We start from the raw sequence: 115,343 nt of genomic DNA, 5'->3' as shown, positions 1-115,343 counted from the left end.
ACACCTGCCGCGCCGAGTCTATTTTATGGATGAAAACCTTTTCGGGCAGAGCATAAATAGTGGCATAATTGGGGTAATACTCACCGCTGAAAGCCCTACTAATGCTTTTCAAGTCGGCGAGGTAGGCTTGTCGGGCATCTGGCTGCGCCCACGCAAAAAACGGAAACAACAATAGCCAAAACAGCAATAGCTGATGCCTGCAAGAAACTCGCTTTTTCATAACAGATAGAAGGTTTATTAAAGCTATAAAAAAATATCCAGATTGCAAGGCAAAGCAGCAAAACAAAAAACCATAATTTCTTACTATTCGGGAATTTCAATGGAGGTTAGAGAATTTTGGTTAATTATTCAGAACTTATTTTTAAAAATTTTGTTTGCCTAATCAAGCGGCGGTAAACGAGCAAACACCTGAACAGTGTTGGGCGCTACGGAGGTCGCTTTTTTTATTCTTCTCGTTTTGTTTTGCAGGCTCTTTTAATTTTCCAGCTATTTTTAATCAGTTTTTTAAAACCTATTGCGGGGTTTCTACGTTTATATAACAGGTTTCACGACCTGCAATGCTGCCTTTTTTCTACCTCACACCACTCCCTTTTGTTGGCTATGCCGCACACAACACGCGTGCATACACAGCATTTAACAATATCCATACACTTATTTAAAACTTTTACCATGAAAAGGAACAGTCTATTATTGGCAGCAATAACGCTTTTTACACTGCTTGTTTTTCAGGCTTGCGAGCCTGACGAAATTGTTACCATTCCCACTATTTCGGCACTTAACTGCTCTACGGCCACCATTAGTGCCATGCCTATGAGTGGCAAGGCGTTCAACGGCAGGGCCACTATTGCGTATGCAGGCGGCAACGGAGTAGCCTATGTATCAGACGACACCATCGCCTCTAATGGCGTACTGGGCCTAAAAGCCAACCTTGTGGCGGGGTTTCTTTCGCATGGCAACGGAACCATCGCTTACAGCATCAGCGGAACCCCCACTTCGGCCGGAACGGCCACTTTCCCGATTAGCGTCGGCGGGCAATCGTGTGTGCTAGAAGTAACCGTTATGGCCGACACCACCACGCCGCGCCCAGCAACGGGGTCGGTGGGTATGGTACTGGCCGCACTCGATACCTTCAAACGGAGTTTGTCGGCCACACAACTAGCAGCCCTGCAACTGCCACTTAGCCAAGCCAACGCCACCAACTGGTCGGTGCTGACGGGCGCTACACGTAACGGGCTTGAGTTCAACGCCCTCACAGAGGCCCAACTGATAGCCGCCAAAGCCGTAATAGCTGCCGCCACAGGCACCACCCCCGACGAAGGATATAGCGAGTTTATACAGATAACCCTAGCCGACGACGTACTGGCAGGCAATGGAGGCGGCACGGCGTATTCGTCGAAAAAATACAGCATTGCCATACTCGGCACACCCAGCCAGACAGGCACTTGGATGCTCCAGTTCGGGGGGCATAATTACGTGCAGCACATTACATACAGCAATGGCGCGGTAGTAGGCACTACGCCGTCGTTTCAGGCGGTTGAACCGAAATCGTGGCTGTCGGGGACTATCTCTTACGCGCCGCTCGATGGCGAGCGCGATGCCCTGAAAGCCATGCTGGCAGGGCTTACGCCTGCACAGCTTGCGCTGGCACACGCCACAAGCACCATGAGCGATTTATTATTGGGGCCGAAGAAAGATGGGGCCTTCCCGACTACAAAGGCGGGGCTTCCGGTGAGTAGCCTCAACGCCGTTCAGAAAGAACTCGTGCTGGTAGCCATGAAGCCGTGGTTGCTGGATGCCGACGACGTAACATCGAAAACGATGTTGAGCCTCTACGAGACGGAACTCGACCAGACATATATTTATTATGCAGGCGATGCCGCCCTGAGCAAAGCCGGCGACTACGTACGTATCGACGGCCCCAGTGTCTGGATAGAGTTTATCTGTACGCCCGCCACCCTGACTCCTGCCGACATCCAGTATCGCTCCGTATACCGCGACCGCAAGCGCGACTACGGCAATATTCAATAACCCTCGTTTTTACTTACTTCGATATAGCACCCTTACGTGGCGGTGATAGTTTCAAGGCTATTACCGCTATTTTTTTGGCGTTTGGTAAAAGCCTTGCAGATATTCTGGTGTGTATTTGTAACCTTTGCGCAGCTAGCCAGTAAGCAATATGAGCTTTACTAATGTATGATTTTACTATGCAGTTAATTGACACACGAAAACCTACTATAATCTGCACAACTTTTTGTAACACACCGGCACACCGTACAAAACCTATTTATGCAAGTAGCTATACCCCTGAAACAGAAAGTAGAACAAGCCCTTCGGGAAAGCCTGATTACTCCGGCCGAAATTATCGACAACGAAGCCCTTAACAGCATTACTGTTTTTATCGATACCGTACCTACGCCCGACAACTTCAACAGGTTTATGAGGTGTATGCAGCAGCAACACCTGCAATGCACGGCCAGCACATTCCCCGACTTGCAGTTTACTTTTGTTTCGGTTTTTGAATAACTAATAAATCGTGATGTCGACACATCGGGTATCTGAATGAAACGACGACCTGTATTTCAGGCTGAGCGTATTGAGGTAGCCCGTAAATTGTTTCAGTTGCTGTGGGTCTGTTTCAGGTGCAACAGAAATGGTCAGGTCGTGGGTTTGCGCGTGATAAGTAATGTTGTTGTGTTTAATTTTAAATGTTGCTAAAGCTCCCACAATTTCTTTTCTTAGGTTCGTTAAATTTCTCATCAGTTGGCTATAAAAATTTAATCTCCAATCAGAAAATGGCAGTACACAACCAAACCGCTCGGAGCCAATACACCCAATAACCGCCCAAAGCATTTACTAACAGGCATGATGTAGCGCAAATGTTAGCACGGAAACTCAGCATAAGGGCCGAACATTTTCTGGTTGTATCCAGACAGTTTCTGGTAACTGTTGTTAACAATCAATAATAAAAAATTATACGGGCCTGTGTTTGAGGTAGATAGTTATTTTCTGAGCAGAAGTTATATTCGTACTTCAAAGATAATTGTCAGCACAATTATTACCAAAAAATTATTGTGCCGGTATGCTTTATTTTCAAAAAGAGTAGTTGCTGCCCAAGCAGCCAGTGTTTAATATTTAACAAACGCTTAGGAATTGTTCACTAGCCCTAAAGTAACTTATCCAGAAAGTCTGTTAATCGAAACTGAACTTCCCTGTTTTTTTTAACCTTTGAAATATAGTAGTTTAGAAGAGAATATGAGTTTTATGTAGTTAATAAAAGTCCTGAAGGCCATAATCATTAAAGCCACTGTTACCAAATACTCGGCTGCCAAGTGGTAAATTAAATGGTAACAAATTGGCACGGAGACCTCGACCCCGTGCCATTGCTTTTCAACCTATAAATCACTACGAACAAAGATACTTGCCTTAATAGCGGGGCCACAGCCTCAGGAATGCACAAAACCTGCCGACTGTAAAGCCAGATAATTAAGAAAAGATTTAAAATTATTTTTAAAGCTGCTGTATTTATTTTCAAGTCTGTCCATTTCCTCTCTGAAATAGTCGTATCGGTGCAGGGCAGTGGGCTGGCTGTTTTCACGTTCTGCCCGTTGGTTTTCAAACGCACTCAGTTCATTTTGCAGATGCTTCGCCACCGCCGAAAAGTACTGGAAATGATTAAAGAAATTTCCGGCCTGTTCTTCGTACCTTGTCTGTAACAGGTGTTCGGTCTGCAAATTAGCCAGCAACTGTAACATGAAGTCGTTTTCCTGCGCAATAGAGGCTAATTCATTTCGCCAAAGTTGTTGTACAATACGCATAAGGTGTAAAATATAAGTAGGCAGCTATGCCTTGTGGTTTCAGGTATTTATTTTGCCTAACGCACAACTCACATAAGACCGCGCCGTTTGCAGCAGATTCGAGGTGCCAGCTTTGGGGTAGCCCAGTTCGGCCAGTCGGCGGGTAATGTTATCGGTATCGGTAAAATCTTCGTGTTCTACTTCCACCCACCCTTCTTCGGGGTTGGGGCGTACCTCAAGCACCCCTACAATGTTCATCAGGCTTTGCTTAATTGTATGCGCGCAGCCGCTGCATTTGAGGTTATCTACAAATAATTTATCAACTACTATGTTCATGCTTTTGTGTGTTTACTATTTAATGAATAGCCATAATGGGCAGGTCGGCTCTGAACATCAGTTGCTCGGTATTAGGCTGCCCCATAAACCAGCGTTCGAGCAAATTATGGTGTTTCGGAAACACAAGCATCAGGTCGGCTTTGTATTCGTGGGCATTTCTGACGAAATCCTCCACAAAATCTTTTCCTTTCATCACATTCATTACGTGCGGATACTCTTTCAGTAACTCTCTCAACTGCCATACTTTGAGTTTGGCTTCTTCCGATTCGGGTTTAGGATGCACCGAGAAAATCGTGATAACGGCCTTGAAGGCTTTCAGGGTGTTAAGTGTTTGCTGAATGGCGTGTGTGTTTGTTTCCTGTGCCAAATCAAGTGCCAGATACACGTGTGTATAAGGTTTGAATGTAGCTTTTGGCGGTATAAACAGTAACGGCACTGGCGATTTCTGAATCATTTCGGTAGCGATGTTCCCGAGCAACTCCGAGCTTTGGGGCAACTGCCCTACGGTACTCATCACGAGCATATCGGGTTTTATCTGCAAGGCGGTTTGCTTGATAACATCGGCCACAAAACCTTCATATACCAGTGTTTCTATCAGAATCTCGCCCTCGACGAGTTTTACGAGCCGGCGGGCAAGGGCTTTCATTTTGGTTTCCTCGTGTTTCAGCAGCGCGTTGTCGTTAAAAGCAAGCGCGCCCATGTCGGGCGTGTAAACAAACGAGGGCTGGGTGGCATGAAGTAATACCAGTTTGGCACCTATCTGGCGGGCCAACTGGGCAGCATATCGGCATACCTTCGACGAAGGTCTTGAAAAGTCGGTTGTACAAAGAATCGTCTTCATAAGAAGTATTGATTATGGTTTTGATACAACAAAGTTGCTATCTATGGCTGTCATAAAAATTGACTACCAATAGAAACCCGTATGATTTTGCGCAGGTTTCTGATTCCTGATACCCTGCGCGCCATGTGTCGGGAATCACTTTCGGGTATGAGGCTTATCATAATTTTTGCGCCGCCTACGCTGTTGTTTTGCGCTGTGTCTGGCAGAAGGAGCCATTGTGCGGGCTTTAGTGCTTGCCGCAGGTTTCTGTAACAGGCATTTGTTTATTCATTCTAAAGCAGCAAAAAAATGCACGATATTATCAAAGACTTATTCGATTTAACAGGCAAAACCGCTATCGTAACGGGCGGAGCTATGGGTATAGGCAAAGGCATTGCCATGCAACTGGCTTATGCCGGAGCTAATATCCTGATTGTAGATATAGTACCCGAAACCGAAGCGCAGGACACCCTGCAAGCCATTGCCGCCACGGGCGCAAAAGTAGCCTACCTGCAAACAGACTTAGCCAATACGGCTAATGTGGCGGGGGTTATCGCAAAAGCGGTAAGTGTTTTTGGCGATGTGCATATACTGGTAAACAACGCCGGAATTTTTAAATATATGCCTCTGACCCAACTCAGCGAAGAAATGTGGGACAAAACCTTATCGTTGAACCTGAAAGCGGTGGCGTTTTTATCGAAAAACTTTATTAATACCTTAATTGAACGCAAGCACGGTGGCAAAATAATTAATATTTCGTCGGTAGATAGCCTGAAACCCACCGGAAATTTGTCGCAATACGATGCGTCGAAGGGGGGTGTCAGAATGCTCACAAGGGCTTTTGCCAAAGAAGCAGGCAAATACGGCATTACGGTAAACGATATTGCTCCGGGTGGCATTAATACGCCGGGCGTTGCCCGAATAGCGGGCGATTCGGTTACGAAAGAACAACAGGAAGCCATGATGGCGCAAACAGCCCAGTTTATTCAGCAACTTCCGCTACAACGAATCGGCCAGCCCGACGACATCGGCCATGCCGCGCTCTTTCTGGCCAGTAAAGCCTCTGATTACATTACCGGCAGCACATTGGTTGTCGATGGCGGTTTGTTACTCGTATAAGCTCTTATGCTGCCCGCTACCCGAAACACCTGTGGCAAATGCCAGTTTCGGGTTTGTTTTTCAGTGCGCTCGTCACGCGGGTGGGTTTACCTGATACACCTGCCCATAAATCTCATCAATTACGGGGCCGAGCGTTAATGCCTGCGTTGCCATCAGATACATAGGTTGGGGCCTTTTGGTGGCATCGTATGCAGGCTGTATGTAGGTGGTATCAACCACCTGAAAGCCGTTTCGTTCATAAAACAAAATACGCTTATGGGCTATTTCGCTCAGGGTTGCGGGTTCGCATTCGAGTATCATGACCGGATATTGCTTTTTAAGTTCTGCCAGCACCGTGCTGCCCAGCCCGCCACTCCTGAAGGCTTCGTATATTTCAAAGTGTTCAATAAACAAGCCTGCACGCAAGGGCCAGCCAATACAGTAGCCCAGCATTCCACGACCCGACTCAATACTTAGCACCAGTGTTTGCCCGTTTTGCAACATAGCCTTAAACTGGGTGTCGTTTCTGCGCTCGTCGGCCGGAAAAGTTTTACAATAATGCTGATAGATGTGTTCGATGCCCTCCGGCTGCGCTGCTGTTAGTTGTCTGAAATACATAAATCCCGCTTTGATGGTTAAAGATACGTACTAATCCTGAAAATGCCGCACAATTGTACCCAAGCCTCCCCTATTGAATAAACGATAAACAGATATTTTCAGATTTATGTATTTTTTATTAACTTTCCAGCAAGTTTGTAAGCAAATACGTTAGGCATCTTTTACTGTGACCTGCCAACTGCCTCGTCTTGAACTGTGGCTTAATCTTTTGTACTTACTTCTCATACTTTTGCTAATGGGCCTACCCCTTTGCAGGTAATTGTATGTCGATAGCTAATAAACTGTAACTGTTGATACCCAGCGACCCCGACGGCCCGCCATTACCACCAGTTGTATTTATACCCCAAAGTTAAAGCATAATAAATATTTAACACTTACCTTTCACAACAATGGAAACACCCTACGTAGTAAATTCAGTTCTTAAACGTATTGAGCCTACTTACACCCAATGCACCTACTGCAATAATGGCATCGTAAGCAGCATTGACGACTGCTATTTTATACCGCTCTATAACGAGCAGGACAGAACCAATGTTATTGTTTACAAATCGGTAAAATTTCAGCAGATAACAGTAGGTGTTACCCGTTGCGCAGCCTGCAAAAAAACTCATGCCGATGCAAATATTTCGGGCGCACTCAAAGCCGCATTATTTTTTATTCCGGCCATTATACTATGCTGGTTTTTATTCAATGCCGTTGGGTTCATTATCAGCTTTATTGTGGTATTTCTGGCAGCTTTTTATCTGTTTGGTTTTTTCTCTGACAGGCAAAGCTATAAGTTAGGGGTTTTTCCTGAAGTCGACGGAGCCAAAGAAAGCCCGTTAGTAAAAGCCTTTCTGGCAGAGGGTTGGACAATCGAGAAGCCATCGGCATAAGATATTCGGGTCGGGAGGTCGTCGGTCTACGGGTAAAACCGTAGCATTACACACCGACGACTTTCTGGTTTGTTTTTTTGCCAGAAAACCCCTATCTTAGCCCCTACAAAGCCTATTTTTGAACGGCTTTTAATCGCACCATATAGGAATTGAAACTTCCTGACAGATTCAAGGAATGGGCTATCGAAAGTGCTTTTAATCGCACCATATAGGAATTGAAACTTTTAATATCGTATTTAATGCAAACTTCCAAAAAGCCTTTTAATCGCACCATATAGGAATTGAAACGCGGTGAACGCGGCGGCGTTTTCTATCTTGAAGGGACTTTTAATCGCACCATATAGGAATTGAAACACCTTGCAACTTCGCAGAATAGGCCGGATTATTTGGCTTTTAATCGCACCATATAGGAATTGAAACATCCGAAACCCTGTTTCATACACAACAGAGTTACTACTTTTAATCGCACCATATAGGAATTGAAACCGTGCAAATGGTGGAGGGCAGGGTAGTACTATACAAGCTTTTAATCGCACCATATAGGAATTGAAACTCTACGCCCGGATGGCGTGTAACGGTAATATACCCTCTTTTAATCGCACCATATAGGAATTGAAACCTGGTGTTACGAAGCCGTTAGGGGTTTGCACGCCCCTTTTAATCGCACCATATAGGAATTGAAACTCTTCTTAAAAATTTTATGTTTCAGCTTCGTTGCTCTTTTAATCGCACCATATAGGAATTGAAACACATTAAGAATCAACGGCTTATCTTGCTTTCCGTTCTTTTAATCGCACCATATAGGAATTGAAACCTTTAAAACCAGCCGACTTAAGAACGCAAAAGTCATCTTTTAATCGCACCATATAGGAATTGAAACATCATAATCAATCCCATTTATGCCAAAAATTTCTTTCTTTTAATCGCACCATATAGGAATTGAAACCCAAATTTCTTGCCTACTGAAACTACTGAGGTTGAACTTTTAATCGCACCATATAGGAATTGAAACCCTGTATTAAGGATAGTGTTATTTTGTGCTGACCAACTTTTAATCGCACCATATAGGAATTGAAACACATTTCTAACTCTACCAACATAACACTCACATGGTGCTTTTAATCGCACCATATAGGAATTGAAACCTAAGAATCGTCTTTACGACGACCTTTGTGTAATTACTTTTAATCGCACCATATAGGAATTGAAACAAACCTTAAGTGCTTTCCCTACACCTATATGCGATACTTTTAATCGCACCATATAGGAATTGAAACAGCATCAGGGAATATATTATTGTATGACCTGAAAAACTTTTAATCGCACCATATAGGAATTGAAACTTGTTCACCTTGACCAACATTAAATGATGCACCACCTTTTAATCGCACCATATAGGAATTGAAACGTTTTATCATGGGTTCATCATCCATCCGGTCAAGATCTTTTAATCGCACCATATAGGAATTGAAACAAGGTTTTTTTATTCATATTCTCAATTATTGAATCTCTTTTAATCGCACCATATAGGAATTGAAACAAAATTATTTCTAATGGATTATTAGAAAATTCTGTTCTTTTAATCGCACCATATAGGAATTGAAACTATAGCCCAACCTATACATTAAGTTTTCAGAATTTTCTTTTAATCGCACCATATAGGAATTGAAACAAAAGAAACGGCCCGCCGAATGTTCGATGAACTACTTTTAATCGCACCATATAGGAATTGAAACGTGGAATCAGGAGAATTGGCCAATATAGGCGATACACTTTTAATCGCACCATATAGGAATTGAAACGCAATCAAGGAAGTATACACGCAAAAAAGTTAGTCTCTTTTAATCGCACCATATAGGAATTGAAACCAAATTGTAACAACAACTACAACAACCGGAATAGTACTTTTAATCGCACCATATAGGAATTGAAACTGCTTGTTGAAACGGTTGCCCCTCGTTAGCACTCTTCTTTTAATCGCACCATATAGGAATTGAAACTTATAAATTTTTATATGACAATTAACTGAAATATCCTTTTAATCGCACCATATAGGAATTGAAACCTTTTGATTCTTGACGAAGTAGACAAGCTGAAAGATCTTTTAATCGCACCATATAGGAATTGAAACCTCAAACAATTGTGTTTTATCCGGCCAAACTGGCGACTTTTAATCGCACCATATAGGAATTGAAACCCTTCTACATCGTTGAAGCTCCAGTTTCCTTCAAATCTTTTAATCGCACCATATAGGAATTGAAACAAATTTCGGCTGCTTACATTTTTACCAATATCGTACACTTTTAATCGCACCATATAGGAATTGAAACTTTCTAAATCAAATTCTTCTCCTAAAATAGAAATCACTTTTAATCGCACCATATAGGAATTGAAACTTCATAATCAACATCTACAAGTTTATTTTTCAAGTCTTTTAATCGCACCATATAGGAATTGAAACTAAAAACGATATAGAAAGAGCTATTAAGATTTTAAACTTTTAATCGCACCATATAGGAATTGAAACGCTTCTTGTACCTTTTTGAGGGCGTTTTTTCCGGCTTTTAATCGCACCATATAGGAATTGAAACAATATACCTCGGTTATTTTAATTACTTTTCCTTTGCCTTTTAATCGCACCATATAGGAATTGAAACAACTTCACAACGATGATAGTTAAACGTAAACGTGTACTTTTAATCGCACCATATAGGAATTGAAACTCGTTCTGTGCAGCTGCATACGGAACCTGTGTTCCCTTTTAATCGCACCATATAGGAATTGAAACTAATTGTGAGCTTACGGTAAATAACTTTCTTTCATACTTTTAATCGCACCATATAGGAATTGAAACGTAATAGGGTCATACGCACAAATATCTCGGATAGTCCTTTTAATTGCACCATATAGGAATTGAAACTCTTCTCCAGCAGCACCTTCACCGCTGCCAGATAAGCTTTTAATCGCACCATATAGGAATTGAAACTATATTTTTGGAATAGCCCTACCCCAACCTCAAAAACTTTTAATCGCACCATATAGGAATTGAAACGTGTTTTCAACTACTAAACCAGTGGTCGGGTGTGGTCTTTTAATCGCACCATATAGGAATTGAAACTTTATTTCTCAGTCAATGGGTCACGGAAAAATATCTCTTTTAATCGCACCATATAGGAATTGAAACGATACTCTGCTGCCTGCTCAGCTTTCATTACTTCGTCCTTTTAATCGCACCATATAGGAATTGAAACATTACTTTCGTAATATCAAACCCTTTTAATTCGTCTCTTTTAATCGCACCATATAGGAATTGAAACTTTTATTTTCTTGATAGGTTTAATTTATTCTTTATACTTTTAATCGCACCATATAGGAATTGGAATCTTCTGAATCTCGCCATCGTCACATACAGCAATTGGCAAATGTGCTTATTTGTAGGCAGAGCGATACCGTTTTGTGTGTGCTAGTATAGCTCTACGCGGACATCTGTATACGTCTGAGAATTTCCCTAAATCTCCCTGAACGCCAGCCGCTCAATAAATTTTTCGCAACTGCAAATGGCCTATTGCGGTTAAATAACTTTAGTTAATCTAATTTTATACTACTCAATTAGTAAAATGTAATATGCCTCCGGTGGTAAGGGCCCCTATACCCGCAACTACTCGATAAGCATACAATACCATCTCAAAAAACACATATCAATAAACCTCATTTTTTATGAAAAAAAGTATACTTTTTTCGCTTCTGATTGCCTCTTATACGGCATTTAGCCAAACCTCTGTTACTATTTCTGCCGACACACAACCGCCCACTGTTTCCAAAACGGATGTAAACAAGGCAGGCTTTGAACATACCAACGGCGTACTACGCATGAATACCTATATCAAGTCGGAGTCGAGTGTCCTAACGGGCTGGTTACAAACCGCTACCAACCATTCTATGGCGCTTAGTACCAATGCCGGAGCCGCACAGGTTTTGCTGAATACCAACGGAAACACCATCATTAACCCCCGTGACGGCAAAACGGGCAATGTGGGTATAGGGCTACTAAGCACCGACGCACCTGCTCAGAAGCTCTCGGTAGCAGGTAACATCCTGTCGTCGGGCTTAGCGGGTACGGGTAACCGCCCTGTTTATGCCAACGCGTCGGGTACACTCTACGCCGAAACCCGAACTTTTACAATGGTGGTTCCGCCCCAGGGTTTCCAACGCAGAAACAACACAGGTGGTGGCTCGCTTACGACATCGAGCGCATATTCGGGTTGTGAAATAGTAGGTACTAATATTAATGAAGACCTAGTAGCACCGATAATTCTGCCAGCGGGTGTAGTTATTACTAAAGTAGAAGCCTTTTTTATAGATAGTGACGCAACTAATAACTTGAGATTCGTCTTTCTCTCTTCGCCACTTGATGTGGGTTATAGCACTACCTTTGCCTCATTGTTTCAGAATACCAATAACGATATTAATGTAAATTCGCTTGCAAGTGGTACTTTGTCGCATACGGTAGATGCTGGCGAAGCTATTTTTGTACTTGTACTACCCGTAAACTCAACTGGCGAGTATGGCTATGGACGCTGGAATTACACAGGCGGCAGCACTAACCTCATGAGTGTAAAGGGCATACGCGTTACGTACCAATTACCCTGAGGCATAAAGGTATGTGTCCCGTTCTGTTTATGTTAAGCAGAACGGGACTTTTTTTAGCCCCTGTCTATGGTAGAAAAACAACCGTGTTTTTTATAGATATACAAAGCCCTGACGGCCGCCCGGCGGTCGATATAATAATAATTATTGCCGTTGCTGTCTTCGACAAAAAAACGCTGCGAGCTACCCCCCTGAAAGAGCCTTCCGGTGGTGTTGTCGGAAAAAGTAATTATCCAATAGAAAAAACGCCCATCTTTAGGACCAAAACCCGTTTTAGTTTCTGTTTCCCGATAGGTCGGTATGCTATTGCTCGATAACTCATAAGTTTCTGAACAAGGGCCAGTCACCGCCGCAACAGGCGTGTGAACTGCCGGAGAATAAAGCACCGGAGCCGCCAGACAAAAAAGTAAAAGAAGTGTTTTCATAGAAGTATATATGTTGAGTTTAAGACATAAACCAAGTTCTTACTGAATGTATATTCCATGCCCCTGCAAGCTATTACTCTAACGCAATATCTTCCAGTTTTAGCCATCCTCTTGTAATAATTCCCTTTGAGTTCACAAATTCAGTATATATAAAGTTAGTACTTTTATGCATAATCACGCCTGTATCGCCCATTATCAGAAATCGTTTCTGAATTGTGCGTTTGTCGGGGCTTTTATAAAAATAGGCTTTAGCACTGACCACCCTGAAGCGTAAGGTAGTGGTAATAGTAGTACCCCCCGAATTATACGAAGAGGTTTTGCCCGTTATGCTTTCGTAGGCAGAACTACTGGCAGGCTTTGGGGTTTTAGAAGGCGCACAAACACCACAGGTTCCGCCGCTGTTACAATACTTGCAATATTCGCAGGTCGAGCAGGCGGTGCAGTAGGCACTGCCAACACACTTGCCATGGCAAACCGTAATAGCCGATACACTCGTGTGCTTGTCAGTCAAAAAACCCATAAGCCTGACCAATGCCAAAAAGCAAAAAATACTGAATACTTTCATGAGGTATATAAAATTTTGCCACCCAATAAACCATAAATCCGGCTTATTGCCAAGTTAAATTTATTTTAAGGTACAATTAGCCTGTGTGCTTACTCGTAACTCGCCCAAGCCGTTGGCAAGGGCAGGCTTATACCGCCGCCGCTCTGCCCCCACCCAAGTGCTTTTGCAAGCCAGTTTTAAGCCTTTTCAGCAGGCTTTATGCGGTGTTTTTAATAATTTTAATCGAACTTTAATCTGCCCTACACACTTTGCTGTATTTTGGTATTATTCAGTTTCTGGCTTGTCTTTTTCAAAGAAAGTATGCTGCCTCATACGCATATTCACCCCCGAAGTTACGTTTTTTTTGCCTTGTATAAACCCCTTTTAACCTGATTTCAGAGAGGTAAAAGTGCTTCTGCGGAACGCTCGTTTAAACGTTATTTGTTTAAACGAATATTCCGCTACCTTTGCAGCGCAATTGAAAAAAGCATGAGCATAAATTATAAAAACAAGTATCACGAACTGATTGCCAATCTGCATATAACAGACGGGTATATTTTTAATCATTTCGACCAGAAGTTGGCTCCCTTTAAGCTGTCGGTACAACAATACGTAGTGTTGCGCCAGTTGCAGGAGGCCTACCCCGAAAGCCTGAATGCCGGCGAACTGAAAAGGAAAATGCACGAAACCAATTCGGACATGACCCGCCTGACCGACCGCCTTATCAGGAAAAACCTGATTGTGCGCGAAACCGACCCTTTGAATCGTAGGCGGGTGAAATTGCGCCTCACCGAAGAATCGAACGAGTTTGTCAAGAAAGTAGCCGTCGAATTTCAGAATTTCGAATCAATCGTGAGCCACCTGACCGACGAAGAAGTAAAAACACTTAACACACTTTTGACCAAAATCAGAACCAAATAAAATGAAAAAGTACATCACCGCCATTGGGCTAAGCTGCCTTACGCTAGGAACCACCCTTGCGCAGTCGGCGGCTACACCAATGCCATTGAGTCAGGCCATTGAGATGGCCCTGAAAAATAACAAATCACTAAAACTGGCCGACCTCCGCGTGCAAGGAGCCGAGGCCCGCGCACAGGAAGTAAAAGACCGCAACTTACCACAAGCAAGTGCCTCGTTGTCGTACTCGCGTTTTAGCCTGATTACCCCTTTTGCCTTTGGCGAAGGCGAAGACGGCAAGCCGCTGTTTGGGCTTCCGGCCGGAGGGTTCAGCGCAACAATGGGTGCTGTAAGTATCAAGAAAGAACTATTTGCAGGTTTTGCCGAGAAATCTTCACAACTATCGGCCGACTTACTGTTACGTGCCAGCCGCCTCGATGCGCAACGTAACCGCCAAGAACTAACTTACACCGTTACGGATGCCTATTATAACATTGTGAAGCTGATGCGCTCTGCCGAGATTATCAACCAGAACATCAAGCAGTTTGATGAGCGCGAACGTGATGCCCGCAACCTCGAAAAAGAAGGGGTGATTCTGCCAAACGAAGTTTTAAAAATACAGTTACAAAAAAACAACCTGCAACTAAGCCGCTTGCAGGTAGAAAAAGCCCGCCAGACAGCCCTCTTTAATTTCGGATTACTTGTTGGCCTCGACGAAAACGCCACTATAAGCATCGACACCACCCTTACCAACGCCCCAGCCGTGGTGGAATCGCTCAATAGTTTTCTGGGGCAGGCTTTACAACAACGCCCCGAATTGCAGGCCAACGCTTTGCGCCAGCAATCGGCCGACGCCCAGTTGCGCCTTGTCAAGAGTGCCAAATATCCGCACGTGGGTTTATCGGCCGGCTATAATTACATAAATCCGGCAGCCAGCCTTATTCCAGAGCCGAATGCGTTTATCAACGCATGGAATATCGGCTTGGGGGTTTCGTACAACATAGGGTCGTTATATAACCTTAAGGGGCGTATCAACAGCGCGAAAGTTGCCATTAACGAAAGCATTACACAAGGCCAGCAACAGGCCGACCAGATTCGTACCGAGGTGGTGTCGGCGTATCATAATTATGAACTGGCACTCGAACAACAAAAAGTAATACAAATAGCATTAACTCAAGCCGAAGAAAATTACAGGCTGACGGAATCACGGTTCCGTAACGGGCTGGTAGGGTCAACCGAGTTGCTCGACGCCAACAGTTTTTTATTACAAGCAAAATTAAACCTGATTAATTCAAAAGTAGATGGCCAGCTTGCTTACCAACGTCTTTTGAAAGCCACAGGTGGTGGTGTGAAATAACACACCGCACCGCGGGCGGGTAGTAAAATCCGGTCTCTGTTATGCAGAGTACGGATAAAAAACCGACCGTATCCCCAGAAAAACAAACGCAAAAACCACCTTCCCCAACAATGGCAGCTTAGGCCACCATTTGCGGGGAAGAACTGGGGAGAAACACAAAACCAACATTTAAAAACACATTATTTATCATAAACAATCATGAATACCAAAGTAATAATCCGTGTTGTGGGCGTTATCGTGCTGATTGCTGCCCTTTTCTATGGCTACAAGGAAATCCAGTACCTGCAACGCTATGAAACCACCGACGACGCACAAATTGATGGCGACGTAGACCCCGTTACGCCTAAAATTGGTGGGTACATTAAAGAAATTCGTTTTAAAGACAACCAGCCTGTAAAAGCGGGCGACACCCTTTTTATTATTGATGATGCCGACTACCGCATCAGGGTAACACAAGCCGAAGCAGCCCTGCAAACAGCCGAAGCAGGCAGCGGCGTAAGCCAGCTTAATATTGGTGTAGCGGCGGCCACCATTCAGACCTCGCAAGCCAATGTACAAACGGCGCGTAATCAGGTAAGCACCGCTCAGGCCAACGTAGCGGCCGCACAGGTAAGGGCGCAGAAAGCCAACCGTGATTTTGACCGTTACAGCCGCCTACTGGCCGAAAAAACCATTCCGCAACAACAGTTCGACAACGTACAGGCCGAGCGAGACGCCGCACAGGCAGCCTTGCAAGCGGCGCAGTCGCAACTCGAAACAGCGCAGTTGCAGGTAAATGCCGCCAATACACAAACAGGTGTTACGAGTTCGCAACGCAAGGCAATTGCCAGCCAGGCGGCGGTGTCGCAGGCTACTATCAAGCAGCGTCAGGCCGAACTCGAACTCGCCCGACTGCAATTATCTTATACGGTAGTAGTAGCGCCGGCAGCAGGTGTGGTATCGAAACGCTCGGTACAGGTAGGGCAGTTAATTCAGCCCGGTCAGGCACTGTGTTCAATCGTAACAACCAATAATTTGTGGGTAACGGCCAACTTCAAGGAAACACAGTTAACCAAAATGGAAATAGGCCAACCGGTAGATATTGAAGTAGATGCTTTCGGAGATGAAAAACTGACAGGCAAGGTTGAGTCGTTTGCCGGAGCCACAGGCGCGAAGTTCTCGTTGATTCCGCCAGACAACGCCACCGGAAACTATGTAAAAGTGGTACAACGTGTACCCGTACGAATCGAAGTAGATAAAAACAGTCCGGTTTTTGCCAAATTACGCCCGGGTTTGAGTGTAGGCGTAGCCGTTGACGTACAAAAGAAATAAGCTCATGTTGAAGTTAGGATTTGATAAATGGATAATAGTACTGACTGTTACCACAGCCGCCTTGCTGCAAACCATTGACTCGTCGATTGTAAACGTAACGTTGAATCAGATGATGGGGAATCTGGGGGCATCGCTGGGCGACATCAGTTGGGTTGTAACGGGCTATGCCGCCGCCAGTGCCATCATGATTACGATGTCGGGCTGGTTAAGTGCCAAGCTCGGTCGCCGTAATTACTTTGCGGCCTCAATCATTGTGTTTACGATAGCCTCCATATTTTGCGGGCTTTCGACCAATGTCTGGGAACTGGTGTTTTTTCGGGTAGTGCAGGGTATTGGCGGCGGCGGTTTACTTACCACCGCACAGGCCATTCTGATTCAGACCTTCCCGAAAGAAGACCTCGGCCTTGCCAATGCCATTTTCGGGATGGGCGTTATCATCGGGCCTTCTATCGGGCCTACGCTGGGCGGGTATATAACCGACCACCTTTCGTGGAGTTGGGTGTTTTACATCAATATTCCGTTCGGGATACTGGCTACTTTCCTGACATTCAGTTACATCAAAGAACCCACCGACCCCGTGCCTGTGGGCAAGATGGACTGGCTGGCACTGGTATTACTGGTGATGGGTGTAGGAGGCTTACAGATTATTCTGGAAAAAGGCCACGAAAAAGACTGGTTCGAGTCGGGCTTTATTATCGTCATGACCCTTATTGCGGTGGTGGGGCTGATTGGGTTTATCTGGCGACAAATCATTGCGCATATCCCGATTCTGGACATCCGTTTGCTGGCCAACCGCCGTTTTGCGGTAGCCAACCTGTTTAACTTTATTCTGGGGTTTGGTTTGTTTGCATCGGTGTTTATTATTCCGGTTTTCTGCCAGACCATTCTGGGCTTTACAGCCAGCCAAACGGGGTTGTTGCTCATGCCCGGGTCTATCGTAACAGGGTTTATGATGCTTATTGTGGGCGTAGTGATGCGTAAAAACCTGATGTCGCCCATCTGGTACTCGGCCATTGGCTTTGCGCTCTTTGTGGCATTCTGTTACTATCTGTCGGGGCTGAGCCTTTCCACAGGGCCTGACGATTTCTTCTGGCCGCTCATGATACGCGGTATAGGTATGGGGCTGATTTTTATTCCGCTCATGACCATTACCGTGGCCGACCTCGAACCCGCCAAAATGGCGCAGGGGTCAGCCCTTTCGAGCATGGTTCGGCAGTTGGGCGGTACGTTCGGCACGGCCATCATGACTACGTATATATCGACCCGTACCGTATTTCATACTAATCGCCTGAGCGACAACATTACGGCCTATAACCCAATTTCGGTTGAGCGCATGAAGCAGTTTGTGGGGTTGTTTATGTCGAAAGGAGACGCAATGGTAACAGCCACCGAAAAAGCCTATAAGCTCATGCAGGGAACCGTTGTAAAACAGGCATTGGTATTAACCTACGCCGACACGTTTCTGGTGATAGGCGCGTTTTTTCTGGTGTGTTTGCCTTTGTTGTTATTGTTTATAGGGAAGAAAATCGAAGCGCCAGCCCATACAGAAATGGCCATGGAATAGTAAGTAGTTTAATTGAATAATAATAGGTTTGGTAAAAAAGGCACAGCATTTTGTTGTGTCTTTTTTTATGCAAAAGCCATACTCAATTCCTGTATGGTGTGCATTGCCCCACAACCAACCCATGCGCAACCTAACCCGCTAGGGCAGCTATGATTGCAGAGGCCAGCCCCCGCGCCTTATATGTCAAGGCTGCTACCACCCCGCTTTTGCCGCTCATTCCCTCTACACATCTGGTATGTTTGCGCTTCAACCCTACCCGTGTTTTTTGACCTTCGATAAGGTGTTATGGTAACCAAAAAAAAATCTTTGAAATTTTTTCAGAATTGATGTAACCTTTCCAGACACAACTGAATTAATAACAAATTTTGCTAAAAACCATCTGTTAACGGCCAAAAGCCTGACAGGTGCCAGACATAACCTCTTAGTTTTTAACCCTGTAAATTGCTATTAATTATGGAGAATGAGAATGTAAACCTTAGTGTCCGAACAATTGTAGCTCCCTCGGAAGTTATCTTTTTTGAAGCTAATATCAACTATACGCTGATACACTACCTGACACATAGCGAAATAGTAGCTATCTCGCTGAAACAGGTCGAACAACGGGTAAAAGAGTTCCGTTTTTGTCGTATCCATAAATCGTACCTTGTTAACCTCGACTACATAGCCAGCGTAAACAGCAGGTACGAACTCGAAATGGCTAACAAACGTTCGCTCGCTATTGCCCGCCGCAAAGCCGCCACCATACGCCGGATGATGAAAAGCAAACGCGCAGCCTGAGAGTAAAGTTCTACATTATAGCCAAACCCCGCCACCTGTTTGCTGGTGTTATGCCAGTAAACAGGTATTAGCATAGCGGAGCTACTGATTTATTTAATTACGCCCTCTCTGGGTTCTTGCTGTTTATACATATTTTGGGTGGCAATTTCATCGGGCATAAGGTTGCTCATGGCTACCTGCATTTTGTTTTTTAGTCCTGACACCACCATGTCGTCGCCGTTCATCAGGGCATTATAGCCATCCATGGCTACGTCGGCGGGGTCGGCCAGTTTGTTTACATCCTGTACTATTTTCGACTGGAGCATATCGGCCTTACGGAAAAAATCGGTAGCCGTAGCACCCGGCAGCAACGACGTAACCGTTACACCGCTTTCTTTCACCTCGGCCCGAATGGCTTCCGTAAACGAATGCACAAAGGCTTTGGTGCCATGGTATACCGACTGAAACGGCCCCGGCACTTTGCTGGCTATTGAAGCCAGATTCAGGATTCGGCCATTTTTACGGCCTACCATCTCAATCAGAAACAGTTTCGTAAGCGTAACCAAGCTAATGATATTCAGTTCGATGATGTCAATTTCACGAGCGAGGTCAGTATTAATAAATTCTCCGTACTGGCCTTGTCCGGCATCATTTACCAGAATATCGACCCTTATACCCTGCTGTTTCACGAAGTCGTATACCTCAAAGGCGGCTTTTCGCCTGAAAAGGTCTTTGGCTAACGTAAGTACCTCAACCTGATACGCCGACTTTATCTCGTGTGCGGCACGGTCGAGGTCCTGTTGTCCGCGGGCAACAATCAGCAGGTTATAGCCATCTTTAGCCAGTAGTCTGGCCAGTTCGTATCCGATACCACTTGTACCACCCGTAATAAGTACGTAGGGCTGTTGCTTTTTTTTGCTCATTGTTTTATGCGATTGATGTACGCTTCTGGGGCGAAAAAAACAGCCCAGCGGCCCATTGCCCCAATGTTGTGGCAGAAAATCAGCAATGCCCGCACGGCGGGGAAAAAAAGCGGCGTAACCACTAACCTATATGGCCGAAACAAACATAAACCCAATAACGAGCCGATAAAAAAATGTTTCGGAAAAACGTTTCATAAACCTCTTTTTATAAAAAACTGTAACAATAACCCAATAAAGCCTTATGATAAACCTTGATAAAGCCCTCGACATACTGGAGGTAAACAACCCCAGCGAGGTGAAACCCGAAGACCTCAAAGCCATTGCCAAAAAAGCTAAAAGACGCTGGCACCCCGACACCATTGCCGGAATGCAGCCATCGGCCGAGAAAGTGCAGGAATATGAAGAAAACTTCAAGCTCATCGATGAAGCCATTGCCGTGCTTCAGTCGTTCATGAATGGCAGTTACCACAACCCGCAGTCGGCCTACAAGGGGCAACCCAAACAAGCCCAGAAGAGCAGCGAGGAAATTCTGTGGGAACAAGTGCCTGAAATGCAGGCAACGCTGCGGTCGGTTTTTGAGGAGGTCAAAAAACGGAAATTCATGTATACCGAAGAAACCGTGGTGCTGTCGGAAGGCGACACCATCAAAGACCTCATGAACGAAGACCTGAAACAAGAAGTACCCTACTATGCCGTAGTAAGCTATTTCTTTTCGGGCTATATAGGCTTTATACTACTACTTGCGGGGCTTTTTATTGGTTTTGTAGGAGGCCCAACGGTGCAAAATATCGTAACGTTTGCCCTGTTTGTTTATGCCCTGTTCCAGACCCTCGTGTGCCTTGCCCTGATTCTGCCCATGTCGCGCTTCTGGCTTCCGCCGGCCGTCTCCGACCTCATGGTGAAGGTAACCAATTTTAACATTAACTTCTTCAATAATTTTGTGTACAGAGTGGGGTCGGTATGGCATTTTATCTTTGGTTTCCCAAAACTACTGGCGCGTATTTTCTATGTAGTAGTGTTTGTATTGTATCAGCCTTTCATACTCATTTTTGGGCATAGAGTCGTGCGGCGCGTAGAGAAAAAGCAAGCCTACTACGCCAATTTTGCCGACTGGTACATTCAGGAACTGATACACCTGAACCGTGCTGAATTTACCAACGACCAACTGTTTCATCTGGGCGAAATGTATACCTACCTGAGCCGTGTAAAAGAACAATCCTAAACAACACCGCCCTAAGGCTGGCACATATTTTTAAGCTAGTTATGTACCACATTAAACTAGTTAAAACTATGCAAACGATTGAAAATACACCCAGACGAGAAGACGACCAATTGCCTTTTGGCGAACCAAATACCAAAAAGGAGTCGTCACAGAATAACCCTGCCCAACAACAGCAGGCCAGTAATACGCCCAACCAACAGCAGGGCAGCCAGCAAACAGGCAGCCAGCAGGCACAACAAAATAACAATACTGGCGGGCAGCAGGGAGAATCGGAGTATCGGGGGCAAGGCGGCCAAGAGTATGACGTAGATGCCGACGATGCCGTTAACCATCAGGCCGATTATTCGGGCAATAGTGAACGCGACAGAGCAGATGCCTCGCCCGACCGAGACATGGAGTCTCAGCATGATTCAGACCAGAATATTAATCCGGGCGACAAAGCTCCTAATAAAGATTTCAACAGATAAACCCTGACGGCTTTTCTGTACAAGAAAGACCTCGTGCCAGCAGGTAAGCGTTTTTTCTCTCGGCAGTAGAAAAAGATTTTTACAGAACGCTTGCCTGTTGGTTAATGAGGTTTTTTGTTTTTGGGCGGTAGCAAAGCATTCCCTGGCCTTGTTTTATAGCCCAAACCACCTGTAAACCAGTAGTTTCAGCCATTTAGTAAATAATTTTTTATTTTAATCTCTACATCGCTTTTCGTACTTTATATTTGTTGGAACTGACCAATATTACAAGACTTGTTCCCTTTTCTAAAGATGAAAAAACTGATACCTTTACTTCTTCTGTCGTTTGTTTTTATTAATACCCTTGCCCAGAATGTCAGCATTGTGCCGGGGGGCATTACGCCTCTTGTTCCGCGGCTTTCGTACAAAGCCATTCTGGATATTTCCAGCCCCAAAGTGGGCGACCTCGCCGTTGATACCACCTATAACTGTATGCGTTTTTATAACGGCAACAAATGGGTGTATTTCCTGACTTCGGAAGATACCCAATTACCCGATAAAATTCAGCAAATGGGTGGCCCAACCGACGACCTCGCCTATTCGGTAGCCGTTGATGCCAGCGGCAATGCCTACATTACGGGTTATTTTACGGGTACGGCCATTTTTGGTAATATACAGGTAGTTTCTTACGGCGGGGGCGATGCCTTCGTGGCTAAATGTAACGCCGCCGGCGAGGTGCTATGGGTGCGGCGCATAGGGGGGCCGTCTTACTTTGATGTCGGGATGTCCGTCACGGTCGATAACCTCGGGTATGCGTATGTAACCGGAGCCTTCAAAGGCACGGCCACCTTTGAGGGGTACGGCAACATTAGCTCCAACACCAACTCTTACGATGTATTTATTATTAAGTACGACCCCAGCGGCAATGTGTCGTGGGTGTCGAACGCAGGCGGCACACTGACCGACGCCGCCAACGACATTGTGCTTGACAACAACGGAAACGGCTACATTACGGGGTATTTTAACGGCAGTGCCTATCTGGGCAGTTCGCTTACATCGGCTGGCGGAAGCGATTTCTTCATTGCCAAATTCTCGACCTCGTCGGGTACTTTATCGGCGGCTATCGGTGGCGGAGGCACCGCCGACGACTCCGGCAAATCTATTATTTTCGACGGAACTTCTGTCTACATCTGCGGTACTTTTCAGGGTACTGCCAGTATTGGCACCTCAAATTCGACCTCAAACGGCGGGAAAGATATTTTTCTGGCTAAGTACAGCACCGCTTTAGGCTTTACCCGAAAACTGGTATTAGGCGGAACTGCCGACGATGAAGCCGGAGACCTGACCTACATAAACAAGGTTTTTAATATGGGTGGGTCGCTCGCCGACGGCGGCGTGATATTCAGCGGCTGGTTTGCCAGTAGCAGCATGAGTTTAGGCAGCATGGCGCTTACGTCGTCGGGGGCGCGCAATATGTGCCTCATTAAACTTACGCCCCTGTTCGATGTGGCATGGGCAAACTCCATTACAAGCGGAGCCGACAACGAAGGCCACGGCGTGGTTGGCGATACCGAGGGTAATATTTACGTAACGGGTTATTACAAAGCCAACTCTATTATAGGCCCACAGGTGCTGGCCTCGAACGGCAACTCAGAAAAAAAGATTTACTACGCCAAATATAATTATGAAGGCAACCTGCTGTCGGCAAAAGCCCCAACCAGTAATTCGGCTTATTCGGAAGGCTTCGGTACTTTCTTGGATACCAAAGGCGTGCTGCATATTGTTGGTTATTTTGCAGGTTCTTTAACCATTGGTACGCACAGCCTTACCTCGGCAGGTACCACAGACGTTATTCACTGGAGTATTCTTGAAAAACGTTTATAATCTTAACTTATGCACTTGTTTATGAGGGGATATGCGCAACATATCCCCCTTTTTATTGCCCTGTTATTCGTTTTTATGGTTTAAATAAGCATCTTTGTACACAAATGCGCTGGCTGGCTTCTGATAAAACCCTTCCCTAAGCATTCATACATTAACTTAATCAATATCCGCCGGATGTCTGTTTATGCTGCTGACTATTATTAATCTGTGTACAGATATCGGGCTAAATTCAACTATCATGAAAAAACAATCAATTTTACTGCTGGTGATATTCACCGTGCTGTCTGGCTACGCATTTGCGCAAACTATTGAAGCCCCTGTTAAATGGAAACTTGGCGACACCTGGAAATATAAACTTGACCAGCGCGATTTGGGTGGCATTACCGGTGGTGATGTATACACAACAAAAGGCTTTCAGCTAAAAGTACTGGCCGTAAACCCCGAAGGAAAACCGGGCTACACCGTTGAATGGAAATACACCAGCTATACTACTTTCTATACCGACACCCTTGAAGAAGAATGTGCCGTTACGTTCAAGAAGTTTCTTTTACAAACGCCTATCCAGCTAAAATTAAATGCCAAAGGCAAATACGTAAGCTGGCTTAACAAGGCCGATATTAAAAAGAAATTCACAACGTTTTATGCACAGGAAGCCAAAAAGAACGGCAGCCAGATGTGTATAGAAAGCGCCAATTCAATGATGGCTCTGGGTGGCACTTTTGCCGATTACTTTGAAGCCCATGTGCCTGAAATACAGGTTTTCTTCAAGGCATTTGGTCTGCTACCTGCCGAGGCCGACTACAAAAAAGATACAACCGAAGTTTTTCAGGATTACATACTCGATGCCACCAAAACCATTACCTTGCCTAAAAGCATTGAAATGAAGGCTTCGGCTATTGCGGGCGATGCCGTGCAGGTAAGCCTGATATCGAGGGTATCGGAGCCTGATTACAAAAAGTATTTCAATCAAAGCACCAAAGCGGGTTGGGATAAAATGAACATGACACCCGATGTCAGAAAAAGTTTTGATGAGCAACTGGAAGCATTTCAGCCCAAAAGCAGCGAGTCGTTCAAGGTAGTTTTCGACAAAAAGAACGGGGCTGTCAGGAAATTTGACTATGTAACCGAAATGTGGGGAATGCTCAAAGGCGGCGAGAGCAATTTCTATGTTTTTGAACAGCAATAAGCCTGTACTAAGCCATGCCGTTGTTTTTGTCAGGAAACAACAGCATGGCTTAATTTAAAGAAGAACAAAATTACTTTATCCAATAGCCAATATACGTATAATAAGTTTTTTACGTTTTAATGGAAGCTAAGCACTTTCTGTGATGAAAAAATTACCCGTGGCTATACTGTGCCTACTGGCTTTTAATGGAGCCATAGCACAAACCAAAAAATTTACAGTATCTCTTTTGCCTGCTATTAATAAAGAAATCAACGGAATAGCCGTAGGGCTAGCCGTAAACTCCTCTCATGATGTTAAGTTTTCCCGTATCAACGGCCTGTGTATCGAGCTTCCCGGCATCGGTATTATCTTGCCTCTGGTTCCAAGCGACCCTATCTTTGAGGAAAAAGATGAGTTTTATCTGGACCCCATAAAGCTCGATTCGGCCATTAAAGCCTTCGACAAATCGGTATATAAAATACATGGTGTGGTGGTATCGCCCGGAGGCATAGCCGGGCATGATGTAAGCGTCAGTGGTGTTAACCTTAGCGGAGCCAATACATTTACCGCCAAACTAAACGGTTTTTCAATAGCTATTCTCTTAAATTTAAACGGGGTTGTGAATGGGGTATCTATCGGAGTCCTGAACGAAACCATGCAAACACGTGGCATACAGTTAGGAGTGTTCAGCGTTTCAAAAAAAATTAGAGGTTTGCAGATGGGCTTGTTTACCAAAACATTAAAACTGAAAGGAATACAGATAGGCCTCTGGAACATAAACGAAAAAAGGAAGTTTCCTTTCTTTAACTGGAATTTTAATTAGAACTTTGATTCAGAATTAAGCATCTGCTCCGATGTTTTTTGTTTCCGGCTTAGAATTAATGCACATGAAAATCGTTATTCGTATAATAAAAATCATTCTTATTCTTTTATTAACCATAACCCTGTTTTTCTGGATGAGCCTGTATGGTAGTGGCTATACGCCTCCGCGAAACAAGGAAATCACCTATGGCATTTATACGGTGGTGCTAGGCGCATTGCTGGCTTTACTGATTTTTCTGCGCCGAAGGCTGGAGAAATAACGCCACCCAAGCACAAAAACCTAGCTAACAATATACCTTTGTTGCTATTATGCTAAGGATGACTGATGACTAACGAACAACAAAACATTGAATACCGAAGTACCTAACAGAACATCATGGCCGGAGCCGGATAACCACAACCGCCCCTCTGGCAGGCTGGCTACCTACACAAAAGAGTACAGCCTGAAACATCTCGGAATAATATTTGTCGGACTCTTACTGGCAAGCCTGCTGGTTTTTGCCGTAGTACGATACAGTTTATCAGAACGAACCAAAAAGAGTTTTCAGGTAAACAGTTCGGCTGCCAACCAAAAACGATTAAAACGCAAAGAACACCTTGTTGAAGAAGCCGCCATGCTGACCGATGCCCGACTTTTAACTCAGCTGCTTGTGATAAAATCGCTCGACAAACCTACCAGTTTTCAGGATTTAGGCTGTATGGCACAGTTTTACAATAAGCCCGTACAGGGCAAAAACAGCATATTTACACCGTATTTCAAGGTTTATATCCGATACTCGTTTGAAGACAGCCTCGGCAATACTATTTTAACAAGAAAAAACTTTTATTTCGACGAACATCTGCAATTCATAGAATTTATTCAGTTGAGCAAATACGGCAAATCCTGATGGTTGCATACATACACAAGCGTATAGGCGTTTATCAGGAGCAAAAAAATCAGGCTAAGTAACCGCAACCGGACAGGAACATGGCAGAGGAATTATCGGAGGGCAGATAAAATCGTACCATTACACATCCGACGACCCCTCTGGGCTGTTTTTTACCTCACCCCTACATGAACGCCTTTTAATTGCACCATATTAGGAATTAAATACGAAATAAACCCCATGGCAGTTAACGCAAATTGCTCTTTTAATTGCACCATATTAGGAATTAAATCACCTTTTAACTCTTTATTATATACGTACCAGCCTGTAACGGATTGCCCACCCCAGAAAACCAGAAACAAACCTGCTAAGGCCAACGAAAGTCCGTTTTTCTTTAAGAATGATACCTTTTTCATGATTCCTAACTGCTTTGCCAGACTCTGGCTTTTATAAAAAATCAACTAAAATATCAGACCACGCAAAAGTGAGGAAAAAATTGCGCTGGCTTTCTAAGGTGTGGCAACAGGCAACCACTTTGAGTAGTTTTGTCTATACAATTCCACAACTAAACATGGGTATATACCTATGGCACAACTTTTTTTGCCTAAGCAACGAAACTTTTCTTTTTTTATCTTTAACTATTAATACCATGAAAGATTCAAACAACAGCTTTTGGGGAGCAATTGCCGGGCAGGAAAGCGAAAAACTGCAAGAACTCTTTGTGGATGGCCTGAAAGACATTTACTGGGCCGAAAAACATCTGGTAAAAGCATTGCCAAAAATGGCTAAAGCAGCTACCTCTGACGACCTCCGCAGTGCCTTTGAGCAGCACCTGACCGAAACCGAAGGCCATGTAAGCAAGCTCGAAAAGGTCTTTGACCTCATCGACCACAAGGCACAAGCCAAGCATTGTCCGGCTATGGAGGGCCTCATAAAAGAGGGCGAAGAAGTAATCGAATCAACCGACAAAGGCACCTTCGTACGGGACTGCGGTTTAATTATGGCCGCACAAAAAGTTGAGCATTACGAGATTGGCTCTTATGGTAGCCTCAGAAGTGTAGCCCGTATACTTGGGTATCATGAAGTGGCCGAAGTACTGCAAACTATTCTTGATGAAGAAGGAGCAGCCGATAAGAAACTGACAGATTTGGCGGAGTCACACATTAACGAAGAAGCAGCACAGGAATAAGCTGTGTGCGAATGAGTGAGCAGCCATCCCGCCTATGTAAATCATGGGAACAGATATTCCCCCTGATTAAGAAATCCATACAATACAGATGCACCCCCATAAGCCTTGCCCACGCAAGGCTTATTTTTTTTGATTATCAATCAGCTTAAGAGGTAGGTATAACACAATAACATTACCTTATCAATACCTACATAATATATTCATTTTCAGACACTTACAATACTTCATTGATAAATTTTTCAGATTTATCAAATATTATTAAATATGTTTGTAACTATTTGATAAACATAGAACACCCTTAAAAAACACCTTTGCTAATGACAGAATACGACACCACATTCAGAAATCTAATAGAAAACCCATTACTAAAAGAAATAAATACTCTACCAGAACCCAATATTTTAACCATTGGAAAAGGAGTAAAAGAACTAACCATCAGTAATTTATATGCTTACTTTCTTAACCCGCATGAGTCTCATGGGTTGAAGAGTTTATTTCTTGATTCCCTTAGAGAACTCTTAGATTTGAAAACAGATTTTGACCTTAATACAATCAGTATCAAGAGAGAAGTACACCACAAAAAAAAATATATTGACATCATCGTTAGAGATGCTTCAAACTTAATATTAATTGAGAATAAGCTCTTTGCGGATATATACAATAATTTGGAAATATATGAATCTTATGATAATGAAAAAACTGGAAAATACCTGATTATTTCAGTAGTGAAGTATTATGAAAGCATTGGAGAATGGCAGGTAAGCACCCATCAACAACTATTTCAGATTATTGAAAAAAGGTTTGAATTATTGGCTCCTAAAATAAACATTAGACAGTCAGAAAATTATAAAACTTTCATTGAAATACTAAAACAACAATACGACATTGTGGAAAATCTAACAGAAAAACTGACTTTTCTATCAGATAATAATGAACAAATAATCAACTTGTTTAGGCTTGTGAATGAAGTAAAATCAAGTTATCTCCAACAAGTTAGCTCTATCATAAGAAGCACTCTTGGGAAACAAATTAAAGTAACTATTGAAAGAAAAGCGTCCATGAACTTTAAAATACAAGGTACACCTTTGTATGGATATGTATTTTTCAATGATGAAAATACTAATAAACTTCTTATCAATATTTGGATTGCGGGAAGTGAATATTGGTATGAAGAATGGCATAAGGCTACCAATGGAATTTTTAGTGAGCTTGTAAATGAATACAATGGCCGCTTAAAGGTAGCCAAAGAGAAAAATAATAGTAAAGACTGGACTTCTATATTCTACAAAGAATATGAAATTAATAAACCAGATTTTGAAATAAACTTTATCCAATCTATCAAAGAAATTTGGCAACCACTCATCACAGCATTACAAAAACTTAACCATACAAAAAACAGTAATTAGCCAGAATAGTACCGATATTTTTACGCACTCCAAAGAATGTATTGTGGTATAATCATGTGGCGAAAGCAAGGTTAATTCATTCAATAGAATTACTCTGAAGATTGGACGATTCAGGCAATTCTCCAGACTTAAGCCCTGCTATCAACAAACCCCTGAAAAGCTCAGTGCCACGCCAGTTATTGGGCTATATATTCTTATTACCGCCTTTATCAGATGCCCTTGCGTTGCTTGCTTCGCCCCCGATAAACTATCAATAAATGGCTAAGGGTTTTACGAGCAATGTCCAAGTCGCTTATTTCTATTTTTACCAGACCACTAGGGCAATTATACGACAAATAATTCCGGCTGTTTTTGCCTGACGCATCGGTGTATGCTTCTTCATTGTAGACCTCCCGCCAGTCGGTAAACGGAGCTGAAGCCGTTTGTATTCCGTTTTCGTTGATAATAATCTGCGGCTTGCGGTTTATCATTCCCCTGTATCCGATGTAGGTTATCAGTAAGCCCACTAACACAAAAAATGGCCCCATTACATAATCTTCCCGCAGAACACAAAAAAACAACCCTACTGCAAGTACCAGTACACCCAGCCCGAATTCAAGCCTCTTTTGCATTTTAGATATATAGACCCTTGTTTCCTGCGGCACACTCAGGTCATCCGTAAAGACATCATCTTTCAGAAATTTCTGTTGGAGGTCGGCCCATTTTACCTCTTCGGTCGCTGTACGTATCTCTGTTTTCTCAAAAAAACTTCCCCGCGGCCAAATCAGACTGAGTCGTACGGCCTCTCTTTCCAATCGGTGTACATTACGCACATTTTTAAAAGCCCATAGCCGCCATTTGGTAACCATCACACTCCACCAAAGCCACGCCACCAAAAAAGGAAGTATTATGGCTAACAGAATCCCAAACCCATCAATTAGCCTTGCAGAAATCAGATAATAATCAATAGCACCCCCTATTATCAGAATGCCTTTGGTGGGGTAGTCTACCATACGCTGCCCTTTACGCAGGGCCTCTTCAACGCTTACAGTTTCCATATTTTATTGTTTGGCAGTTGTCACAGTTATTCAGTACTTGGTAGCCATTATAAGTACATTATGTTTTCAAAATAAGCTATAATTTCTGATATTCCGAAAACCTCGCTGACAGTTTTTTTTCATCTTTCATGCCGTTAAACTCAACCTTGTTAACAATGTGGTTAGCCGCTTCGTACACTGCAAAAATGCACCAATCTACTTGTTAACATGTATAGCCGTTAAATAAAAATCGCTTGATTTTGCTAGCCCGCAGAAGGTTCTTTGCACAAAAGATTTTATTGAGCTGACAACACAGAACTACCCGCTTTTGCGCTTGCCAAGCTGCTGACAAATTTCAAATCAAAACGTATTATTCAAATCAATTTTTATGATGAAAAAACTGTTCATGATGTGTTTTATCTTCTGCTGTGCCTGTACCAAAGAAGACCCTCTGACTATCTCGGACCCAAGTTTAGAATTAAAATACGATAGCAAACACTTATTTACTGTTAAAAAAGGCGCGCAAACACTCTCTAACTCACTAATCGACTGGAAAGTAAGCGACACCAAAATAGGCACTATTGATTATGACGGTAATTTTAAAGGGCGTAAAATCGGCAAGACCGATGTCATTGCCTACACAAACGAAGGAACTGTAAAAGCTAGTGTTGAAATAACGCCGTATACCAATATGTATACCGAACCCTCGGTGGATTTCAAAAAATCGGCACAGGCAATTAAATCAATGGAAAAAAGAAAAATAAAAAGCGAAGACAACGAATATATTTTTTATGCCGGAGAAAACAGCAAAGTACAATATGTGATTTATCATTTTACGAATAATCAGTTAGAATCTAGCCTAGTCATATTAACCACAACGAAGGCAGTTGTTAACGAGTTGGCAGACTTTATTCATGAACGTTATCCGGTTTCTGGTGTGTTTCAAGGCCTTGCAGTAGCACTAGACGATAATAAAAACTATTGTATCTTTATGGATGTTGACGATTCTCTGGGGCTGGTGGCTATGTATTTACCCTACACCCCCAACAAACGCGAAAAACCAGACCCTGATTATTTAAAAAATATACTGAAATCTTACAAAGAAGCCATGCGCGCAAAAAAATAATTACGGGTTTGTTCAGCCACTAAAATCTTTTCTTGTGGCAGGTATGTTAACATACCTGCCACAATTTTTTTCAGCCAATAGGTTTTTCAGCCTTATACCAACCCGCAGCCAATTCAGCCTTGTAAAACCTACTCTTTATACTACCACACGTCAAATTTTGTAGCACTAGCAAGCCCATTCCGTAAAAACATCAAAAAACTGGCTTATTTAAACAATATTTCCTGCAAATTTGCTGTATATTGAACATATTACCCGAATTTCTGAATCCCTCATGCAAGGTCTTATTGTACTCATTTTGTTTATTGCCATTGTGGTTTTCTGCTTCTATATGTATGAAAAGCAGAAAAGTGCCTTCACCGTTACCGACGAATTCAAAGACATTCTGCATCTACTGAACAACACCAGCGAAAGTATTTTTATCAGCGGAAAAGCCGGCACTGGCAAATCGACGTTATTGCAGTATTTTACCGCCCGAACCACAAAAAAATACGTAATACTGGCCCCGACGGGCGTGGCTGCCATGAACGTAAAAGGCCAGACCGTACATTCGTTTTTCAGGCTTCCGCCGAGGCTCATCCAGCCGCATACACTCAAACCCGAATACGCCAAAAATGCCTTATATGAAAACCTCGACATGGTTATTATCGACGAAGTTTCGATGATAAGTGCCAATCTTATGGATGCCATCGACCAGTCGTTACGTATTAACCGCAACCGCCCCGACGAGCCTTTCGGTGGCCTGCAAATGGTTTTTATCGGCGATTTGTTCCAGTTGCCTCCCGTCGTTAAAACCGACCTCCAAGAGTACTTCAAGGCTACCTACGGGGGCAATTATTTCTTCGACAGCCCCGTTTTTAAAACCGATTTTTTTTATCACCGGAAAGAACTAACACACGTGTTCAGGCAGAAAGACGAACGTTTTAAGCAGGTACTAAACCGCATACGCGAAAACAACGCCAGTTTCAAAGATTTTGTGTTGCTCAACAGCCGCCACCGCAACAACGTGGGCGACAACAACAGTTCGGTGTTTCTAACAACCACCAACCGTAACGTAAAGAAAATAAACAAAGAGAATCTGGCAAACCTGCCCACAAAAGAGTTCAGCTATGAAGCAGCCCTGACAGGCAAAATCAACGAGGAGTTTGAACAACTAAAAAACCGCTTGGCCGAAAAAAAGATTTCGGAGCAAGAATTTGAAGATGAAATCGAGATGCGTTTCCCGACCAATGTGTTTCTGAAACTCAAAGTTGGCGCACAAGTAATGATGATAAAAAACGATAGCCTGAAACGCTGGGTTAACGGCACTGTGGGGCATATAAGCAAACTAACAGAAACAGCCATCTGGGTAGAAATTGGTGCAAATGTGTACCAGCTTGAACGCGAATCGTGGGAGGAAATCAGCTATCGGTATGATGCCCGAAGCAAAGAAATCAGAGAGAATATTCTCGGAACCTTCACGCAGTTTCCGGTAAAACTGGCTTGGGCCATGACAATCCATAAGAGCCAGGGCAAAACATTCGACAAAGTGGTTATCGACCTCGGCAGCGGGGCGTTCAGCCACGGGCAAACCTACGTAGCCCTGAGCCGCTGCCGTACCCTCGAAGGCATTGTTCTGAACAAGGAAATCCGCCCCAGCGACATCATTGTCGATGAACGCGTAATTGCTTATTACCAGCATTAAAAGGGCAATACACATTTTTTCTTCGCCACCCTATAACCTCATACCATTGGCATAGAGGGCATAAAAAACACCATCTGGCAACAGTACCTTGCCAGAATATTATTTGCTATTCGATGCCATTAGCCAGTATTTTATAAGCTAAACTGGCTTATTCACAAGTTGTCCACATTTTGTTTTTCCAATTTACCAATCAAAACCTACTACCAACCAACAGCCCAAACCACTTATGCCAGTGCCAGTTATTTTATTTGACCAATATCTATTAAATTAGCCTTGTTATATTTCTCTGGCAAACATGAAAATCGGTCTGGCACAAATACGCCCTGTCAAGGGCAATATTCCTGCTAATACACACAAGCACGAGCAGCTTATTAGCCTTGCGGTGCGCCATCAGGCCGACGCCCTGTTTTTTCCTGAGCTATCTCTCACAAGCTACGAACCCGAACTAGCCCACGCACTGGCATTAGCACCTGATGCTGGCGTGCTTACTGTTTTTGAGTCGTTGGCTCATGCGCACCGTCTTATGCTCGGCATAGGCGCACCCTTGCGCACACCCAAAGGCATACAGATTGCCCTCTTTGTTTTCCGGCCCGATACCAGTCGGGAAATATATGCCAAGCAAATGCTCCATACCGACGAGCTTCCGTATTTCGTACAGGGTCATACGCAACTCATCCTGCAACACAACGCCCTGAACATTGCCCCTGCTATCTGCTACGAATCGTTGCAAGAGAACCATGCTGCCCATGCACACGCGCTAGGGGCTAATATATATCTGGCCAGTGTAGCCAAGTCGCAAAAAGGCATCAACACTGCCTTTGCCCATTACCCACGTATAGCCCGCCAGTACAATATGCCCGTTTTAATGGCAAATAGTACAGGCCCTTGCGACAACTTTGAAAGCGCGGGGCAGAGTGCCGTCTGGAGTAATACGGGCGAACTACTCGCCCAACTCGACCACACACAGGAAGGTATCCTGATTTTCGACACCACTACCCACCAATGTGTAAAAGCACGCGTAAACTAGCCTTTTGGGTACCGAAAAATAGAAAAAATGGTATCCTGATACAGCGTAACCATTTTCTCCGTAACTTTTAAACAGTATTTATTGCTGTGCCTGAAAAACTCCTGCCAACGTGCGTTTGTTTACCTGTTTAATTGTTGTTGTTGACCATAAAGTTTTTCTGAATCTTAGCCCCATAGCAAGCCTGCACCGCATAAGTTGAAGCATTACGGATGGATTGATTTGCCAGAAGATACCCCAATGCCATTGGCACAACAGCAAACAACTATGTACCCTGACAACGCCAATACGGCCTCATTACAGGCTTTAGCTCATAATATTTTCGTACTCATTTAACCCATATTACCCATGTTTCAGAATGTTGCCTTCGATGTAGTCATCGGTCTGGTGTTTATCTATCTGCTATATAGCCTTTATGCCACAGTAATACTCGAGCTTATTGCCTCCATACTGGGCTTGCGTGCGCGTAACCTGAGCTACGCGCTCAACCGTATGTTATCAGACGAAAAACAATACTCCAATAAAATCAAATCGTTCTTTGCCCGTTTGTTTACGTCGTTTGTACGTGTCACCGGCAAAGCCATTAACCAGAAGGACAGCCCCCTTTTCAAGGCTTTTTTTAATCAGCCGCTCATCAAGTTTCTTTCAAGCGGTGGGCTGGGCAATACGCCTTCTTTTATTTCGCCCGAAAACTTCACCAAGGCGTTGCTCGACTCCTTCAAAGCCGATAACCCCAATGCTGGCCCGCTGGCGGCCATCAAACAGGGGCTTGAAACCTCGCCGTTGTTTACCGAAAACTCCGAAACAAAAAAACTGATTGAGTCTTTGCTCGACGATGCCAACAATGATGTAGAGAAATTCAAGAAATCATTAGAAAGCTGGTTTCTTAATACCATGCAACGGGCTTCGGGCTGGTATAAGCAAACCTCACAGGCTTTTCTGATATTGATAGGGCTGGCTTTGGCAGTTACGTTTAAAATCGATACCTTGTCTATCATAAAAAAACTCTCGAACGACGAAGCCGCCCGCAACAGGCTGGTAACAATGGCCGTTGAGTTTAGCGAGAAAAACCCAACCCTACCAACAGCCAATGCAAAAGACAAAACCGCCAAGCCACAAGACAATAATAAAAAGCCAGATGCTAGCGCATCAGCTACCGCCAAAGCCAATAAGAAAAGCCCGCCAGATGACGCTAAAGCAAATAACATTACCCCGCCAGATACCACCAAAGATGCCGCACAACAACAGTTAGACATGGTTCTCGACCTGAAAAAAACGTTGGAGGCCGACATAAAAGAATCCGAAAGTATCCTGACCTCGTGGGGGCTTCCTGAGTTCTTAAAGTATGACTCTAACACTGCCATACCTAAAGGCTTTGTGCGTATGCCATACGGAACTTCAAAGTTTCTGCTTGTACCCGAACACCTCGACATACCTGTTTTGAAAGAAGCCTTGCCGCCGGCGGAATCGTGCAACCCAAAAGAGGGCTTTGTTACTCTGAGTGCTTTTAAATATAAATGGCACTATTTCTGGGCGCATTTAGGGGGTTTTGTGCTTACCATACTGGCACTTTCGTTGGGTGCGCCATTCTGGTTCGATACCCTTAACAGGCTAATTAAACTCAAAACATCTGAAGGCAACACAAATAATGGCGGCAAATAACAATCATCTACATTAAGCATACTCATGAAAGGAATCATTAACCGTAACACAGATGTTTTTGCAAGCCCTAATACCAATGCTCAAAAACTGCAAACTTTAACGGTACAAGATATTGTCCAGATTAAAAAACCCATTACAGGAGACACCATCGAAGGGGATGATAGCTGGTACGAAATCGACAATGGCCGTTTCGTGTGGGCCGGAGCCGTTGAAGTAGATGCCGAATGCCCTACCCTGACCGACGAAGACAAAGCGCAATACATTGTGTCGTTTATTGAGGTAGACGACTTTGGCAAACCCAAACTACTAAGCGACCGCGCCCCCGACCAGCTTTCGTTTATGCCTGTGCGCCTGCCTGTTGAGGAAGCCAACGTAAGGCTCAATCCGATGCCTTCAGGCTTCTTTGTAAACAGGATTCTGCAAGACATTGATGCCATGCAAACCCAACGCACCCACGTCTTTATTTATATTCATGGGTTTCAGTTAAGGTTTATGGCTAACATGAAGCTCGATTTACTGAATCATTTTGCACAGAATTACATGGCTCATCCAGAAAACGCTATTGCCAAAGTTATATTCCTGATGTGGCCTTCGCAGGGGCGGGCAGACCGTAAAGAAGTTGACGACGACAGCATCAGGGCAGGCGAAGAATTTACCCAGAAAGGTTTTTTCAGTTTCTTTACCGAACTATCGCAGCAACTCAAACAGCGCGGAAAATTCCTGAATCTGGTGGTGCATTCGTTCGGTTTGCAGTTCCTGAACGGCATGACAAACCCCCTACCCAACGGCTTGTCGACTACCTTCGAGCATATTTTTTTAATGGCCCCCGACATTACGCACATGGCTATACAGAAAGACGTACAGCCTATACCAAACAATTTTAAACGGAAAAACAGCAAAGACCCGATTTTATATAACCTCGAAAACCTCAAAAAAATAAGTAACCATATACATATTTTTCATGACCAGAACGATTTTCTGCTTTATGCCAGTACCAAAAAATTTGTAGGAGCCAAAGCCCTCGACCAAGAACCAGACACTCAGGAACGGCAAAAGAAAAGCAACTTATACCGTAACCTCGGCAATTATGGCGATTTTCTGGCAAAACAGGCCAATAAATTACAGGATGGCTTTACGTTTTTTAACCTAGCCGACCTCATCAAGGGGCAGAATTTTACGCCTACAAACCAATATCCGTTCAGGTTGCAGAACCCCGCCACACTCAGAGATGTAGCAAAGATACTCCAGAACGCCGATTACAAGGGTGTAGGCAGCTTGGCAATTCTGGTAAACAACAGGCAATACACCAATTATCATCGGTATGTGTTTACGTGCAGGGCCGTGGTCGATAAGGTGCTAAACCTGCTGCGCCAGCCACAAGCCAACGACAACGAGCCGCCAGTTATAGCCGCCGCAGAGTAACCAACAGCATCCGCAAGCATTTTATGTCTGTTTCCGAAGAATGGCAATTCTTGTTTTGCGGAGTTGCCGTTCGGCTTTCTGATGCAGTTTCTGGTTATGCAACAGCCAGCCACCCAGCACGCCTATCAGGCTACCAATGGTAATATCCAGAAAACGCGCGGCAATTACACCATTAGCATCTATGCCCGCCCCTCGGCTGAGTTCAATCAGAAAAACGGTCAGCGGTGTAATAAATATTACTGCCAGTGCATAATGCCTCACCACCAGCACCTCAATAATAAACTGTAACACAATAATACTGATACAGATTTGCAAAGTAGAAAGGTTAAGCCGCAGCAATACCCACGAAAACCCCATACCCACAAACGTACCCACAATACGATGAAAACTCCGCTGCCCCACCTGCACCACATTCATACCCTGCATAATTGCCAGACACGAAACAGGTATCCAGTACGGGTTATCAAACTCAAAAATATGCCCTGTCAGCAACGAAAGCGCAATAAATAACCCTATAATCATCGACTCCGTCAGGTTAGTATAATGGCGTTTTCTGGCAGTAGGGGCTTTGATTTTCTCAGGATACTTCCTCACAATATACAGGCTATACGCCATCGCAAACAAGCACCCGCCTATGGTTCCGAGGGCTATCAGCCCAACTTTAGCCGGAATAGCCAGCAAATCGAAAGGCATACAACTAGCCATTGAGGCTATCATCACAAAAAAGAAATTGCCCGGTGGCGGCAGCCTGAAATAATTGGTAAGCCAGTTTACACCAAACGCATACAGCCCCAGCACCGCCGCCGATAGGTAAGTATTAAAGCTGAAAACAATACCTATGGTAAAACTAAGCACAAACCCGAACGAACAAGCCAACAGCGTAAGCATTCGGTTTTCGAGGTTGGTTGAAGGCAGATACAAAATAACCAACCCGCCCATACTGGCCAACGTACCGAAATCGAGCCGGCCAACCGCATACCCCGCCAGCAACGGCAAACCCACACAAACCGAGGCCAACACCGGAATGTGCCACAGCCGCTCCGACTGCTTTAACTGGAAAAACAGCCTGATTTCGCGCCGGATAATATCTTTCGTTTGTGTAAACATCAAGGCAAATATACATTTTTATGCAAATAATAAGGAAAAGTCAGCATAAAGTATGGTGGAATAAAAAAATGGCCGTAGTAATCTTTTTGTAGCTTCAGCAACGCAGCATACAATGCCCCTTATTAATGCTTAAAAAGCACTTGCTCAGGTTTCAATAAAGGCATTTGTTTGCAGCCAGAAACATTTTACATACAAATACAGAATTAATAATTTTATTTTACATACATTTACAGAATAAATAGTTTTTGAAGTATATGAAAGGAACCAATCTTGGCGAATTTGAAGAACTCGTGCTACTCACCATTGCGGCTTTAGTAAGCGGCGCATACAGCGTGGCCATCTGCGACGAACTAAGCAAACACACCGGCCGCACCGTACGGCTAGGCATTGCGCATGCCGTGCTGAACAGGCTCGAAGAAAAAGGGCTGGTAATAAGCCACCTCGGCGAAGCCACTAGTGCCAGAGGAGGCAAACGCAAACGCTTTTATGAAGTAACTCATGCCGGAAAAGTAGCCCTGCTGAAAGCCAAAGAAGCCCGTGAGGCACTATGGCGGATAATTCCCGGATTTAATCTGGAGGGGTCAATATGAAAGCACCTCAGAACAAACAATTGCCTGTAAACCCGCCCCGCATGGCACAACGCCTGTTGGGGTGGTATTGCCGTGCTGAATTACTGGAAGACCTTCAGGGAGACCTGAACGAATATTTCGAGCGGAATCTTAAAACCAGAGGAGCCACTTATGCCAGACTGATTTACTGGCTCGACGTGCTTAAGTTTTTTCGCCTATACACCATTCGTGAACCTGATTTTTTCAACTTTTACATATACATAATTATGATTAGCAGCTATCTTAAAACTTTTCGGCGCGGTCTGGTGCGCAACAAATTGTTTACTTTTATTAACATTTTCGGGCTGGCGGTAAGCATTTCGGTAGGCTTGCTGGTAGTAGCCTTACTAACCGACTTGAGTTCGTACGATGATTTCCATGTCAGAAAAGACCGCATCTATCGGGTCATAACCACTTCGAAGGGCAACACTACAATTGAACTGGCCTCAACTTCTGTTAAAGCTGGCAAGCGTATCAGAGAGTCGGTCAGCGGTGTAGAAAACCTCACCATTATGCGGCAAGGGTTTTCGGGCGATGCCCATGTGGGCGAAAAGTACCTGCCGCTAAATGGCCTATGGGCCGACGAATCGTTTTTCAAGGTTTTTTCTTTTTCGATGCTCAAAGGCAACCCCGAAACAGCATTAAAAGAACCTTACTCGTTGGTATTGACCGAAAAAACCGCTCAGAAGCTATTCGGCGAAGCCGACGCACTAGGCAAAGTAGTTAAATTTGATACCCTCAACTACGTGGTAAGCGGCGTAATAGCAGAACCCGACAAGTTTTCGCACATTCGTTTCGATGCCCTTGTTTCGTTTGCCTCCGCCGAAGCCAGCATGGGCAAAACCGACAAAAACTTTTATCAATGGAACAGCGTCTGGTCAAACTACGTATATGTAGTGCTGCCTCAGGGTACTGCCCCACAGGCCCTGCAAGCCAGTCTCGACAAGCTGTCGGCACAAGAAAACAAAACCTCTGATACCGATAAAATACAACTAAGCCTGCAACCACTCAAAAGCATTGTACTGGGCAAATCGCTGTCAAATGCCATTGGGCCTGCCGTGCCACCTGTGGTTATGTGGGTGCTCGGCGTATTAGCATTGGTTGTTATTTTGTCGGCCTGTTTCAATTACATGAATCTGTCAATAGCCCGTTCGCTACGGCGCGCCCGCGAGGTAGGCATCCGCAAAATTATTGGCGCACCGGGTGGGCATATTTTCGGGCAATTCATGACCGAATCGGTCTTTACAGCCCTGTTGTCGCTTATTTTTGCCTTTCTGTTATTTCTCTTTTTGCGGGGGCATTTTCTGGAGCTTGACTCCTTCCTGAGCAACCTGTTTTCGCTCCGGCTCTCGCTTAGGCTCATTTTTTATTTTCTGCTGCTATCTGTTGGGGTGGGTATTATGGCTGGTTTTTTACCTGCCTTGTTTTTTGCGCGTATCAACGCCTTGCAGGTGGTTAAAGACAACGCCAAGTTTAAAGTCTTCCGCCATATCAATCTGCGCAAAGCCCTCATTGTTGTGCAATATACGCTTTCGTTGGTGTTTATTGCTACTACCCTCATCGGTTATCGGCAATATAAAGGCTTTCTTTCGCTCGATTTAGGCTTCAAGACTGATAACATTCTGAATATCCGTATACAGCAAAACAATGCCGACCTACTCATTAAAGAGTTGAACGAAATTCCTGCCGTGCAGGAAATTTCAAAATCGAGCATGATTACAAGCCTCGGCAGTATGCACGGCACAACCATGAAATACGGCAGCCCGCCCGATTCGGCTATGGTATGGCTCAATATGGTTGACGAACACTACCTACCCATTCATGAACACAAACTCCTGACCGGAACCAACTTTACGCTGCACCCCAAAAAAGGCGAAGAAAGCGAAGTAATTGTAAACGAGCAATTATTGAAACGTTTCAATATTGGGCAGGGGAACCCACAAAAAGCCCTCGGACAAACCGTTATGGTTGATGGCAAAAAGCTCAGCATCATAGGTGTTCTGAAAGACTTCCACTACGGAACCGTCGAAAACAAAATTGAGCCGGTTATGTTTGGTTATTCGGACAACGAGCCGTGGGGTTATATAAATGTCAAGCTCAAAACCACCGATATACCCGCCACCATGCAGAGCATTGAAACCGCATGGCAGAAAATCGACAAGGTGCATGAGCTAAGTGCGCGTTTTTATAACGACCAGCTTGAGCAGGCATACAGCCAGTTTTCGGTCATGGTAAAGGTAATAGGCTTTATTAGTTTTCTGGCTATCTGCATTGCTTCGTTGGGTTTATTTGGTATGGTAGTATTTACCACCCAAATCCGCCTGAAAGAAATCAGCATCCGCAAGGTGCTGGGTGCAAACGAAAGCAGCCTGATTTACCTCTTAAGCCGTGGTTTTCTCAGCCTGCTTGCCATTGCGGCACTCATAGGGCTGCCAGCAACCTATTTTTTCTTTGATAAACTGGTACTCCGAAACTTTGTGTACCATTTACCCTTAGAGCTATACGAGTTCATTGTGCCACTACTGGCAGTTACATTACTGGCTTCGTTGCTCATAGGCTCTCAAACCCTGAAAGCCGCCCGTATGAATCCAGTAAAAAACCTCAAAACAGAATAAATCTCAGGGCAAGGGTAGCGCAGGCAAATAAGAATGAATGGCTTGCGCTACCCTTCAACAACCTATACTTATCAAATTTTTGCCTTGTGTTGTCTATAAAACTAACCACTTATCTATATTTTTCTGGTGGGGTGGCGGTGTATATGTACTTTTGAACAGTTTTTAATTTTCTGACTCAATCAAAACATATATAGTTATGCGTACTTCGGGCAAAATAGGAGGTTTTTTAGGTGCTTTGGCTGCCATTCAGCCAGCCATTATTTTAGGCGGTTTGCACTACGTAGTGAGCAGCCTTGACGGCAAAGACAACAAAACCGCTGGCGACAATTTCAAGGAAACCTTTGATAACGTTTATAAAACGGGCGAAAAATACGGGGCCAAACTTATGGAGAAGGCAGTCTCTATCAGTTCTGACCTTTTCGATGAATTTAACAAAAAAACGGCGGCCCAATAACACCGCCGTTTTACACTACAATTTTATTGGTAGCTTAAGTATATCCATTAGGGTGTAGTATATGCCCCATTCGCTGCAAGCATTCCTGACTGCCCAGATGCCTACCCGCTATCTGGTGTATTGCGGTCAGGCATTTTTATTGCCCGCCTCTACTCTTGAGGCCGCCCCTGTATTGTCATATTCCACAGAATCCTTGTGTAGCAATTAACCGCCACCAACCCCTGCGAACGAAATTTATTCGTTTTTCCTGAGTGTTTTTGCCCGTAATTTTTTTACTTTAGCACAGCAAAAGAAAACCGACGAAAATACCAGCTTCGTGTGTTTTACAACGCAATTATTCAATCCTAAAATATAGAATTCAGACATGAAGAAAAAGACAAGCGAGTCAAGGAGGGAATTCCTGAAAAAAGGAGCCATTGCCTCTTCGTTTTTTATTGTTCCCAGACACGTACTGGGTGGCGTAGGTTTTATTTCGCCAAGCGACCAGCTTAACCTTGCAGCCATCGGAGCCGGAGGTAAAGGCCGCAGCGACATAACCAATGCCTCGGTAAAAGGTCGTGAGCGCGTAGTGGCCCTTTGTGATGTAGATTTTTCTGGCTCTGCCAAAGAAACCGTGAAGCAATTCCCGACGGCTAAATTATATGCCGATTACCGCGAGATGCTCGACAAAGAAAAAGACATCGATGCCGTTACCATCTCGACCCCCGACCACGTGCATGGCCCTGCGGCAGCTTTTGCCATGGAGCGCGGCAAACACGTGTACGTGCAAAAACCCATGACACACAACATTCGTGAGGCGCGTATTCTGACAGAAATGGCGCGTAAATACAAAATTGTGAGCCAGATGGGAAATCAGGGGGCATCGAACCCACTACTCAAGACCGTACAAAGCTGGGTTGACTCCGGTAAACTAGGCAAAATATCGAAAGTACAAATCTGGACAAACCGCCCCGTATGGCCACAAGGCAACGCCATGCCTAAACCCGACGAAAGCCTTAAACCTAAAGATTTAGACTGGAACCTATGGCTTGGGCCTAACGAATATAAGCCTTATATACCCAATATGCACCCCTTTAACTGGCGTGGCTGGTGGGATTACGGCACAGGCGCATTGGGCGATGTGGGTTGCCACCTGATAGATATTCCGTTTAGAACCCTGGGCTTGAAATACCCAACCGATGCCGAGTGTAGCGTGGCCTCGGTCTATACCAAAATGTGGAATCCTGAATATAACCCTGAGGGTTGTCCGGCTTCTTCGTTCATTACCTTACATTTTGGAGCCACAGCAAAGAGCAAATCGCCGATAGAAATGACGTGGAGCGATGGCGGTATCAGACCCTCACACCCCGACCTCATTCCGGCTAATGAAGATATTGGCGGCACCAACAGCAGCAACGGCGTGTTGATAATAGGCGAGAAAGGAATTATCTCGACCAATATCAACGATAGCTCGCCTATGATGCCGAAGTTATTCCTGAGCGATGGAACCAGAGAAAACGGCCCTGATTTACCAAAAGACATTGAGCCTGAATACGGCCACCAACGCAGATGGGTTGATGCCTGTAAGGCTGGTTTCAAAAGCAAAGAGCATCTGGGGCTTACCTCGTCGTTCGATTACGCCGGCCCAATGACAGAAACCGTTCTGATGGGGAATCTGGCTATCAGAAGCTATTTGCTAAAACGCGACAACAGCAAAGGCCAAGCAGAGTTTTTTGCCCGTAAAAAACTATTGTGGGATGGTGAAAATATGAGAATCACGAATCTGGAAGAAGCCAATCAGTTTGTAGGTAGAACAACCTACCGCGATGGCTGGAAAGTGTAGTTAAGCGGCTTTTACAGCCCTGAAACAGTACAGCACCTAGTTCATAAAAACGCCCTTTCCTGTCAGGAAAAGGGCGTTTCATTTTTTATTCATACCTAAAATTAAAATCTTCATCTGTGGTGTTTGTGTTAAGTTATGGCAGTTCGAATGAATTCAAATGTGGGGTTTCATGAAAAGCCAACCCCTGTTTCGTATGCTTTGATAGTAGCAATGGTTCTATTTGGCCCAGCGTATAGCTGGTAAATAATCTTAACGGGTTTTTTAGTTGCGGAAAAAGCGTATGTTTTTACTAATAAACATGATACTTCTGTTTGTGTGTGCTAAAACCCTATCAAGATTAGCAGGCACTAGCGGCCAGCTTACACGCCCACGCTTTCTGGATTAAATACTGTGAACTTGATAAACCCCGTATTAGGCGAAAAGGAAGACTGAAAATGAAGGTTCGATTCGTTCAGATAATTAACAAATTTCTTTAGTTTTTCTTTCGGAATCTCCTTGTCAATCGAAATCACCAACGATTCCTGTAAATAACTAGTCTTTAAATCGCTATAAGCAATTTCGCATTCTTGCAGTGCGTAGGTAATGTCTCTGTTTAGTTCCTGAAAATTTTTCATTGCTTATGTCATTTTAAAAATGGTAAAATCAGATAAATTATGTTAAAAGCAGGTGGAATTAATTATAAACTTGCAGGGGTAGAGAGTCATAAGCAGCAATGATATATACAAAGGTACATTTTTTGTTTAAACTTTAACAACAAAAAACCACAAAAAATTAAACAATATTAAAAAAAAATAAATTACCAACCCTTTTGATGATTAAAAGGTAGCACAAACAGCTTATTGCCCTTACACCATTATTTTTATGTTATTTTTTGGTTACTGCTCCCGATTTTTTTGCCGGAGAGCATACGCCTTTTGCCGAACTCTCAGGCTCACTATGGGCAGAGAAGCCAATAAAAATGCCTTTGGTGGCAAGGCACTCAAAGGCATAGAAAAATTTCCGGCAACTTCCTGATATGGGTAATAAAGCAGAACCTGTTTATTAAAAATCATTATTCATAATTATACGTATAACTAATGCCGTTGTTCTCAAGCACTTTTTCAGGAAAACCGTCGGCTGCATAAGTAAATACCCTTGTAAAGTTGCTGCCTCCGGTTGCTTTTATTACGTTGTTCGGGCTTTTGTTAAAAGCACTTATCCAGCCCGGGCGTTGGTTCATGTAATAATAAGGGTTGGGGTGGTTATCATACTCATAAATAACCACGCTGCCATCGGGGTTATTGAGTTGAACAATATTATCGCGGGCATCGTATTCAAAAGTAGTAACCGAGGTATTCTGCCCATTTTTAATTAACTGCTTTTCAACACGGCCTTTGGTATCATACACAAATTCGGTAACTACATCGTTAAGCCTACTAATCTTTACCAGTTTTCCGGTTTTATCGTACTCAAATATTTCTTCTGACAAAACACCCATCTCCGGATTACACAACGCCAAAGTGCTTGAGTACAAACTACGGCTCTTCATGGTTATTTTATATAACAAATTACCTTTGTATTCGTAACTGTACTCGTCGGTTGGGTTTGTTTCACAAAAACCAAAGTAGTTTTCTTTCGTCAGAAGATTATTCTTATACACAAATGTGTATTGGGGTTTGTTATTAGCCGTCAGGCTGACAAGCCTTTTACCTAAACTTTGAGTGCCAGTATCTACTTCGTTCTTTTTACAGGCCACGCCTAAAACAATCAGACAAAGAATAGCTAATTTTTTCATAATCGGTTGCGTTGGGTTTTATGTAACAGAATATACAAAATTAAGCAAAAAAAATACGCAAAATCAAGGCTTCTGGCCAATTTCTCTATAAAAACAAGCGTATAAAGTATTTTAGGGCAGTAGCCGGTTTTGTATCTGGCACTTCTGGGTTTCAGAAATGGTTGTTATTGTGTATCTTTATTTATTGATTTTTCATGATGCGATTCGACAAGGTACTTCCGAGCGACAGGCTAAAGCCTTATATCCGGCACTTTATTATTGCCGAGAATCCTCACGAGCATACCTACAAGGTGTTGCCCTCTATGAGCCTCGTACTGGGGTTTCAGTACACAGGCAGGCTTTCGGTACTGAACCAACAACACGAAAACAGCCTTGCAGGTGCAGGCATTACAGGCATGGCAGATACCTACAAGGTTTTCAAAAACTCGGCGGGTATAGGTACTATTCTTGTCTATTTTACCGAAATCGGTTTTGCGCATTTTTCTACAAGCCCCGCCCATGAGCTATTTAACCAGAGTGTGGCACTCGACAACCTTTTCGATACCGAAAAAGTGCGTGAAATAGAAGAGAAACTGGCATTGGCACAAACCGACAAACAGCGGATTCAGCACGTAGAACAGTTTCTGGTGTCACAGTTGAAAGATATTCAGACCGATAAACTGGTAATAGAAGCCGTAAAACTGATTTATAGCGCAAAGGGCAATATCCGTATCAAAGAACTGAACGAAAAACTTTTTATCAGCCAGAGTCCGTTTGAAAAACGATTCAGAAAACTGGTAGGCACTACGCCCAAGAAATTTGCCTCCATTGTGCGGCTCAACACGGTTATTAATGCGCTGTCTACCGAAAAATCGCTGATTGACATCTGCTACGAAAACCATTTTTTCGATCAGGCGCATTTCATTAAAGACTTCAGGCAATACACAGGCGACACCCCCGAAAATTTCAAGCGTTCGTTATAGAAAAACGATTTTTTACAATTCCAGCCCACCCGATTGTCGGAAATTTGTACGCAGATAAACCTATGGCACTGGTCAATATTGCAAGGTATTAAACAGCATTGGCCAGCAGGTTAAATATTGTTTCATCAAAACCGACAATCAGCATTATGTTTACATTAGAGCAAATTAAAACCGCACACGCAAAAGTAAAATCAGGGGCCGATTTCCCGAAATACATTCAGGAACTTAAACAATTAGGCATTGTTTTTTACGAAACTTACGTAAGCGACGGCCATACACATTTTGTAGGCCAACGCCAAGAGCAGCTTACTTCAGCCGCCAAATATACCGCTCTCACTATTGCAGAGCAGTCTGACACCCCGCAATTCATAGCCGAACTAAAAGCCCACCAAGCAGGCCAGACCGACTACCCCGCATTCTGCGACAGTTGTGCAAGGCTAGGCATAAACAAGTGGGTGGTTTCGATGGAAAAAATGACCTGCACCTACTACAACAAAGCGGGCCATGAACTACTAGTTGAAGAGATACCACAATAAGCCGAGTTTCTTCCCCCGAATAAAATTTCGGGGGGGAATCCCCCCACAAGTTTTCAAAAGCTGGTATAGTTTTTTTAACTTAGCCCACAAAAAGCAATACCATGAAAACAGCACACATACTTGCCCCTTATTTTCTGATGAACAGAAAAACCCTACCAAACACTTTTGTGGCTGGCAACGGGAAATCAGACAACGAAACCTTGAAAGACAAAGAGGTTCTGCAAGATGAAAATCTGGAAGACGAAGAACTACCCGATGAAAAACCGCATCCGTCCGACGAGGGCATCAGCTATGTTCCTGACGATATAAATACTTACCCCGATAAAGCCGAGTCAACCTTTGAGACCAACAATCTGGACGAGAAATAAGCCTCCTTTATAGCCTCTAAGTACCTGATAATGGCAGGTTTAGGCATTATTAAAACTTCTGAGGCTCTTGGCTGGATACCTCAACAAAAGCGCGTATATTTGTTGAGGTACAACACTTAACCTTTTTTTATCATGCTTAAATACGCAACCTTAATTCTGTTTTTTAGCCTTGCACTAGGTACAACAATTGCACAAAACCCCAATACACTTTCGGCCGACGAAAAAAAAGCAGGCTGGAAACTACTCTTTAACGGCAAAGATTTTAAAGGCTGGCATGCCTACGGCGCAAAAGATGTTGGGTCGGCTTGGGTAATCGACGAGGGCGCCATCAAGCTGAGTGTGCCAGAACGCGCCGGTAATAAAGCCAAAAACGGCGGCGATATCGTAACCGACGAAGAATTTAGCGGTGATTTTGAATTAAAAGCCGAATGGAAAGTGAGCAAGTTTGCTAACAGCGGTATTTTCTTTTTTGTGAAAGAAGCCCCTCAGTATAAAAATATGCACGATACCGGACTGGAATTACAGGTTATTGACGATAAAATTTACGAAGGTGCCGCCGAAAACACCCACCGCGCCAGCGACTTCTTCGGTGTGGCTAATGCCCGCCTGCGCGAAGGCAACCCACAAGGCGAATGGAACCAGATTCATTTTATTGTGAAGAAAGGTAAACTTACTGTCTATCAAAATGGCTTTATGGTACAAGAGCATGACCTCAACAGCAAAGACTGGAAAGACCGTATCGCCAAAAGCGGACTCGCCAAAGCACCTATTGCCAAAGCCATTTTCAGCGGTCGAATCGGCCTGCAAGACTGGGGCAGTACTGTCTGGTACCGGAACATCAAAATACACAAACTCTGAGTGTGATTATTGCTTATTTACCCCAATATTGGCGCAGGCACATAGGCACAGCCTACCCCCTTCCGGCTTGCGCCAGTGTATGAAGTATTTGTTTTTTATGGGGGTGGTAAGATTCAACTAAAATCGCTGGTAGAAGAAATAAAAAATAGCCCTGCTTAACCAATATTGCCCTACAAAACCTTTACACCTAAAACATACAGAGCGGCTGTTCTGACGGGGGCATTTCGGGGCGAAACTATTTGAACAAAAATATCTCTGCCAAGATTTATATGATTTTCGACCTGCTTGTTTTCATAGTCAAAAACGAACTTGTGGCTTTCTGTAAGGCTGAATTTCAGGCCACAAAAAAATACTTTACCAGATGATATTTTAATCAGGATACTTACCTCCGCCGAAAGTGCCAGTTCGCTAAGCGGTATAGCGGCTAATTGTTGCTCATCAAAATTTGTGACGATATTACTCAATGCCTTCGTACCATTGTCATAATAAGCATCTGTACCAGTAAAGGCCGTTTTTCTGTTGCGGTGATACGCCAAACCACCTACATTCCAAGCGATATTACCATCGTCATAGTAAAGAGATGAGCCATTCCATGCAGTTTTACCACCCTCATAGTAAACAGTTGCACCACTTAACACCCGCTGCTGATTTTCATAATAGATGGCCGGAGGAATAAAAGCGTTTTTCCCGCTTTCGTAATACGCATTAAGCCCCTGCCAAGCTACCTGCCCATTTTTGTAATAAAGCTGCGAAAACGCACTTATGCTGCCCACACAACACAACAAGGGCAGCGCAACGAACCGAATAGATTTGCCAATAAAAATCATTATCTGCTAATTTTAACTCTAGCTAATATACGAAGTAAAATTTAAACAAAAGCCAAGTATTGGGCTTGTATAAAGGCAAAAATTTATTTAATGGCACTCATTAAAGTTTTTTCGGTTTTATAGGCTCCTGATAAAACCCTGTGCCGATAAACACCCACAGTTTACAGGTACGGGGCATCCTGTAAGTGTGTCTGGGTATTTATCGGCACATTGGCTCAGTGTAAACACTATTTTTCTGTTACTGGCTTTCTGGCTTCTGCGGCTTCTTTTTGTATTTGTGCCAGTTCGTGTTCGGCATTATGAACCAGACCCGACTTTTCGATAGCCGTTTTCTGCGACAACAGGGCTTTACCGCCGTTGGCTTTAGTCATATTTCGGATGAGGCTATCCTGGTCGTTAATCATATACGGCGTAATTTCCGACTGAACCGCCAGCGTAGCTGCTGCCTGTTTGTAGTCGGTTCTTAGCCAACCGATATATGCTTTCAGGAGGTTTGTGCGGCGTTGCAGGTATTCGTCGAATATCTCGCGTTTTTCCTGCACTTTCAGGTGGGCATCCATAAAAAGCATTTCCAGTGCCACGCCCGAAATACCCTGTTTGAGGTCCTTGAGGGTATCGAACGAAATATCCGGCGTTTGGGTAAACACATAAATCACTTTGAAAAGCGTTTCGATTTCAAGCCTGATAGATTCCGGCGCGTGGTCCCAACTCAGGTATGAGGCTTTCGAGCCTTTTTCTCCCTGAATAATAGCACCCGTTTCACCTTTTTTTACAAAGCCTTCAATTTCGCCCTCAATAAAAATCTTGGGGTTGCCGTGGTAATCGTTCGTATCGGCAAAGTTGCTCAGCAGGTGTTCCAGCCGTTCAATAGCCGTTTGTACTTCTGCCCAGTCGGCGTGTTCGTCTCTGGCAAATATGACCGGAATTTTCCGAATGGCATTCACGCCCGAAACTTTTTCTTCCCAGCCCTCGTCGGTCTGTTCAAAAAGTTTGTATTCCTCATCGGTGTAGACCTCAAAGAAAGTCACCAGTTTAGAGTCACCCTGCCGTTGATACGCGCGGCAGAAGGCGGTCATGTCGCCGTACTCGTTAAAGAACGGATACAGCTCGTCGCCTGTCCACGGGCTTATTTTCAATACCTTGAGCCTGTACGGTGTTTCAAAGCCGTAATCGTTGTGTTTTTCGTCGGTACTTTCGCCGGTAATAAACCATACTTCGGCTACCTCGGTGGCTCTGAACAAATCGCGGGCAATTTTGCGGTTGAAACTGTCCATTTTGTTGGCGGCCAGAATGGTTCTGAGGAGGTCAAGCACCTTACTTTCGGCATTGTTTCGGGGCTGCCCCACCAGATTGACCGGATTTCCGAACAGGAAAGCCACCGATGCGCCGACTATCTTTTTCTGGATTGGCAAACCCAGTCGATTGACAGCATCCCAGCGGTCGAAACTGCCGTCTTCATTCAGGATTTTGCGGTCGGGGCGTTTGTGCCAGTCAAAAACGGGGTGCAGACTCACCTCGTACTGAGCCTTGAGGGTCTCGACGGCTGGGTGTGTTTTGGATTCTCTGAAAAATCTGATTGATTCTTCGATGTTGTGGGTGTTGGTAATCTCGAAAACTTTCATGTGGATATTTTTTCAACAAATATAATAATTTATACTTACATTATAAGTATAAATTGAAAATAATTTGTGAAACCTCAAAACCAACACCCCTCCCCTAAAACCCATACCAATCTTCATTGGCTAACTCTTCATAAAGCCCTATTTGATTTTTTTGTAACAAACCTTTTTCAGCTAATGGGGCAATGATTGCGTAAGCCTCACGCCGGATGGCTTTTGCCGAAGCCTGTATGTCAGGCACTTCTGCCTCTGGGTAGTAATGCTCTGCCAGTAGTATTTTCATTAAGTCGGCAAGGTCTCTGGAAATACCAGCAAAATTATAGACAAACTCCACAATAACACCCTGTGTAGCTTTACACACAGTTTGCAAAAGCGTACGGCTCTCTGATAAGCAAGATAAAGCCTCCAAAAAATTCTTTTGCTGTTTATAAACATCCCCTAACTTATAAAAAGAAATAGCTAAAACATTTTTATAACTAAGGTTATCAGGACTAAGTTTAACAACTTCTTTACATAAATGGTTATATTCCTGATAATGCTCCAATGCTTTGTCCAAATCTCCCTTTGCCTCATAGATACTTCCTAGGTTCTCATAAGAAATAGCTAAACCATTTTTATAACTAAGGTTGTCAGGACTAAGTTTATCAAGTTCGTTTGTAATTTTTAAATCTTCCCGATAACACTCTAATGCTTTATCCAAATCCCCCTTTGATTTATAGATATTACCCAATTTGTGATAAGAAATAGCTAAACCATGTTTATAACTAAGGTTGTCAGGACTGACAGCATTTATTTCTGTCCTCAAACGATTATACTCATGATAATGCTCTAATGCTTTATCCAAATTACCCTTTGCCTCATAGATATTTCCCAGATAACTATAAGAAATAGCCAAACCATGTTTATAGCTAAGGTTGTCAGGACTAAGGGCACATAGTTCTTTAAATAATGCCTCTTCATCCTGATAATGCGCCAAGGCTTTATCCAAATCTCCCTTTGCCCGATAGATACTTCCTAGGTTCTCATAAGAAATAGCTAAACCATTTTTATAGACTAGATTGGCTGGTTCCTGATTGTTTAATGCCTGATAAATAGCATGGTAATTAGCCCAGTAACTGCTTTCTGCTACTATGTCACCTGTATTGTTGGCATAAACCCCCGCACTAAAATTCAAATTAGCAATATTTTTATCTGGCAAAGCCTTGAAACTTTTGTTAATGCTTTCAATCAGTTTAATGTAAGGAGCAGCGTCTTTTAAACTGATATTTATCAGGTTATAAGCGTCGTCCTTTAGTATAAACATTAGCCTGTCAATTAAGCCTTGTGTTTGTTGTTTTAAGAGATGCTGGTGTTTGGTTAGTAGCAATTCTTGTATAACAGGGCTTAGGCGGTAATTTTCTTCTACCAGCCCTAACCAGCCTTTCTTTACCAGTTCTTTCAGGGTTTTCAGTAAAGTCAGGTCTATTTCTGGCAGGTTTTGCCCTAAAAGCTCATTAAGGAAACGCAGCTCGTAAGGCTCGGCGGGTAAAATAGCCAAGTTCAGCAGTAGCTTTATTTGTTCTGGGGCAAGCTTGCTAAAATCATAGAGCCTATCCAGAATTTCGTCGGTGGTGGCAGGGCCATGCTTGGGGGCAAGGGTGTAGTCGGTATTTATTTCAAAACTATGGGCTTTCAGGTACAAACCTCCGGTTTGTAATTGTTGCAAGAACTGAGCCAGTGTTATTCCTGCACCCCTTAGTTCGGCCAGATTCTTGGCAAAAATCTCTATCAGTAAAGTATGATAATGAATGGCTTCCAACAGGCGGTCGAGCAGGACCTCAAACTGCGGGTTGGTAGGCTCGTTGTAGAAATGCTTAAAGAGATCTTTGGCCAAAGCCGGCGGCAAGTGCCTAATAGGCAACTCCTGCGTGGACGGAAATACCCCATTACAACGGCTGGTTATGAGTACGTGCCAGTGAAACCCCGCAAACTCACGCCTGAACCAATGGAGGTCGGGTTCGTTGTTGGCGTTGTCGAGCACCAGCAGGCAATTATCATGCACTTGTTTGAAGGCCCTTTTAAGGGCTTGCAACTGCTGGGTTTCGTCCATGCCCGACAGATTCACGTTCAGTTCTTCTGCCAGACTTTTCAGGGCTTCCAGAATACCGTTTTCGCAGAAAAGCCAGGCGTTGTACTGGTAATGGTGCAGGGTATCGTGCCAGTATCGGGCGGCCAATGTGGTTTTACCAATACCCCCTTCGGCATTTATTAGTACCAAACTACCCGAACTTGTCAGGCTGGTGCGTATTTGCTCGCGTTCGTTTTTACGGCCAATAAAAAGGCTGGGTTCAATTGCCCCATTAAGGCTCAGGAGTTTTGCCTCTGTTTCGTAATAATTCAGGTAGGGGGCTTCAGAGCCATACACAAAATCGAGGTTATCTTTATCAGTAAATAATTTACCGATATGGTCTCTGATGTTAAGCGTAAACTCACTTACCTCGGTAAACCTGAACGGCCATTGACCTGTTTTTGCAAGTTCGGCCTCAAGGATTTCCAGATTCCTGACGTTCTCTGGCTTAGGCGTAAACGAAACAGGGTTTGTTTTTTTACAGATATAAATATGAGGCACCCCACGTGCCTTAAATAACGCAAGAGCCTCTTGGTACTCTTTGTTGGTAAACTTGCCCAGTTCGCCCCAGTATACAAGCACGAGAATATGACAGGTTTTGAGTTTTTTGTAGTAGAAATCCTGCTTGGGGGTATCATGCACGGCGGGGTCAAGCGACTCCCACCGAACCACCGTTAGCATGGTTTCTTTCTCGTCCAGTTCGTCGTTATAACGGCCGATAGCTATTTCAAATTCATCTCTTTCTTTCGCCAGTTGCTCCGAAGAAGCCAGAAAAATATTGTACCGTTTTTTAGTCATAAAATCAAGCCCTATAATTTTACTCAGCTTTGCTGTTTGCAGCAAGTTAAAAAAATTTCAGGCAAATCACCAGTTTTTTTATTAATCGGGCGTTGGGGCATTATCTCTCAGAAAAACACCAGCACATTGGGCAACAAAATGTTGGCGTTAAAAATAAAGCTGCTCTGAAAAAGGCTCATAAAGATGCCTGTGTCTATGTAGTGTTAGCCAAATACCTAATACAAGCGGGGTGTGGCAGCCACACCCCGCGCCACACCCTAAAACAAATTGCCCAGATTTGCAATTTTCCGGCCAGTTCTGGCAGGCCAGAAGGTATTCGCCAGTGCATCGAAGGCATCGGTGCTGCGGCCAAGCCGCTTCCTGATTTCCTCTTTAGGTTCTATAATGATGCTCCCGTTGCTCTGAAACCGCCATTTTATTTCGGTGGCTTCCTGCGCTAACCCTGCTTCGGGCGGCAGCATGGCATTTTGCTTGTTTTTAGGGTTGAGCCAGTCGCGCACGGCCCAGAAAAGATAAGCCCGCATATTGGCAAAAGTATATTGCCCTGTTACGTCGCTCAGTTTATCGCCTTTTTCGTTGCTGGCGGCTTCGCTGTACTTACATGAGTATACGCGAGCTTTAAAGCCCAGTTCGGTCAGGCGGGCATATACGCCTGCGCCCTCGCCGATGGTATCAATCAGGCAAATGCCGTGGTGGTGCTGGCTTAGTTCGGCGGCGGCGCGTCCGGCCACCTGCATGTGGTCGGCCTGCCCGCCCGAATTTGAAGTCGTAAACTGTTGCACCACATTGCCATAGCGGTAACAGAAAACGCTGCTGTCGCGGCCCATACCTGCTACGTCAACCCCCAACCGCAAAGGCTCGTGGTATCCATAGCCATGCTGTTGGTGGTAATCTTGCCAGCGTTTTTGTGCTATTTCAATCCAGACTTCCGGTATGAGGGCATCTTCGGAGAGCTTCGGGAATTTGCCCAATACCTTTTTACGGAAATCGTCTTCGGGCCTGTACCATTTTCCATCAAACTGAAAATCGTCGAGGGTTTCGTTAAAATCCTGTTCCCGAATGGGTGTACACCAGTTATCGAGTTTATCTTTCACCCAGTCATAATCTACCTGTCCGGGAATCAGGCTTTGCCGATGCACCACATTCGGGGCCGTGAGTGAGTTTAAGCGGAATTTTGCCCAGCGGTCGCCCTTCTGGCTTCGGGCGGCATAACCAATGCTCGAATTAGGATTAAAAACTATCAGTATGCGCGAATTACCCTGCAAATTGCCCTCAATAGCCGTGAAGGTGTCATCCAGAATACCCGATGCTTCGGTTACCACAAACATGGTATTGACCGCATGAAAACCCGACCACGACTCGTGCCGGTGAGGGTCGGCCCGAAAGGCCGTCAGGAACCACTCTTCGTCGTCTGTACGTATATCGAACGAGGTCATTCTGCCGGGTAAATCAACACCCCTGCCTTTGGCCCGATAAAACAGGCGGGCAATTTCTGGCACACAAATGTTTTTTACCTGCCGTTCGGTTGGGGCCGTAAGGGCTACTTTGGTGTTGGCTATGAGTTCGCCTTTGTCGTTCCAGCGGGGTGTCAGGTACATGAAACATATTGCAGCTACTGCCGCCACAAAGTCTTTACCCCGTGCCGTACCCGACACCACGCTTGTGCGGGGGTTTACCTGCACCGAGCGCAAAATGGCCTCTTGCTCGGCATCGAGGTTTACGCCTAATGCTTCGCGCGCAAACAGGCACCAGTCGTTGCGCCAGTCGCCGATTTTAGATTTGGCGGTGGTTTCGTATAATTCAGTGGTCATAATTGGCAGACGTTTCTTTCAGAAAATCGAAAAAGCTCTTTACAAGCCCTTCGCCCGTGTCTTTTTTCTCGGTCAGGCCCAGCTTGCGGGCAATAATATTGGCATTGAACAAGCCAGCCGCCACACCTTCAAACTGCTGCGTTTCAATAATTTGCCTGATACGCGCCACAACGGGCGAAAAGGCTTCTTCCGACTCATATTCTTTAAAGCCCTGTGTGCTGAGGTCGATATAATTACACAGCCCCTCAAGTGTAAACGGACGCGTAATTTTTACATCTGCCGTAACAGCCCTACCCTGATGCTGAAACACTTTTTCTTCAATCAGGGGGTTATCGAGGCACCATTCAAAATAGGCGTTGCACGCTTCTATTAATGCGGCAGGGGTTTTAAATGCTTTGTCCTTTGCATTTTTTGATCTTAACTGGTAATACTGTTTTTCTGTAAGTTGAGCCATTTATTGTGGATTTAATAGGCAAATATACAAAATTTAATACTTACAATATAAGTATTAAATAAAAAATTATTACCAATTGTAAAACAAATCTCTATCAGGCCGTTAAGCGTTTTATTGGCTCACCACTCAAATAACCATTATAAATATACGTATAAATTTCGCCTGACAGATAAAGCCTAGAATCAGGCTTTGCTGCTATGCCGATTTCATCAAACAGCCAACCATTATGGGTAGGAACACCGGCATAGGTACCATAGAATAAATTAAGTTACCGGATAATCAGTTTTTATTGTTTATCTACCATCTTCAATTAATATTTACTATTCATTCGTGGCTGTTGTAAGTACTTTCAGTTTACATATTTTTATTGCTTGGCCAAACCCATAAACACCCCAATGTTATGATAAACCGGAATTTCTTTTTTAATAATTGCCGTAGCCTTTTCCTGAATGGCAGGCTCACGCAAAAACAGGTAGATGGCATCACAACCATACTCGACGAATGGGAGGCACACCATAGTAATGACGACGACCGCTGGCTGGCCTATATGCTGGCAACAGTACACCACGAAACCAACATGACTTTTCAGCCTATTGAAGAAATAGGTAAAGGCCGTGGCAAACCTTATGGCGAAAACCTGAAAATGAACAAAAGAACGCGCTATACCAACACTACTAATTTGTTCTATGGCCGTGGTTTTGTGCAGCTTACGTGGTACGACAATTACGAAAAAATGGGGCAACTGCTCGGACAGGATTTTATTAATCATCCTGAACTGGTGATGGAACTCACCAACTCTACGAAGATATTGTTTATGGGTATGATAGGCGGCTTGTTTACCGGAAAAAAACTGGCCAATTACTTCAATGCAACTAAAGAAGACTGGAAAGGTGCCAGAAGAATTATTAACGGCACCGATAAAAACGCCCTCATTGCCAATCTTGCATTAAGCTATTATGGTTCTATCAGTTATACGGTGTAGGTGTATTGAGGGGCGTTGGTCAAAAGTTCTAACTTTATAGCCCAACGGCACACCCAAACCCCCAAAGGTGCGGGTGTGCCGTTTTTACTTGCTACTTTATTGCCTGAATGCAATACCCATTTGGTTAGCCCTGTACGACTCCTCTGTTCCATGAAAGTCGGCTATCATACTGTTCTGGTAGGGGTCGTCATTCCAAGCATCTTTTACCTGTAAGGCTTTACCCGTAGGCAAATACACGGCTGTTATCTTATACCGCCCGATAGGAATATCAACCAGTCGGTTACGGTTCTGCGTACCTGCTTTGCCACCTCTGAGTTTCAGGGTTTTCCCCTGTGAGCCATCAATCAAAGGGCCGTCAGGCTGAAAGGTAAATTCTATGTTTTCCGAATCCTGCATTTCTTCTTCGTTAGGGTCTTTGTATAATTCTGCCGCCCCGCCGTAGTATAAATTCAGGCTTAAATCAGGCATACGCCCTTGCAGTTTCCATCGAAAATTCCTGACAGGTTTTTCTTCCTGCGTGAAAGAATCATCGTTTTCGGGGTCTAGCATAAGTTTATACACGCGGCCGTTATAGGCTTTTAGTATATATGCTTTGGCTACCCATTGGCCTAAACCCGGCACTACTGCTATTTTATAAGACCCATCAGCAGCCGATGTGGTTTCGGAGCCACGTCCTTTAAAAACAGTATTATCGATATAAATAGTTGCTTTGGGCAGCCCCTTGCCGCTTGGGTCGGTTACTTTTCCGGTCAGGTAACCAGCCTGCCCGCCGGGCTTATCGGGCGACGGGTTCTCGTTATCAGGAGTAGTGCAGGCCGATGCCCCTACACATAAACAGGCGGCTATTATAAGGGTACGAGAAAAATAGGAAATAAACATGGCTATATGATTAGTTAAAATTTTTATGGTTAATAAATAAAGACTGAACAGCTAACACAGGCATAAAGCGGGCTTTCATAACCACCCACGCAAACAATACCCACACCAACGCCGAATAAATGCCGTCGATACAAAAAGCAACATTACTACGCCCTAGTAGCAACGATACCGGCAACCACAAACCCATAGCCAACGTAACTAATGGCCCATAGGGTTTTAGCTGACCGCTTCGGAAAACCGCCCATGCTACTAGCAGCATCAGCAGGTTACTTACAGGCCAACCGGCATCGAGTATGTAAAAAAGCACAGGTTTTTGTGTAGAAACCATAGCCCAGATGTTTGATACATCGGCAATGACTAAGGTAAACATAACGATACGGATGGCATACCAGCTTAAATCTCGGGTGGGGGTGTCGAGCAGGCGGCGCAGGCCCTCCATCGACGCCAGCCAGCCAGTAATGTAGAGCAGTCCGGTAAAACCGGAAAACCAGGGGTTTGCCTCAACAAAGTCAGGAAAAAACACTCCTGTGAGCATATCAATGCCCAGAAATGGCGCACCCATTAACGCGAAAGTTTCTAATAGTTTCTTTTTCATAATTTGTAAACCAACGCCCTACGGTTGAGTAGCATTGGCACATCAAAACTATTACAGATACCCTATTTCTGAAATAACAAGCCGAATGAAATGGCTGATAAACCTACTGGATTGCAGGCTTTGCCGAATGAATTGTGAGGGAGAAAAGAACTAGAATTTAAAATATTTTTTTTCAATGAGTTTTGGTTTTAATCCTTTCTTATTTTTAAAACTAGTTTTAAAAATAAGAAAGTTGAACTCAACTTTTAGATTATTAAAAACTTTTTAAATACATAAAAGATTGAGGTGGTGTTTTTATCTGTAAATCATTTTTTAAACAGAGAGGCTCATCATATTTAATTATTGATTTTACTTCAATAGCATATCCAATTTTCTTATTTATAAAATAACTATCAAAATAAGCTTTTGAAATACCTGCGTATTTCTCAGTCTTTTCCCAAAGACTATCCAGATCATTTAATAAAATTCTCTTTATTTCGAACTCTCCAATGACTTTTTGCATTGGAGACGATGCGTATACTACAATTTTATCAACATTCTTATTTTTAAATATTGACTTACGAAATTCAAATTTTTTACTTCCATCAAAAATCCTGTTTGCATATTCAGGTTTGATTGATAATAACACTTTCATTGACCCCTCCTGCTTTTAAAGTTTTTAAAAATTGCTCATTAGATATTTCAAAAAAACTCCATTTAATATCACTATTATAACCCAGATTATCAATTAAATTACCTCGTGTAATTTTTTTTTGAAAAGCTGCATTATATGTCATTTTTATTACAAAAATATTCTTTTTACTAAACCAATCCAAAAGTTCATCTTGTTTAAATACACTATATGGTTTACAATAATTTAAAAAATCATTAATATTATTAAAGTTTGCTTTTACTCTAACTTCTTCAACTACACATACAGAGGTAACAACAGACCGGTAATAAGCAGGACCTTTATCATCTTTAGTTCTATATATAAGAATTAGATCACCCGTTTTTAGAACACTAACATCCATAAAACATATATACACTTTATGAATGCTATTTGTATGTGAAACATCCTCTATCTCAGAAAAACTTTCATTATTAAGAATCGAATCAGGAAATAAACGAGTATGATATTCAGGATAAATAGAAAGGAGGAATTTTTTATTGTTATTTAATTTAAATCTTGGATAATCTAATAATACGTCATTTTGTATAGTATTAAAGTCTTTTAAAAACACTAACTCAGTGCCATTATTAGTATGTTTAAGTGCTATTCTCTTAAATCCATATTTTTCAAAAAGTTGTATAAGTGCTATATGTTTATCAAATATGGTAACATATACTTGACTAGTATTATGCTTAAAAGCGTAATCAAAAATTTTCTTTATGAACCTCTCTCCTAACCTTGTCCCATGAGGATTTACTTTAAATGTACCAACTTTAACTCGTTTAGCTCTAGGTAAAGGGGGTTCAATATCTAATACATCATCTTCCTCTATTTTCAAATATAGAAATGCCTCAATATTATTTTTATCTATCAATAGATACGCTTCAGCCCCATCAGAGGCTTTTTTAGCAAACCATTTTTCAAACTCTCTGTAATCTAATTTTAAACTATCAAAAAAAGGATTATTTATATCAATTTGTGAAAAAGATTTAATTTGTATTTGATTTTCCATATTAGATATTGAAGGTTAATTTTTCTAAATTGAATAATATTTATTAAAAAAAATAATAAATATTATTTTTTTTATTTTTCGGCACAAACTTTAAAATATACCTAGTCACTTGATAAACATTATCACTAGTATCTAATAATTATTAATCTTATCTTGATTTTTTTGCTGTACGTATGTCAATAGAAGCATAACTTGCGTTATGGTAAAAAATTGCGTGATATTTCTTATCGTATAATGCTTAAAAAGCTAGCCCAAACACTTATTCCGATAACTAAAAAACACGCTATTATGGATATACCCTTTGAATTTTGACAGATTTCTTAGTAAAATTGTTCCTAAATACTGCAACAGTTATTCATGCCAGTACAGATGCCTAATACTACCTTTATGAAGTGTTTTTTCTCATTAAACCCTTTTTGTTTTTTAGCCAGTCAACCAAAATATGCTCGTCTTAGCTTATTGTTGGGGTTTTGTTTGTTACTCAATACTGGTGCTTTTGCACAAATACAAATCTGCGTCGATAAAGTACCCCGACAACTGCAAAACATCAACGCCCAAAATGGTGTATTTGATTTCAATACCAAATGGACCAACGGTTCGGTGCTGAAGGTCAAGTTTACGGGTGGTACCGATTTCGTCAGAAACAAAGTTACGTATTACTCAAGATTCTGGGAATCATGCGCCAATATAAGTTTCCAGTATATTGACTCAGGTACGCCCGACATCCTGATTTCGTTTAACCCCGACGGAACTTCGTGGAGCTATGTAGGTACCAACGCAAAATATTATACCCAACAGGGGCAACCATCCATGAATTTCGGCTGGTTCAATTACAATACCACAGAAGAAGAATTTAAAAGAACCACACTACACGAATTTGGCCATGCGCTGGGGTTATTGCACGAACACATGCACCCGGCAGCCACTATTCACTGGAACTACCCCGTGGTTTATAACTATTATCAGGCAAAGGGCTGGAGTATACCGGATATACGCGCGCAGGTGCTTGATAAATACAGCGTAACGCTCTCGAACCACAACTATGACAAGTTCTCGATTATGCACTACCCGATACCGCGCGAGTTCACGACGGATGGCTATTCGGTAGGCTGGAACAGGGAGTTATCGGTTGAAGATAAACGACTGGCGGCAGAAATGTATCCGCGGCCTCAGCCTGTTACAACCACAACCGGAAGCGTTTCGTGCAAGCTCGAAAACATCGATTGCGAATATAACGTAACCAACAGCAACAACCAGAAAGGCATGAAAATTCTGCTGTCGTTTACGATTAACAATGCCAAGAATAAAAATTGTCGGGCATCGGCCTATTTTTATTATAAAGATGGCGACGCCCTGAAAGACTTTAACAATCTTTATAAAACAACCGACGGCAAAGTGGCAAGTGGCAGCGATTTCTCGCCCTTGTATGATAATACCTCGTTTACCAAGCTCGAAATATTTTTACCTTATGATGAACTGGAAATGCAAGACGGCGAGCATAAACTCAAATATAAGGTATCTATCTGGAGCGAAGACCGAAAAGAGCTAATTCAGAGCGGCTATTATTATTTTACGTATACCAAAGGGCTTATCTGCGAAGATTTTGAGGTGCTTGCCAATTTCAATAACAATACCATGGATATTATGCCAAAATTTGCTGTCAAAAACGGTCAAAGCGTTACCTGCAAAGCCTGTGTGTATTTTTATGACAACAATGAGGTTCCGCTGAAAGATGCCAATAATAATGCGTTGTCGTACTGTGCGGCGTTCAGGCCCGGGTATAAAACAACAGTTTATAACCATTCTTCAAACAGCGATTTATACATGACAATCCCGTATAACGACATCAGTATTCCGACCGGAACACATAACGTGAAGTATTTCGTAGCCCTCTACGACGACACCAACAAGCAGTTTGGCACCAGTAAATGGTATACCAAGTCGTTTACCCGACAATAAACCGAACAACGAAAATTCGGTGCCAGCACTAACATTATTTATACCAGAGAGAGCAAACATAGTTTTTCTCTCTCTATTTTGCAGATAATCCGGCTATGATTTCTGGGGTTTCAGAACAATATACGCCCGATAAGTTTGTTAATAATAATAACCACAGACTTTGAAAACTAATTTTACCAACATGAAACGACTGTTCGTTCTTTTATTGAGCATTTCTTTCTCTACAAACGCGCAAATAGTTACCGAGTTCAGGCAATGGTATCTTGACAAACAAATTACCAATGCCGCCTTATTAAGCAATGCCCCTGCCAGTAATGTAATGGCGTCGTTTTCAACAGGGCGGTACGAAATCAATTTCCCCGGGCTTACGTCTAATTTCTCACATTACCAGTATCTGGTTTCGGGTTCTTATGCCAACACCAACAGCCCGCACAAGTTTGGGGCTTACGTATGGGGGCAGCAGGAGTCGAGCAACGAGCTTATGCTCAATTATGCTTATGAAATGCCTGTTGGCCGAAAAACCACTTTGTCGACAGGGTTGAATCTGGGCGTATATGACCCCACCGATTTCAAAAACAGCAAGGTATTCAGGTATGGGCTGAGTGCGGCTTTACAGAGTAAAAACAAGGAAAACTATGTAGGTATTTCGTTTCCGCACATGGTAACGCTCATTCACAAAGGCGATTTCATTCAAGGCGATTTTTCGGCACTTATCCTGCAAGGCGGATACACGTTCTACCTGCCCTACGACCTCAAGTTTACTCCGGCAGTTTATTTACAGTTCGATGTTTTCAAGCCACAAGGGCCTGTCAAACCCGGCCAGTCGCTATCTGTCGACTTGGGTTTTCATTACAAAGGGCTTATTTATGTAAACGGGGCGGTAGGCGTGCAGAACTTCGGGTTTGAGCGCACCCAGTTACAACGCTTCGGGGCTGCCATCAGGCCTACCCCAGCACTCATGATAGGGTATCAGCGTGATGCCCTCGATGCCACCACATTCAAATACCATAGTATCTGGCTACGCTACTCGCTTCTAGACAAAACGGCTACCTCTAAAAGTAAAACACCCACCAAACCCATAAAAAAAGCCCCTCAGCGCAAATAGTGAGTTAATGGGCAGCAATTGGTCTATGCCAATGGCTAGCCAATGCAGTAATGTGGTGCTTTGCTCTTTATTGTTTTGTTTTTGTATAAACAAAAAAGGGCATAGACTTTTGTAGCTATGCCCTCGATTTAAATACACCCAACGCTATTTCAGCAACGACACACTGCTTAATGCAACATTTATTGCCTCTGCCTTACCTTCAAAGAGTACGGCTACAAATTCTTTCCCGAATTTCTTCGGAAGCTCTTTTTCAATCACGCCTTTGGTGCCGACTTTCACTTTGGCACTTCTAGCCGTAACAATAACTTCATTACCAACTCCCATAGCCAAAGACATGCCATCGAGACCCTCCATACTACCAGCCAACACAAGGCATTCGTCCACAACACCTAACGACAGATGTAAACGCGCAAAAAATACTATATTTAAATCAACACCATCGTTAGAAGTCACGTCGGTTACAACACCTACCTCTCCGGCCTTAATATTCGAGTTATTGCATATAAACTTTACGCGGTCATTTATCCGAAATATTCCCATTTTTATAATAGTTTATTGGTTTGTTATAGCTTTTTTACTGCCATCAAATACAGCCTTGATAGTCTTAACAGCATTTTCTCGGCTGGCATCAGTAGCCGTAGAGTCAACTATTTGCCCTTCCTGACTAAGAATAGCCGCAAAAATCTTGCTTTTGGCAAGCTGGGTTTTAGCCTTTAAACGCTTATAGTCAGATTCTGCCTTTATTATTTCGCTGTTGACAGACGGAGTAGCTGTGGTATCAAGTGTTGAATCGTTCTTGATACTGGTTACTGCCCCTACCCCATATACTTTAGCTAGTGCCTCAACCGTCAGGTTCAGCATCGAAAAAGTGGCTTTGGTAGCCTGCGAGGCATCGTTTCTTACGCCTTTTATGGTATATTCGCCGTTAGGTTGTGTTACAATGGCTATATCGGCATTCCCGACTGACACGTATGCTTTGGCTTCATTTGAACGGGCTTTCCAGTACTTCCTCCGCGCCCCCGCTACCAAAGACAAGAAAGGGTCGTTTTGCAGATTTTGTAAAGATGAGGCATTACCCAATACTTTTACACTTTTTTGTGCCTCCACAAATATGTCTTTTAAACCTGTAATGTCATTTTGCTGGCCTCTATTAGCTCTAAAAAATTCAGTTAGTTTTTTAAACTCTTCATTCAGATAATAATTCAGGCCTGCCAGCTTCAGAAATCCCTGATTCAACAACGCATAGGCTTCCTGTAATTTCAACAAAGTTTCTGCATTAAAGCAGCATTCTAGCTGCTTGCTATCGACAAAATCCTCAAAGTTGGGTTTGTTGGTAACAATAAGCCCACAGCAATCCTGATACGAGTAAATATCTTTACAAGCATTCGGATTATTAATAAAAAAAGCCTTTAAAGCCAGATTTAGTGCTTCATCGTATTTAACTAGCCCTCCTGTATGAAATTTCTTTACAGAATCGATATTCTTGCTTACTGTTTCTTTGAAGCCATCGTTAATTTTTCTCATTGAGAAATCATCTACCAAGACCGCCCTGTCTAATTCTTTTATTTTGTCCTTTTTTTGCAGACTAATACTATTTATATTATCATTTTTGGCTTTGATTTTTTTCTCTAAGTCAGTTTTTTTAGCTGTATTTGTTTTTCTAAGGCTTGCACTTATTTTTTTACCATTCAAAGTATTTTGTACCGTTTTAAGGCTATCCTCTAAACTTTTTTTGGTTGCTTGAGCTTTTTTTATCGAAGAATCCAGCTCAGTAGTATCCTGTACAATAGCTTGTCTTTCTTGCTCTAATCTTTTGTTTAAGTTATTAAGTGCATTTTCAATTTTTGTTGTAAGCTCCTTCTCAAGGTTTTCGTACTGATTGGTTAACATATTTTGTCTTGCTTTTTCAGCCAGCGGGCGTGTATTTTCGCGCCAGTAAATAGGGTTATCCAGAATATATTCTCGTTTGAGCACCTTCATATCAATTTTTAGTCGGGCCATACACCCCGAAAGCAGCAGCACTACACCTATCAATAAGATTTTTATAAGATTTTTCATAGATTTCGTTGTTAAGCTCGTTTTTAATTATTCACCGGAAAACCATTTTTGTTAAACCACTCCCGCGCCTCTTTAAAAGACTTGAACGATACCGGCTTCCCTTCTGTGCTAGCCAGTTGGTTCAGCAACTGTAATAAACTTGCCTGTACCTTCAGAGTATCTCCGGCAGGTACGGTTTCTACACCTGTTAGCAGAGTATTGCCTATATCAAACAGGCTTTCGTTTTCGTCCATCAGAATCTCCTTTTTGTCCTGCAAACTCACCAGATTCGCCTGTTTATCTGTACTGGTTAGCTGCATCAGGTTTTTGAGAGCATTCTGGGTTTGAGTTACATTACCAATCTGGTCAGCAATGGCATCGGCATTACTCGACAGAATCACTACCAGTTGTTTATCGGTATCGCCATCAATCGGATGAATGTTGGTCGAATCGGCCTTTTTACGTAATTCTCCATTTTTAGGCTGGCTGAATTCGTTAAAATAAATATCAATGGCATCGCTCTTGAAAAAACCTGCATAGAATCTGGTTTGTGAATACAGAAACGAATACCCACGCACATGCACTCTATAATAGTTAGGCAAAGGGCGTAAATCATCTTTAAAGTAATGAAACTCATTAATATGAGTAATACAACTTTGTAGTAAACAGCAGGCTATACAAAAACCTATAAAATACTTTTTCATGGTTGCAAAATTTATTTAGATGTAGGCTTCAGACAATATTAGTTGGTATATTCAGTACACAGCATAAAATTTCTGGGATGAATATCCGAAAACCCATTGGCACGCACAAGAAATAGTTATTTTCCGGTACCTATATTGTCAGGTACGGCCTGAAAACAAAAAAAGACAAGGTAAAACCCTGTCCTTTTAAATTCTAACCATCTGATGTTACACACATTCTACACCTTTTTAAAATTTTCCCTGTACACTTATGTGTAGGAAAGCACGTAAAAATAACTCGTTGTGTGAATCGTTCGCACCCTATTCTATTCACCATGAAAAACTTATTGCGCGTCTACGATTCGCTATTATTTATATCTGTGGCTATAAAGTTGCTATGAATGGGCTACCCCTTTTATCTGACTCTGAAAACACATTTATCTGCACAAGCCAATACTTACCAGCCTCATGCTTGCCGAGGCATACCACATAAAGCGTAGGGAACAAAACGCTGCTGTCACCAACAGAAGTTCGTTAACGATTAGCTTTATACGAATTAATTTCTTACAGACTGACCCCCCGAACCACACATACCAGCTTGGCATTAATACCAACAGCAAATCAGGTTTGGCCTGCCTGAATATCATCGGAAACCCCACTTGCAAACTCCTCTTTAATCACCGATAGTACTTCCGGCTCGGGAAAGTCAGTCGCTCAGAAAAAAAAAAACTGACCTTTCGTGTCTTGTAATGTTATTTGTAATGCGTGTATGATGGGTGGCTTATACGTATACTTTTGGGCAGAGAATAAGATTGTTATATTTCATAGGCAAAAGTGTTTATGTAAGTATTTTCGTTATTGGTGTCTGCAACGCTTGTTTCATTTACTATTACATAAATAATAGGTCAGTACGTTTATTTGACGGAACAAAATTACATTTATCTTGTATGGCATAACATGAGTGGATTCATAAAAAAATATGACCTTCGTCATATTTCGCAAATAACATTTTTGTACCAACATGGCTTTTTTACTACCTAAGCCAGCCTAAAAGCATAAAAAAACTATTTAAAATAAAGAAAAAACAAGAATTAAATCGGGGTGTTAGCAAATTTTGCTGTATTCCTGTAACCTTCTTGCCTTTCCTGAGTTTATGGGCTGTATCGTAAAAACTATTCATGAAAAAGCTAATTACTTTAGGAATCCTGGCCAGCCAGTTGGCTTTTGGACAGTCGAAAGAAAAACAGGTTGAACAATTTTTGCTTCAACAAATGAAAGACCTGCGGATTCCGGCCTTACAGGCTGCCGTAGTACAGCATGGCAAAATCGTGTTCAGCAAGGCTTACGGAACGGCCAACATTCAGGATAATGTACCTGCCGACAAACAAACGATTTTTGCCATTAACTCCTGCACCAAATCGTTTACGGGGGTGGCTATTATGCAACTGGTGGAAGCAGGCAAGCTGGAGCTTTCGGCGCCTGTGTCGCGCTACCTCGACGGCCTGCCTGCACAATGGCAAGCGGTTACTATTAATCAGTTGCTGACACATATTTCGGGCTTGCCTGATATTCTGCGCATACAGGAACCCGCCGGTGCTGCCAACGAAGCCGCAACTTGGGAAAAAGTACTGGCCATGCCTATGGATTTCCCGACGGGTACACAATTCAGTTATAACCAGACCAACTATGTGCTGCTAGGTAAAATCATCGACAAGCTCAGCGGAAAACCCTTTGCACAGTTTTTTCAGGAAAACCAGTTTGATATAGCCAAAATGCCCAACACGGTTTTTGGCGATTCACGCGATGTGATTCCGCATTTTGCACCTACCTACAACTATAAAAAGTATATGGATGGCCACGCCCTACCCACCGAAAAACTTACGAATAACTATGCAGAGTTTTTTCCGTCGCGCCGTACGGGGTCTGGCCTCAACAGCACTGCCGAAGACATGGCTCGTTGGGTAATTGCCTTGCAAGAGGGCAAGCTCCTGAAAACCAAGGCAGCCTTAACCACCATGTGGACACCCACCAGCCATACCAACGGCACGCCCACGCAATGGTCATTAGGCTGGGGCATTACCAAAATTCGCCCCAAACACAAGGCCGTGGGCATGAGTGGCGGTGGCCGCTCGGCTTTTCTGGTATACCCCGACGACGACCTCGCCGTGATAGTGCTGACGAATCTTGGAGGGGCATCGCCCGAAAACTTTCTTGAAGAACTAGCCGGATTCTACAACCCTGAAATTCCGGCCTCGGACCCTATCACGGTTTTGCGCATGGAACTTAACAAACGGGGTTTTGATAAAGCCGCCGAAGTGCTGAAAGAACAGAAAACGAAAGATGCCTTGTTTCAGCCTGACGAAAACCAGCTGAACGACTGGGCATACAGGCTTATGAGTAGTAATCAGACCGATAAAGCACTTGAGCTTTTCAAGCTGAACATAACATTATACCCTGAAAGCTGGAATGTATACGACAGCTACGGCGAAGCACTGGCCCGACTAGGCCAAAAATCAGAAGCCATCAGGATGTATCAGAAATCAATTGACCTGAACCCCAATAACAGGGGTGGAAAACAAATGCTCGAACGCCTGAGTAAATAACAACCCCCACCCCCTGCGCGGTAGTGCTTATGCTGCCGCGTATTACCTTCATTTTGTTGCCTGAGGGCAATACCAAAGTGTTTTGTCCTGAACACCCCTCCAGATTGTCGTTTTCTGGCCTGTTCCATTTATATTTTTTATGCTTATTTTGCCAATAAAAATATCTCTCATGGAAAACCAGTCAATTACATTTAAAACCAGTTTATTACTTGCCGGAAAAACCGCCACAGGCATTGAGGTTCCGGCAGCCGTAGTCGAACAACTCGGCAATGGCAAGCGGCCACCTGTAAAAGTTACAATTAATGCGTATACTTACCCTAGTACGGTGGCCGTTATGGGTGGCGTTTTTATGCTTCCGGTTAGTGCCGAGGTCAGAGAGAAAGCGGGTATCAGTAGCGGAGATACCATTGAAGTAAGCCTCACGCTCGACACCCAGCCACGTGTGGTAGAAACTCCGGCCGACTTTCAGGAAGCACTCAATAATAACCCCGCAGCAAAACAATTCTTCGAGGGTTTATCAAACAGCAATAAAAAATACTATATTGGGGCTATTGAGCAAGCCAAAACAACCGAAACCCGTAACCGACGGATTGAAAAGGCTATTCTTGAGCTTGAGCAACAGAAAAAACCGTAAGTACGCTACTTACATTAACCCATGTTATCATGAGAAAACTTATTGCTGTGGCACAGACCTCGCTTGATGGATACGTAGCCGGACCTAACGGAGAGTTTGACAATTTTTCGAGCGGGGAAGATAGCCTCCGTTTTGTATGCAGCCTCACCGACGAGGCCGATGCAGCCCTCTTCGGGCGGGTTTCGTATCAGCTTCTGAATGCCTACTGGCCTACGGCCGCCGAGCTTCCTGAGGCCAGCCAGTTAGTCAGAAAATATTCAAAGTGGTATAATGACGCTAAAAAAATTGTGTTGTCGACCACCCTACCCACTACCCAAGATACCCATACCACAATTGTAGGGGAGCATCTGCACGAAAACATTGTAGCCATGAAAAAGGAGTCGGGTAAAAACATCCTGCTTTTTGGTAGCCCCACAGCCATTCACTCACTTATCGACATCGGGCAGATTGATGGCTTCTGGGTAATTATTCATCCGGTTATTTTCGGAGACGGTATTCGGCTTTTTCAGCCTCATAAGCAATTGTTCAGGCTCAGAGCCGAACGAACACGCCTGCTACCGAACGGAGTTCAGGCATTGTATTATTCTGTAATGCGGTAAACAACAAACCCCATTATTTGCCAAATACCCCGTAGTATATCATCACAAGCGTGATGGTGTCATAAAACGCATGAGAAAAAATACTGTACCAGAGGTTTTCGCCAAAGCGTTTAAAGAGGAAGGTCCAGTATAAAGACCCAAGTACTGCCGGAATAACCCCAAAAATACCTTGTTGCCAATGATACAACCCAAAAAGCACACTGGTAATAATGCCCGCCACCCAGAAAGATTTTTCAGGTTTCGGAAATTGCCCCTGAATGGTTCGCAGAATAAACCCCCTGAACACCACTTCTTCATAAAAACCACCTACAACCCAAGCGGCTACAATTACCATGAGCAACTTGGCGGGGTTGTTCCTGATAAAATCATATTCCGTGTAAGGCGGAACCATATCTTTAAAGAAATGGAAAATAAACGGAATATACCCCCAGCGCATAAAAGCCACCCATAGCAGGGCCGATAACAACCCAATTGCCAGTGGCTTCAAGGTAAGGCCCGTTTTTTGTAAACCCAACCCCGCCAGATTCTGTTTTTGCCAGCGCAGGTAATAAAGCCCTACCCCAAAACACACCAGTGTATAAGAGAAAAAAGGCAATGGCACAAAATGCGGAAACAACAGAAGAAACAACACAAAAAGAACAGCTACTACACGCTGCTGGAGAGTTAATTTTTGCATAGGTCGGAAGGTTGAGCAAACAAATTTAGTGTTTTTGTTCAGACCTGATGCTTTTTCCTGAGTAAAATCCTCAGCGTTTTACCCGTTCTTGTTCTTCGTCGTCGGTTTTGTGTGAAACACTCCGGTTATTTTTGCCGAAACTACGCGAGTAAGTAAGTTTTATTACCCGATACAAAGCCGTTTCGTCACGATAGACCGAAACAGCATCATTATTGAAAACGAGGGGTGTCATGCCTCCGATATGTGTATGAATGGCAAACGTCTGCCAGAGGTCGGGCAATGTTAGCAGAAAAGTGCCTTTATCATTTTTCAGTTTTTTGGCAATACCCAGATTCATCACTCCAAAGCCATTCAGTTTGTTACTGCCCTCATAAAACGGGAAATTCTGCCAGCCCGAAAGCTCTATCTCAATGGCATGGGGCAGGCTGAATGTCTGCGTAAAGTTCAGGTTCTGAAACAGATACGTTTTTTCGGCCGGATTCAGGCTATACGATATTTTGTACCGACGCAAAGCCGTAGTACTTCCTAGCGAGAGTTTCCACCAGCGTGTAAGTGGCACAGGTGCGTTCAGAAACAGGCTGATGCCCTTCTGGTAGTCGAGGTTCTGAGGCGACGAAATCCCGATGTCTTTCTTCTCGTTACTGCTTATCTGGTATCTCAGAATGGGGTGTAGCTCATATTGCAGCGCAAGGCCCACATTAAAACTCCGAAAGGTATAATCAGCTTTGAGGGCATCGGTAAGGGTGGGTTTTAATAAGGGGTTTCCGGCAAAAACAAACGTTGCATCGTTATAAAACAGGTTTGAAATTAAGTCGGTATAAGCCGGCCGACTGATACGGCGGTTATAAGCAAGGCTAAAATTCGATTTATCGTTGATAGTATATGTATATTGTACCGACGGAAACAACCCATTAATAACGAAAGGTTCCTGATAAATATTGATGTCGCGCTGCCAGTATTCGTAGCGCAGGCCAGCCTGTAATCTGGCTTTGGGGTTCAGCGTAAATCTGAATTGTGAGTACACCGCCCAGATGCGCTCCTGCCCGTTTATATTGCTCTGCGAGCGGGGGTCTGGCTCCCAACCATCGTCTGTCTGACGCTCAACTTTGCTGTTATTCATATTCATGGCAAGGCTGCCCTTCATACCAAATTCGGTATAAATCTTGGAGTTAAGTTGTAGGCTGTAATCGGCCTTTAGTACGCCTATCTGTATCGTCGATTTGCTTTCACCCCTGTTACCATAGGTAAAAATCGGGTTTTGTGGCACAACAGGGTTGCCGTCTTTATCTGAATAATGCGAAGCCAGCAACGCGGGGCTATCGTTGGTATAAGTAATGTAACTGGCATCGAGGCTTAACTGTGATTTCTCGGTGATACGATGGGTTACATAAGCCGACGAAACCAGATTTTGCCGATGATTTAAACCATCCGAAATAGCCCTGACACTCAGGAACCCCTCCTGAGGTAGTTGCCTGTCGGCATAGATATGAACCAGATTATGGTTAGCCACCCACGAAAAAGCCATTTCGCCACCAAACGTCCATCGGGTAGCAGGCCGGAACTCAGCCGCCAGATTGAAGTTATGGGCATTCTGGTTGCGGTCGGTAAGCCCGCCAAACAATACGCTGTTTTTACCCCCCAGAAAAGGCATTTCGTTTGTGCCGCTGCCTTCGTAGCCTGAGTAATCACGGCCATGTGCAAACGCATACGAGGCATTGAGGGTTATTTTGCTACTCCCCCGCGATAAACTTAACGAAGTCAGGGCTTTTTCGCGATAGCCATAGCCACCCGTAGCCGAAAAATTAAGCCGTGTGCCTTCGTTTTCGTTTTTCTTCAAAACAATATTAATAACGCCCGCCCCGCCGTCGGCATCGTACTGCGCACCCGGCGATGTAATTACTTCTATGCGTTCAATATTATCGGCCACCGTGTTTTCAAGCAACGCCATTAGTTCTTCGGTAGATAACTGCATCCGTCGGCCGTTCAGCAGAACAGTTACCCCGCTTTGTCCGTTAAGGCTAAACTGGTTATTACGGCGGTCGGTAATAATACCCGGCAGGCGTTCGAGCACCTGCAAGGCATTGCTGCCTTTGGTCATGAGGCTATTCTGGATATTGAAGATTTTGCCTTCGGGGGTATTCTGAATAAAATCTTTTCTGGCTGAAACCACTACTTCGTTCAGTGCGTTGGTTTCTTCCAATAACTGTATATCCGGCAGTGTGAGTGTTGCGTTAGTATTGTTAACCCTGAACACCCCCGAAAGGGAGGTCTGATAGCCCATGCTACTCACTTGCAGAAAAAACTCACCCGATTTTGTTGTCTTAATCAGGAAATTTCCGGTTTCGTCGCTGGCAGCACCTGCCACAATACCAGAGTCGGGCATTGCCCGCATTACTACATTGGCAAAAGGCACAGGCTCCTGCCGCAGGCTTATAACCCGCCCCACAATTTGCCCGAAACCCCGTAATGGTGTCAATAATACGATTGTTACAAAAAGTATAGCTTTCATTTTTTGAATTTTTATTCAAAATAGAAGCGGGCTATTCACTTTTGCACATCTGATTGACCAAATGCTATGCTGAATTGATGAGGGGATAGTTTACCCTACCCCACCATTACAGCTTTGCGGTGGTCGAGACCCCAGTTAAGCATACTGTCAATCACGTCTGATAGTTTTTTGGCCGAGTCGGTCAGTTCATATTCTATCAGTACAGGGGTGCTGTCATACACTACTCTTTTCACCATGCCGTTCAGTTCGAGGTCTTTCAGTTCTTTTGAGAGCATACGCGGCGTTATTTTCGGGATATTCTTCTGTATATCAGTAAAACGCTTGATACCAAACAACAACGACCCCAGAATAGGCAATTTCCATTTTCCGGTTAGTACGTTCAGGGTATCGTTAAGGGCTAATACAAATTGCTCGGGACACGCCTTTACATCTGCGAAATCCATAATTTTTTTCATCTGCTTTTATCTATCTGTTTTTTGCCAACTATACTTTAGTATAGCACTATACTAAAGTATATGACTATATTTTGTATAGCAAATATATTTACTTTTGCTCCCATAAACAATTTTCTAACAAAAAAATACAGCACATGATTTTAATAACAGGCGCAACGGGTCATTTAGGAACAGCCACCATCGATTTTTTATTACAGAAAGGTACACCAGCCAGCAATATTGCCGCACTGGTAAGAGACGAAGCCAAAGCAGGTGATTTAAAAGCCAAAGGTGTAAGCATTGTTACAGGCGACTATGATAATTATGCTTCTTTAACTGCGGCCTTCAAAGGCATTGATAAGCTGTTTTTTGTGTCGGGTAATGATATTGCCAAACGTAGCCAACAACACGAAAAAGTAGTAAACGCCGCCAAAGAAGCGGGGGTGAAACATATTTTATACACGAGTTTTGTGCGCAAAAACGAAACCGAAACTTCGCCAATAGCGCAATTGGCGAAGTCACATATTGATACAGAAAAATACCTGAAAGCCAGCGGCCTGCCGTATACCATTCTGCGGAATAATATCTATGCCGAGTATATTCCGGTTTTTATCGGGCAGCAAGTACTGGAAACCGGAATTTTTCTACCTGCCGGCGATACACAGGTGGCCTTTACACTTCGTAGCGATATGGCCGAAGCCTTTGCTAATATTCTGACAAGCGAAGGGCATGAAAATCAGGATTACCTGATTTCAAACACCTCTTCGGTTTCTTTTCATGACATTGCGGCTATTATCAGCGAGGCATCGGGCAAAGAAGTAGGTTATGTAAGCCCAAGCACCGAAGCATTCGTTGATACACTTACGAAGGCGGGCGTTCCGGCTGAAGTTATAGGTATTTCGGTAGGCTTTGCCGGAGCATTCAAAGAAGGCGAGTTTGCCTCTACTGATACCGACCTCGAAAAATTACTGGGCAGAAAACCAACGAGTGTGCGGCAGTACCTGACTAAACTATTTGCAGCATAAGCATTACTGCTTCCCTGAGGCCAGTTTGTACTGGCTTCAGGGAATAATAAGCCCAAAAATTTTTTTATAGCCTCAATCCCCCCAGACCCTTACTTTATGAAAAGCTACGCCAAGCCAATCAACCAAGCCGGATACTGAAATCTGTCTGTACCTCATCGGCAAAATGCTGGTCGTGCGAAATCAGCACCAGCGTGCCATCAAAACTCCTGACGGCCTCTGTCAGCACCTCAAGGCTATGAATATCCAGATTATTGGTAGGTTCATCCAGAATAAGCATATCGGGTTTATCTGTGCTTACCATCATACAGCAAAGCAGAAGTTTCATTTTTTCGCCACCACTCAAGGCTTTTACGGGCCTGTTCCAGACCTCACGCGCAAACTGGTGGTAATGCAACAGCATTTTCAGCGCATGCTCTGGTAGATGCCTGCTGTTATATTGCTGCACCTGCTCAAAAACAGATAATGCGGGGTTAAGTGCGGAATATAGCTGGTCGATATACAAGCAGGAGAAATCAGCACGGTAAATAGTACCTGTCGCTGGTGCTAGCTGCCCCGTCAGAAGGTGTAGCAAGGTGGTTTTTCCAGAACCATTTCTGCCTTCTATCCTGATTCTATCGCCCGAACGAAGCTGAAAGCTAAGAGGTGCTTCCCATAAATACTGGTGGTTGTAAGCATAGTTTATCTGTTCGGCCTCTATCAGAATTTTACCTTTATGTAAATCCGATTTCCGTAAATCTATTTTCAGCACTTGGTATTCCTGTATCTGCGTGCGTATATTTCTCAGGTTTTCGTTAATATCGTTCATTTTTTCCTGATGCACTTCTTTGGCTTTGGCGGTGCTTTGTTCGGCTTTACTTTTCAGGTTTCCTGCTACAATGCGCGGCAGGTTTTGTTTCAGGCCATGTACTTTGCCTCTTACTTCTTTCTTCTGGCGTTGCTCGGCTATCTCTCTGGCTTTTTGCTGCGCCTGTTTCAGGGTTTTTGTGTGTTCGTCCAACTGCGCTTGCAGGGCATTGAGTTTACCCGTGCGCTGTGCCTGATAAAAATCAAAATTGCCCCCATAGACTTCAATCCCTTCGGGGCTTAGTTCCAGCGTGGTATCAAGCAGGTTCAGCAGGGTTCTGTCGTGGCTCACCACCAGTAAAGTTGCTTTTGTTTTTCTGATAAACGCATAAAGTAACTTTCGGCTTTCGGCATCCAGATGGTTTGAAGGCTCGTCGAGCAGAATAATCTCAGGGGCATGAAGCGTAAGAGCCGCCAGCAATACCTTTGTTTTTTCGCCACCACTGAGCAAGTGCATAGGCTGCTCGAGTGGCAAATGCTGTAACTGCCAGTAAGCCAGTGCCGTTTGAATCTGTTCTTCAATTTCCCAGTTATCGTTCAGGTTTGTAAAGTTTTCGGGCGAGGCATCGCCGGCCAGAATAGCCCGAAAAGCCTTTAATTGAGCTTCAATACCCAATACCTGCCCAAGCGTAAAGGCCTTGTATTGCCCCAGTTGCTGTGGCACATAAAAAGGTTTGGCCGAAAGGCTTATCTCTCCGGCCGAAGGTTTCAACTCTCCGGCTATGAGTTGCAATAAAGTCGATTTACCTGTGCCGTTATTACCTACCAGTGCGGCTTTTTCGCCTTTGTTAATGGCCATGCTCAGGTGCTGGAAAAGCAATTCCCTGTCGGGATGTATATAAGTGAGCGATTGCAAAACAATACTCATGATAATTGTCGTTTGAATGTAGAGAATATAAAAGTAGCGTTCAGACAAACCCGCAAAGGTGTTTGCTGAAAAGAGGGGGCAGAGCATGGCTCGCCGGAAAGAAAAACAAGGATTACATGTGTGTTAAGTTGGGCCAGTACACGTAGTTATCGTGTAATTGACGAGTCTGACAATTGGGTTATCAAAATATTCCGTCGGAGCCGGAATCCATCAAAGTACGGCTGTACCTGAAACTTAACTATTACATTGATTGTAGTTTTATGAGGCCACAAAGTTACACATAAGTTAGCTTTTGTGCAAATTGGGCATTGGGCTGGCAGAAAGGGGGCATAAAAAAGCCGTCTGGAAAGTAGATTCCAGACGGCTCTGCAAATTTGTTTATTATTACACCAGATTCAGTTCGCTCTGAATAGCTTTTACTTTTTCTTTCAACGAAACGAGGGTATCGTCGAAGTCTTCTTTTTTCTTGAGTTTGGCACGAACCCCTACATAAAACTTGATTTTAGGCTCGGTTCCTGACGGGCGGCAAGTAAATTTAGTGCCGTCGGCGGTGAAGAACTGTAACACGTTTGATGACTCGATACCCATTTTGCCCGAAGGAATCTCTTTTTCTTCGCCGGTTTTCAGGTCGGTTGTTTTCAAAGATTTGTAGTCGTCCATACGAATCACTTTTGAACCTGTCAGACTCTTCGGTGGTTTAGCTCTGAAATCGACCATCATCTGCTGAATTTCCTCGGCTCCGGTTTTGCCTTTTTTGGTAAGCGAGATAAGCCCTTCGTAATAGAAACCGTTTTTCTGATACATTTCTGCCAGAAAATCGAACAAACTAATGCCCTGGTCTTTAGCAAAGGCTGTTAGTTCGGCTATCATGGCGCAACTGGCAATGGCATCTTTGTCACGCACTTTGTCGCCAATCAGGTAGCCGTAGCTTTCTTCCCCCCCTCCGATAAAAGTTTGCTGACCTTCCAGTTCGCGGATAACCTGCGCAATATATTTAAAGCCTGTAAGCGTATTATAACAATTTACACCCGCTTTGGCCGCCATTTCGTCAATCAGGTCGGTTGTAACAATGGTTTTGGCTACAAACTCATTACCTGTTAGTTTTTTAGCTTTTTTCCATGCTTTCAGCAGGTAGTAAATAATTAAACTGGCGGCCTGATTCCCGTTAAGTAACTGCCATTCACCTTTAGGGTCTTTTACGGCCATTCCTACGCGGTCGGCGTCGGGGTCGGTGGCAATAACCAAATCAGCATTCAGGGCTTTGGCTTTTTTAAGCGCAAGGCTCATGGCCTCTTGTTCTTCGGGGTTGGGGTACACAACCGTCGGGAAATTGCCATCGGGGGTTGCCTGTTCTTCTACAATATTTACGTTGGTAAAGCCCAGTTGCGCCAATGCCTTCGGAACCATTGTGATACCCGTACCATGTATTGACGAAAATACGATGTTAAGGTCTGACTGGCGTTTTATCATACGCGGGTTTACGCAAATGCTTTTTACGGCTTTCAGATAGGCTTTGTCGAGCACTTCGCCTATGAGCTTAATGCGTTTTTTTACACCCTTAAACTTAATATCTTTTACGTTGGTAATGGCGTTTACTTCGGCCACGATGTTTTTATCGTGTGGGGCTACCACCTGCGATCCGTCGGTCCAGTATACTTTATACCCGTTGTATTCTCTTGGGTTGTGCGAGGCCGTAATGACTATACCGCTCTGGCAACCCAACTGACGCACCGTGAACGACAACTGCGGCGTAGGGCGTAATTCTTTATACAAATAAACAGTAATGCCATTGGCTGAAAGAATATCGGCTGCTACACGGGCAAACTCAGGCGAAAAATTCCGGCTGTCGTGCGCAATAGCTACCTTTATTTCCTGCTCAGGGAAAGTCTTGTTAAGGTAGTTAGCCAGCCCTTGTGTGGCAGCCCCTACCGTATATTTATTCATGCGATTAGACCCTACACCGATTTCGCCACGCATACCGCCAGTGCCAAACTCCAGATTCTTGTAGAACGAATCTGTTAATTGTGTTGCATTGTTGTCGTCAATGAGTTTTTGGATAGCAGTTTTGGTTTCGTCATCATACTTGCCCTTCAGCCAAGTTTTGATATTCTTCTCTGCCGTTGTATCTAGTTTCAGATTTTTTAGCATGACTATTCTAATGAGTTTAATTTTTAAAGTTTTGGACAAATTAAAACAAGTTTTTGATGTTTTTCAAGAATGATTTAGATTTTACTAATATTTCTTTCAAAGCAGGCTTATTTCTGTTTTTCAGGCGGCAGAAACAAGGTTTTATGGCTGAAAAATAAATGAAATACTGCATAAACGCAGCAGCAGAAGTGGTTTTTATGTTGGCAGTGGCGTGTTATACTTCGGGCAGGAGTTTGCCGGGGTTCATGAGGTTGTGGGGGTCGAGGGCTTTTTTAATGGCCCACATGGTATGTATGGCCTGCGGGTGTTCTTGTGCCATATAGGGTAGTTTGCCTACGCCAATGCCGTGTTCGCCGGTGCAGGTTCCTTCCATGCGCAAGGCTCTCTCAACCAACCTTTCATTGAGGGCTTTGGCACGGGCCATTTCGTCGGGGTTGTTGGGGTCAATAACAATTGTCAGATGAAAATTGCCATCGCCTACATGCCCCAGTATCGGAGCCAGAATACCTGTTTTTTCAATATCGGCCTGCGTTTCTACAATACACCCCGACAAGCGTGAAATAGGCACACAAACATCGGTCGACATCAGTTGTGCGCCTGCGCGCAGGGCAACAGCCGCCGGAGCGGCATCGGTTCGGGCGCGCCAGAGTTTTAGCCGTCGGGCTTCGTCTTTTTCCCACAAAAACGCGTCTGCGCCATGTGCCTGTGCAAAGGCTTGCACTTGTGCTACCTGCTGGTTGAGTTCGGCCTGTGAGCCATGAAACTCCAGAAACAGGGTTGGGGCTTGGGTGTAGTCAAGCCCTGAATATAGGTTAATGGCTTTCATCATCTGGGCATCTAGTAGTTCGATTTTAGCCACAGGAATACCCTTCTGAATTGTTCGGATAGCCGTGTTAACGGCCGCTTCAACACTCGGGAAAGTGCAAACGGCTGCATAAATAGCCTGCGGATAGCTATGCAGCTTGAGGGTAAGCTCGGTAATGATACCCAGCGTGCCTTCGGCACCGATAAAAAGGCGGGTGAGGTCATAACCAGCCGACGATTTACGCGCCTTGCTGCCGGTACTGATAACCTGCCCATCGGGCAGTACTACCTTCATGGTCAACACATTATCTTTCATGGTTCCGTAACGAACGGCATTCGTACCTGAGGCCCTTGTACTAGCCATGCCTCCGAGCGTGGCATTTACGCCCGGCCCAATCGGAAAGAAAAAACCGCTTCCTTCGAGTGCTTGGTCTAACTGGTTTCGGGTAACACCTGCCTCAATAGTGGTGTACATATCAGCCCCGTTAATTTCCAGCACTCGGTTCATACGGCGGAGGTCAACACAAACACCTCCTTTTAAAGCCAGTATGTGCCCCTCAACTGAAGTTCCTGCGCCAAAAGGCACCACAGGCACAACATGAGCGGCACACAGGCGTACAATATCGGCTACTTCGCCAGTTGTTTCAGGATACACAACCCAGTCGGGCGGTGTGCAGGCATGGTAGCTAAAACCTGCACCGTGTTCGTTCAGCACGGCTTTTTGGTTGCTTACACGCGCAGGCACAATGCCTTGCAGTTGCTCAAAAAAGCGTTGTTTATCCATCAGGCTGTTTATTTCATTAAGGCGGCGTAATGTTTATAAAACAACGGAATGGTTTCGATACCCTTGAAGAAGTTTACCAGCCCGTAATGCTCGTTAGGCGAATGGAGGGCATCGGAGTCAAGCCCGAAGCCAAGCAGAATCGATTTCAAGCCTAGTTCTTTCTCAAAAAGTGCTACAATCGGAATACTTCCGCCGCCGCGGGTTGGCACAGGTTTTTGCCCGTAGGCTTCTTCCATAGCCAGCATGGCAGCTTTATAACCTGCCGATTCGGTTGGGGTTACATAAGGTTGGCCTCCGTGGTGGCGGCTTACGGTAACTTTTACCGTAGGTGGCGCAATGGCTTTGAAATGGGCATCGAAAAGCTCGGCTATTTCTTCCCAGTCCTGATTAGGAACCAAGCGCATCGAAATCTTGGCAAAGGCTTTTGAAGGCAATACGGTTTTGGAACCTTCGCCCGTGTAACCGCCCCAGATTCCGTTTACGTCGAGCGTCGGGCGGATTGATGCGCGTTCACGCGTGGTATAACCTTTTTCTCCGCTTACCTCGGCAATATCAAGGTCGGCTTTGTATTCTTCCAAATCGAACGGAGCCGCTTCCAGTTCGTCGCGTTCTTGCTGGCTCAGTTCGGCTACTTTATCATAAAAACCTTTTACGGTAATTCTGCCGTCGGCATCGTGTAACGAGGCAATCATCTGGCACAACACATTTACCGGATTGGCCACCGCACCGCCATACACCCCAGAGTGGAGGTCACGGTTAGGGCCTGTAACCGACACTTCCATATAAGTAAGGCCACGCAAGCCTGTTTCTACCGACGGAATATTGTTGGCAATAATTGAGGTATCCGAAATCAGAATAATATCGGCTTTCAGTTTTTCTTTATTGGCTTTCACGAAAGTACCCAGATGCTCCGAGCCTACTTCTTCCTCGCCTTCAAACATAATTTTTACATTACAAGGCAGGTTGCCGTGGGCGAGCATCATCTCAATGGCTTTGACGTGCATATAAATCTGGCCTTTGTCGTCGCATGAGCCACGGGCAAAAATAGCTCCCTCAGGATGAATTTTAGTCTTTTTGATGGTTGGTTCAAACGGCGGCGACTCCCACAGTTCGTAAGGGTCGGCGGGTTGCACATCATAATGCCCGTATACCAGTATGGTAGGCAGGTTGGTATCAACTATTTTTTCGGCATATACAATGGGGTGGCCTTCGGTGGGGCATATTTCGGCCTTGTCGAGCCCAGCGGCTAATAATTTATCTTTGATGTATTCGGCTGCACGAATCATGTCAGGCTGAAACTTGGAGTCGGCACTCACAGAAGGTATGCGCAGGAAATCGAACAATTCGCTTAAAAAACGGTCTTTATGCTGGTCGATATAGTTACTCATATACAATATGTTATAATGAAGTATCAGAAATGTTTATACAAGAACTCACAAACGTTCATGAAAAGTATGTATCTGCACCAGAAGGGCGGATAATTCTTTCCACAAAGAAAACGAATTGTGTAAGACAATACAAGGAAATTGCGCAGGCGGGTTTATTTCTTGGCGCCGATTTTATTTTCGGTGCCTTTCATTAAACGCTGAATGTTGTGGCGGTGTGTAAACACCAGTATGAGGCACAGAAAACTACCAAAAGCCAGATAGTAGGGGTCGTGGTCGGGGTTAATGCCCCATACATTGAAAGCTATCTGAATCGGGAAAGCCAGCGCGCTTATCATGGAGCCTAACGATACATATTTGGTAATAAATACGATAATCAGGAATACGACAAGGCAGAGAATGACCGTCATCGGGAACGACGCCGCAATAACGCCCAAAGCCGTAGCCACCCCTTTGCCACCACGAAACTGTGCAAAAACCGGATACAAATGCCCAATAACTGCGGCAATACCCATCATGAGGAACAAGTATTTGTCGAGAGTGGTATCAGAGAAGAAAAAACGAGCCGACAACACCGCCAGAAAGCCTTTCAGGAAGTCGATGATAAGGACGATGATACCTGCTTTGCGGCCAAAAGTACGTAATGAATTGGTAGCTCCGGCATTGCCGCTTCCGTGCTGACGGACATCGACGCCATGAAAAATTTTACCATACCACACAGCCGTAGGAATTGACCCTAACAAATAGGCAAAAATTACGCCCATTAAAATCATACGCTAATTATTGTTAAATGGATGAAATCGCAAAACTAATAAAAATTGTGCGATTTTAAGATTTAAAATTTCATTAAAGAAATCAAACCGTTGATTATAAAGGCGTTGTACTTGAAAAATCCTTTCAGGGAATTGTATATTTTGCTTAGAATTGTGCAAACAAACAAACCAAAAAACATAAATTGAGGGTGTATGTATCCTGATTTAACGGCCACAACCCATCATAAGCAGGTTTGTGGCACTACATGCTTCTGGTAGCAAGTGGGGCATTAGCTATTAAGGCATTCAGTAAACAAGCAGAATAATAGATACAATTCCAATTGTATTGCTGAGCCTGATTATTTTTTTAATGTCTATCGGTAGTATGCTCTAAGGAGTCACAAATATTTACAAAGAAACAGAAAAAAAGAATACAAAAAACACGATATATGCCTCATATACCCGCCCGTTATACACTACCGTAACGACAAGCTCTTTATGTAAATCTACATTTTTTTATCGGCAGCAAGCAAGGAGAATCAGCAATAACGAGCTTAACAGAAAAACTATCGTTGCGGAACGCATAGATTACGGCTGCTTTTACGCTTTTTACAATTCATTTTACACTATTTTACTAGGACTCAATTTCCTTTAGACATAGGTTTGCAGAAGTAATCCGGCTGATTATCTATTGAAATATGCTCACGTCCAACAGCAAACCATTACGGATTTTAAAAGTAAAAAATAACCAGCCAGTCAATACAAACTTATGGTTCACAGCAGCGTACAGTATGTGCGCCATACTGAAACACCGTTATAGTTTAGAAATATTTAATTAAACTTAAAAAAACATGAAAAGAGTTGTTTATGCGCTATTGTTACCGCTGGTTGCGGTAGGCGGACTAGTATTTGCTTATAGCGATACCAAAAATGAGCCTGCTAAGAAATCGCTCTCAAGGCCACTCACTGCCGCCGAAATGAAAGCCCAATTGAAAATATGGGAGGCTACACCCGATGGTATACAGGTTACTAAATGGAAAGCGTCTCCCGAAGGTAAAAAAGTGCTTGACGGAGCTGCTAAAATAAGGAAGTATATAAACGCCTCTGCCAATATCGAGGCTATTATAACCTCTCTTACTCTTCCTGAAGGCTCACGATTAGGTTTCGGAGTAATGGCCTGTATTAATGACGAAGATTATATTCTTACTTTTGACCCTGAAAACGATACCCAATTGCAGCAATTGAAGAGCCTGAAAGTTAACGACAAAATAATTATCAAAAGCCATAGTGTCTCGTATGCACCCAAGTATTTATATGCAATAGTAGCGGGCAACTATCTAGAACGAGATAGTAAAGTACTTTATACACGTACTCCTCGCAAGGGCGGTTGCTAAGCACATAAATTAAGCACATAAATCATGAAATACCTACGCACGCGTTGGGGGGTGTTTCAATTCTTGTGTGGTCAAAAGCAAACTAGACCACATCAGGCATAATATCGATTACAGCATTAATGATAGTGTTACTCCCTACGGGTCTAGCACTATCATTTACTCTACCACTCTTTTACCAACAGACTGCTCATGGCTTGAACGCCACAGCAACGTCTGAAATATGTTGTTCTGTTTGTCCTGAAACGACAACCACCAATCAAGGCCCGGTACATAAAACGTTTTGTCGTCTACCTGAAAGAGTCGATACTCCATACCCGTTTGCACCTGCAAAAAAGGTTGGGTATCTTTCAGGTAAAGCGTTACACGTCCGGCAGTTTCTGTGTCGTAAGTACCTGCCAGCATAGGCCATTGAGCGGGGTCGGTTTTTTCGGCTTGGGGTTCTTTAATGGCAGGTATAGGGCGGCCCTCCAGTGCATCAATCAAGGCGTTTGTGAGGGCAGGTCTGGCCCATTGCGGAATACTAACATTGCTTACCAGCGCAATAGTAAATTGCTGTTGGGTATCCCAGTAAACAAAGCTGTAAAAACCTGCCACACTGCCCCAGTAATAGTGGGCATGGCGGCTGCGGCCTTCGTACCAACCGCCGAGGCTAAGCCGCGACACCTTGCTTTTAATTGCTACGGTTGAGGTAATAACACGAATCAGCGAGGCATCGAGCAGCGGTTTATAGTAAAACGACTGCCCCCAGCGGTAAAGGTCGGCCGCCGAAAACCACAAATTTCCTCCACCATAAAAACCTTCGCGGTCGCCGATGTCATCAACCTGTAAAGAGCCATTCTGGTAGCGGTAGCCTATGGCCCTGTCGGTCTTCCATTGTTCAAGCAACGAGGGCCTCCCGCCTGAATGTTGCATTTGCAGGGGCGTAAAAAAGTGCGTATACAGAAACTCCAGATAGGGCATTCCGCTTACCTGCGCCACCACCGCCGACGCTACATCAAAAGCAGGGGTGTCATAACTGAAATTCGTATCGGGGGCGTAGCCGAGGGGCGGTTTTTGCTCGTTCAGTATACGCAGCATACTTAAAGAACTTAGCACCTCGTCGGCCGGAAGTTTTTCAAAATAATAGTCATAGTCTGGTAAGCCGCCCGTGCTATGGGTGAGCAGGTTCCAGAGGCTGGTGTGAGTATATGGGTATTGCACATATTGCTGCACCGAGTCGAGGAGGCTTAGCTGGTGCTGCTGGGCCAGCATAAGCATAGCAGCAGCCGTAAAAGTAGTTGCATTTGAGCCGCCGTCGGCAGGTGTATCGGGGGTAAAGGGTAACTCTTTAGCAAAATGGGCATAACCATAGCCTTTGCTCAGGAGTATATTGCCCTTCTGCCCTACTACAATGGCTCCATTAAAAAGCTGTTGGTGGTGCAGGCGTGTAAGCAGGGTATCAATAGCGGTGGCTTTGGCTGTTTGTGCTACGGCCTGCGGCCAGACAACACTCAGGCAAAGGGTAGCTAATAGCATTAAAAACTTCATAGAAAAATCAGGCACAAATCATTAATAGCCAAATTAGGCAGGTGAATATACCGCTATTTTTTAAATCGGCACAGCACAAAAGGTATTTGTTGCCGAAAACCTGCCAAGTGAATAGCTTTTTTTCTGGGAAAAAGATTTTTTCATTGTATTTTTGTTAAAGTTTTTTCTTAGCAATTTTACCCTTCATGGCAAAAAACTATGTACCTACCTAAGCATAGTTTTGCCAGTATTTACTTTAAACACTACTATAATTACCTCTTTTTATGTTAGAAACAAATACGCTTGAAGCTAATAAACTTCCTGAGTTTTCAAAGGTACATCTATTATCGGCCCGTATTCTGGGCTGGACACGTACGCTACTTGTGGCTACCGTCTGGGTTAGTGCAGGGTTGTTTGGTTTGTACATACTGGCTTTTTATGTAGCCGCTTTGTCTGAAGGGAAACTAACCCGCTGGAACGAAATTCTGCCCGGTTTGTACTCAGAGGGGGCCACACAAGCTACTACGGGTATAGGCTTACACTTTTTCATGGGCGGAATCATCCTTGTATTGGGTAGTATTCAACTGATTGATGCCGTCCGAATCAAGTATCCGGCCATACACCGCGCCATCGGGCGTATTTACCTCATAGCTTCTCTTTTTGCTGCTTTAGGCGGGCTATCTTTTATATTTATTAAAGGAACCATTGGCGGCATGGTCATGAACATTGGTTTTGGGTTATATGGCCTGTTAATGATTCTTTGCTCGGTAGCTACTTACAAATACGCCGTAGCGCGTAAAACCGACCAGCACCGAGCATGGGCTTTGCGCCTGTATGCACTGGCTATTGGCTCATGGCTTTACCGCATGGACTACGGCTTCTGGATTCTTCTGACCGGTGGCGCGGGGCATAACTCAAACTTTACTGGGTTGTTTGATGGTGTCATGGCGTTTTTCTTTTACCTGCCCAACCTATTGGTAGCCGAAATAGTTATCCGCTCCGATAAAAACAAGACTCCCCCAACGGCCATTAACATTGTATTTACAGTTATCTTGCTAGGGGTTATCAGCTTTTTGCTTCTAGGCACTTATTTCTTCACTAAAGAATACTGGGGGCCGGCCATTATTAAATGGTTGGCATAAATTAGTGGGTTGGTTTATGGGTGCTATGCAGCAACGCTGCTATGTTTGGGGTTTTCAGCCAAATGCCTGCGTTACGTATACTATCGTACCTGTTTGCCTGAGAGTTTCGGCTTTATTTTTGAAGCTGGTTCTTTTTCTTTCTGTGGTTTTTTATTTCATTTGTGGCTTTATGAGTCTGAGAGCAAAAAAACCACCGTTCGATAAAAAAACGGCACTAATTTTGCTTTTGCTTTGATAAAAGTATTTTACTAGCATAAGGGTTACTTATTCTCTAATCTACCTAATTTTTCTGATGCTGAAGCCATTCTTTATCATTGTTTTACTTTGCTTGTGCATACATACTGGTGCTTTTGCACAGAAAAATAATTCTTCTGAAAAAGCCAAAAACTTTAAAGCTAAAATAACTCGTATCGAGATAGCTGGGAGAGACATGCCGATTCAGGAAAATTACTATGTAGACTACGATAACAACGTACTGGAGTTTGATTTGGCCGCAGTACCAGCGCAGCCAAACGTAAGCTATAAATACCGCATCGTAGAAAACAGCTTTGAGGGAGCCAAACCCTCCGAGTGGTTTTATACGTCTAAACCTATGGTAAAAATCGACAGCCTCAGGCCAGCCGTTTACCATTTTGAACTTGTGGCCATTAATGCCAGCAAACAAGAAAGCGAACCCGCCATTGTTGAGTTTAAAATAGAATACCCGTGGTGGCGGTCGTGGTGGTTCTGGGGGTCTTGTTTTATTACGCTGTTCGGGTTGTTTTATGGCCGCGAGCGTTTTCTGAAATTCTGGTCTGACGAGGAGCAACGGCACCACCGGCAGGTAACCGAACTCGAACTACGCACGCTGCAATTACAAATGAACCCCCACTTCGTTTTTAATGCCCTCAATGCTGTACAGAGTTTTATTCTTAACCGCGACACCATCGCGGCTAATAACTATTTATCGAAATTTGCTAATCTTATCAGGCTGTTTCTGGATTCCTCGCGCAGCAAGTACATTACTCTTGCCGACGAGATAAAACTCCTGAGCCTGTATATAGAGATAGAAATGTTGCGTTTTGAAAACAAATTTGAGTTTCATCTGAACGTATCGCCCGAAGTAAACCGCTTTGTCGAGATTCCGACCATGATACTCCAGCCGTTTATCGAAAACGCCATTAACCACGGCCTGCGGTACAAAGAAACCAAAGGCAATTTATATATGAGTTTTTTCAATCAGGGTAAATACCTTGTATGTAGAATAGAAGATGACGGGGTAGGCCGCGAGCGCGCCAGACAGATTCAGTCCAAATCAAGAAAGGGCTATAAGTCTCAGGGCTTGAAAATCACAGAAGAACGCTTGCAGACCTTCAATCAGATTGCCGATGTTGACATCCATTTTCTGGTTGAAGACCGCCTCAAACCACCTTTTGAAACCGGAGCCGATGTTGGTACAACAATTGAAATTAAATTTCCAAAATTTGGTTAATTTGTAATGTTTCTTTTCTTTTGTGGTATTAAGCATCCCCCTCCCTATACATAAACCTATTCACCAATAATAAAAGAACAGAATTATTGGCAAATTTGCTTTGGCTAATATTGTGCTAACTATTCGTAGACCAGTAAACTTGTAAACAAAACCTTTTATGTATAAGGCTATTATAGTTGATGACGAAAATCGAAGTGTTGAAACCCTAAGCAGTATTATTTACCTCTTCTGCTCGTCAGAGGTAGAGGTAATTGGTACCGCCAATTCAATACAAGAAGCGTATCAGCTTATTCAGGAAAAATCGCCGGATATTGTATTCCTGGACGTAGAGATGCCTCATGGGAGTGGTTTCGACCTCTTAGAGAAATTCACTAATCCGAAATTCGAGGTTATTTTTACCACAGGGTTTGACCACTATGCCGTTACAGCTATTAAATTCAGTGCCTTAGATTACCTGCTAAAGCCCATTAATATTGAAGAACTTAAACAAGCCATTGCCAAAGCCAAAGAACGCATTGAAAAGAAAAACAGTCAACAGAATTTCGACCACCTGATTCAGAACTTGCGCAACCCTCGCGACAAGTCGAACAAAATTCCGTTACCAATTCTGAATGGCTTTCAGTTTATTCCGGTCAATAATATTATCTATTGTGAAGCAGACGAAGACTATACGCATATTTACCTGAACGATAACCAGAAAATAACCGTCTCGAAAAGTATCAAGGATTTTGAAGACCTACTGGCCAGCTATGACTTTTTCCGTATCCATCACTCGTTTCTTGTGAACCGCGATTACATCAAGAAATACACCAAAGGCGAGGGCGGAACCATCACGACCGAACAAGGCACCGAACTGCCTGTATCGCGCCGCCGGAAGTCGGAGTTTCTGGAGTGGCTAAGCAACATCTAGTACAAATAAAAAACGGTATATGTGCAAACGGCTTTGCCGGAGCTTCTATTACGTTGCTGTCTAAGGTTTTAGACACAACAAATTTTAATCTCGGAACAACAAAACTGGCACATTTTTTATACAGATTTAAGGAGCAGAAAAAGCGTGTTTCTGCTCCTTTTTTCATGCAAAAACACCTCAAAATTGCCTCTTTAAATGTATCCGTTCAATAATTTTATCTAAAAAATATTAAAAAAAAACACTACATTATACAAAAATACCTTTCTCTATCGGTTTAGTGGTTTCGTAAAAAGTTCGATTACATAAGATTATCTGCCACTTATCTTTTTTTTGCTACCATTTACCGAATCGTTGTTGTAATAGTTATACGTCAAAATTAACTTGCTTTAAAATTCAACAACATTAAAGCTTTCCTTGAACGAATGAATAAGCTAATTTATAAGACACCGTTCAGCCATGAAGGATTCACGGTGGTACATAATGTGGAAAGCCAAGCTACTGGAGCTAATATGTCCATGAGAGTTGCTGGCAAACGTAACATGGTGAAGCTCGGTGATATTTTATATTTAAAAAGCGCTAAAAATTACACAATTTTTAAGCTCGCCGACGGAAGAGAAGTTATCAGTTCTAAAACGCTAAGAATCTTTGAAGAGGAATTAGAAGATATTACAAACTTTGTAAGACTACACCGTTCGTACATCATTAATTTAGAACACGTAAAAGACCTATATTTTAATTGTCGTGGAGGAGAAGTCCTGATTCATGACGAGAAAATTATTATATCAAGAAGAAAAGCCGCCGAATTTCGTCGTAAATACAGAAGATTTTTACGCACCACCGGCCAAAACGTTTCTTCAACTATTAAACTAAAGACATCGATCAGGATGTCATAAAGATATTTAAAAACATTATTTTTTACTTTTTGGGTTACGAGAATAAAGTGCTGGCTAATCTGGCACTTTATTTTTTTAGGCTATTCCAAACTTTTCTGCCCCTACCCTGCTGCCTAATCTTTTCCGGTTAAAACCCTGCGCTTACAGGAGAGTACATGAAGATTTTTGTAAAAATATGCCGACTTTTGTACAAAGTTCAAGCGTATGTATCATCATTTAATCTTACTATAAAAACATGGAAAATACCCTAACATTCAAACATGTTAGCTACCTGTGGGACCACAACAAAGCCGCCGAATTAGCCAATAACGAAGTAGATTTATTCATTTATCGCTCAAATCTGCTTGGGGCCGACCTCCGCCTGACCAATTATGCTGGCGGGAACACCTCCTGCAAAATTACAGAAACCGACCCCCTCACCGCCGACCCCGTAGAAGTAATGTGGGTAAAAGGCTCTGGCGGTGACATCGGCACACTTACCAAAAAAGGCTGTGCCAACCTGTATGTAAACAGGCTTCATGCACTTAAAAAACGTTACCGTGGGCTGGCCTTTGAAGACGAAATGGTAGGGCTGTTTGACCATTGCCTATTTGACCCCAAATGCGCCGCACCTTCTATTGATACTCCATTACATGGCCTGTTGCCATTTAAACATATTGACCACCTGCACCCCGACGCCCTCATTGCCATTGCTGCCAGTAAAGACGGCGAGGCCATCATGAAGGAAATCTGGGGCGATACCGTAGCTTGGCTTCCGTGGCAACGCCCGGGTTTTGACCTCGGGCTACAACTCGAAAAAACCGTTCAGGACAACCCCAACCTCAGGGGCGTTATTCTGGGCGGGCATGGGCTTTTTACTTGGGGCAACACCTCGTATGAGTCTTATATAAATACGCTTCAGGTCATTGAAATGGCCTCGGTTTACCTCGAACAACACTATGGCAAAAAACGCCCTGTTTTTGGGGGAGCCAAAATCAGTTCAAAACCTGCCGACGAACGCAAAACCGCCGCAGCAGAACTAATGCCTACACTACGGGGGCTGGCATCGAGTTACAGAAGAATGACAGGCCACTTTACTGACGACGAACGTGTGCTGGAATTTGTGAACTCGAACGACCTCGAAAGGCTGGCGCAAAAAGGCACTAGCTGCCCCGACCACTTCTTACGTACCAAAATACGCCCGCTGGTATTGCAAGGCACTACCAAAGAAGCAATAGCCGCACAGTTTGAAGCCTACCGTGCCGACTACACCGCCTACTACGAACGCTGCAAACACCCCGACAGCCCCACTATCAGAGACACCAATCCTGTGGTAATTCTGTATCCGGGTGTGGGGATGTTCTCTTTTGCCAAAGACAAACAAACGGCCCGCGTGGCCTCAGAGTTTTATATCAATGCCATTAACGTAATGAAAGGGGCCGAGGCCATTTCGGAGTACGTAGGGCTAAGCGAGCAAGAAGCCTTTAATATTGAATACTGGCTATTGGAAGAAGCCAAACTGCAACGGATGCCCAAACCAAAGTCGCTTTCGGGCAAGGTAGCCTTTGTTACAGGTGGCACAGGGGGTATCGGCAAGGCTATTTGTGAAGAATTGCTCAGAGAAGGGGCTTGTATTATAGCCGCCGACCGCGACTTACTGGAAGAAACCCAAACCGAACTACGCCAGAAATACGGCAAAGATGTAGCCATAACAGTTAAAATTGATGTAACCCAGCCCGAACCCATTGCCGAGGCACTCAAGCTCGGCGTATTACAGTTTGGCGGGGTCGACATCGTTGTTAACTGTGCGGGTTTGTCTATCTCGAAACCGTTGGAAGAACACACCCTTGCCGACTGGAATATTTTGCAGGATGTACTCGTAAAAGGGCAGTTTCTGGTGTCGCAGGAGGCCGTAAAAATTATGCGCCAACAGGCTTTAGGTGGCGACATCGTGAATATTGCCAGCAAAAATGCTTTATTTGCAGGCCCTAACAATGTAGGGTATGGAACCGCCAAAGCTGCACAGGCACACATGAGCCGCCTGCTGGCTGCCGAACTGGGCAAAGATAAAATCAGGGTAAACACCGTAAACCCCGACGCCGTGCTGCGTGGCAGTAAAATATGGGAAGGCGACTGGGCCGAAGGCCGCGCCAAAGCATACGGCATAAAGGTAGAAGACCTGCCCAAAATGTATGCCTCACGCACGTTGCTGAACGAAGAAATCCTGACCGAAGACATAGCCAAAGCCGTAAGAGTTTTTGTAGATGGCAGTTTGGCGAAATCGACCGGAAATATATTAAACGTAGATGGCGGCGTAGCCGTTGCCTTTGTCAGATAACCGTTGCTCGTTCCCTGCGTAGGTAGCTACGCAGGGCAAAACCCTATTTACAAACGTAGGGTGCTGTTTTTCTCAAAAAAATTATTCGGAAAAAATGTATAAATTACAACTCAACCCCAATGATAAAACCCCCAAGTACAAGCAAATTGTGCAGTCGGTCGTTGCGGATATTGAGCGGGCTGTGCTCAGAAAAAACGAGCAGTTGCCCTCTATCAGTGAGTTGAGCGAAGAGTACTACCTAGCGCGTGATACCGTCGAGAAAGCCTACCGCGAATTAAAAGAGCAAGGCTACATTACAGCCGTGCAAGGCAAAGGCTTTTATGTGAATGGCAAGGAGCATAACAAAATGCGTATTCTGTTGGTTTTCAACAAATTAAGCTCTTACAAGAAAATCATCTACTACGCTTTTCTGAAAGTACTGGGCGAGAAAGCAAGCGTTGATTTACAGATACACCACTACAACGCCCGCCTTTTTGAAGAAATCATAGATAAAAATCTGGGTAAGTACAATTACTATGTAGTAATGCCCCATTTTTTTCCTGAAACTGACAAAAACCTTGCTCTGAAAGTACTCGATAAAATTCCGCCGAACGAACTGGTCTTGCTCGATAAAGACCTGCCCGAATACACCAGCCCCTGCCTGAGCGTGTATCAGGATTTTGAAAACGATGTGGCAGACACACTCGAATCGGCCAACGACCTGCTGGCCAAATACCAGCGCATGGTGCTGATTTTTCCGAGTGATGGCAACTACCCGCAGGAGATTGTAAAAGGTTTCAGGTTTTTCTGTATTAATGCACGCAAAGAATATGCAATTCGGGAAAACGCCACCGACGAAACCCTGCAACCGCAAACAGCTTATGTGGTAGTAGAAGAAACCGATTTGGCCGAGCTAATCAAAAAAAGCCGCCAGACACCCTACACGCTTGGCAACGAAATCGGCCTGTTATCGTTCAACGAAACCACGCTCAAAGAATTGCTCGACATCACCGTTATCACAACCGACTTTGAAACCATGGGGCGCACAGCCGCCGCCCTCTTGCTCGACAAAAAACAGATTAAAGTCAAAAATCCGTTTTATATTATCAGGCGCAAAAGCCTTTAGCCCGATTCAACGCTCAAACATCATATACCTATGCTTACAACTGAAATCATACAGAACCATAACCAGAAGCTCGACGCCGACCACCAGTTTAAACTCGCCTACCTGAGCGAACTCCTCGACCGCAAGGGCATCAATATACAGTCCATTATCAATAAAGTAAAAGCATTTCAGGTGGCTATTCCAAGCTGGGCATTGGGTACGGGTGGCACACGTTTCGGGCGTTTCCCGAATGGTGGCGAACCCCGCACACTGGAAGAAAAAATTGAAGATGTAGGGCTGATTCACCAATTAAATGGGTCGTCGAACTCAATTTCCTTACATATCCCGTGGGATATTCCGTCAGACCCTGAAGCCATCAAACAACTACTAAAAACCCATCAACTGAGCATCGACTCGGTTAATTCCAATACTTTTCAAGACCAGAAAGACCAACCTTTTTCGTATAAATTCGGCTCATTGTCTCATACCGGAGCCGACAGCCGCGACCTCGCCATTCAGCACAACATCAGTTGTATTGAATACGGCAAACAACTCGACTCAAAAACGCTAACCGTATGGCTGGCCGATGGCTCCAATTTCCCCGGGCAGCAGCATTTCCGCCGCGCCTACCAACGCACCGCCGATGCCCTCAGTGCTATTTATGCAGCCATGCCCGACGACTGGACCATGCTCATAGAATACAAGCCTTATGAGCCGTTTTTTTACTCAATGGTTATTCCTGACTGGGGTACTTCGTATTCGCTTTGCCAGCAGGTAGGTAAAAATGCACAAGTACTGGTCGATTTGGGGCATCATCTGCCTAATACCAATATCGAGCAGATAGTGGGGCGTTTAATGCACTTCGGGCGTTTGGGTGGTTTTCATTTCAATGGCTCTATGTACGGCGACGACGACCTCACCACCGGAAGCATCAAGCCGTATCAGTTCTTTCTGATTTTTAACGAACTCGTTGACGGTATGCACGATGCAGCCGTGAAAAACCCTACACTAGCTTGGATGATTGATGCCAGCCATAACACCAAAGACCCCATCGAAGACTTGTTGCAGTCGGTTAATGCCATTCTGACAACCTACGCCAAAGCCTTACTCGTTGACCGCCAAGCCCTCAACAATGCACAGGAACAGAACGATGTTCTGGCCGCCGAAGAAATCCTGCGCGATGCCTTCTTTACCGACGTAAGGGCATTGGTAGCCGAAGCCAGCCGTCAGGTAGGTGGCGCGCTCGACCCCGTGGCTACTTTCCGTCAGGCCAAAGTGCGCCAGAGCCTCATTCAGCAACGCGGCAAATTCAGCGTAGCCACAGGCTTGTAAAACAGGCTCAATACATTTTTATTACAAAATAACCGGCAGGTATTGTCTTGTTTACAAAACTTGCTGTTATTTTGTACTGAAATTATTACCCTTACAACTTACTCTATTCAACCGATGAGAAAAATCCTGGCTTTTTTGCTTTATTTCCCTGTGATGGCCTTCGCACAGGACGCCGCCCCTAAAGAATGGAAACAGCTTTTTAACGGAAAAGACCTGAAAGACTGGCACATTAAAATCAGAAACTACGCCCTTGACGATAACTTTGGCAAGACATTCAGGGTAGAAGATGGCCTCATGAAAGTACGTTATGACGGCTACTCATCGTTCGACGAAAAATTCGGGCATATTTTCTATAAAGATAAATTCTCCTACTATAAAATTGCAGTCGAATACCGTTTTGTAGGCGAGCAGGCCAAAGACGGCCCGGGCTGGGCTACCCGCAACAGTGGCATCATGTTGCATTGCCAGTCGCCCGAAAGTATGGGCAAAGACCAAGACTTCCCCATTTCAATAGAAGTTCAGTTATTGGGCGGTTTAGGCAACGGCAAACGCACCACCTGCAACGTGTGTACACCCGGCACAAACCTTGTGTTCCAGAACAAACTTGATAAACGCCATTGCATTAACTCAGACTCAAAAACCTACGACGGCGACCAATGGGTGCGCGCCGAGGTGCTGGTCTTGGGCGACTCGCTCATCAGGCATTATGTAAACGGCGAAAAAGTACTTGAATACACCAAACCCCAAACAGGCGGCGGCAACGTGCTTGGGCATGACCCTGCCTTGCTGGTTGAAGGCAAACTGCTGGGCGAGGGGTACATTTCGCTGCAAAGCGAAAGCCACCCTGTCGATTTCCGCAAGGTCGAACTGTTAAATCTGTGTGGCTGCACCGACCCCAAAGCCAGCAATTACAAATCTTATTACGTGAAATCTGATAATAAATCATGTGTGTATAAACGCAAGAAAAAGTAAGATTTATTTATCAGCCTAGCCAAACATCATGAAAGTAGCGTTGTTTATTCCGTGTTATGTCGACCAGTTTTATCCGAAAGTCGGTATCAATACCTTACAGCTTTTAGAAAAACTGGGCGTTGAGGTTCACTTCCCTATGCAACAAACCTGTTGCGGGCAACCAATGGCCAACAGCGGCTGCGAGCAGGACTCCAAAGAGGTGTATCATCATTTTACAGATACCTTTGCCGACTACGACTACGTGGTTACCCCCTCGGGGAGTTGTACGTACCACGTCAGGAAACATTACGATATTATTGAGCAAACGCCGGCCGTACAAAAGGTCAGAAAGAGCGTGTACGAACTGGTTGATTTTCTGGAAAACATCCTGAAAGTTGACGAAATTCCGGTCGATTTTCCGCATAAGGTAGGCTTACACCTGAGTTGCCACGGGCAGCGCGGGCTAAGGCAGGCCAACGCCTCGGAGATAACAGGCGATAAAAACGGGCAGATACTGACCCTGCTGAAAAAACTACGCGGCATTGAAATTACCCAACTTGACCGTAACGACGAGTGTTGCGGCTTCGGGGGGTCGTTTTGTATCAGCGAAGAAGCCGTTTCGGCCAGAATGGGGCAAGACCGCATTGCCGACCACCTGCGAAACGGGACACAGGTTTTAACAGGCGGCGATATGTCGTGCCTGATGCACCTCGAGGGCATCGTCAGACGCCAGCAAGCACCAATAAAAGTTATGCACATTGCAGAAATCCTGAACGGAAGCCAACCATGAACCACCCTGCCCTAGCCGAAAAATTTAACAGCGATTATAACCGTACTACTTGGCACGACGAAACCCTGTGGTTTGTTCGCCAGAAAAGAGACCGCGCCATTTATCCGATTCCTGAGTTTCAGGAGTTGCGCCAGTTGGCTTCTCAAATCAAAGACCATACCCTGAGCAACCTCGATACCTACCTGCTCGAATTTGAAAAAAATGCGCAGCAAAATGGCGTACACGTGCATTGGGCTGCCGACGGCGACGAACACAACCGCATTGTGTTGGATATTATCAGCAATGCTGCTTCGGTAAAAGGCAAAACAGGGCCTGTCAGGATGGTTAAAAGCAAGTCGATGCTTACGGAAGAGTGCCACCTGAACCCCTTTCTGCAAAAGAACGGCATAGAAGTAGTAGACACCGACCTCGGCGAGCGCATTGTGCAGTTCAGGAACGAGCCACCCAGCCATATAGTAATGCCAGCTATTCATCTGAAAAAAGAAGATGTAGGCGAAACCTTCCACCAGCACCTCGGCACACCCAAAGGCGAGAAAGACCCACAGGCACTCACCGAAGCCGCCCGCCAGCATTTAAGACAGAAATTTGTTGAGGCCGATGTAGCCCTGACGGGCGTTAATTTTGCAGTGGCCGAAACAGGCAGCTTTGTGGTTTGTACCAACGAAGGCAACGCCGATTTAGGCGTGAATCTGGCTAAAGTACACATTGCCTGCATGGGCATGGAAAAACTTATTCCGAAAATAGAACACCTCTCGGTGTTTATCAGGCTACTGGCACGCAGTGCCACAGGGCAACCCGTTACTACGTACACGTCTCATTTCACTAAACCCGCCAAAGGCAAAGAAATGCACATCGTAATAGTAGACAACGGCCGCACCCAACAGCTTGGCCGCGCCGATTTCAGAAACTCGCTGAAGTGCATCAGGTGCGGGGCCTGCATGAACACCTGCCCTGTATACAGGCGCAGCGGCGGGCATAGCTATGACTTTACCGTTCCGGGGCCAATTGGGGCTATTCTGTCGCCCAATATCGACCTGCACAAATACAGCACATTGCCGTTTGCCAGCACACTTTGCGGCTCCTGTTCGGATGTATGCCCCGTAAAAATCGATATTCACGTACAGTTATATAAATGGCGGCAGGTAGTTGCCAAAGAGAACGAATTACCCCTAAGCAAAAAATGGGGCATGAAAGGGCTAGCCAAAATGCTAGCTATGCCTAAAGTGTATGACCTCGGCGGAAAACTGGCGCGCGGGGCACTGCGGGTGCTTCCGCATGGCATAACCCATGCCCAAAGCCTGAATCCGTGGGCAAAAGCCCGCGAGTTGCCCGACGCTCCGAGCCAGAGTTTCAAGGAGTGGTACAGTAAAAACCAAAAAGGTAAATCCTGAGATTGTATGAGTAGCCGAGAAAAAATATTAGCCAACATAAAAGCCAACAAGCCTGCGGCAGTAGCCGTGCCAGTGATTCCGGCATTTGAGGGCGACGGCAGCCTGACACGCTTCAAAACTGTGCTGGAAGGCATAGGTGGCCGCGCTATTGAGGTAGCCACACTGCCAGACTGCCAAGCTGTAATTAATACCTATTATGCTGACCTGAAAAACGTGAGTTCTGCGCTTGTAAGAGCTAGCATACCTATTAACGCCGATACCCCGAAGGCTATTCTGGAACAAACCGACCTTGCCGTTATACAAGGCGAAATAGGCGTGGCCGAAAACGGGGCTATCTGGGTGCCGGAGGCCAATATGCTTAACAGGGCCTTGCCTTTCATAACGCAGCATCTGGTGTTGGTACTGGCCAAAAAAAATGTAGTAGCCAATATGCACGAGGCTTACAAACGGCTGGGTAGCCCGGGCAGCTATGGGGCTTTTATTGCAGGCCCTTCTAAAACAGCCGATATTGAGCAGGCACTGGTCATTGGCGCACACGGCGCACGCAGCATGATGGTAATTCTGTACGGCGAGTAATCTTGGCGGGGACAGTAAGTAAAAGCCGCCCTACGCTTTTCTTTACTTCCCTATTACCTGTTTGCGGTGCTGCAAGCCCCAGTAATGTAGCTCTTGCAGTACGCGTTCGAGCGATAACCCATGTTGAGTAATAGAGTACTCGACAGTTGGCGGAAAAGTATCGTATACATCCCGCCTGATGAGTTCGTTAGCTTCCAGATTCTTCAATTCTTTTGAAAGCGTTTTATCGGTTATGCCGCTTACCTCGCGCGCTATCTGCCTGAACCGCTTTGGCCCCGCCGACAACGTAAATAATATGAGCAGTTTCCATTTGCCTTCGAGTGCCTCAAGGGCATCTTTAATTGAAAGCATTGTTTTGGGGCAACCTTCTTTTGTTAACATTGGGGTATGATTTTAACGATACTATCTTGCCGGATAGTGCTATCCAATAGGATAGTACTATCATTCGGATAGCAAATTTAGGTATTCTTGCATCAAAATAAAGAAACTGTTTCATTCTATGACAAATCACCGGAATACCTCAACCCCATTACACATAGCTGCATGGATATGCCAGATTCTGCTGGCACTTACTTTGCTGTGGGCCTCGGGCATGAAATTGTTCAAGCCAGCCAGCCAGCTTGCCCAAATGTGGCCCTGGACGGCCCCTAACCCCCTACTCACCAAACTAACAGGCGTACTCGACTTTCTGGGAGCTTTGGGGCTGATACTCCCGCAGGTGCTGCGCATCAGGCCAATACTAACCGTCTATACTGCTTATGCCATTATTGCGTTAATGGTAGCCGCCAGCGTTTTCCATATTACCCGAGGAGAAGCCTCGCAGATAGGCATAAATGTAGCTTTTGCGCTCATGGCTGCTTTTATTGCATGGGTACGCAGCAAAAAAACGCCTGCCTGAAAGCAATACAAATAAAAAACTGTATTAAGGGTATAAATAAACAGTTATACCCTTAATACAGTAAAGTCTGCCATGTGTCTTAGGCCTGTCTGGCAGATGAGTTGCTTAGTGTTCTTATCTGGCTTTCGAGTTGTTTAATATAGGCTTTATTGGCTTCTTCTGCCAGATGTTTTTCTGTTAAATCTCGGGTTACCTTCGTAAATCCTATTACATTTTTTTTATCGTCATGAATGGCTGTAATAAGAATACTCCCCCAGAACGTTGAGCCATCTTTTCTCAGCCGCCAGCCTTCGTCTTTAGCAAACCCATTTTGTATTGACTGATTAATTAACATTTGCGGGCGGTTATTGTGCAGGTCTTCTGCGGTATAGAACGTCGAGAAGTTTTTGCCTATAATTTCAATGGGCTTATAGCCTTTAATTTTTTCAGCACCTATGTTCCAGTTTTCGATATTCCCTTCTCTATCGAGCAGAATAATGGCGTAGTCTTCAATTTCTTCTATCATTTTATAAAACCGTATCGTCCGCACATCTTTGTCGGCAATGGTTTCGTTTACGATAGAATAAATCTTTTTATCGAGGCTATTGGCAGCTTGGTCAAGCAGGTTAATCCAATCTTCGTTTACAGTCATGTAATTTTCTTTGATTAAATTAACCAGCCCCATAATGGTTGCTAAGGGGTGGCGCACCTCATGCGACTGTATAAAGGCAATTTTTTGTAGCGATTTGTTCCTTGCCTCTGTTTCTTCCACTTGTAGTTTCAGTAGCTTGTGGGTAATTTCAAGTTCCATCAGGTGTGTGGTTTGTTTGGCCAGCACAGTCAGGATTCTTTTCTGGAGAGGTGTAAGAGAGCTTGGCTTAAAGTCGAGTACGCACAACGAGCCAATTTTTATGCCACTGCTCAGTATCAGCGGTACACCTGCATAAAACTGAAGCCCGGGGTTGGTATGTACCAGTGGGTTGTTGTCAAACCTGCTGTCTTTTGTGAGGTCATCTACTACCAGCAGTTCGCCTGCTTGCATGGCATGAAAACAAAACGAATTTTCTTTGGCTATCAGGTTTGCATCTGCTCCCACGCATACTTTTATACGGCTCACGTCTTCATCAACAAGCGATAATAAGGCTATGGGTTTTTCACAAGTTTCAGCAATTAAATCAACAATATCCTGATAATCGTTTGATTTATCAAAATCAATTTTCAGGAATTGATGCACGGCCTCAATTCTTCTTTTCTCTTCTAATTTAAAATCATCCATTATTGTGCAAAAATTATATTAAACTGACAAATACTTCTTTTTAAGCCGAGAATTTTATGACACAGAAAAGAGGTTTTTGTTATTTTTAATAACTCACAAAGCCACAGAAGATTAAAAATTACTTCAATTTTAAGTAATAATTTTATGAATACCATTAAAATGGATGAATTTTTTCAAAGAAAGTGCCTAAACCAAGCCCCCAAAAGAAGCCCATTTAAAAGCTAATTTTACCTTGCAAACCATAACACCCTTACCATGAGCATTCTGAGCATAGATTAAGATTAAAAGGATATTCCTTACCATCATCGTATCCAGAAATATCTCCATTTGGCTCAGCATATTTTCAGAAAACACCACTGCCATTGTAACAAATAAAACCCAACAATGTGCTTGTGCTGCACATTGTTGGGTAAAATCTTTCAAGGCCGTATTTTGTTTTTTAGTTCGGCAATTTGTCTTTAAAATACCCGTAGGCCCATGTGCCGGCTATGGCACTCAGTAGCGTAACAATAACTACCAAAAAGCCGCTGCCGATTTGCGCAAAAAGCGGCCCCGGGCAAGCCCCCGTTATGGCCCACCCCAAACCGAAAATCAACCCGCCATAGATTTGTCCCTGCTGAAATTTCTTCGGATGAAATTCTACTGTTTCGCCTGCTATTGTTTTAATATTGAATTTCTTGATTAAATAGACCGACAGCATACCTACCAGCACGGCACTGCCGATTACGCCATACATGTGAAAACTCTGAAAACGGAACATCTCCTGAATGCGGAACCATGAAATGATTTCGGCTTTTACAAATACTATTCCGAACATGATGCCCACTACAAGGTATTTCAGGTTGCCCGTAATACCTTCCGGTTTTTTCATGTCGTTGGGGGCTTCACACACAAATAGCTCTTCTTGTTTGGTAATTTCTTTCTTAATATAGTTCATAAGGCAAGTTTAACTGATACTGAATGTTGTTTCCTGATTAAAATAGTTTGAATATATGTGGCAAAAGCAGGTGTGTCATGGTAATGCCTCCTACCATAAAACAGCAGGTAGCTATCAGCGACGGCCATTGCAGGTTTGATAAGCCCATAATGGCGTGGCCCGACGTACAGCCGCCTGCATAGCGTGTACCAAAACCAATCATGAAACCACCCAGCACGAAGAAAACCAGTCCTTTTAAAGTAAACAGGTTATCGACCGAAAACAGGTCGGCAGGCATAAGCCCCGAAAAATCGGTAATGCCCAGTGCTTTTAAATCAGCAATGGTAGCTTCCGAAAGCACAAATGTGTTGGGGTTTTCCAGAAAATGAGTGGCAATTACCCCGCCCAGAAACACGCCTGCCACAAAAATCAGGTTCCAGATTTCTTTCTTCCAGTCATATTTAAAAAACGGAATATTGGCCGGTATGCAAGCCGCACAAATGTGCCGCAGAGACGACGAAATCCCAAACGATTTATTGCCAATCAGCAAAAGGGTTGGCACGGTAAGGCCAATTAAAGGGCCGGCTACATACCACGGCCAGGGTTGGAGGATAAGCTCAAAAAATTGCTTCATACGCATTTAGTAATAATAGTTAATAATTAAGTTCAGATGTGTCATGTTTACTTTATTGAATACATATTGTGGTTTGAGGTAGTCGTTACCGAGGTAGTCTTTACGCACTACCAGCAATTGGGCGTTAAGCCCTTTCAGGTAAGGCCCGAACTGGTAGTTGAAACTCAGGTTAAGCTGCGAATACGGCGGCATAGCATATTTATTCAGGGCTACGTTGCTTACATCGGGCAGTTTGAAATAACCTCCGCTTACCTCTATTCTGATATTTTTGCGGGGTTTGAAAAAAGTATTGACCGAAACGGCCGTTAAATCGCCAAAACCTTCGTTGCGTTCGCGCGGCATAAATGTGTAGAAAGGCTCTTTGCCCCACTCTCGTGGCAAAAGATAACGCCCGCGTGCCGTAATGCGGGTTCCGTTCAGAAACCAGTCGAATCTGGGCGACTGCTGCCCAACACGCCCCGAAAAAACATCGGCCCCGGCGTTGCTCTGAACATAGGTTTTGGCGGGGTCGGGGTTGCCGCCATCACCTGCCCGTTGCTGATGAGTATATTGCGCGCCCAGTAGCCAGTTTTTTCCGGCAAAGGGTTTGGTTTTCCACTCAATTTTCAGGTGGCTGGTGTTCAGAATATTTTCGACGTAGGTATCCCAGAACTGAATATTCCATTTGTTTTTCTGATACGTTACGCCACCAATCAGTATGCCTTTCGACTCAAGGTTGTTTTTATATTGCGAGGGCTTGCCGTCTATGCCTAACCCAACCGGATAAAGCCCGATGGTTTGGCCTATATCGAACCACCGCATGGTTGAGCGGGGCGACATCCGCCAGATATACTCTGCATGAAAACTCAGGTTTTTCCATTCGTTCAGGTCAAGCACCGCCGACTCAACCAGCGTTGGGCGCATTCGTCCGTCATGCGGGTTAATAAAAGGCGTTTGCGGAACCTGACGACCCACCACCAACACCGATTTTTTGCCTAAATGTGTTTTAAGAAACAGTTCTTCGAGGCGGTCGAGGTCTTTGTAATCATTGGGGCGTTCGATATTAAACAGCCCGATTTCGTAACGGTTGGGCTGATTAGCCGAGGGGTCTGGCTTCAGCAGGTCGGAGGTTTCAATATTAAACATAAAAAAAACACTTACCCCCACCTGAAAGCGTTTCAGGAATCGGGGGGTCTGGTAGCCTATGCCTGCACCAATTACCCAAGCGTGGTAATCGGTTAGGCTCCCCTCATTTATTGTGCCTGACACATACGAGCGGGCATGGCCATAGAAACGACCTTTCCCAAAAAAGTAGCCTAGTGTGCTGGTATCTTTTGCTGTTTCGGGTTGCGAATGGATAATCTGGGCATTGGCAAAACCGAGCGAGATAATAAATGACCAGAAAATATGTGGTAAACTGATTTTTCTCATAATCTGACACTAACATGAATGCAAAAGTATCAGCTACAACATTGGATGTTCGTGACAAATGTTACATTGAGAAAATATTGTTGGTGCTGAAGGCGCATATCAAAAAAGCCCTCTGGGTAAACAGCGGGCAGGTATCAGAACCGGAAAATGTAGCTAAGGGTCTCAGAGGGTCTTTTTCTTATGGGCTTCTTTCCAGTCTTTTATTGGCTTAAAAGGCCCGTATTTATGTTGGCTTTCAGGGAAAGGGTCGGCATAGGGGCCAAAGGGGTGGTCGAAAGGTTTACCCGCTATATTGGGCCAGTCTTTGCTGAGGTCTTTTTCGGGGCGAGGCATTGAGTTCACAAAGGCGGCCACGTCCCACGCTTCTTCATCGCTAAGCTGTGTTTTTTTGTAGTCAGTACCAAGCGGCATATTGTATTTGACGTATCCGGCAAAATTTGAGATACGATACAAACCCGCACCATTGTTGTAGCTGTTTTTACCCCAAAGCGGCGGATAACTATAACTTTTGCCGTTGGCTGCCAGAACTCCGCCGCCGTCGGGCTGGTGGCAACTCTGGCATTTTTGTTCATATACCAGCTTACCTTTTTCGGGGTCGGCGGGGCGTTTTAAGCCTTTGAGCTTAAAAATTCCGGTTCCTTTGGGGGTGGTTTTCTTGGGTACATCCGTACCTACCCATTTAATATAAGCCAGAATGGCTTTCATCTCATGGCTGCTCGAGTCAAGAGCTTTGCCGTTGAGGCTTCTTTCAAAGCAATCGTTTACGCGCCTAAACTGGTTTTCGACCGAACCTGAGCGTTCTCTGAAACGGGGGTAAGTAGCCTGAACTGCAAAATAATTGTTTCCCCAGGGTTGTGTACCGGCATTGAGGTGGCAATTCTGGCAGTTCATCCCGTTCGACATCGCCGCTACGCTTCCCTTTGGCCCGAGGTAGTCGGCAGTATGGGCAATGAGTTCTTTTCCGTATTTAATTAGCTGTTGCTGTTCGGCATCAAGGCGGCTCATTCTCCAGTCGGACGGGGCCGTCCAGAGGTCAACAAAATTGGTATCTATCTTAATAAATGCTTTTTTGGGGTTAGTGGCAGGCGCGGGTGCATATTCAAGAAACATACCTAGCAGCAGGCCCGCAATAAGCAAAACGCCCAGCACTGCCAGTATATTCAGAAAAGTAATTACGCGCTTGATATTTTTTTCTTCCATGAGGTAAATCAGGCAATAAAGATTAAAAGTCGAAGCCAGAAAAGTTATGTGCAGTAAAACAGAAAAGACCACCCAACGTGTTTACTGGAGGTAATCGTCCTGAAAGTTTCCGATATGAACCCTGTTCTGGTTTATTTTCTTGCGGTGAATAAAGTAATTGATAACTCCGTAAACAAACAACACAAGCGCAAAGCCAAAGAATACATACTGATACCGGATGTCGGTCTTGAGTAGGTTTTCGATAGATAAACCCGCTATTAAAAAATACATGGAGGTGCGCAAAAAAGCCAGAAATGTAGATTGATTGGCCAGAATAGTGCGCTGTATTGCCAGACGTTCTCTTAATATCAGGTCTTTATTAATTGGGTTTTCTTTTTTCATTACTACTACATTTATCTGGTAATTTACACAGTAAACCATCAAACACAAAGGCTTTTCTTGGTTGTTTGTAGGTTTCTGGGCATTAACAGACCCGAATTGGTTTCTTATAAATGCAAAACTCCCTCATTATCAGCCGACAATGAGGGAGCCGCCTTATATTTACAATGTTTCACAAAACACTTCTGTTGGTTGGCCCGTTACAAGGGGGTTGCCTTTGTTTACCCATTCATTCATACCACCCGAATAATTGCTGATATTGCTGAAACCGTTCTTTGCCAGTATCGAATAGCCAATGGCGGCTCTGTCGCCCCCCTGACAATAAATAACTACGGGTTTTTCTTTACTTATTTTGTCGAGGTTTTGTGGCAAAGTGCCGACAAACACATTTTCGGCACCTGCCACATGGCCATTTTTAAATTCTGCTGCCCCTCTCAGGTCTATCACTTGCACGTTTTCGTCGGTCAGCAGTTCTTTAAATTTATCTAGGCTGATTACAGCACTTTCCTTTAATTCAATACCCAGCGTATCTACGTCAGTTATATACCCCAGCACGTTATCGAGCCCGATACGCATCAGTTTACGGGTAAGGTCATCAATCTGGTTATCGTCAGCTACGAGCATAAAAGGCTCTTCGTAGTTTACAAACCAGCCCATCCAAGTAGCAAACGAGTTATTCCCCTGAATATTAATGCTATCTGGCACAAAACCGGCGGTAAACGCAGTTTTGTTGCGGGTATCTATCAGTTTTATACCTTGTGCCATTGCCTGTTTTACTTCTTCGGCCGTTAGTTTCTTTTGCACAGGCACTTCGGTAAGCAAGGGTCTGTTAACCTTGTTAAGTTTTTTCATCATGGCAAAATACTTGGGCGGCTCTGGCTGGTCGGCTAACAGATACTTCACGAAACCGTTCTGGTCGTCGTCATACTGAAAAGCCCAGTTTCTGATTTTCTCGTACCCTACGGTCGAACTCGGCACGGCTCCTAATGCTTTTCCACAAGCCGACCCCGCGCCATGCCCTGGCCATACCTGAATAAAATCGGGCAGGGCATTAAACCGCTGAATCGATTTATACATCTGTAAAGCTCCTGCATCCTGCGTGCCTTTCATTCCGGCGGCTTTTTCGAGCAAATCAGGGCGGCCGATGTCTCCTACAAACACAAAGTCTCCGGTAAACAACATCACGGGTTCAGGGCTGGCGGGGGTATCTGTCAGCAAGAAACTGATACTTTCGGGTGTATGCCCGGGTGTATGCAATACTTCAATTTTAAGATTCCCGACGGTCATGATACTGCCATCTTTCAGGCCCACGTGGTCGAACTCATATAACCAGCCTTCGCCGCCTTCCTCAGAAAGGTAAAGGGTAGCACCCGTAACCGCCGCTAACTCACGCGCTCCAGAAAGGAAATCGGCATGGATATGCGTTTCTGTTACGTGCGTAATGCGCATATTGTTCTGGCGAGCAATTTCCAGATAAGTATCAATATCTCTTTTAGGGTCAATTACTATGGCAACGCCCGCTTTCTGGCAACCAACAAAGTAGCTTGCTTGGGCTAATGATTTATCGTATACGTGTTGAAAAAACATCTTTAATAAGGTTTTTAATAATTATATGACAAATTTATATTGTTGTTTTCTGAAACTCTGTGACATTTATTACATAGCAAAAAAATTTGCAACTATTTCAGAATCAACTCTTTAATAATAATATATGCTCCCATAGCCAGCACAAACCAGCCAAAAGATTTTTTGAGTTTTGCCCCTGTAACGAATCTGGACAGGTACGAGCCTACAAAAATGCCCACCACTGAAAGGGTTGTAAATTCAAACAGAAAAACCCAGTCAACCTCAAGGTTGGACAAATCGCCCAGAAAGCCAATTAACGACTTGGCGGCAATAATAAGCAACGATGTACCCACGGCCGATTTCATGGGGAGTTTGGCAAAAAGCACTAGCGCAGGTATTATCAGAAAACCACCGCCAGCCCCTACAATGCCCGTCAGGATACCCACCAGCCCACCTTCGAGGGCTATCATCGGATAATTGAACGTTAGCACCTGTTCGTCGTCGGTTTTTTCTTCTTGTTTCGATTTTATCATGGAATAAGAAGCCGCAAGCATAATGAGGGCGAAGAACACCATGATTCCTACATTTTTTGAGATAGCAAAACCGCCCAGATGCAAAATAGGGTCAGGGATGGCCGGAACCAGATATTTGCGTGTCAGAAACACAGAAATGAACGACGGAATGGCAAACACAAGAGCCGCCCGATAATTGACAAGGCGTTTTTTCATGTAACTGGCCGACCCTACCAACGAGGTTGTGCCAACAACAAAAAGTGAATAAGCGGTTGATAACACCGGATTTACATTTAGTAAATACACTAACACAGGGAGCGTAAGGATACTACCGCCGCCGCCAATGAGGCCGAGGCTTACTCCTATCAGAACAGACGATGAAAACCCTACGATTTCGCTTGCATTCATACTTTAATAGCGTTTAATTAGAGGCTACAAAAGTAGAATGCTGCTTTGTTGCTATCTGTGATAATTGTTACACAGGCCCGAAAAGACAGGCAATAAGGTAAAAATCTTTTCAACACATACATTACAGGTTTCTTTGCTATGCCCAAACATTTACTTCTGAGGCTATTAATGAGGTCGGTTGGTTTTACGGCAGCCATGCTGGTGGTGTGGGTGTGCCTCGATGCCTTCGTGTCGGCGCAAGTCTGGCAGGGCATGGCTGTCAGCAAATCGGCATTAACGGTCGAATACTGCGAGTTTAACCATACCGACAAGTTTTTTCATCAGCCCATGAATACGTACTCTAATCTGGCATATTTCTTTTTTGGGGTTTTTATTATACAACTTGCCTACGCAGATTATAAAAACCAGTCTGCCGAATTGATGAACCGAATGCAGCAATTTCCGCTATTATCGGCCCTGATGGGCATTTATTTTGTTTATCTGGGCTTTGGCAGTGCTTTTTTTCATGCGTCGCTTACCTACGCAGGGCAACGGGTTGACATGAACGGCACTTATGGCGTTTCAATCACACTCTTAAGCATTGGGGTGTATCATATTTTTCATAAAATACGGCTTTCAGCTACTGGCCGTTATGTGTGGGCGGGTGTGCTGGTGCTAGTAATTATGGCTTTTTTTAAAATTGCTTTGCTGGTTTCGAGTTCGGTTTTGTTACCCGCCATGATTTTAGCCCTCACCGCCATGAACCTCATTAACTTTTTTCAGTTCAGAAAAGAGCGTTCTCTTGTGCTGGCTATACTAAGTTTTGTGCTGATTGTGGTTGCCATTAAAATACGAACGCTTGATGTGCAGAAAAAAGGCTGTGACCCTTACTCGTGGTATCAGGGTCATGCGGTGTGGCATTTGCTTACGGCATTGAGTAGTTTTTGTAGCTATGCGTTTTTCAGGTTCGGTAGCCTAACCCTAAGCAACAAATAGGCTAAACAGATAACAGACTAATACCCTTGCTGGCAAAACTACAAGGTAGCTGCAAAACTAAAAGCCGCCCTTTCGGCAAACCTTTTGGTCTGGCACGGGCGGCTTTTAACAAGCATTTTAGTAAAATGCTTTTACTGGGTTCTGAATAGCTTAATGGTATAATCGAGCAATTGCACGTTGCCATATTCTCCATGCCCGGGAATCACAATTTTTACGTTAGGGTATTGCTTTTTGATATTCTCGACCGTACCCGACCACGCAGCCGTGTTGGCATCGCCCAGATACCCTTTGGTAGCATCTACTTCTTTTATTAAACACCCGCCAAACATTACGTTGTCGGCAGGAAAATACCCGATAACGTTATCTCTTGTATGCCCTTCGCCAAAAAATCGGGCAGTTATGTATTGCTTACCCATTTTTATCACAAGCGAATCTGTGAAGCTGTTTTCTGGCACAGTATAGTTGTTTTCTTTTGCCAGTTCGATGGTTTTGAAATAGGCATAAGAAGGAATATTACTGGCATGAAATATTTTCAGCCCTCCTAAACAATCGTTATGAAAATGGGTTGGAATAATGGCGTTTATTTTACAATGCAACGATTCTTTCACCCATTTAATTAGCTCTTCCGAACTTTTGTCGTTACTGGGGGTATCAAAAATAACGGCTTCGTTGCTGTTGCGCACAATTAGCCCGTTGCACGGAACGTTCCCGAAATCGTTGGTTTGCAGAAACGAGATATGCTGAAAAGAATTTTCGGCAATCTGGTTGATAATCAGGTCTTTCGACTTGTAAACTTCTTTAGCTTTAAATGTGTGTTTTTTCTGGGCAATACAATTAAAAATTGTTACGGAAAGCACAATTACCGAGAGCGTTTTTACGATGGATTTCATTCTGTCTGGATATTTTCTTTAGTGTTTTAAAACCCTCATTTACTGGCATAAACAAGGCCGAATACAAAGCTAATGAATAATAAACGGCCTACCAAACACTATAAATTTTATCTTTTAAATAGTTGATAGAGCCTTATTTTGTGACTATTTTTTACCTGAACGGGATTAAAATTGGAGCAAAAAAATGGTTTCTGTCATAGGTTTTTATGTGTTTCAGCAAGCCCAAAAACTTCCTGTGCTTTCATGGGCCGAATCAGTAAAAGCGTATATACCGCCATTGGCAGATTGCAGGCGGAGTTTTGCATATTTTTTTTGGAATGGTCTGAAAGAGATTGTTCTTTTAATCAGTAATTTTAAATCATGAAGAAATCGATTGTGGTTTTATTACATCTGGGGGTATGGCTCATTTATTTCTTAATGGTAGCCATTGTTCTGGCAGTTTATTCCAGAACTGACATGAATGCTATTAACCCAATGGCCCGCACTATGAATGCCTTTAAGAATATTTTTTTGTTTGCTTTTATTCCTTCGGTGGTTTGTTTTTATGTGTATTATTTCCTGCTTTTCCGGCGGTATATCCAGCAAAGAAAATACATACAGGCATTAATTGCGGGTGTTGGTGTGTCGGTTATGGTTGCGGTTGCGGGGTATATTCTGCATCGGTATTTTATTGAAACAGGGCAGGTGGCCGACATGGACGAAGGTGGCAGAAAGGGCAGGTCAACGGCCTTATCGACCATTATCGTTATGACCATCATCGGCATGATTTGCGGCATAGTAGGCTGGATAATAAAAGGCTTTGTAAGCTGGCTCAACGAAATGAAACTGAAAGAAGCCCTGAAAGAAAAAAACCATGCAATGGAACTGGCTCTGGTAAAATTACAGCTTGACCCCCACCTGCTTTTCAATACCATTAATAACATCGACTCGCTCATTATAACAGATGCCGTGGCTGCTTCGGAGTACCTCAACAAGCTCTCTGATATTATGCGGTTTATTCTTTACGAAACAAAAACAGATAAAATTCTGCTAGCTAAAGAACTTGAATACATCGAAAAATACATCGACCTGCAAAAAATACGTACTTCTAACCAAAACTATGTGCAGCTAACCATAAGCGGTCAGGCAGGTAACAAGCATATTGCCCCGATGGTGTTTATTCCATTTATCGAGAATGCTTTTAAACATACCAGCAACAAAAAACTGGAAAACGCCATTACCGTCAGTATTGTGATTGGCAACGAAACCATACAACTGATATGTGAAAATAAAATTGATGCCCGACAAAAAACAAAACAGCCCATAAACACTAACTCCATTGCGGGCAATTCCATTGGTGGCAACTCCGTTGGGGGCCTCGGTAATGGGTTGATTGAAAAGAGGCTTCAACTTATTTACAATAACAGGCATACGCTTGCCATACACAAAACCGATGACTTGTACAGCATTAACCTAAATATACCCTATGAGTAAACTTACCTGTATCATTATTGAAGACGAGCCGCTGGCACTGGACAAAACCCGAAGTTTTATCCAGAAAATTCCGTTTTTAAACCTGACCGCAACTTTCGACAATGCACTGGCAGGGCTGGATTTTTTAAATAACAACAAGGTAGATTTACTTTTTCTGGATATTAACATGGACGAACTGTCGGGCATTGAATTGCTTGAGAGTTCAAAAATCGGCAGTCAGGTCATTATCACTACGGCTTATCAAGAATACGCCTTGAAAGGCTATGAATTAAGTATAACCGATTACCTGCTGAAACCCTTTACGTTTAATCGTTTCTTACAGGCTGTAAATAAAGCACAGGAGAACCTGAGCCATCGGGCCGAAGAAGCGAAACCCGATTTTATTTTTGTCAAAACCGAAAACCGGCTCGAAAAAATCATGCTTAACGATATTCTATATATCGAAGGTATGAGAGACTACCTGCGTATTCATACCCTACACAAGAAAATAATGACCCTTCAGGGATTCGGCGAGCTTGAACAACTACTACCCGCCAACCTGATATGCCGCGTGCATAAATCTTACATGGTAGCCATTAACAAGATAGAATCTATTGAGCGCAGCAGAATAAAAATTGCCAATCAGCTAATACCTGTTTCTGAAACCTACAAAGAGGCATTTCTTCAACGCATTAACAGCAAGCTCTAAAACTGGGTTTCATCTGGCAGATTAAAATCAGGCATTGGCAGACATCCCCTCTGGCTTTGCATAGTGGTTTTGCCCACCTTCTGGCAGCCCTGTACTTTTGTTTCATTCAATTATTTATTAATAATCAAGTGAAACAAATTATGAAAAAGCAAGTACATGTAACAGCGTTGTTGAGCCTTATGCTCGTATCGACTCTGGCCATTGCCCAAACACAGGAAACTACCACAGACAAACGCCCGAAAGTCAAAAGCTATATCGACCTGATGGTAAACATAGCTAGTACCAACCTCAATTATGGAGCCGCAAACAGCACATTGGCCGACTACAAAGAAGCGGCCAATGGCTTACAGGCAGGCGTATCGGTTCAGTCGGGTATTACTCACCGTTTTTCGCTCGTAACCGAACTGTATTTTATGCGCAAAGGCGGCAAGCTCAAAGAAAATAACCCGTGGAGTGCCGCGGCATCAGGCTTACGCTTCAACACACTCGAATTACCCGTGCTGGCTCGTTTGCATCTGGGTAAGGTTTATTTAAACGCAGGCCCTTCGGTGGCCTATAACCTGAGTGGCAAGAATACCATAGGTGAAGTATCGAACAAGATTTCTTTTGACAATTCGGCTGCCGGATTCAAGCGTTTTGAAGCAGGCGTTCAGGTAGGCGCAGGGCTGGCGTTTCCAATCAAACAAAAAAGAATCGCGCTTGACATCAGGTATAACTATGGCTTAACCAATGTTTCGCGCAGCAAAGAAATCTATAACAGGGGCTTAATGGTTAGTGTGTTTTTCTCCAAAGCCTTGCATAAACAATAAGCCATGCCACAAAAACAATTTATTCAGGTCAGTTTTTACCTCTTTATCAGATGAATATCGAAACCACGGGGCATCTATTGCCAAACACTTTGTTGCCCCAACATCGTAACATATCACGAGCCGCAGGTTTGTTTTATCTTTTAACTTTTGTGTCGGTGCCAACGCTGTTTTTATACGGCCCCATTCATGAGCCAGCGTATCTGCTTGGTAATGGTAACGACAATGGCGTTATTATAGGTGGCATTTCAGAAATTGTAGTAGCACTTTGTGGCATTATTACGGCTGTTGTGTTGTATCCTTTGCTCAGGAAGCAAAACGAAAGTCTGGCAATGGGTCTTGTGGCTGCTCGTATACTAGAGGCCGGTACTATGTTTACAGGAGTAGCATTATTACTAGGGGTAGTAAGTTTACGCCAGACAGGGGCCGGAGCCGAGGCATTGCCTGTTGCCCAGACACTTGTTATTTTATACGACCGTATTTTTGTATTAGGGCAAGGCTTTATTCCGGCTATTAACGATTTACTGTTGGGTTTGCTGCTCTATCGGTCGGGGCTGGTGCCACGTTTTCTTGCCCTGATAGGCATTGCCGGAGGCTTACCTCTGCTGGCGGGTTACTTTGCACTAATATTTGGCTTGATAGACCGAATTTCTCCGCTGGCGGGATTGTCGGCCCTTATGGTGGCAGTATTCGAGTTTTCGTTGGGCATTTATCTGCTTTTTAAAGGCTTTAAGGCTTCGTCGCCATTGCTGAATGCAAAATAAAAAGCAAAGCGCACTAGAACCCTGTGCGCTTTGCTTGTATTTACTCAATAGGGTTTATCAGTTATTACATCCCTCAATTGTTGCTTTGAAAACCGTACCGCTATCGGCTACAAAACCGGGTTGCAGCTCAATACTCAGGCCAGACTGATAACTTACTACGCCAGCATTATTGATTTTATTGGTTGCTGTAATTTTCTGTGACGCTTGTTTAACACCCACATTGCTGTTGTAATCGTCTGTCGGGCTACCCAATGCCAGATTTTTCGGATAAATGGTAAGTGCATTCGTGCTTACCTCGCTGACACTTACGCCATCGGTCGAAATCACTCTTATCCGATAATTCTCTCCTCCTTCTACGCCAAGCGGAATACTGCAACTGATTGTTCCGGCAGTATTGCTTGCCCCTATTAAAGTTGGTGCAATGGCATTGCTGCTCACAGGCTGGTTGCCAACATTTGCCACACTGCCAAATTTACCGTTGGCATCCGACAACTCTACCCTGAACTGATTACCTATATTGAAAGAGCCTGTTGTGGTGAAACTCACATCGATGCTGCTTCCGCTACAAATTACCGATTTTGAAGCCGTAGGTGCGCTAATCGTAACAGTTTTAGGTAAAATAGTAAAGGTAGTAGTAACAGGGCCATAGTTAACATTGCCTTGCAGGTTATCTTCAGTATAGCCGGTTACGGTTAGGGTATAAGTACCCGGAGCCAATTCTCGTCCGTAAACATTGTTTTCGAGGTTATCAAAAACGGCATACGGTGAAACACTCTGAATAATGGTAATACTGTTTGAAGGCCCCTGAAGCACCATGTTAAGGCTTTCGATGATTGTTGTAGGACAAACCGGAACCACTACGATAGAGACAGGATAGGCTAGCTGGTTAATCGACATTCCGTCAGTAATACCGAATAAGGGTTGGTAAGGGTTTCCGGCCTTCACAAGTTGATATTCAAGTAGCTGATTACAAGGACTTGTACCATTGACAAGCACTTGGGTAGTGGCAGTTGCCGAACACGTTCCGTTAGAAACCACAACCGTATAGATGCCACTATTATCGGCCGTTGCATTTGCAATGGTTGGCGCAGCCAGATTACTGCTAAAACCATTAGGGCCTGTCCATGCGTAGGTACTTCCACCAGAAGCCGTCAGCGCAATTGTTGCCCCGATAGTATAAGGGCCAGTATTATTAGCAATTGCAGAAGGTTGAGCGGCTACCTCCAAGCCCGTTACCGCCGTACTTGCCGGACTGGTGCATGAGCCAACCGTACAAGTTGCCGTTATGCTATATGTGCCTACGCTTGATAAAGTTAAACTCGTTCCGGTGCTGCTATTCGACCATGTGACGGTTCCCGCACAACCGCTTGCCGTAAGCGTGAGCGTACTTGGCGAACAAACCACTTTCGGGTTTGGTGCGTTGATGGTTGGGGCCGTCGGCTGTGTTACAATCTCCAAACCCGTTACCGCCGTACTCGCCGGACTGGTACAAGAGCCAACCGTACAAGTTGCGGTAATGCTATATGTGCCTACCGAAGAAAGCGTTAAGCTCGTTCCGGTGCTGCTATTCGACCATGTGACGGTTCCTGCACAACCGCTTGCCGTAAGCGTGAGCGTACTTGGCGAACAAACTACTTTCGGGTTTGGTGCGTTGATGGTTGGGGCCGTCGGCTGTGTCACAATCTCTAAGCCTGTGACCGCCGTACTTGCCGGACTGGTGCATGAGCCAACCGTACAAGTTGCCGTTATGCTATATGTGCCTACGCTTGATAAAGTTAAACTCGTTCCGGTGCTGCTATTCGACCATGTGACGGTTCCCGCACAACCGCTTGCCGTAAGCGTGAGCGTACTTGGCGAACAAACCACTTTCGGGTTTGGTGCGTTGATGGTTGGGGCCGTCGGCTGTGTTACAATCTCTAAACCCGTTACTGCCGTGCTTGCCGGACTGGTACAAGAACCAACCGTACAAGTTGCCGTTATGCTATATGTGCCTACCGAAGAAAGCGTTAAGCTCGTTCCGGTGCTGCTATTCGACCATGTCACGGTTCCCGCGCAACCGCTTGCTGTAAGGGTGAGCGTACTTGGTGCGCAAACTACTTTCGGATTTGGTGCGTTAATGGTTGGGGCCGTCGGCTGTGTCACAATCTCTAAACCCGTTACTGCCGTGCTTGCTGGACTGGTACAAGAACCAACCGTACAAGTTGCCGTTATGCTGTATGTTCCCACCGAAGAAAGCGTTAAACTCGTTCCGGTGCTGCTATTCGACCATGTGACAGTTCCCGCGCAGCCGCTTGCCGTAAGGGTGAGCGTACTTGGTGCGCAAACTACTTTCGGGTTTGGTGCGTTGATGGTTGGGGCCGTCGGCTGTGTCACAATCTCTAAACCCGTTACCGCCGTACTCGCCGGACTGGTGCATGAGCCAACCGTACACGTCGCCGTTATGCTGTATGTGCCTACACTTGAAAGCGTTAAGCTCGTTCCGGTGCTGCTGTTCGACCATGTGACAGTTCCTGCGCAACCGCTTGCTGTTAAAGTTAAAGTACTTGGCGCGCAAACTACTTTCGGATTCGGTGCATTGATGGTTGGAGCCGTCGGCTGTGTCACAATCTCCAAGCCCGTTACTGCCGTACTTGCTGGACTGGTACACGAACCAACCGTACAAGTTGCCGTTATGCTGTATGTGCCTACCGAAGAAAGCGTTAAACTCGTTCCGGTGCTGCTATTCGACCATGTGACGGTTCCCGCGCAACCGCTTGCCGTAAGCGTGAGCGTACTTGGTGAACAAACCACTTTCGGGTTCGGTGCGTTGATGGTTGGAGCCGTCGGCTGTGTCACAATTTCTAAACCCGTTACCGCCGTACTCGCCGGACTGGTACAAGAGCCAACCGTACACGTCGCTGTTATGCTGTATGTGCCTACCGAAGAAAGCGTTAAGCTCGTTCCGGTGCTGCTATTCGACCATGTGACGGTTCCTGCGCAGCCGCTTGCCGTAAGTGTGAGCGTACTTGGTGCGCAAACTACTTTCGGATTTGGTGCGTTGATGGTTGGTGCTGTCGGCTGCGTTACAATCTCTAAACCCGTTACTGCCGTGCTTGCTGGACTGGTACAAGAACCAACCGTACAAGTTGCCGTTATGCTGTATGTTCCCACCGAAGAAAGCGTTAAACTCGTTCCGGTGCTGCTATTCGACCATGTGACGGTTCCTGCGCAACCGCTTGCCGTAAGCGTG

The 115,343-nt window shown here is 44.1% G+C and carries 110 protein-coding genes and 1 CRISPR repeat array (1 of these 111 running past the window's edge); of the genes, 61 read left to right on the top strand and 49 right to left on the bottom strand.

What is annotated here, in order from left to right; translation table 11 throughout:
- On the bottom strand, positions 1-220 hold the 5' end (the start) of the coding sequence (locus tag WAA15_RS16060; RefSeq protein ID WP_337043821.1) for an alpha/beta hydrolase. Its footprint begins 1,277 nt before the window's first position; the window shows 220 of its 1,497 coding nt (coding positions 1-220); its start codon is at positions 218-220; the stop codon falls past the left edge of the window.
- Positions 221-669: 449 nt separating this feature from the next.
- Here WAA15_RS16060 and WAA15_RS16055 point away from each other — a divergent pair, with 449 nt between their 5' ends.
- Together WAA15_RS16055 and WAA15_RS16050 are read left to right on the top strand one after the other, a co-directional pair.
- Positions 670-2,028, top strand: coding sequence for a DUF3500 domain-containing protein (locus WAA15_RS16055; protein ID WP_337043820.1), 1,359 nt, complete (start codon positions 670-672; stop codon positions 2,026-2,028).
- Between the two features lie 258 nt (positions 2,029-2,286).
- Positions 2,287-2,523 (top strand): hypothetical protein, encoded by a 237-nt coding sequence (locus tag WAA15_RS16050; protein ID WP_337043819.1) that lies wholly within the window; start codon positions 2,287-2,289, stop codon positions 2,521-2,523.
- Here the strand turns inward: WAA15_RS16050 and WAA15_RS16045 are convergent, their stop codons facing one another.
- From WAA15_RS16045 to WAA15_RS16030, 4 genes are all read right to left on the bottom strand, one after another.
- Positions 2,524-2,757, bottom strand: a complete 234-nt coding sequence (locus WAA15_RS16045) for a hypothetical protein (RefSeq protein ID WP_337043818.1) — start codon at positions 2,755-2,757, stop codon at positions 2,524-2,526. It abuts the gene before it with no gap.
- 686 nt (positions 2,758-3,443) lie between these two features.
- Positions 3,444-3,815, bottom strand: a complete 372-nt coding sequence (locus WAA15_RS16040) for a hypothetical protein (protein ID WP_337043817.1) — start codon at positions 3,813-3,815, stop codon at positions 3,444-3,446.
- 39 nt (positions 3,816-3,854) lie between these two features.
- Complete coding sequence (locus tag WAA15_RS16035) at positions 3,855-4,130, bottom strand: heavy-metal-associated domain-containing protein (protein ID WP_337043816.1); 276 nt, start codon at positions 4,128-4,130, stop codon at positions 3,855-3,857.
- A 19-nt stretch (positions 4,131-4,149) separates the two neighbouring features.
- Positions 4,150-4,971, bottom strand: coding sequence for a universal stress protein (locus WAA15_RS16030; RefSeq protein WP_337043815.1), 822 nt, complete (start codon positions 4,969-4,971; stop codon positions 4,150-4,152).
- Between the two features lie 81 nt (positions 4,972-5,052).
- Between WAA15_RS16030 and WAA15_RS16025 the strand changes: the two genes are divergently transcribed.
- Positions 5,053-5,223, top strand: coding sequence for a hypothetical protein (locus WAA15_RS16025; protein WP_337043814.1), 171 nt, complete (start codon positions 5,053-5,055; stop codon positions 5,221-5,223).
- Positions 5,224-5,259: 36 nt separating this feature from the next.
- A complete protein-coding gene (locus WAA15_RS16020; protein ID WP_337043813.1) occupies positions 5,260-6,069 on the top strand; it encodes an SDR family NAD(P)-dependent oxidoreductase in 810 nt (269 codons plus the stop codon).
- Positions 6,070-6,141: 72 nt separating this feature from the next.
- Here the strand turns inward: WAA15_RS16020 and WAA15_RS16015 are convergent, their stop codons facing one another.
- The gene (locus WAA15_RS16015; protein WP_337043812.1) at positions 6,142-6,666 is read right to left on the bottom strand and encodes a GNAT family N-acetyltransferase; all 525 of its coding nucleotides are present in this window, start codon (positions 6,664-6,666) and stop codon (positions 6,142-6,144) included.
- 389 nt (positions 6,667-7,055) lie between these two features.
- On the opposite strand from WAA15_RS16015, the gene WAA15_RS16010 reads away from it, so the two are divergent.
- Positions 7,056-7,541 carry a hypothetical protein gene (locus tag WAA15_RS16010; protein ID WP_337043811.1) on the top strand — a complete coding sequence of 162 codons (486 nt, stop codon included), beginning with the start codon at positions 7,056-7,058 and terminating at the stop codon, positions 7,539-7,541.
- Positions 7,542-7,667: 126 nt separating this feature from the next.
- Positions 7,668-10,924: direct repeats of the CRISPR family, unit length 30 nt; unit sequence CTTTTAATCGCACCATATAGGAATTGAAAC.
- Between the two features lie 334 nt (positions 10,925-11,258).
- Positions 11,259-12,191: a hypothetical protein gene (locus WAA15_RS16005; protein WP_337043810.1), complete on the top strand. Its 933-nt coding sequence runs from the start codon at positions 11,259-11,261 to the stop codon at positions 12,189-12,191.
- Between the two features lie 53 nt (positions 12,192-12,244).
- On the opposite strand, the gene WAA15_RS16000 is transcribed toward WAA15_RS16005, so the two are convergent.
- Both WAA15_RS16000 and WAA15_RS15995 read right to left on the bottom strand, forming a co-directional pair.
- Entirely contained in the window at positions 12,245-12,613 is a 369-nt protein-coding gene (locus WAA15_RS16000; RefSeq protein WP_337043809.1) for a hypothetical protein, read from the bottom strand.
- Between the two features lie 73 nt (positions 12,614-12,686).
- On the bottom strand, positions 12,687-13,178 hold the full coding sequence (locus WAA15_RS15995; protein WP_337043808.1) for a hypothetical protein: 492 nt from the start codon (positions 13,176-13,178) through the stop codon (positions 12,687-12,689).
- Between the two features lie 468 nt (positions 13,179-13,646).
- Between WAA15_RS15995 and WAA15_RS15990 the strand changes: the two genes are divergently transcribed.
- From WAA15_RS15990 to WAA15_RS15970, 5 genes are all read left to right on the top strand, one after another.
- The gene (locus tag WAA15_RS15990; protein ID WP_337043807.1) at positions 13,647-14,078 is read left to right on the top strand and encodes a MarR family winged helix-turn-helix transcriptional regulator; all 432 of its coding nucleotides are present in this window, start codon (positions 13,647-13,649) and stop codon (positions 14,076-14,078) included.
- Position 14,079: 1 nt separating this feature from the next.
- Positions 14,080-15,411, top strand: coding sequence for a TolC family protein (locus WAA15_RS15985; RefSeq protein WP_337043806.1), 1,332 nt, complete (start codon positions 14,080-14,082; stop codon positions 15,409-15,411).
- Between the two features lie 198 nt (positions 15,412-15,609).
- Entirely contained in the window at positions 15,610-16,722 is a 1,113-nt protein-coding gene (locus WAA15_RS15980; protein ID WP_337043805.1) for an HlyD family secretion protein, read from the top strand.
- Between the two features lie 4 nt (positions 16,723-16,726).
- Positions 16,727-18,286 (top strand): DHA2 family efflux MFS transporter permease subunit, encoded by a 1,560-nt coding sequence (locus WAA15_RS15975; RefSeq protein ID WP_337043804.1) that lies wholly within the window; start codon positions 16,727-16,729, stop codon positions 18,284-18,286.
- A 453-nt stretch (positions 18,287-18,739) separates the two neighbouring features.
- Complete coding sequence (locus WAA15_RS15970; RefSeq protein WP_337043803.1) at positions 18,740-19,063, top strand: LytTR family DNA-binding domain-containing protein; 324 nt, start codon at positions 18,740-18,742, stop codon at positions 19,061-19,063.
- Between the two features lie 89 nt (positions 19,064-19,152).
- On the opposite strand, the gene WAA15_RS15965 is transcribed toward WAA15_RS15970, so the two are convergent.
- Positions 19,153-19,965 carry an SDR family NAD(P)-dependent oxidoreductase gene (locus WAA15_RS15965; protein WP_337043802.1) on the bottom strand — a complete coding sequence of 271 codons (813 nt, stop codon included), beginning with the start codon at positions 19,963-19,965 and terminating at the stop codon, positions 19,153-19,155.
- A gap of 241 nt (positions 19,966-20,206) precedes the next feature.
- On the opposite strand from WAA15_RS15965, the gene WAA15_RS15960 reads away from it, so the two are divergent.
- From WAA15_RS15960 to WAA15_RS15930, 7 genes are all read left to right on the top strand, one after another.
- Positions 20,207-21,187 (top strand): J domain-containing protein, encoded by a 981-nt coding sequence (locus WAA15_RS15960; protein WP_337043801.1) that lies wholly within the window; start codon positions 20,207-20,209, stop codon positions 21,185-21,187.
- A 68-nt stretch (positions 21,188-21,255) separates the two neighbouring features.
- Positions 21,256-21,654: a hypothetical protein gene (locus tag WAA15_RS15955; RefSeq protein ID WP_337043800.1), complete on the top strand. Its 399-nt coding sequence runs from the start codon at positions 21,256-21,258 to the stop codon at positions 21,652-21,654.
- Between the two features lie 291 nt (positions 21,655-21,945).
- The gene (locus tag WAA15_RS15950; RefSeq protein WP_337043799.1) at positions 21,946-23,517 is read left to right on the top strand and encodes an SBBP repeat-containing protein; all 1,572 of its coding nucleotides are present in this window, start codon (positions 21,946-21,948) and stop codon (positions 23,515-23,517) included.
- A gap of 238 nt (positions 23,518-23,755) precedes the next feature.
- Positions 23,756-24,703, top strand: a complete 948-nt coding sequence (locus WAA15_RS15945; protein ID WP_337043798.1) for a hypothetical protein — start codon at positions 23,756-23,758, stop codon at positions 24,701-24,703.
- A 142-nt stretch (positions 24,704-24,845) separates the two neighbouring features.
- Complete coding sequence (locus tag WAA15_RS15940) at positions 24,846-25,505, top strand: hypothetical protein (protein ID WP_337043797.1); 660 nt, start codon at positions 24,846-24,848, stop codon at positions 25,503-25,505.
- Between the two features lie 64 nt (positions 25,506-25,569).
- A complete protein-coding gene (locus WAA15_RS15935) occupies positions 25,570-25,764 on the top strand; it encodes a hypothetical protein (RefSeq protein WP_337043796.1) in 195 nt (64 codons plus the stop codon).
- An 87-nt stretch (positions 25,765-25,851) separates the two neighbouring features.
- Complete coding sequence (locus WAA15_RS15930; RefSeq protein WP_337043795.1) at positions 25,852-26,391, top strand: hypothetical protein; 540 nt, start codon at positions 25,852-25,854, stop codon at positions 26,389-26,391.
- Positions 26,392-26,543: 152 nt separating this feature from the next.
- Here the strand turns inward: WAA15_RS15930 and WAA15_RS15925 are convergent, their stop codons facing one another.
- Positions 26,544-26,786, bottom strand: a complete 243-nt coding sequence (locus tag WAA15_RS15925) for a DUF6766 family protein (protein WP_337043794.1) — start codon at positions 26,784-26,786, stop codon at positions 26,544-26,546.
- Positions 26,787-27,019: 233 nt separating this feature from the next.
- Between WAA15_RS15925 and WAA15_RS15920 the strand changes: the two genes are divergently transcribed.
- Positions 27,020-27,559, top strand: coding sequence for a YciE/YciF ferroxidase family protein (locus tag WAA15_RS15920; RefSeq protein ID WP_337043793.1), 540 nt, complete (start codon positions 27,020-27,022; stop codon positions 27,557-27,559).
- 317 nt (positions 27,560-27,876) lie between these two features.
- The gene (locus WAA15_RS15915) at positions 27,877-28,965 is read left to right on the top strand and encodes a PD-(D/E)XK nuclease family protein (RefSeq protein ID WP_337043792.1); all 1,089 of its coding nucleotides are present in this window, start codon (positions 27,877-27,879) and stop codon (positions 28,963-28,965) included.
- Between the two features lie 209 nt (positions 28,966-29,174).
- Here WAA15_RS15915 and WAA15_RS15910 read toward each other — a convergent pair whose 3' ends face one another.
- Positions 29,175-30,002, bottom strand: coding sequence for a hypothetical protein (locus WAA15_RS15910; protein ID WP_337043791.1), 828 nt, complete (start codon positions 30,000-30,002; stop codon positions 29,175-29,177).
- Between the two features lie 367 nt (positions 30,003-30,369).
- On the opposite strand from WAA15_RS15910, the gene WAA15_RS15905 reads away from it, so the two are divergent.
- The 3 genes from WAA15_RS15905 to WAA15_RS15895 all read left to right on the top strand — a co-directional run bounded on the left by WAA15_RS15905 (position 30,370) and on the right by WAA15_RS15895 (position 33,815).
- Positions 30,370-31,107: an Ig-like domain-containing protein gene (locus tag WAA15_RS15905; protein ID WP_337043790.1), complete on the top strand. Its 738-nt coding sequence runs from the start codon at positions 30,370-30,372 to the stop codon at positions 31,105-31,107.
- A gap of 271 nt (positions 31,108-31,378) precedes the next feature.
- On the top strand, positions 31,379-32,788 hold the full coding sequence (locus WAA15_RS15900) for an ATP-dependent DNA helicase (protein ID WP_337043789.1): 1,410 nt from the start codon (positions 31,379-31,381) through the stop codon (positions 32,786-32,788).
- 295 nt (positions 32,789-33,083) lie between these two features.
- Positions 33,084-33,815, top strand: a complete 732-nt coding sequence (locus WAA15_RS15895; RefSeq protein ID WP_337043788.1) for a carbon-nitrogen hydrolase family protein — start codon at positions 33,084-33,086, stop codon at positions 33,813-33,815.
- A 78-nt stretch (positions 33,816-33,893) separates the two neighbouring features.
- Here the strand turns inward: WAA15_RS15895 and WAA15_RS15890 are convergent, their stop codons facing one another.
- Entirely contained in the window at positions 33,894-34,019 is a 126-nt protein-coding gene (locus tag WAA15_RS15890) for a hypothetical protein (protein WP_337043787.1), read from the bottom strand.
- On the opposite strand from WAA15_RS15890, the gene WAA15_RS15885 reads away from it, so the two are divergent.
- From WAA15_RS15885 to WAA15_RS15875, 3 genes are read left to right on the top strand one after another with little or no spacing between them, the layout of a single operon-like run.
- A complete protein-coding gene (locus tag WAA15_RS15885; RefSeq protein ID WP_337043786.1) occupies positions 34,011-34,148 on the top strand; it encodes a hypothetical protein in 138 nt (45 codons plus the stop codon). The two genes, WAA15_RS15890 and WAA15_RS15885, sit on opposite strands and share 9 nt — an antisense overlap.
- 12 nt (positions 34,149-34,160) lie before the next feature.
- The gene (locus WAA15_RS15880; RefSeq protein WP_337043785.1) at positions 34,161-35,474 is read left to right on the top strand and encodes a hypothetical protein; all 1,314 of its coding nucleotides are present in this window, start codon (positions 34,161-34,163) and stop codon (positions 35,472-35,474) included.
- A 24-nt stretch (positions 35,475-35,498) separates the two neighbouring features.
- Positions 35,499-36,896, top strand: coding sequence for an alpha/beta hydrolase (locus WAA15_RS15875; RefSeq protein WP_337043784.1), 1,398 nt, complete (start codon positions 35,499-35,501; stop codon positions 36,894-36,896).
- 21 nt (positions 36,897-36,917) lie between these two features.
- Here the strand turns inward: WAA15_RS15875 and WAA15_RS15870 are convergent, their stop codons facing one another.
- A complete protein-coding gene (locus tag WAA15_RS15870) occupies positions 36,918-38,003 on the bottom strand; it encodes an FUSC family protein (RefSeq protein ID WP_337043783.1) in 1,086 nt (361 codons plus the stop codon).
- A 254-nt stretch (positions 38,004-38,257) separates the two neighbouring features.
- On the opposite strand from WAA15_RS15870, the gene WAA15_RS15865 reads away from it, so the two are divergent.
- From WAA15_RS15865 to WAA15_RS15845, 5 genes are all read left to right on the top strand, one after another.
- Positions 38,258-38,593 (top strand): PadR family transcriptional regulator, encoded by a 336-nt coding sequence (locus WAA15_RS15865; RefSeq protein ID WP_337043782.1) that lies wholly within the window; start codon positions 38,258-38,260, stop codon positions 38,591-38,593.
- Positions 38,590-41,226: an ABC transporter permease gene (locus WAA15_RS15860; RefSeq protein ID WP_337043781.1), complete on the top strand. Its 2,637-nt coding sequence runs from the start codon at positions 38,590-38,592 to the stop codon at positions 41,224-41,226. The genes WAA15_RS15865 and WAA15_RS15860 overlap by 4 nt, the downstream gene beginning before the upstream one ends.
- A gap of 196 nt (positions 41,227-41,422) precedes the next feature.
- A complete protein-coding gene (locus WAA15_RS15855; protein ID WP_337043780.1) occupies positions 41,423-41,680 on the top strand; it encodes a hypothetical protein in 258 nt (85 codons plus the stop codon).
- 61 nt (positions 41,681-41,741) lie between these two features.
- A complete protein-coding gene (locus WAA15_RS15850) occupies positions 41,742-41,888 on the top strand; it encodes a hypothetical protein (RefSeq protein WP_337043779.1) in 147 nt (48 codons plus the stop codon).
- Positions 41,889-42,044: 156 nt separating this feature from the next.
- A complete protein-coding gene (locus tag WAA15_RS15845; RefSeq protein WP_337043778.1) occupies positions 42,045-43,502 on the top strand; it encodes a Gfo/Idh/MocA family protein in 1,458 nt (485 codons plus the stop codon).
- Between the two features lie 359 nt (positions 43,503-43,861).
- On the opposite strand, the gene WAA15_RS15840 is transcribed toward WAA15_RS15845, so the two are convergent.
- The 3 genes from WAA15_RS15840 to WAA15_RS15830 all read right to left on the bottom strand — a co-directional run bounded on the left by WAA15_RS15840 (position 43,862) and on the right by WAA15_RS15830 (position 45,276).
- Complete coding sequence (locus WAA15_RS15840; RefSeq protein WP_337043777.1) at positions 43,862-44,116, bottom strand: hypothetical protein; 255 nt, start codon at positions 44,114-44,116, stop codon at positions 43,862-43,864.
- Between the two features lie 261 nt (positions 44,117-44,377).
- The gene (locus WAA15_RS15835; protein WP_337043776.1) at positions 44,378-44,554 is read right to left on the bottom strand and encodes a hypothetical protein; all 177 of its coding nucleotides are present in this window, start codon (positions 44,552-44,554) and stop codon (positions 44,378-44,380) included.
- Entirely contained in the window at positions 44,554-45,276 is a 723-nt protein-coding gene (locus WAA15_RS15830) for an RHS repeat domain-containing protein (RefSeq protein WP_337043775.1), read from the bottom strand. Before WAA15_RS15830 ends, WAA15_RS15835 begins: the two co-directional genes overlap by 1 nt.
- Before the next feature lie 194 nt (positions 45,277-45,470).
- Between WAA15_RS15830 and WAA15_RS15825 the strand changes: the two genes are divergently transcribed.
- The 4 genes from WAA15_RS15825 to WAA15_RS15810 all read left to right on the top strand — a co-directional run bounded on the left by WAA15_RS15825 (position 45,471) and on the right by WAA15_RS15810 (position 48,000).
- Positions 45,471-46,238 carry a helix-turn-helix transcriptional regulator gene (locus tag WAA15_RS15825; protein WP_337043774.1) on the top strand — a complete coding sequence of 256 codons (768 nt, stop codon included), beginning with the start codon at positions 45,471-45,473 and terminating at the stop codon, positions 46,236-46,238.
- A gap of 146 nt (positions 46,239-46,384) precedes the next feature.
- The gene (locus WAA15_RS15820) at positions 46,385-46,774 is read left to right on the top strand and encodes a DUF1398 domain-containing protein (protein WP_337043773.1); all 390 of its coding nucleotides are present in this window, start codon (positions 46,385-46,387) and stop codon (positions 46,772-46,774) included.
- Positions 46,775-46,875: 101 nt separating this feature from the next.
- Entirely contained in the window at positions 46,876-47,142 is a 267-nt protein-coding gene (locus WAA15_RS15815) for a hypothetical protein (protein WP_337043772.1), read from the top strand.
- Between the two features lie 132 nt (positions 47,143-47,274).
- Entirely contained in the window at positions 47,275-48,000 is a 726-nt protein-coding gene (locus WAA15_RS15810; protein ID WP_337043771.1) for a 3-keto-disaccharide hydrolase, read from the top strand.
- Between the two features lie 170 nt (positions 48,001-48,170).
- Here the strand turns inward: WAA15_RS15810 and WAA15_RS15805 are convergent, their stop codons facing one another.
- The 5 genes from WAA15_RS15805 to WAA15_RS15785 form a co-directional block, all read right to left on the bottom strand.
- Positions 48,171-48,827, bottom strand: a complete 657-nt coding sequence (locus WAA15_RS15805; protein WP_337043770.1) for a hypothetical protein — start codon at positions 48,825-48,827, stop codon at positions 48,171-48,173.
- A 227-nt stretch (positions 48,828-49,054) separates the two neighbouring features.
- The gene (locus tag WAA15_RS15800; RefSeq protein ID WP_337043769.1) at positions 49,055-50,449 is read right to left on the bottom strand and encodes a phage portal protein; all 1,395 of its coding nucleotides are present in this window, start codon (positions 50,447-50,449) and stop codon (positions 49,055-49,057) included.
- A gap of 94 nt (positions 50,450-50,543) precedes the next feature.
- A complete protein-coding gene (locus tag WAA15_RS15795; protein ID WP_337043768.1) occupies positions 50,544-53,351 on the bottom strand; it encodes a tetratricopeptide repeat protein in 2,808 nt (935 codons plus the stop codon).
- 257 nt (positions 53,352-53,608) lie between these two features.
- Entirely contained in the window at positions 53,609-55,162 is a 1,554-nt protein-coding gene (locus WAA15_RS15790; protein ID WP_337043767.1) for a hypothetical protein, read from the bottom strand.
- The gene (locus tag WAA15_RS15785) at positions 55,152-55,616 is read right to left on the bottom strand and encodes a terminase small subunit (RefSeq protein ID WP_337043766.1); all 465 of its coding nucleotides are present in this window, start codon (positions 55,614-55,616) and stop codon (positions 55,152-55,154) included. Before WAA15_RS15785 ends, WAA15_RS15790 begins: the two co-directional genes overlap by 11 nt.
- A 400-nt stretch (positions 55,617-56,016) precedes the next feature.
- Between WAA15_RS15785 and WAA15_RS15780 the strand changes: the two genes are divergently transcribed.
- On the top strand, positions 56,017-56,598 hold the full coding sequence (locus tag WAA15_RS15780) for a glycoside hydrolase family 19 protein (RefSeq protein WP_337043765.1): 582 nt from the start codon (positions 56,017-56,019) through the stop codon (positions 56,596-56,598).
- Positions 56,599-56,694: 96 nt separating this feature from the next.
- Here WAA15_RS15780 and WAA15_RS15775 read toward each other — a convergent pair whose 3' ends face one another.
- From WAA15_RS15775 to WAA15_RS15760, 4 genes are all read right to left on the bottom strand, one after another.
- Complete coding sequence (locus WAA15_RS15775) at positions 56,695-57,477, bottom strand: carboxypeptidase-like regulatory domain-containing protein (protein ID WP_337043764.1); 783 nt, start codon at positions 57,475-57,477, stop codon at positions 56,695-56,697.
- Positions 57,478-57,487: 10 nt separating this feature from the next.
- On the bottom strand, positions 57,488-58,072 hold the full coding sequence (locus WAA15_RS15770) for a hypothetical protein (protein ID WP_337043763.1): 585 nt from the start codon (positions 58,070-58,072) through the stop codon (positions 57,488-57,490).
- 253 nt (positions 58,073-58,325) lie between these two features.
- Positions 58,326-58,706 (bottom strand): ASCH domain-containing protein, encoded by a 381-nt coding sequence (locus WAA15_RS15765; RefSeq protein ID WP_337043762.1) that lies wholly within the window; start codon positions 58,704-58,706, stop codon positions 58,326-58,328.
- Positions 58,678-59,736, bottom strand: a complete 1,059-nt coding sequence (locus WAA15_RS15760; protein WP_337043761.1) for an N-acetyltransferase — start codon at positions 59,734-59,736, stop codon at positions 58,678-58,680. Before WAA15_RS15760 ends, WAA15_RS15765 begins: the two co-directional genes overlap by 29 nt.
- A gap of 474 nt (positions 59,737-60,210) precedes the next feature.
- On the opposite strand from WAA15_RS15760, the gene WAA15_RS15755 reads away from it, so the two are divergent.
- Both WAA15_RS15755 and WAA15_RS15750 read left to right on the top strand, forming a co-directional pair.
- Positions 60,211-61,695 carry a M12 family metallopeptidase gene (locus tag WAA15_RS15755; protein ID WP_337043760.1) on the top strand — a complete coding sequence of 495 codons (1,485 nt, stop codon included), beginning with the start codon at positions 60,211-60,213 and terminating at the stop codon, positions 61,693-61,695.
- Positions 61,696-61,876: 181 nt separating this feature from the next.
- Positions 61,877-62,800: a type IX secretion system membrane protein PorP/SprF gene (locus WAA15_RS15750; protein ID WP_337043759.1), complete on the top strand. Its 924-nt coding sequence runs from the start codon at positions 61,877-61,879 to the stop codon at positions 62,798-62,800.
- Positions 62,801-62,944: 144 nt separating this feature from the next.
- On the opposite strand, the gene WAA15_RS15745 is transcribed toward WAA15_RS15750, so the two are convergent.
- The 3 genes from WAA15_RS15745 to WAA15_RS15735 are packed head-to-tail and all read right to left on the bottom strand — an operon-like array spanning position 62,945 to position 65,541.
- Positions 62,945-63,340, bottom strand: a complete 396-nt coding sequence (locus WAA15_RS15745; protein ID WP_337043758.1) for a hypothetical protein — start codon at positions 63,338-63,340, stop codon at positions 62,945-62,947.
- Between the two features lie 12 nt (positions 63,341-63,352).
- On the bottom strand, positions 63,353-64,858 hold the full coding sequence (locus WAA15_RS15740) for a hypothetical protein (protein WP_337043757.1): 1,506 nt from the start codon (positions 64,856-64,858) through the stop codon (positions 63,353-63,355).
- A gap of 23 nt (positions 64,859-64,881) precedes the next feature.
- On the bottom strand, positions 64,882-65,541 hold the full coding sequence (locus tag WAA15_RS15735; protein WP_337043756.1) for a hypothetical protein: 660 nt from the start codon (positions 65,539-65,541) through the stop codon (positions 64,882-64,884).
- A gap of 1,157 nt (positions 65,542-66,698) precedes the next feature.
- Here WAA15_RS15735 and WAA15_RS15730 point away from each other — a divergent pair.
- The 3 genes from WAA15_RS15730 (at position 66,699) to WAA15_RS15720 (ending at position 69,356) form a co-directional block, all read left to right on the top strand.
- Entirely contained in the window at positions 66,699-68,123 is a 1,425-nt protein-coding gene (locus WAA15_RS15730; protein WP_337043755.1) for a serine hydrolase, read from the top strand.
- Positions 68,124-68,292: 169 nt separating this feature from the next.
- A complete protein-coding gene (locus WAA15_RS15725; RefSeq protein WP_337043754.1) occupies positions 68,293-68,757 on the top strand; it encodes a YdeI/OmpD-associated family protein in 465 nt (154 codons plus the stop codon).
- 29 nt (positions 68,758-68,786) lie between these two features.
- The gene (locus tag WAA15_RS15720; RefSeq protein ID WP_337043753.1) at positions 68,787-69,356 is read left to right on the top strand and encodes a dihydrofolate reductase family protein; all 570 of its coding nucleotides are present in this window, start codon (positions 68,787-68,789) and stop codon (positions 69,354-69,356) included.
- Between the two features lie 13 nt (positions 69,357-69,369).
- Here the strand turns inward: WAA15_RS15720 and WAA15_RS15715 are convergent, their stop codons facing one another.
- From WAA15_RS15715 to WAA15_RS15705, 3 genes are all read right to left on the bottom strand, one after another.
- Positions 69,370-70,032: a CPBP family intramembrane glutamic endopeptidase gene (locus tag WAA15_RS15715; RefSeq protein WP_337043752.1), complete on the bottom strand. Its 663-nt coding sequence runs from the start codon at positions 70,030-70,032 to the stop codon at positions 69,370-69,372.
- 70 nt (positions 70,033-70,102) lie between these two features.
- The gene (locus WAA15_RS15710; RefSeq protein WP_337043751.1) at positions 70,103-72,541 is read right to left on the bottom strand and encodes a TonB-dependent receptor domain-containing protein; all 2,439 of its coding nucleotides are present in this window, start codon (positions 72,539-72,541) and stop codon (positions 70,103-70,105) included.
- Positions 72,542-72,636: 95 nt separating this feature from the next.
- Positions 72,637-72,996 (bottom strand): winged helix-turn-helix transcriptional regulator, encoded by a 360-nt coding sequence (locus WAA15_RS15705; RefSeq protein ID WP_337043750.1) that lies wholly within the window; start codon positions 72,994-72,996, stop codon positions 72,637-72,639.
- Between the two features lie 134 nt (positions 72,997-73,130).
- Between WAA15_RS15705 and WAA15_RS15700 the strand changes: the two genes are divergently transcribed.
- Complete coding sequence (locus WAA15_RS15700) at positions 73,131-74,000, top strand: SDR family oxidoreductase (protein WP_337043749.1); 870 nt, start codon at positions 73,131-73,133, stop codon at positions 73,998-74,000.
- A 118-nt stretch (positions 74,001-74,118) separates the two neighbouring features.
- Here WAA15_RS15700 and abc-f read toward each other — a convergent pair whose 3' ends face one another.
- The 5 genes from abc-f to plsY form a co-directional block, all read right to left on the bottom strand.
- Complete coding sequence (gene abc-f, locus WAA15_RS15695; protein ID WP_337043748.1) at positions 74,119-75,711, bottom strand: ribosomal protection-like ABC-F family protein; 1,593 nt, start codon at positions 75,709-75,711, stop codon at positions 74,119-74,121.
- Positions 75,712-76,095: 384 nt separating this feature from the next.
- Positions 76,096-77,859, bottom strand: coding sequence for a phospho-sugar mutase (locus WAA15_RS15690; RefSeq protein ID WP_337043747.1), 1,764 nt, complete (start codon positions 77,857-77,859; stop codon positions 76,096-76,098).
- A 214-nt stretch (positions 77,860-78,073) separates the two neighbouring features.
- Positions 78,074-79,447 (bottom strand): FAD-binding oxidoreductase, encoded by a 1,374-nt coding sequence (locus tag WAA15_RS15685; protein ID WP_337043745.1) that lies wholly within the window; start codon positions 79,445-79,447, stop codon positions 78,074-78,076.
- A gap of 8 nt (positions 79,448-79,455) precedes the next feature.
- Entirely contained in the window at positions 79,456-80,835 is a 1,380-nt protein-coding gene (locus WAA15_RS15680; protein WP_337043744.1) for a dipeptidase, read from the bottom strand.
- Positions 80,836-80,987: 152 nt separating this feature from the next.
- Positions 80,988-81,605, bottom strand: coding sequence for a glycerol-3-phosphate 1-O-acyltransferase PlsY (gene plsY, locus WAA15_RS15675; RefSeq protein ID WP_337043743.1), 618 nt, complete (start codon positions 81,603-81,605; stop codon positions 80,988-80,990).
- Between the two features lie 830 nt (positions 81,606-82,435).
- Here plsY and WAA15_RS15670 point away from each other — a divergent pair.
- Entirely contained in the window at positions 82,436-82,978 is a 543-nt protein-coding gene (locus WAA15_RS15670) for a hypothetical protein (protein WP_337043742.1), read from the top strand.
- Positions 82,979-83,134: 156 nt separating this feature from the next.
- Here the strand turns inward: WAA15_RS15670 and WAA15_RS15665 are convergent, their stop codons facing one another.
- A complete protein-coding gene (locus WAA15_RS15665) occupies positions 83,135-84,505 on the bottom strand; it encodes a serine hydrolase domain-containing protein (protein ID WP_337043741.1) in 1,371 nt (456 codons plus the stop codon).
- Positions 84,506-84,768: 263 nt separating this feature from the next.
- Here WAA15_RS15665 and WAA15_RS15660 point away from each other — a divergent pair, with 263 nt between their 5' ends.
- The 11 genes from WAA15_RS15660 (at position 84,769) to WAA15_RS15610 (ending at position 97,341) form a co-directional block, all read left to right on the top strand.
- On the top strand, positions 84,769-85,626 hold the full coding sequence (locus tag WAA15_RS15660) for a DUF2306 domain-containing protein (RefSeq protein ID WP_337043740.1): 858 nt from the start codon (positions 84,769-84,771) through the stop codon (positions 85,624-85,626).
- A gap of 292 nt (positions 85,627-85,918) precedes the next feature.
- On the top strand, positions 85,919-87,097 hold the full coding sequence (locus WAA15_RS15655; protein ID WP_337043739.1) for a sensor histidine kinase: 1,179 nt from the start codon (positions 85,919-85,921) through the stop codon (positions 87,095-87,097).
- Between the two features lie 157 nt (positions 87,098-87,254).
- Positions 87,255-88,007, top strand: a complete 753-nt coding sequence (locus tag WAA15_RS15650; RefSeq protein WP_337043738.1) for a LytR/AlgR family response regulator transcription factor — start codon at positions 87,255-87,257, stop codon at positions 88,005-88,007.
- Positions 88,008-88,429: 422 nt separating this feature from the next.
- Positions 88,430-88,900, top strand: a complete 471-nt coding sequence (locus WAA15_RS15645) for a LytR/AlgR family response regulator transcription factor (RefSeq protein WP_337043737.1) — start codon at positions 88,430-88,432, stop codon at positions 88,898-88,900.
- A 235-nt stretch (positions 88,901-89,135) separates the two neighbouring features.
- Positions 89,136-91,217: a bifunctional aldolase/short-chain dehydrogenase gene (locus WAA15_RS15640; protein ID WP_337043736.1), complete on the top strand. Its 2,082-nt coding sequence runs from the start codon at positions 89,136-89,138 to the stop codon at positions 91,215-91,217.
- Between the two features lie 94 nt (positions 91,218-91,311).
- Positions 91,312-92,322, top strand: coding sequence for a GntR family transcriptional regulator (locus WAA15_RS15635; protein ID WP_337043735.1), 1,011 nt, complete (start codon positions 91,312-91,314; stop codon positions 92,320-92,322).
- 30 nt (positions 92,323-92,352) lie between these two features.
- Positions 92,353-93,633 carry a TIM barrel protein gene (locus WAA15_RS15630; RefSeq protein WP_337043734.1) on the top strand — a complete coding sequence of 427 codons (1,281 nt, stop codon included), beginning with the start codon at positions 92,353-92,355 and terminating at the stop codon, positions 93,631-93,633.
- Positions 93,634-93,747: 114 nt separating this feature from the next.
- On the top strand, positions 93,748-94,605 hold the full coding sequence (locus tag WAA15_RS15625) for a 3-keto-disaccharide hydrolase (RefSeq protein ID WP_337043733.1): 858 nt from the start codon (positions 93,748-93,750) through the stop codon (positions 94,603-94,605).
- 28 nt (positions 94,606-94,633) lie between these two features.
- Positions 94,634-95,374 (top strand): (Fe-S)-binding protein, encoded by a 741-nt coding sequence (locus WAA15_RS15620; RefSeq protein ID WP_337043732.1) that lies wholly within the window; start codon positions 94,634-94,636, stop codon positions 95,372-95,374.
- The gene (locus WAA15_RS15615) at positions 95,371-96,765 is read left to right on the top strand and encodes a lactate utilization protein B (protein WP_337043731.1); all 1,395 of its coding nucleotides are present in this window, start codon (positions 95,371-95,373) and stop codon (positions 96,763-96,765) included. Before WAA15_RS15620 ends, WAA15_RS15615 begins: the two co-directional genes overlap by 4 nt.
- A gap of 6 nt (positions 96,766-96,771) precedes the next feature.
- A complete protein-coding gene (locus tag WAA15_RS15610; RefSeq protein WP_337043730.1) occupies positions 96,772-97,341 on the top strand; it encodes a LutC/YkgG family protein in 570 nt (189 codons plus the stop codon).
- Positions 97,342-97,383: 42 nt separating this feature from the next.
- On the opposite strand, the gene WAA15_RS15605 is transcribed toward WAA15_RS15610, so the two are convergent.
- A complete protein-coding gene (locus WAA15_RS15605) occupies positions 97,384-97,722 on the bottom strand; it encodes a winged helix-turn-helix transcriptional regulator (protein WP_337043729.1) in 339 nt (112 codons plus the stop codon).
- 118 nt (positions 97,723-97,840) lie between these two features.
- Here WAA15_RS15605 and WAA15_RS15600 point away from each other — a divergent pair, with 118 nt between their 5' ends.
- Positions 97,841-98,239, top strand: coding sequence for a DoxX family protein (locus WAA15_RS15600; RefSeq protein ID WP_337043728.1), 399 nt, complete (start codon positions 97,841-97,843; stop codon positions 98,237-98,239).
- A gap of 79 nt (positions 98,240-98,318) precedes the next feature.
- Here WAA15_RS15600 and WAA15_RS15595 read toward each other — a convergent pair whose 3' ends face one another.
- From WAA15_RS15595 to WAA15_RS15555, 9 genes are all read right to left on the bottom strand, one after another.
- Complete coding sequence (locus WAA15_RS15595) at positions 98,319-99,494, bottom strand: PAS domain S-box protein (RefSeq protein ID WP_337043727.1); 1,176 nt, start codon at positions 99,492-99,494, stop codon at positions 98,319-98,321.
- A gap of 186 nt (positions 99,495-99,680) precedes the next feature.
- Complete coding sequence (locus tag WAA15_RS15590; protein WP_337043726.1) at positions 99,681-99,917, bottom strand: hypothetical protein; 237 nt, start codon at positions 99,915-99,917, stop codon at positions 99,681-99,683.
- Between the two features lie 16 nt (positions 99,918-99,933).
- Positions 99,934-100,431, bottom strand: coding sequence for a YeeE/YedE family protein (locus WAA15_RS15585; RefSeq protein ID WP_337043725.1), 498 nt, complete (start codon positions 100,429-100,431; stop codon positions 99,934-99,936).
- Between the two features lie 37 nt (positions 100,432-100,468).
- On the bottom strand, positions 100,469-101,044 hold the full coding sequence (locus tag WAA15_RS15580; RefSeq protein WP_337043723.1) for a YeeE/YedE family protein: 576 nt from the start codon (positions 101,042-101,044) through the stop codon (positions 100,469-100,471).
- A 6-nt stretch (positions 101,045-101,050) separates the two neighbouring features.
- On the bottom strand, positions 101,051-102,454 hold the full coding sequence (locus WAA15_RS15575; protein WP_337043722.1) for an OprD family outer membrane porin: 1,404 nt from the start codon (positions 102,452-102,454) through the stop codon (positions 101,051-101,053).
- A gap of 162 nt (positions 102,455-102,616) precedes the next feature.
- Entirely contained in the window at positions 102,617-103,654 is a 1,038-nt protein-coding gene (locus WAA15_RS15570) for a c-type cytochrome (RefSeq protein ID WP_337043721.1), read from the bottom strand.
- Between the two features lie 81 nt (positions 103,655-103,735).
- The gene (locus tag WAA15_RS15565) at positions 103,736-104,035 is read right to left on the bottom strand and encodes a DUF202 domain-containing protein (RefSeq protein WP_337043720.1); all 300 of its coding nucleotides are present in this window, start codon (positions 104,033-104,035) and stop codon (positions 103,736-103,738) included.
- A 159-nt stretch (positions 104,036-104,194) separates the two neighbouring features.
- The gene (locus WAA15_RS15560; RefSeq protein WP_337043719.1) at positions 104,195-105,619 is read right to left on the bottom strand and encodes an MBL fold metallo-hydrolase; all 1,425 of its coding nucleotides are present in this window, start codon (positions 105,617-105,619) and stop codon (positions 104,195-104,197) included.
- Positions 105,620-105,711: 92 nt separating this feature from the next.
- Entirely contained in the window at positions 105,712-106,518 is an 807-nt protein-coding gene (locus tag WAA15_RS15555) for a sulfite exporter TauE/SafE family protein (RefSeq protein ID WP_337043718.1), read from the bottom strand.
- A gap of 138 nt (positions 106,519-106,656) precedes the next feature.
- Between WAA15_RS15555 and WAA15_RS15550 the strand changes: the two genes are divergently transcribed.
- Positions 106,657-107,493, top strand: coding sequence for a ceramidase domain-containing protein (locus tag WAA15_RS15550; RefSeq protein ID WP_337043717.1), 837 nt, complete (start codon positions 106,657-106,659; stop codon positions 107,491-107,493).
- Between the two features lie 131 nt (positions 107,494-107,624).
- On the opposite strand, the gene bla is transcribed toward WAA15_RS15550, so the two are convergent.
- Positions 107,625-108,383, bottom strand: a complete 759-nt coding sequence (bla, locus tag WAA15_RS15545; RefSeq protein WP_337043716.1) for a subclass B1 metallo-beta-lactamase — start codon at positions 108,381-108,383, stop codon at positions 107,625-107,627.
- Positions 108,384-108,743: 360 nt separating this feature from the next.
- Between bla and WAA15_RS15540 the strand changes: the two genes are divergently transcribed.
- The 4 genes from WAA15_RS15540 (at position 108,744) to WAA15_RS15525 (ending at position 112,114) form a co-directional block, all read left to right on the top strand.
- Positions 108,744-109,856: a sensor histidine kinase gene (locus WAA15_RS15540; protein WP_337043715.1), complete on the top strand. Its 1,113-nt coding sequence runs from the start codon at positions 108,744-108,746 to the stop codon at positions 109,854-109,856.
- Positions 109,849-110,544, top strand: a complete 696-nt coding sequence (locus WAA15_RS15535) for a LytR/AlgR family response regulator transcription factor (protein WP_337043714.1) — start codon at positions 109,849-109,851, stop codon at positions 110,542-110,544. The genes WAA15_RS15540 and WAA15_RS15535 overlap by 8 nt, the downstream gene beginning before the upstream one ends.
- A gap of 140 nt (positions 110,545-110,684) precedes the next feature.
- Entirely contained in the window at positions 110,685-111,353 is a 669-nt protein-coding gene (locus tag WAA15_RS15530) for a porin family protein (protein ID WP_337043713.1), read from the top strand.
- A 50-nt stretch (positions 111,354-111,403) separates the two neighbouring features.
- A complete protein-coding gene (locus WAA15_RS15525; protein WP_337043712.1) occupies positions 111,404-112,114 on the top strand; it encodes a DUF4386 domain-containing protein in 711 nt (236 codons plus the stop codon).
- A gap of 57 nt (positions 112,115-112,171) precedes the next feature.
- Here WAA15_RS15525 and WAA15_RS15520 read toward each other — a convergent pair whose 3' ends face one another.
- On the bottom strand, positions 112,172-113,518 hold the full coding sequence (locus tag WAA15_RS15520) for a 3-coathanger stack domain-containing protein (RefSeq protein ID WP_337043711.1): 1,347 nt from the start codon (positions 113,516-113,518) through the stop codon (positions 112,172-112,174).
- Between WAA15_RS15520 and WAA15_RS15515 the strand changes: the two genes are divergently transcribed.
- A partial coding sequence (locus tag WAA15_RS15515) for a hypothetical protein (protein ID WP_337043710.1) occupies positions 113,400-115,343 on the top strand: 1,944 nt, incomplete at its 3' end. The two genes, WAA15_RS15520 and WAA15_RS15515, sit on opposite strands and share 119 nt — an antisense overlap.

It is taken from the genome of Emticicia sp. 17c (assembly GCF_037153985.1).
Taxonomy (GTDB): Bacteria; Bacteroidota; Bacteroidia; order Cytophagales; family Spirosomataceae; genus Emticicia.
This window is presented reverse-complemented; position numbering and strand designations above follow the sequence as displayed.

Coding starts and splice junctions, on each gene's coding strand:
- WAA15_RS16055 (WP_337043820.1), top strand. CDS start 670: ATGAAAAGGAACAGTCTATTATTGGCAGCAATAACGCTTTTTACACTG.
- WAA15_RS16050 (WP_337043819.1), top strand. CDS start 2,287: ATGCAAGTAGCTATACCCCTGAAACAGAAAGTAGAACAAGCCCTTCGG.
- WAA15_RS16045 (WP_337043818.1), bottom strand. CDS start 2,757: ATGAGAAATTTAACGAACCTAAGAAAAGAAATTGTGGGAGCTTTAGCA.
- WAA15_RS16040 (WP_337043817.1), bottom strand. CDS start 3,815: ATGCGTATTGTACAACAACTTTGGCGAAATGAATTAGCCTCTATTGCG.
- WAA15_RS16035 (WP_337043816.1), bottom strand. CDS start 4,130: ATGAACATAGTAGTTGATAAATTATTTGTAGATAACCTCAAATGCAGC.
- WAA15_RS16030 (WP_337043815.1), bottom strand. CDS start 4,971: ATGAAGACGATTCTTTGTACAACCGACTTTTCAAGACCTTCGTCGAAG.
- WAA15_RS16025 (WP_337043814.1), top strand. CDS start 5,053: ATGATTTTGCGCAGGTTTCTGATTCCTGATACCCTGCGCGCCATGTGT.
- WAA15_RS16020 (WP_337043813.1), top strand. CDS start 5,260: ATGCACGATATTATCAAAGACTTATTCGATTTAACAGGCAAAACCGCT.
- WAA15_RS16015 (WP_337043812.1), bottom strand. CDS start 6,666: ATGTATTTCAGACAACTAACAGCAGCGCAGCCGGAGGGCATCGAACAC.
- WAA15_RS16010 (WP_337043811.1), top strand. CDS start 7,056: ATGGAAACACCCTACGTAGTAAATTCAGTTCTTAAACGTATTGAGCCT.
- WAA15_RS16005 (WP_337043810.1), top strand. CDS start 11,259: ATGAAAAAAAGTATACTTTTTTCGCTTCTGATTGCCTCTTATACGGCA.
- WAA15_RS16000 (WP_337043809.1), bottom strand. CDS start 12,613: ATGAAAACACTTCTTTTACTTTTTTGTCTGGCGGCTCCGGTGCTTTAT.
- WAA15_RS15995 (WP_337043808.1), bottom strand. CDS start 13,178: ATGAAAGTATTCAGTATTTTTTGCTTTTTGGCATTGGTCAGGCTTATG.
- WAA15_RS15990 (WP_337043807.1), top strand. CDS start 13,647: ATGAGCATAAATTATAAAAACAAGTATCACGAACTGATTGCCAATCTG.
- WAA15_RS15985 (WP_337043806.1), top strand. CDS start 14,080: ATGAAAAAGTACATCACCGCCATTGGGCTAAGCTGCCTTACGCTAGGA.
- WAA15_RS15980 (WP_337043805.1), top strand. CDS start 15,610: ATGAATACCAAAGTAATAATCCGTGTTGTGGGCGTTATCGTGCTGATT.
- WAA15_RS15975 (WP_337043804.1), top strand. CDS start 16,727: ATGTTGAAGTTAGGATTTGATAAATGGATAATAGTACTGACTGTTACC.
- WAA15_RS15970 (WP_337043803.1), top strand. CDS start 18,740: ATGGAGAATGAGAATGTAAACCTTAGTGTCCGAACAATTGTAGCTCCC.
- WAA15_RS15965 (WP_337043802.1), bottom strand. CDS start 19,965: ATGAGCAAAAAAAAGCAACAGCCCTACGTACTTATTACGGGTGGTACA.
- WAA15_RS15960 (WP_337043801.1), top strand. CDS start 20,207: ATGATAAACCTTGATAAAGCCCTCGACATACTGGAGGTAAACAACCCC.
- WAA15_RS15955 (WP_337043800.1), top strand. CDS start 21,256: ATGCAAACGATTGAAAATACACCCAGACGAGAAGACGACCAATTGCCT.
- WAA15_RS15950 (WP_337043799.1), top strand. CDS start 21,946: ATGAAAAAACTGATACCTTTACTTCTTCTGTCGTTTGTTTTTATTAAT.
- WAA15_RS15945 (WP_337043798.1), top strand. CDS start 23,756: ATGAAAAAACAATCAATTTTACTGCTGGTGATATTCACCGTGCTGTCT.
- WAA15_RS15940 (WP_337043797.1), top strand. CDS start 24,846: ATGAAAAAATTACCCGTGGCTATACTGTGCCTACTGGCTTTTAATGGA.
- WAA15_RS15935 (WP_337043796.1), top strand. CDS start 25,570: ATGAAAATCGTTATTCGTATAATAAAAATCATTCTTATTCTTTTATTA.
- WAA15_RS15925 (WP_337043794.1), bottom strand. CDS start 26,786: ATGAAAAAGGTATCATTCTTAAAGAAAAACGGACTTTCGTTGGCCTTA.
- WAA15_RS15920 (WP_337043793.1), top strand. CDS start 27,020: ATGAAAGATTCAAACAACAGCTTTTGGGGAGCAATTGCCGGGCAGGAA.
- WAA15_RS15915 (WP_337043792.1), top strand. CDS start 27,877: ATGACAGAATACGACACCACATTCAGAAATCTAATAGAAAACCCATTA.
- WAA15_RS15910 (WP_337043791.1), bottom strand. CDS start 30,002: ATGGAAACTGTAAGCGTTGAAGAGGCCCTGCGTAAAGGGCAGCGTATG.
- WAA15_RS15905 (WP_337043790.1), top strand. CDS start 30,370: ATGATGAAAAAACTGTTCATGATGTGTTTTATCTTCTGCTGTGCCTGT.
- WAA15_RS15900 (WP_337043789.1), top strand. CDS start 31,379: ATGCAAGGTCTTATTGTACTCATTTTGTTTATTGCCATTGTGGTTTTC.
- WAA15_RS15895 (WP_337043788.1), top strand. CDS start 33,084: ATGAAAATCGGTCTGGCACAAATACGCCCTGTCAAGGGCAATATTCCT.
- WAA15_RS15890 (WP_337043787.1), bottom strand. CDS start 34,019: ATGCTTCAACTTATGCGGTGCAGGCTTGCTATGGGGCTAAGATTCAGA.
- WAA15_RS15880 (WP_337043785.1), top strand. CDS start 34,161: ATGTTTCAGAATGTTGCCTTCGATGTAGTCATCGGTCTGGTGTTTATC.
- WAA15_RS15875 (WP_337043784.1), top strand. CDS start 35,499: ATGAAAGGAATCATTAACCGTAACACAGATGTTTTTGCAAGCCCTAAT.
- WAA15_RS15870 (WP_337043783.1), bottom strand. CDS start 38,003: ATGTTTACACAAACGAAAGATATTATCCGGCGCGAAATCAGGCTGTTT.
- WAA15_RS15865 (WP_337043782.1), top strand. CDS start 38,258: ATGAAAGGAACCAATCTTGGCGAATTTGAAGAACTCGTGCTACTCACC.
- WAA15_RS15860 (WP_337043781.1), top strand. CDS start 38,590: ATGAAAGCACCTCAGAACAAACAATTGCCTGTAAACCCGCCCCGCATG.
- WAA15_RS15855 (WP_337043780.1), top strand. CDS start 41,423: ATGCGTACTTCGGGCAAAATAGGAGGTTTTTTAGGTGCTTTGGCTGCC.
- WAA15_RS15850 (WP_337043779.1), top strand. CDS start 41,742: ATGCCCCATTCGCTGCAAGCATTCCTGACTGCCCAGATGCCTACCCGC.
- WAA15_RS15845 (WP_337043778.1), top strand. CDS start 42,045: ATGAAGAAAAAGACAAGCGAGTCAAGGAGGGAATTCCTGAAAAAAGGA.
- WAA15_RS15840 (WP_337043777.1), bottom strand. CDS start 44,116: ATGAAAAATTTTCAGGAACTAAACAGAGACATTACCTACGCACTGCAA.
- WAA15_RS15835 (WP_337043776.1), bottom strand. CDS start 44,554: ATGATTTTTAATAAACAGGTTCTGCTTTATTACCCATATCAGGAAGTT.
- WAA15_RS15830 (WP_337043775.1), bottom strand. CDS start 45,276: ATGAAAAAATTAGCTATTCTTTGTCTGATTGTTTTAGGCGTGGCCTGT.
- WAA15_RS15825 (WP_337043774.1), top strand. CDS start 45,471: ATGATGCGATTCGACAAGGTACTTCCGAGCGACAGGCTAAAGCCTTAT.
- WAA15_RS15820 (WP_337043773.1), top strand. CDS start 46,385: ATGTTTACATTAGAGCAAATTAAAACCGCACACGCAAAAGTAAAATCA.
- WAA15_RS15815 (WP_337043772.1), top strand. CDS start 46,876: ATGAAAACAGCACACATACTTGCCCCTTATTTTCTGATGAACAGAAAA.
- WAA15_RS15810 (WP_337043771.1), top strand. CDS start 47,275: ATGCTTAAATACGCAACCTTAATTCTGTTTTTTAGCCTTGCACTAGGT.
- WAA15_RS15805 (WP_337043770.1), bottom strand. CDS start 48,827: ATGATTTTTATTGGCAAATCTATTCGGTTCGTTGCGCTGCCCTTGTTG.
- WAA15_RS15800 (WP_337043769.1), bottom strand. CDS start 50,449: ATGAAAGTTTTCGAGATTACCAACACCCACAACATCGAAGAATCAATC.
- WAA15_RS15795 (WP_337043768.1), bottom strand. CDS start 53,351: ATGACTAAAAAACGGTACAATATTTTTCTGGCTTCTTCGGAGCAACTG.
- WAA15_RS15790 (WP_337043767.1), bottom strand. CDS start 55,162: ATGACCACTGAATTATACGAAACCACCGCCAAATCTAAAATCGGCGAC.
- WAA15_RS15785 (WP_337043766.1), bottom strand. CDS start 55,616: ATGGCTCAACTTACAGAAAAACAGTATTACCAGTTAAGATCAAAAAAT.
- WAA15_RS15780 (WP_337043765.1), top strand. CDS start 56,017: ATGATAAACCGGAATTTCTTTTTTAATAATTGCCGTAGCCTTTTCCTG.
- WAA15_RS15775 (WP_337043764.1), bottom strand. CDS start 57,477: ATGTTTATTTCCTATTTTTCTCGTACCCTTATAATAGCCGCCTGTTTA.
- WAA15_RS15770 (WP_337043763.1), bottom strand. CDS start 58,072: ATGAAAAAGAAACTATTAGAAACTTTCGCGTTAATGGGTGCGCCATTT.
- WAA15_RS15765 (WP_337043762.1), bottom strand. CDS start 58,706: ATGAAAGTGTTATTATCAATCAAACCTGAATATGCAAACAGGATTTTT.
- WAA15_RS15760 (WP_337043761.1), bottom strand. CDS start 59,736: ATGGAAAATCAAATACAAATTAAATCTTTTTCACAAATTGATATAAAT.
- WAA15_RS15750 (WP_337043759.1), top strand. CDS start 61,877: ATGAAACGACTGTTCGTTCTTTTATTGAGCATTTCTTTCTCTACAAAC.
- WAA15_RS15745 (WP_337043758.1), bottom strand. CDS start 63,340: ATGGGAATATTTCGGATAAATGACCGCGTAAAGTTTATATGCAATAAC.
- WAA15_RS15740 (WP_337043757.1), bottom strand. CDS start 64,858: ATGAAAAATCTTATAAAAATCTTATTGATAGGTGTAGTGCTGCTGCTT.
- WAA15_RS15735 (WP_337043756.1), bottom strand. CDS start 65,541: ATGAAAAAGTATTTTATAGGTTTTTGTATAGCCTGCTGTTTACTACAA.
- WAA15_RS15730 (WP_337043755.1), top strand. CDS start 66,699: ATGAAAAAGCTAATTACTTTAGGAATCCTGGCCAGCCAGTTGGCTTTT.
- WAA15_RS15725 (WP_337043754.1), top strand. CDS start 68,293: ATGGAAAACCAGTCAATTACATTTAAAACCAGTTTATTACTTGCCGGA.
- WAA15_RS15720 (WP_337043753.1), top strand. CDS start 68,787: ATGAGAAAACTTATTGCTGTGGCACAGACCTCGCTTGATGGATACGTA.
- WAA15_RS15715 (WP_337043752.1), bottom strand. CDS start 70,032: ATGCAAAAATTAACTCTCCAGCAGCGTGTAGTAGCTGTTCTTTTTGTG.
- WAA15_RS15710 (WP_337043751.1), bottom strand. CDS start 72,541: ATGAAAGCTATACTTTTTGTAACAATCGTATTATTGACACCATTACGG.
- WAA15_RS15705 (WP_337043750.1), bottom strand. CDS start 72,996: ATGAAAAAAATTATGGATTTCGCAGATGTAAAGGCGTGTCCCGAGCAA.
- WAA15_RS15700 (WP_337043749.1), top strand. CDS start 73,131: ATGATTTTAATAACAGGCGCAACGGGTCATTTAGGAACAGCCACCATC.
- abc-f (WP_337043748.1), bottom strand. CDS start 75,711: ATGAGTATTGTTTTGCAATCGCTCACTTATATACATCCCGACAGGGAA.
- WAA15_RS15690 (WP_337043747.1), bottom strand. CDS start 77,859: ATGCTAAAAAATCTGAAACTAGATACAACGGCAGAGAAGAATATCAAA.
- WAA15_RS15685 (WP_337043745.1), bottom strand. CDS start 79,447: ATGGATAAACAACGCTTTTTTGAGCAACTGCAAGGCATTGTGCCTGCG.
- WAA15_RS15680 (WP_337043744.1), bottom strand. CDS start 80,835: ATGAGTAACTATATCGACCAGCATAAAGACCGTTTTTTAAGCGAATTG.
- plsY (WP_337043743.1), bottom strand. CDS start 81,605: ATGATTTTAATGGGCGTAATTTTTGCCTATTTGTTAGGGTCAATTCCT.
- WAA15_RS15670 (WP_337043742.1), top strand. CDS start 82,436: ATGAAAAGAGTTGTTTATGCGCTATTGTTACCGCTGGTTGCGGTAGGC.
- WAA15_RS15665 (WP_337043741.1), bottom strand. CDS start 84,505: ATGAAGTTTTTAATGCTATTAGCTACCCTTTGCCTGAGTGTTGTCTGG.
- WAA15_RS15660 (WP_337043740.1), top strand. CDS start 84,769: ATGTTAGAAACAAATACGCTTGAAGCTAATAAACTTCCTGAGTTTTCA.
- WAA15_RS15655 (WP_337043739.1), top strand. CDS start 85,919: ATGCTGAAGCCATTCTTTATCATTGTTTTACTTTGCTTGTGCATACAT.
- WAA15_RS15650 (WP_337043738.1), top strand. CDS start 87,255: ATGTATAAGGCTATTATAGTTGATGACGAAAATCGAAGTGTTGAAACC.
- WAA15_RS15645 (WP_337043737.1), top strand. CDS start 88,430: ATGAATAAGCTAATTTATAAGACACCGTTCAGCCATGAAGGATTCACG.
- WAA15_RS15640 (WP_337043736.1), top strand. CDS start 89,136: ATGGAAAATACCCTAACATTCAAACATGTTAGCTACCTGTGGGACCAC.
- WAA15_RS15635 (WP_337043735.1), top strand. CDS start 91,312: ATGTATAAATTACAACTCAACCCCAATGATAAAACCCCCAAGTACAAG.
- WAA15_RS15630 (WP_337043734.1), top strand. CDS start 92,353: ATGCTTACAACTGAAATCATACAGAACCATAACCAGAAGCTCGACGCC.
- WAA15_RS15625 (WP_337043733.1), top strand. CDS start 93,748: ATGAGAAAAATCCTGGCTTTTTTGCTTTATTTCCCTGTGATGGCCTTC.
- WAA15_RS15620 (WP_337043732.1), top strand. CDS start 94,634: ATGAAAGTAGCGTTGTTTATTCCGTGTTATGTCGACCAGTTTTATCCG.
- WAA15_RS15615 (WP_337043731.1), top strand. CDS start 95,371: ATGAACCACCCTGCCCTAGCCGAAAAATTTAACAGCGATTATAACCGT.
- WAA15_RS15610 (WP_337043730.1), top strand. CDS start 96,772: ATGAGTAGCCGAGAAAAAATATTAGCCAACATAAAAGCCAACAAGCCT.
- WAA15_RS15605 (WP_337043729.1), bottom strand. CDS start 97,722: ATGTTAACAAAAGAAGGTTGCCCCAAAACAATGCTTTCAATTAAAGAT.
- WAA15_RS15600 (WP_337043728.1), top strand. CDS start 97,841: ATGACAAATCACCGGAATACCTCAACCCCATTACACATAGCTGCATGG.
- WAA15_RS15595 (WP_337043727.1), bottom strand. CDS start 99,494: ATGGATGATTTTAAATTAGAAGAGAAAAGAAGAATTGAGGCCGTGCAT.
- WAA15_RS15585 (WP_337043725.1), bottom strand. CDS start 100,431: ATGAACTATATTAAGAAAGAAATTACCAAACAAGAAGAGCTATTTGTG.
- WAA15_RS15580 (WP_337043723.1), bottom strand. CDS start 101,044: ATGAAGCAATTTTTTGAGCTTATCCTCCAACCCTGGCCGTGGTATGTA.
- WAA15_RS15575 (WP_337043722.1), bottom strand. CDS start 102,454: ATGAGAAAAATCAGTTTACCACATATTTTCTGGTCATTTATTATCTCG.
- WAA15_RS15570 (WP_337043721.1), bottom strand. CDS start 103,654: ATGGAAGAAAAAAATATCAAGCGCGTAATTACTTTTCTGAATATACTG.
- WAA15_RS15565 (WP_337043720.1), bottom strand. CDS start 104,035: ATGAAAAAAGAAAACCCAATTAATAAAGACCTGATATTAAGAGAACGT.
- WAA15_RS15560 (WP_337043719.1), bottom strand. CDS start 105,619: ATGTTTTTTCAACACGTATACGATAAATCATTAGCCCAAGCAAGCTAC.
- WAA15_RS15555 (WP_337043718.1), bottom strand. CDS start 106,518: ATGAATGCAAGCGAAATCGTAGGGTTTTCATCGTCTGTTCTGATAGGA.
- WAA15_RS15550 (WP_337043717.1), top strand. CDS start 106,657: ATGCCCAAACATTTACTTCTGAGGCTATTAATGAGGTCGGTTGGTTTT.
- bla (WP_337043716.1), bottom strand. CDS start 108,383: ATGAAATCCATCGTAAAAACGCTCTCGGTAATTGTGCTTTCCGTAACA.
- WAA15_RS15540 (WP_337043715.1), top strand. CDS start 108,744: ATGAAGAAATCGATTGTGGTTTTATTACATCTGGGGGTATGGCTCATT.
- WAA15_RS15535 (WP_337043714.1), top strand. CDS start 109,849: ATGAGTAAACTTACCTGTATCATTATTGAAGACGAGCCGCTGGCACTG.
- WAA15_RS15530 (WP_337043713.1), top strand. CDS start 110,685: ATGAAAAAGCAAGTACATGTAACAGCGTTGTTGAGCCTTATGCTCGTA.
- WAA15_RS15525 (WP_337043712.1), top strand. CDS start 111,404: ATGAATATCGAAACCACGGGGCATCTATTGCCAAACACTTTGTTGCCC.